Origin of the sequence: Kocuria turfanensis (assembly GCF_001580365.1) — a bacterium.
In the GTDB taxonomy this organism is placed as follows: domain Bacteria; phylum Actinomycetota; class Actinomycetes; order Actinomycetales; family Micrococcaceae; genus Kocuria; species Kocuria turfanensis.
The window spans coordinates 2,869,927-2,982,945 of record NZ_CP014480.1 but is presented as its reverse complement, the minus strand read 5'-3'; the positions used below and the strand labels follow the sequence as shown (position 1 = coordinate 2,982,945).

Annotated in this window: 104 protein-coding genes, 3 rRNA genes, 1 pseudogene and 1 riboswitch (2 of these 109 cut by a window edge); of the genes and pseudogenes, 53 read left to right on the top strand and 55 right to left on the bottom strand. The window is 73.9% G+C overall.

The features are described from left to right. The 3 genes from serA to AYX06_RS13705 form a co-directional block, all read left to right on the top strand. Positions 1-759, top strand: the 3' portion of a protein-coding gene (gene serA, locus AYX06_RS13715; RefSeq protein WP_062737079.1) for a phosphoglycerate dehydrogenase. The gene continues 438 nt to the left of window position 1, outside the view; the window shows 759 of its 1,197 coding nt (coding positions 439-1,197); the start codon falls outside the window, past its left edge; it ends in the stop codon at positions 757-759. A gap of 58 nt (positions 760-817) precedes the next feature. Next, the gene (locus AYX06_RS13710; RefSeq protein ID WP_062736246.1) at positions 818-3,829 is read left to right on the top strand and encodes a glycosyl hydrolase family 65 protein; all 3,012 of its coding nucleotides are present in this window, start codon (positions 818-820) and stop codon (positions 3,827-3,829) included. Positions 3,830-3,980: 151 nt separating this feature from the next. Further along, the gene (locus AYX06_RS13705) at positions 3,981-4,868 is read left to right on the top strand and encodes an endonuclease/exonuclease/phosphatase family protein (protein ID WP_062736245.1); all 888 of its coding nucleotides are present in this window, start codon (positions 3,981-3,983) and stop codon (positions 4,866-4,868) included. A gap of 3 nt (positions 4,869-4,871) precedes the next feature. Here AYX06_RS13705 and AYX06_RS13700 read toward each other — a convergent pair whose 3' ends face one another. Continuing rightward, positions 4,872-6,083 carry a CapA family protein gene (locus AYX06_RS13700; RefSeq protein WP_084271632.1) on the bottom strand — a complete coding sequence of 404 codons (1,212 nt, stop codon included), beginning with the start codon at positions 6,081-6,083 and terminating at the stop codon, positions 4,872-4,874. Positions 6,084-6,135: 52 nt separating this feature from the next. Then, positions 6,136-6,861 (bottom strand): DUF1028 domain-containing protein, encoded by a 726-nt coding sequence (locus AYX06_RS13695; RefSeq protein ID WP_062736244.1) that lies wholly within the window; start codon positions 6,859-6,861, stop codon positions 6,136-6,138. Between the two features lie 229 nt (positions 6,862-7,090). Here AYX06_RS13695 and AYX06_RS13690 point away from each other — a divergent pair, with 229 nt between their 5' ends. From AYX06_RS13690 to AYX06_RS13665, 6 genes are read left to right on the top strand one after another with little or no spacing between them, the layout of a single operon-like run. Beyond that, the gene (locus tag AYX06_RS13690) at positions 7,091-8,629 is read left to right on the top strand and encodes an ABC transporter substrate-binding protein (protein ID WP_062736243.1); all 1,539 of its coding nucleotides are present in this window, start codon (positions 7,091-7,093) and stop codon (positions 8,627-8,629) included. Then, on the top strand, positions 8,626-9,582 hold the full coding sequence (locus AYX06_RS13685) for an ABC transporter permease (RefSeq protein ID WP_062736242.1): 957 nt from the start codon (positions 8,626-8,628) through the stop codon (positions 9,580-9,582). Before AYX06_RS13690 ends, AYX06_RS13685 begins: the two co-directional genes overlap by 4 nt. Beyond that, positions 9,579-10,511, top strand: a complete 933-nt coding sequence (locus AYX06_RS13680) for an ABC transporter permease (protein ID WP_084271631.1) — start codon at positions 9,579-9,581, stop codon at positions 10,509-10,511. Before AYX06_RS13685 ends, AYX06_RS13680 begins: the two co-directional genes overlap by 4 nt. Continuing rightward, entirely contained in the window at positions 10,511-11,542 is a 1,032-nt protein-coding gene (locus tag AYX06_RS13675) for an ABC transporter ATP-binding protein (RefSeq protein WP_062736241.1), read from the top strand. The genes AYX06_RS13680 and AYX06_RS13675 overlap by 1 nt, the downstream gene beginning before the upstream one ends. Next, the gene (locus tag AYX06_RS13670; RefSeq protein ID WP_062736240.1) at positions 11,539-12,684 is read left to right on the top strand and encodes an ABC transporter ATP-binding protein; all 1,146 of its coding nucleotides are present in this window, start codon (positions 11,539-11,541) and stop codon (positions 12,682-12,684) included. The genes AYX06_RS13675 and AYX06_RS13670 overlap by 4 nt, the downstream gene beginning before the upstream one ends. A gap of 37 nt (positions 12,685-12,721) precedes the next feature. Continuing rightward, positions 12,722-14,368 (top strand): SLC13 family permease, encoded by a 1,647-nt coding sequence (locus tag AYX06_RS13665; protein WP_084271630.1) that lies wholly within the window; start codon positions 12,722-12,724, stop codon positions 14,366-14,368. Between the two features lie 12 nt (positions 14,369-14,380). Here AYX06_RS13665 and AYX06_RS13660 read toward each other — a convergent pair whose 3' ends face one another. Continuing rightward, entirely contained in the window at positions 14,381-15,148 is a 768-nt protein-coding gene (locus AYX06_RS13660; RefSeq protein WP_147017705.1) for an endonuclease/exonuclease/phosphatase family protein, read from the bottom strand. A 119-nt stretch (positions 15,149-15,267) separates the two neighbouring features. Next, on the bottom strand, positions 15,268-15,831 hold the full coding sequence (locus tag AYX06_RS13655) for a Dps family protein (RefSeq protein ID WP_062736238.1): 564 nt from the start codon (positions 15,829-15,831) through the stop codon (positions 15,268-15,270). A gap of 209 nt (positions 15,832-16,040) precedes the next feature. On the opposite strand from AYX06_RS13655, the gene AYX06_RS13650 reads away from it, so the two are divergent. The 5 genes and pseudogenes from AYX06_RS13650 (at position 16,041) to AYX06_RS13630 (ending at position 21,295) form a co-directional block, all read left to right on the top strand. Continuing rightward, entirely contained in the window at positions 16,041-16,256 is a 216-nt protein-coding gene (locus AYX06_RS13650; RefSeq protein WP_062736237.1) for a hypothetical protein, read from the top strand. Positions 16,257-16,303: 47 nt separating this feature from the next. Continuing rightward, complete coding sequence (locus AYX06_RS13645) at positions 16,304-16,852, top strand: hypothetical protein (RefSeq protein ID WP_062736236.1); 549 nt, start codon at positions 16,304-16,306, stop codon at positions 16,850-16,852. A gap of 77 nt (positions 16,853-16,929) precedes the next feature. Beyond that, positions 16,930-18,931 (top strand): annotated as a pseudogene (locus tag AYX06_RS13640) (oxidoreductase). A gap of 125 nt (positions 18,932-19,056) precedes the next feature. Further along, complete coding sequence (locus tag AYX06_RS13635; RefSeq protein ID WP_062736235.1) at positions 19,057-20,688, top strand: amidohydrolase; 1,632 nt, start codon at positions 19,057-19,059, stop codon at positions 20,686-20,688. 19 nt (positions 20,689-20,707) lie between these two features. After that, a complete protein-coding gene (locus AYX06_RS13630; protein ID WP_307725505.1) occupies positions 20,708-21,295 on the top strand; it encodes a GNAT family N-acetyltransferase in 588 nt (195 codons plus the stop codon). 5 nt (positions 21,296-21,300) lie between these two features. On the opposite strand, the gene rraA is transcribed toward AYX06_RS13630, so the two are convergent. Genes rraA through AYX06_RS13615 form a run of 3 tightly spaced genes read right to left on the bottom strand, consistent with a single transcriptional unit; the run spans position 21,301 to position 24,155 of the window. After that, positions 21,301-21,780 carry a ribonuclease E activity regulator RraA gene (gene rraA / locus AYX06_RS13625; RefSeq protein ID WP_062736234.1) on the bottom strand — a complete coding sequence of 160 codons (480 nt, stop codon included), beginning with the start codon at positions 21,778-21,780 and terminating at the stop codon, positions 21,301-21,303. Positions 21,781-21,820: 40 nt separating this feature from the next. Further along, a complete protein-coding gene (locus AYX06_RS13620; protein WP_232319313.1) occupies positions 21,821-23,392 on the bottom strand; it encodes an MDR family MFS transporter in 1,572 nt (523 codons plus the stop codon). 4 nt (positions 23,393-23,396) lie between these two features. Beyond that, the gene (locus AYX06_RS13615) at positions 23,397-24,155 is read right to left on the bottom strand and encodes a PepSY domain-containing protein (protein WP_062736232.1); all 759 of its coding nucleotides are present in this window, start codon (positions 24,153-24,155) and stop codon (positions 23,397-23,399) included. A gap of 159 nt (positions 24,156-24,314) precedes the next feature. On the opposite strand from AYX06_RS13615, the gene AYX06_RS13610 reads away from it, so the two are divergent. From AYX06_RS13610 to pknB, 7 genes are read left to right on the top strand one after another with little or no spacing between them, the layout of a single operon-like run. Further along, positions 24,315-25,115, top strand: a complete 801-nt coding sequence (locus tag AYX06_RS13610) for an FhaA domain-containing protein (RefSeq protein ID WP_062736231.1) — start codon at positions 24,315-24,317, stop codon at positions 25,113-25,115. Then, positions 25,116-25,631 (top strand): FHA domain-containing protein FhaB/FipA, encoded by a 516-nt coding sequence (locus AYX06_RS13605; protein WP_062736230.1) that lies wholly within the window; start codon positions 25,116-25,118, stop codon positions 25,629-25,631. It abuts the gene before it with no gap. Positions 25,632-25,634: 3 nt separating this feature from the next. After that, on the top strand, positions 25,635-27,143 hold the full coding sequence (locus AYX06_RS13600) for a PP2C family protein-serine/threonine phosphatase (RefSeq protein WP_062736229.1): 1,509 nt from the start codon (positions 25,635-25,637) through the stop codon (positions 27,141-27,143). Continuing rightward, complete coding sequence (locus AYX06_RS13595; protein ID WP_062736228.1) at positions 27,140-28,885, top strand: FtsW/RodA/SpoVE family cell cycle protein; 1,746 nt, start codon at positions 27,140-27,142, stop codon at positions 28,883-28,885. The genes AYX06_RS13600 and AYX06_RS13595 overlap by 4 nt, the downstream gene beginning before the upstream one ends. Beyond that, entirely contained in the window at positions 28,882-30,327 is a 1,446-nt protein-coding gene (locus AYX06_RS13590; protein WP_062736227.1) for a peptidoglycan D,D-transpeptidase FtsI family protein, read from the top strand. Before AYX06_RS13595 ends, AYX06_RS13590 begins: the two co-directional genes overlap by 4 nt. Then, entirely contained in the window at positions 30,324-32,132 is a 1,809-nt protein-coding gene (locus tag AYX06_RS13585; RefSeq protein ID WP_062736226.1) for a protein kinase domain-containing protein, read from the top strand. The genes AYX06_RS13590 and AYX06_RS13585 overlap by 4 nt, the downstream gene beginning before the upstream one ends. 3 nt (positions 32,133-32,135) lie before the next feature. Continuing rightward, a complete protein-coding gene (gene pknB / locus AYX06_RS13580; RefSeq protein ID WP_062736225.1) occupies positions 32,136-34,169 on the top strand; it encodes a Stk1 family PASTA domain-containing Ser/Thr kinase in 2,034 nt (677 codons plus the stop codon). 18 nt (positions 34,170-34,187) lie between these two features. On the opposite strand, the gene AYX06_RS13575 is transcribed toward pknB, so the two are convergent. Then, positions 34,188-34,826 carry an anthranilate synthase component II gene (locus tag AYX06_RS13575; protein ID WP_062736224.1) on the bottom strand — a complete coding sequence of 213 codons (639 nt, stop codon included), beginning with the start codon at positions 34,824-34,826 and terminating at the stop codon, positions 34,188-34,190. A 143-nt stretch (positions 34,827-34,969) separates the two neighbouring features. Here AYX06_RS13575 and AYX06_RS20250 point away from each other — a divergent pair, with 143 nt between their 5' ends. Together AYX06_RS20250 and AYX06_RS13565 are read left to right on the top strand one after the other, a co-directional pair. Then, the gene (locus AYX06_RS20250; protein ID WP_186815662.1) at positions 34,970-35,371 is read left to right on the top strand and encodes a cell division protein CrgA; all 402 of its coding nucleotides are present in this window, start codon (positions 34,970-34,972) and stop codon (positions 35,369-35,371) included. A gap of 88 nt (positions 35,372-35,459) precedes the next feature. Then, the gene (locus tag AYX06_RS13565; RefSeq protein ID WP_062736223.1) at positions 35,460-35,657 is read left to right on the top strand and encodes a hypothetical protein; all 198 of its coding nucleotides are present in this window, start codon (positions 35,460-35,462) and stop codon (positions 35,655-35,657) included. Between the two features lie 100 nt (positions 35,658-35,757). Here the strand turns inward: AYX06_RS13565 and AYX06_RS13560 are convergent, their stop codons facing one another. The 4 genes from AYX06_RS13560 to AYX06_RS13545 all read right to left on the bottom strand — a co-directional run bounded on the left by AYX06_RS13560 (position 35,758) and on the right by AYX06_RS13545 (position 38,674). Beyond that, complete coding sequence (locus AYX06_RS13560; protein WP_062736222.1) at positions 35,758-36,354, bottom strand: YceI family protein; 597 nt, start codon at positions 36,352-36,354, stop codon at positions 35,758-35,760. Positions 36,355-36,542: 188 nt separating this feature from the next. Further along, positions 36,543-37,235, bottom strand: a complete 693-nt coding sequence (locus tag AYX06_RS13555; protein WP_084271628.1) for a flavin reductase family protein — start codon at positions 37,233-37,235, stop codon at positions 36,543-36,545. A gap of 170 nt (positions 37,236-37,405) precedes the next feature. Further along, the gene (locus tag AYX06_RS13550; RefSeq protein WP_062736221.1) at positions 37,406-37,957 is read right to left on the bottom strand and encodes a flavin reductase family protein; all 552 of its coding nucleotides are present in this window, start codon (positions 37,955-37,957) and stop codon (positions 37,406-37,408) included. Positions 37,958-37,978: 21 nt separating this feature from the next. Next, positions 37,979-38,674, bottom strand: a complete 696-nt coding sequence (locus AYX06_RS13545; RefSeq protein WP_062736220.1) for an alpha-ketoglutarate-dependent dioxygenase AlkB family protein — start codon at positions 38,672-38,674, stop codon at positions 37,979-37,981. A 160-nt stretch (positions 38,675-38,834) separates the two neighbouring features. Here AYX06_RS13545 and AYX06_RS13540 point away from each other — a divergent pair, with 160 nt between their 5' ends. After that, the gene (locus AYX06_RS13540) at positions 38,835-39,863 is read left to right on the top strand and encodes an LLM class flavin-dependent oxidoreductase (RefSeq protein ID WP_062737072.1); all 1,029 of its coding nucleotides are present in this window, start codon (positions 38,835-38,837) and stop codon (positions 39,861-39,863) included. 68 nt (positions 39,864-39,931) lie between these two features. Beyond that, positions 39,932-40,774, top strand: coding sequence for a GDSL-type esterase/lipase family protein (locus AYX06_RS13535; RefSeq protein ID WP_062736219.1), 843 nt, complete (start codon positions 39,932-39,934; stop codon positions 40,772-40,774). A 97-nt stretch (positions 40,775-40,871) separates the two neighbouring features. Here the strand turns inward: AYX06_RS13535 and AYX06_RS13530 are convergent, their stop codons facing one another. From AYX06_RS13530 to AYX06_RS13490, 9 genes are all read right to left on the bottom strand, one after another. Further along, positions 40,872-41,528: a DUF3618 domain-containing protein gene (locus AYX06_RS13530; protein WP_062736218.1), complete on the bottom strand. Its 657-nt coding sequence runs from the start codon at positions 41,526-41,528 to the stop codon at positions 40,872-40,874. Continuing rightward, the gene (locus AYX06_RS13525; RefSeq protein WP_062736217.1) at positions 41,525-41,998 is read right to left on the bottom strand and encodes a phage holin family protein; all 474 of its coding nucleotides are present in this window, start codon (positions 41,996-41,998) and stop codon (positions 41,525-41,527) included. Before AYX06_RS13525 ends, AYX06_RS13530 begins: the two co-directional genes overlap by 4 nt. Then, on the bottom strand, positions 41,995-42,795 hold the full coding sequence (locus tag AYX06_RS13520; protein WP_062736216.1) for an ATP synthase subunit B family protein: 801 nt from the start codon (positions 42,793-42,795) through the stop codon (positions 41,995-41,997). The genes AYX06_RS13525 and AYX06_RS13520 overlap by 4 nt, the downstream gene beginning before the upstream one ends. Before the next feature lie 138 nt (positions 42,796-42,933). Next, positions 42,934-43,872, bottom strand: coding sequence for an SDR family oxidoreductase (locus AYX06_RS13515; RefSeq protein ID WP_062736215.1), 939 nt, complete (start codon positions 43,870-43,872; stop codon positions 42,934-42,936). 134 nt (positions 43,873-44,006) lie between these two features. Continuing rightward, positions 44,007-44,819 (bottom strand): alpha/beta fold hydrolase, encoded by an 813-nt coding sequence (locus tag AYX06_RS13510; RefSeq protein WP_084271625.1) that lies wholly within the window; start codon positions 44,817-44,819, stop codon positions 44,007-44,009. Positions 44,820-44,916: 97 nt separating this feature from the next. Then, complete coding sequence (locus AYX06_RS13505; RefSeq protein ID WP_062736214.1) at positions 44,917-45,525, bottom strand: superoxide dismutase family protein; 609 nt, start codon at positions 45,523-45,525, stop codon at positions 44,917-44,919. Positions 45,526-45,698: 173 nt separating this feature from the next. Next, a 5S ribosomal RNA gene (rrf, locus tag AYX06_RS13500) occupies positions 45,699-45,815 on the bottom strand. A gap of 204 nt (positions 45,816-46,019) precedes the next feature. Further along, positions 46,020-49,153 (bottom strand): 23S ribosomal RNA (locus AYX06_RS13495). Positions 49,154-49,825: 672 nt separating this feature from the next. Next, positions 49,826-51,353 (bottom strand): 16S ribosomal RNA (locus AYX06_RS13490). Together the 16S, 23S and 5S rRNA genes form the textbook arrangement of a ribosomal RNA operon. A gap of 645 nt (positions 51,354-51,998) precedes the next feature. On the opposite strand from AYX06_RS13490, the gene AYX06_RS13485 reads away from it, so the two are divergent. Then, positions 51,999-52,343, top strand: coding sequence for a hypothetical protein (locus AYX06_RS13485; RefSeq protein WP_062736213.1), 345 nt, complete (start codon positions 51,999-52,001; stop codon positions 52,341-52,343). 111 nt (positions 52,344-52,454) lie between these two features. On the opposite strand, the gene AYX06_RS13480 is transcribed toward AYX06_RS13485, so the two are convergent. Continuing rightward, the gene (locus AYX06_RS13480) at positions 52,455-53,693 is read right to left on the bottom strand and encodes an acyl-CoA dehydrogenase family protein (RefSeq protein WP_062736212.1); all 1,239 of its coding nucleotides are present in this window, start codon (positions 53,691-53,693) and stop codon (positions 52,455-52,457) included. 48 nt (positions 53,694-53,741) lie between these two features. Next, entirely contained in the window at positions 53,742-55,877 is a 2,136-nt protein-coding gene (locus AYX06_RS13475) for a 3-hydroxyacyl-CoA dehydrogenase NAD-binding domain-containing protein (protein WP_062736211.1), read from the bottom strand. 130 nt (positions 55,878-56,007) lie between these two features. Between AYX06_RS13475 and AYX06_RS13470 the strand changes: the two genes are divergently transcribed. Then, entirely contained in the window at positions 56,008-56,553 is a 546-nt protein-coding gene (locus AYX06_RS13470) for a GNAT family N-acetyltransferase (RefSeq protein ID WP_062736210.1), read from the top strand. A 4-nt stretch (positions 56,554-56,557) separates the two neighbouring features. Here AYX06_RS13470 and AYX06_RS13465 read toward each other — a convergent pair whose 3' ends face one another. The 7 genes from AYX06_RS13465 to AYX06_RS13440 form a co-directional block, all read right to left on the bottom strand. After that, positions 56,558-57,268 (bottom strand): TetR/AcrR family transcriptional regulator, encoded by a 711-nt coding sequence (locus AYX06_RS13465; protein ID WP_062736209.1) that lies wholly within the window; start codon positions 57,266-57,268, stop codon positions 56,558-56,560. 149 nt (positions 57,269-57,417) lie between these two features. Further along, positions 57,418-57,948 carry a MerR family transcriptional regulator gene (locus tag AYX06_RS13460; protein WP_084271775.1) on the bottom strand — a complete coding sequence of 177 codons (531 nt, stop codon included), beginning with the start codon at positions 57,946-57,948 and terminating at the stop codon, positions 57,418-57,420. Positions 57,949-58,017: 69 nt separating this feature from the next. Continuing rightward, positions 58,018-58,890, bottom strand: coding sequence for an SMP-30/gluconolactonase/LRE family protein (locus tag AYX06_RS13455; RefSeq protein WP_062736207.1), 873 nt, complete (start codon positions 58,888-58,890; stop codon positions 58,018-58,020). A 1-nt stretch (position 58,891) separates the two neighbouring features. After that, the gene (locus tag AYX06_RS19880; protein ID WP_157093467.1) at positions 58,892-59,068 is read right to left on the bottom strand and encodes a hypothetical protein; all 177 of its coding nucleotides are present in this window, start codon (positions 59,066-59,068) and stop codon (positions 58,892-58,894) included. Positions 59,069-59,101: 33 nt separating this feature from the next. Continuing rightward, positions 59,102-59,935 (bottom strand): PhzF family phenazine biosynthesis protein, encoded by an 834-nt coding sequence (locus AYX06_RS13450; protein ID WP_062736206.1) that lies wholly within the window; start codon positions 59,933-59,935, stop codon positions 59,102-59,104. A 4-nt stretch (positions 59,936-59,939) separates the two neighbouring features. Further along, a complete protein-coding gene (locus AYX06_RS13445) occupies positions 59,940-60,119 on the bottom strand; it encodes a hypothetical protein (RefSeq protein ID WP_047803512.1) in 180 nt (59 codons plus the stop codon). Positions 60,120-60,179: 60 nt separating this feature from the next. Continuing rightward, positions 60,180-60,725, bottom strand: a complete 546-nt coding sequence (locus AYX06_RS13440) for a DNA-3-methyladenine glycosylase I (protein WP_232319461.1) — start codon at positions 60,723-60,725, stop codon at positions 60,180-60,182. Between the two features lie 137 nt (positions 60,726-60,862). Between AYX06_RS13440 and AYX06_RS13435 the strand changes: the two genes are divergently transcribed. Then, positions 60,863-62,113, top strand: a complete 1,251-nt coding sequence (locus tag AYX06_RS13435) for an MFS transporter (protein ID WP_062736205.1) — start codon at positions 60,863-60,865, stop codon at positions 62,111-62,113. Positions 62,114-62,122: 9 nt separating this feature from the next. Here AYX06_RS13435 and AYX06_RS13430 read toward each other — a convergent pair whose 3' ends face one another. Both AYX06_RS13430 and AYX06_RS13425 read right to left on the bottom strand, forming a co-directional pair. Then, on the bottom strand, positions 62,123-62,626 hold the full coding sequence (locus AYX06_RS13430) for a DUF4870 domain-containing protein (RefSeq protein ID WP_062736204.1): 504 nt from the start codon (positions 62,624-62,626) through the stop codon (positions 62,123-62,125). 161 nt (positions 62,627-62,787) lie between these two features. Further along, on the bottom strand, positions 62,788-64,263 hold the full coding sequence (locus tag AYX06_RS13425) for a YhgE/Pip domain-containing protein (RefSeq protein ID WP_232319460.1): 1,476 nt from the start codon (positions 64,261-64,263) through the stop codon (positions 62,788-62,790). Between the two features lie 117 nt (positions 64,264-64,380). Here AYX06_RS13425 and AYX06_RS13420 point away from each other — a divergent pair, with 117 nt between their 5' ends. Continuing rightward, positions 64,381-65,040 carry a TetR/AcrR family transcriptional regulator gene (locus AYX06_RS13420; RefSeq protein WP_062736202.1) on the top strand — a complete coding sequence of 220 codons (660 nt, stop codon included), beginning with the start codon at positions 64,381-64,383 and terminating at the stop codon, positions 65,038-65,040. A 90-nt stretch (positions 65,041-65,130) separates the two neighbouring features. After that, positions 65,131-65,946 (top strand): lysophospholipid acyltransferase family protein, encoded by an 816-nt coding sequence (locus AYX06_RS13415; protein WP_062736201.1) that lies wholly within the window; start codon positions 65,131-65,133, stop codon positions 65,944-65,946. 17 nt (positions 65,947-65,963) lie between these two features. Here the strand turns inward: AYX06_RS13415 and AYX06_RS13410 are convergent, their stop codons facing one another. Continuing rightward, the gene (locus AYX06_RS13410) at positions 65,964-67,160 is read right to left on the bottom strand and encodes a PucR family transcriptional regulator (RefSeq protein ID WP_084271624.1); all 1,197 of its coding nucleotides are present in this window, start codon (positions 67,158-67,160) and stop codon (positions 65,964-65,966) included. 94 nt (positions 67,161-67,254) lie between these two features. Between AYX06_RS13410 and AYX06_RS13405 the strand changes: the two genes are divergently transcribed. The 3 genes from AYX06_RS13405 to AYX06_RS13395 all read left to right on the top strand — a co-directional run bounded on the left by AYX06_RS13405 (position 67,255) and on the right by AYX06_RS13395 (position 71,233). Further along, a complete protein-coding gene (locus tag AYX06_RS13405; protein WP_062736200.1) occupies positions 67,255-68,307 on the top strand; it encodes a ferredoxin reductase in 1,053 nt (350 codons plus the stop codon). 71 nt (positions 68,308-68,378) lie between these two features. Then, a complete protein-coding gene (locus tag AYX06_RS13400) occupies positions 68,379-69,494 on the top strand; it encodes a fatty acid desaturase family protein (RefSeq protein WP_062736199.1) in 1,116 nt (371 codons plus the stop codon). Positions 69,495-69,649: 155 nt separating this feature from the next. Further along, positions 69,650-71,233 carry an SDR family oxidoreductase gene (locus tag AYX06_RS13395; protein WP_062736198.1) on the top strand — a complete coding sequence of 528 codons (1,584 nt, stop codon included), beginning with the start codon at positions 69,650-69,652 and terminating at the stop codon, positions 71,231-71,233. An 85-nt stretch (positions 71,234-71,318) separates the two neighbouring features. On the opposite strand, the gene AYX06_RS13390 is transcribed toward AYX06_RS13395, so the two are convergent. From AYX06_RS13390 to AYX06_RS13375, 4 genes are all read right to left on the bottom strand, one after another. Beyond that, complete coding sequence (locus AYX06_RS13390; RefSeq protein ID WP_062736197.1) at positions 71,319-72,176, bottom strand: sulfurtransferase; 858 nt, start codon at positions 72,174-72,176, stop codon at positions 71,319-71,321. A 23-nt stretch (positions 72,177-72,199) separates the two neighbouring features. Beyond that, positions 72,200-73,390, bottom strand: coding sequence for a cystathionine gamma-synthase (locus AYX06_RS13385; protein ID WP_062736196.1), 1,191 nt, complete (start codon positions 73,388-73,390; stop codon positions 72,200-72,202). Between the two features lie 8 nt (positions 73,391-73,398). Next, complete coding sequence (locus AYX06_RS13380) at positions 73,399-74,727, bottom strand: O-acetylhomoserine aminocarboxypropyltransferase/cysteine synthase family protein (RefSeq protein ID WP_062736195.1); 1,329 nt, start codon at positions 74,725-74,727, stop codon at positions 73,399-73,401. Between the two features lie 15 nt (positions 74,728-74,742). Continuing rightward, positions 74,743-74,875: riboswitch (SAM riboswitch) on the bottom strand. A 175-nt stretch (positions 74,876-75,050) separates the two neighbouring features. Further along, the gene (locus AYX06_RS13375; RefSeq protein WP_062736194.1) at positions 75,051-75,503 is read right to left on the bottom strand and encodes an Lrp/AsnC family transcriptional regulator; all 453 of its coding nucleotides are present in this window, start codon (positions 75,501-75,503) and stop codon (positions 75,051-75,053) included. Between the two features lie 241 nt (positions 75,504-75,744). Between AYX06_RS13375 and AYX06_RS13370 the strand changes: the two genes are divergently transcribed. The 3 genes from AYX06_RS13370 to AYX06_RS13360 are packed head-to-tail and all read left to right on the top strand — an operon-like array spanning position 75,745 to position 79,492. Then, a complete protein-coding gene (locus AYX06_RS13370; protein ID WP_062736193.1) occupies positions 75,745-76,920 on the top strand; it encodes a thiamine pyrophosphate-dependent enzyme in 1,176 nt (391 codons plus the stop codon). Further along, on the top strand, positions 76,917-77,966 hold the full coding sequence (locus tag AYX06_RS13365) for an alpha-ketoacid dehydrogenase subunit beta (RefSeq protein ID WP_062736192.1): 1,050 nt from the start codon (positions 76,917-76,919) through the stop codon (positions 77,964-77,966). Before AYX06_RS13370 ends, AYX06_RS13365 begins: the two co-directional genes overlap by 4 nt. Before the next feature lie 2 nt (positions 77,967-77,968). Further along, positions 77,969-79,492: a dihydrolipoamide acetyltransferase family protein gene (locus AYX06_RS13360; RefSeq protein ID WP_062736191.1), complete on the top strand. Its 1,524-nt coding sequence runs from the start codon at positions 77,969-77,971 to the stop codon at positions 79,490-79,492. 68 nt (positions 79,493-79,560) lie between these two features. Here AYX06_RS13360 and AYX06_RS13355 read toward each other — a convergent pair whose 3' ends face one another. The 7 genes from AYX06_RS13355 to AYX06_RS13330 all read right to left on the bottom strand — a co-directional run bounded on the left by AYX06_RS13355 (position 79,561) and on the right by AYX06_RS13330 (position 85,978). Further along, positions 79,561-79,776 (bottom strand): DUF2188 domain-containing protein, encoded by a 216-nt coding sequence (locus tag AYX06_RS13355; RefSeq protein ID WP_062736190.1) that lies wholly within the window; start codon positions 79,774-79,776, stop codon positions 79,561-79,563. A gap of 4 nt (positions 79,777-79,780) precedes the next feature. Next, positions 79,781-79,936, bottom strand: a complete 156-nt coding sequence (locus AYX06_RS19875) for a hypothetical protein (protein ID WP_157093466.1) — start codon at positions 79,934-79,936, stop codon at positions 79,781-79,783. A gap of 232 nt (positions 79,937-80,168) precedes the next feature. Then, positions 80,169-81,350 carry a prenyltransferase gene (locus tag AYX06_RS13350; RefSeq protein ID WP_062736189.1) on the bottom strand — a complete coding sequence of 394 codons (1,182 nt, stop codon included), beginning with the start codon at positions 81,348-81,350 and terminating at the stop codon, positions 80,169-80,171. After that, positions 81,347-81,703, bottom strand: a complete 357-nt coding sequence (locus AYX06_RS13345) for a lycopene cyclase domain-containing protein (protein WP_062736188.1) — start codon at positions 81,701-81,703, stop codon at positions 81,347-81,349. Before AYX06_RS13345 ends, AYX06_RS13350 begins: the two co-directional genes overlap by 4 nt. Next, positions 81,700-84,186, bottom strand: coding sequence for a phytoene desaturase family protein (gene crtI / locus AYX06_RS13340; protein WP_084271623.1), 2,487 nt, complete (start codon positions 84,184-84,186; stop codon positions 81,700-81,702). The genes AYX06_RS13345 and crtI overlap by 4 nt, the downstream gene beginning before the upstream one ends. Continuing rightward, positions 84,183-85,298, bottom strand: coding sequence for a polyprenyl synthetase family protein (locus tag AYX06_RS13335; RefSeq protein ID WP_084271622.1), 1,116 nt, complete (start codon positions 85,296-85,298; stop codon positions 84,183-84,185). The genes crtI and AYX06_RS13335 overlap by 4 nt, the downstream gene beginning before the upstream one ends. A 47-nt stretch (positions 85,299-85,345) precedes the next feature. Further along, positions 85,346-85,978, bottom strand: a complete 633-nt coding sequence (locus tag AYX06_RS13330) for a MarR family winged helix-turn-helix transcriptional regulator (protein WP_062736187.1) — start codon at positions 85,976-85,978, stop codon at positions 85,346-85,348. Between the two features lie 38 nt (positions 85,979-86,016). Here AYX06_RS13330 and AYX06_RS13325 point away from each other — a divergent pair, with 38 nt between their 5' ends. The 3 genes from AYX06_RS13325 to AYX06_RS13315 all read left to right on the top strand — a co-directional run bounded on the left by AYX06_RS13325 (position 86,017) and on the right by AYX06_RS13315 (position 87,717). Next, positions 86,017-86,820, top strand: coding sequence for a glycosyltransferase family A protein (locus AYX06_RS13325; RefSeq protein WP_062736186.1), 804 nt, complete (start codon positions 86,017-86,019; stop codon positions 86,818-86,820). Continuing rightward, the gene (locus tag AYX06_RS13320) at positions 86,817-87,368 is read left to right on the top strand and encodes a hypothetical protein (protein WP_062736185.1); all 552 of its coding nucleotides are present in this window, start codon (positions 86,817-86,819) and stop codon (positions 87,366-87,368) included. The genes AYX06_RS13325 and AYX06_RS13320 overlap by 4 nt, the downstream gene beginning before the upstream one ends. 82 nt (positions 87,369-87,450) lie before the next feature. After that, complete coding sequence (locus tag AYX06_RS13315) at positions 87,451-87,717, top strand: tryptophan-rich sensory protein (RefSeq protein WP_062736184.1); 267 nt, start codon at positions 87,451-87,453, stop codon at positions 87,715-87,717. Here AYX06_RS13315 and AYX06_RS13310 read toward each other — a convergent pair. From AYX06_RS13310 to AYX06_RS13300, 3 genes are all read right to left on the bottom strand, one after another. Continuing rightward, the gene (locus tag AYX06_RS13310) at positions 87,681-89,900 is read right to left on the bottom strand and encodes a S8 family serine peptidase (protein ID WP_062736183.1); all 2,220 of its coding nucleotides are present in this window, start codon (positions 89,898-89,900) and stop codon (positions 87,681-87,683) included. The genes AYX06_RS13315 and AYX06_RS13310 overlap by 37 nt on opposite strands. 224 nt (positions 89,901-90,124) lie before the next feature. Then, on the bottom strand, positions 90,125-91,744 hold the full coding sequence (locus AYX06_RS13305) for a S8 family serine peptidase (RefSeq protein WP_062736182.1): 1,620 nt from the start codon (positions 91,742-91,744) through the stop codon (positions 90,125-90,127). A 186-nt stretch (positions 91,745-91,930) separates the two neighbouring features. After that, positions 91,931-92,308 (bottom strand): DoxX family protein, encoded by a 378-nt coding sequence (locus tag AYX06_RS13300; RefSeq protein ID WP_062736181.1) that lies wholly within the window; start codon positions 92,306-92,308, stop codon positions 91,931-91,933. A gap of 113 nt (positions 92,309-92,421) precedes the next feature. On the opposite strand from AYX06_RS13300, the gene AYX06_RS13295 reads away from it, so the two are divergent. The 3 genes from AYX06_RS13295 to AYX06_RS13285 all read left to right on the top strand — a co-directional run bounded on the left by AYX06_RS13295 (position 92,422) and on the right by AYX06_RS13285 (position 95,579). Beyond that, on the top strand, positions 92,422-93,033 hold the full coding sequence (locus AYX06_RS13295) for a malonic semialdehyde reductase (RefSeq protein ID WP_062736180.1): 612 nt from the start codon (positions 92,422-92,424) through the stop codon (positions 93,031-93,033). A 136-nt stretch (positions 93,034-93,169) separates the two neighbouring features. Further along, positions 93,170-94,342 carry a type III polyketide synthase gene (locus tag AYX06_RS13290; protein WP_062736179.1) on the top strand — a complete coding sequence of 391 codons (1,173 nt, stop codon included), beginning with the start codon at positions 93,170-93,172 and terminating at the stop codon, positions 94,340-94,342. A 10-nt stretch (positions 94,343-94,352) separates the two neighbouring features. After that, on the top strand, positions 94,353-95,579 hold the full coding sequence (locus AYX06_RS13285) for an NAD(P)/FAD-dependent oxidoreductase (protein ID WP_062736178.1): 1,227 nt from the start codon (positions 94,353-94,355) through the stop codon (positions 95,577-95,579). A 72-nt stretch (positions 95,580-95,651) separates the two neighbouring features. Here AYX06_RS13285 and AYX06_RS13280 read toward each other — a convergent pair whose 3' ends face one another. The 4 genes from AYX06_RS13280 to AYX06_RS13265 form a co-directional block, all read right to left on the bottom strand. Next, entirely contained in the window at positions 95,652-96,404 is a 753-nt protein-coding gene (locus AYX06_RS13280) for a GAF and ANTAR domain-containing protein (RefSeq protein ID WP_062736177.1), read from the bottom strand. 138 nt (positions 96,405-96,542) lie between these two features. Next, complete coding sequence (locus tag AYX06_RS13275; protein WP_062736176.1) at positions 96,543-97,766, bottom strand: aminotransferase-like domain-containing protein; 1,224 nt, start codon at positions 97,764-97,766, stop codon at positions 96,543-96,545. Next, positions 97,763-98,824, bottom strand: coding sequence for an agmatinase (gene speB / locus AYX06_RS13270; RefSeq protein ID WP_062736175.1), 1,062 nt, complete (start codon positions 98,822-98,824; stop codon positions 97,763-97,765). The genes AYX06_RS13275 and speB overlap by 4 nt, the downstream gene beginning before the upstream one ends. Positions 98,825-98,894: 70 nt before the next feature. Further along, positions 98,895-99,461, bottom strand: a complete 567-nt coding sequence (locus AYX06_RS13265) for a helix-turn-helix domain-containing protein (RefSeq protein WP_062736174.1) — start codon at positions 99,459-99,461, stop codon at positions 98,895-98,897. Positions 99,462-99,627: 166 nt separating this feature from the next. Between AYX06_RS13265 and AYX06_RS13260 the strand changes: the two genes are divergently transcribed. From AYX06_RS13260 to AYX06_RS13250, 3 genes are all read left to right on the top strand, one after another. Continuing rightward, positions 99,628-101,121 (top strand): sodium:solute symporter, encoded by a 1,494-nt coding sequence (locus AYX06_RS13260; RefSeq protein ID WP_062736173.1) that lies wholly within the window; start codon positions 99,628-99,630, stop codon positions 101,119-101,121. Then, a complete protein-coding gene (locus AYX06_RS13255; RefSeq protein ID WP_062736172.1) occupies positions 101,118-102,701 on the top strand; it encodes a thiamine pyrophosphate-binding protein in 1,584 nt (527 codons plus the stop codon). The genes AYX06_RS13260 and AYX06_RS13255 overlap by 4 nt, the downstream gene beginning before the upstream one ends. 192 nt (positions 102,702-102,893) lie before the next feature. Continuing rightward, a complete protein-coding gene (locus AYX06_RS13250; protein ID WP_062736171.1) occupies positions 102,894-103,436 on the top strand; it encodes a hypothetical protein in 543 nt (180 codons plus the stop codon). 92 nt (positions 103,437-103,528) lie between these two features. Here AYX06_RS13250 and AYX06_RS13245 read toward each other — a convergent pair whose 3' ends face one another. Beyond that, entirely contained in the window at positions 103,529-104,512 is a 984-nt protein-coding gene (locus AYX06_RS13245; protein ID WP_062736170.1) for a cation diffusion facilitator family transporter, read from the bottom strand. Further along, positions 104,509-105,015 carry a substrate-binding periplasmic protein gene (locus AYX06_RS13240; RefSeq protein WP_232319312.1) on the bottom strand — a complete coding sequence of 169 codons (507 nt, stop codon included), beginning with the start codon at positions 105,013-105,015 and terminating at the stop codon, positions 104,509-104,511. Before AYX06_RS13240 ends, AYX06_RS13245 begins: the two co-directional genes overlap by 4 nt. Positions 105,016-105,170: 155 nt before the next feature. On the opposite strand from AYX06_RS13240, the gene AYX06_RS13235 reads away from it, so the two are divergent. The 8 genes from AYX06_RS13235 (at position 105,171) to AYX06_RS13200 (ending at position 110,834) form a co-directional block, all read left to right on the top strand. Continuing rightward, entirely contained in the window at positions 105,171-105,473 is a 303-nt protein-coding gene (locus tag AYX06_RS13235; RefSeq protein ID WP_047801647.1) for an urease subunit gamma, read from the top strand. Positions 105,474-105,498: 25 nt separating this feature from the next. Further along, positions 105,499-105,885 (top strand): urease subunit beta, encoded by a 387-nt coding sequence (locus AYX06_RS13230; RefSeq protein WP_062736169.1) that lies wholly within the window; start codon positions 105,499-105,501, stop codon positions 105,883-105,885. Continuing rightward, on the top strand, positions 105,882-107,594 hold the full coding sequence (gene ureC, locus AYX06_RS13225; RefSeq protein WP_062736168.1) for an urease subunit alpha: 1,713 nt from the start codon (positions 105,882-105,884) through the stop codon (positions 107,592-107,594). Before AYX06_RS13230 ends, ureC begins: the two co-directional genes overlap by 4 nt. A gap of 71 nt (positions 107,595-107,665) precedes the next feature. Next, positions 107,666-108,154 (top strand): urease accessory protein UreE, encoded by a 489-nt coding sequence (locus AYX06_RS13220; RefSeq protein ID WP_062736167.1) that lies wholly within the window; start codon positions 107,666-107,668, stop codon positions 108,152-108,154. Next, positions 108,135-108,845, top strand: coding sequence for an urease accessory protein UreF (locus AYX06_RS13215; RefSeq protein WP_062736166.1), 711 nt, complete (start codon positions 108,135-108,137; stop codon positions 108,843-108,845). Before AYX06_RS13220 ends, AYX06_RS13215 begins: the two co-directional genes overlap by 20 nt. An 84-nt stretch (positions 108,846-108,929) precedes the next feature. Further along, complete coding sequence (ureG, locus tag AYX06_RS13210; RefSeq protein WP_062736165.1) at positions 108,930-109,583, top strand: urease accessory protein UreG; 654 nt, start codon at positions 108,930-108,932, stop codon at positions 109,581-109,583. Further along, positions 109,580-110,473, top strand: coding sequence for an urease accessory protein UreD (locus AYX06_RS13205; protein ID WP_084271621.1), 894 nt, complete (start codon positions 109,580-109,582; stop codon positions 110,471-110,473). The genes ureG and AYX06_RS13205 overlap by 4 nt, the downstream gene beginning before the upstream one ends. A gap of 121 nt (positions 110,474-110,594) precedes the next feature. Further along, on the top strand, positions 110,595-110,834 hold the full coding sequence (locus AYX06_RS13200; RefSeq protein ID WP_062736164.1) for a hypothetical protein: 240 nt from the start codon (positions 110,595-110,597) through the stop codon (positions 110,832-110,834). A gap of 89 nt (positions 110,835-110,923) precedes the next feature. Here the strand turns inward: AYX06_RS13200 and AYX06_RS13195 are convergent, their stop codons facing one another. Together AYX06_RS13195 and AYX06_RS13190 are read right to left on the bottom strand one after the other, a co-directional pair. Beyond that, complete coding sequence (locus AYX06_RS13195; protein WP_147017626.1) at positions 110,924-111,631, bottom strand: DUF1990 family protein; 708 nt, start codon at positions 111,629-111,631, stop codon at positions 110,924-110,926. 128 nt (positions 111,632-111,759) lie between these two features. Beyond that, a protein-coding gene (locus AYX06_RS13190) for an L-lactate permease (protein WP_062736163.1) crosses the window boundary here: on the bottom strand, positions 111,760-113,019 show its 3' portion. Its footprint extends 537 nt past the window's final position; only the last 1,260 of its 1,797 coding nucleotides appear in the window; its start codon lies off the right edge, out of view; its stop codon occupies positions 111,760-111,762.

Here is a 113,019-nt window from a genome sequence, read left to right as displayed (position 1 = left end):
GGCTACGGCAACATCGGCTCCCAGCTCTCCGTGCTCGCCGAGACGCTCGGCATGCGCGTGTACTACTACGACATCGTGGACCGCCTGCCGCTGGGCAACGCCCAGCGCTGCGACACCCTCGAGGAGCTGCTGGAGCGGGTCGAGACCGTGTCGCTGCACGTGGACGGGCGGGCCGGCAACGACAGCCTGTTCGGCCGCGAGCAGTTCGAGCGGATGCGCCCCCGCTCCCTGTTCCTCAACCTGTGCCGCGGCATGGTGGTGGACTACAACGCCCTGCGGGACGCCCTCGTCAGCGGGCACATCGCCGGGGCCTCCGTGGACGTCTTCCCGAACGAGCCCAAGTCCGCCGGCGACCCGTTCAGCTCGGTGCTGCAGGGCCTGCCCAACGTGATCCTCACCCCGCACATCGGCGGCTCCACGCAGGAGGCGCAGGTGGACATCGGCCGGTTCGTGGCGGGCAAGCTCTCGGCCTTCGTGACCTCCGGCTCCACGACCCTGTCGGTGAACATGCCGCAGGTCCAGCTCAACAGCGCCGTCAACGGCACCCGCATGCTCCACCTGCACCGCAACGTGCCGGGCGTGCTCGCGACCGTCAACAGCGTCCTGGGCAGCCACGGGATCAACATCGACCGCCAGCAGCTGTCCACCCGCGGGGACACCGGCTACCTGGTCACGGACGCCGCCAACGGCGTGACCCGCGAGGTGATCGAGCAGATCCTGGCCCTGCCGGAGACCATCCGCCTCAGCACCATCAACTGAAGGCCCGTCAGGCGCACGGCCCCGGTCGCGTGACGGGGGCAGGTGGCACAATGACGGCATGAGCGGCGTCCAGGAGCAGCCCGCCGGCCACGGCAGGAGCACCTACGGGGCGGTCGTGCTCGCCCTCGCTCCCGCGGGGGCGGCACCGGGCCCCGAGGACGGCGCCCGCCCGGGCGAGGACCCCGGGCCGGTCCCGATACGCGCGGGCGCCGGCGCCCTGCACCCCCGTCACCGGGCCGACGCGACCGCGCTCCTCGCCCGGCTGCGCGCCGAGGGGGTGCTCACCGCCCTGGTCACCGCCCACCCGGAGCTGCCGGCCGACCCGCCGGCGGACATCGTGGTCTCCGCCGATCCCCCCGCGGACCGGACCGCGGGGGCGGGCGGCCCCGACCGGCACCCGCCGGCGGCGTCCCTGCTGCTCGCCGCCCGCCGGCTGGCCGTCGAGCCGGAGCACACCGTGGTGGTCAGCGACAGCAACCGCCTGGTCCGCACCGCGGTGCGCCACGGCTTCGGGCTCGTGGTCGGCGTGGACGGCGCGGCCCGGCGGGGTCCGCTGCTCGCCGCGGGCGCCCACCTCGTGGTGGACAGCCTGGAGGACCTGGACATCCCGGTGCGCGCCGGGCCCGACGACCCCGGCTGGGGCGGCGGGTCGGGCGGGGAGAGCCCCTGGAACCTCACCTACTCGTGCCTGGACCCCCCGCAGGAGGACCTGCGGGAGGCGCTGTGCACCCTCGGCAACGGGTACCAGGCCGTGCGCGGGGCGGCGTGCGAGTTCCGCGCCGACGGCACCCACTACCCCGGCACCTACCTCGCGGGCGTCTACGACCGGCTGCGCCAGGCGGTCGAGGGCCGCACGGTGGAGCACGAGGACCTCGTCAACGCACCCAACTGGCTGCTGCTGCAGTACCGCGTCCAGGACGGGTACTGGTTCGCCCCCACGCCCGCGAACGTGCTGGAGCACCACCAGGACCTGGACCTGCGCATCGGGGTGCTGACCCGCACCCTGCGCTTCCGCGACGAGGCCGGGCGGACCACCCGCGTGACCACCCGCCGGTTCGTCTCCCAGGAGCAGCGCCACCTCGCCGGGCAGGAGAGCGTGTTCGAGGCCGAGGACTGGAGCGGGACACTGACCGTGCGCAGCCTGGTGGACGGCGACGTCGACAACCACAACGTCGCCGCGGACTCCCCGCTGACCGGGCACCACCTGGAGGAGCCGGAGCTGCGGGACCTGGGCCGCGGCACGGTCCTGGTCGACACCGCCACCGTCCAGTCCAGGATCCGCATCGCCGTGGCCGCCCGCACCCGGGTGCTGCGCAGCGGGGCCGAGGACCGGATGCACGCCCGCAGACCCTGCCGCCCGGCCCCCGGCGTGATCGGCCACGAGCTGACGCTGCAGATGGCCCCGGGCACGCGCGTGCGGGTCGAGAAGATCGCCGCGCTCGTGACCTCCCGGGACCGGGCCGTCTCCACCCCCGCGCTCGCGGCCGCCACCCTGCTGGAACGGGCCGGCGGCTTCGACGAGCTGCTGGGCGCCCACGTGGCCGCCTGGCAGGCCCTCTGGTCGGCCTTCGCGGTGGCCACCGACGCCGGCGGCCGCCAGGGCCTGGCCGTGAACCTCAACACCTTCCACGTCCTGCAGTCGGTGGCGGCCGCGCACCCGGACCTGGACGCCGGCGTCCCGCCCCGCGGCCTGCACGGCGAGGGCTACCGGGGCCACATCTTCTGGGACGAGATGTTCGTCTACCCCATGCTCACCCTCCGCCGCCCCGAGTGGACCCGGGCGCTGCTGGCCTACCGGTACCGGCGCCTGCCCGAGGCCCGGGCGGCGGCGCGCGCGGCCGGCCACGAGGGCGCCATGTTCCCCTGGCGGAGCGGCAGCGACGGCGGGGAGGAGACGCCACGGGCGCTGTTCAACCCGCGCACGGGCCGGTGGATCCCCGACCACTCCCGGCTCCAGCGCCACGTGGGGCTGGCGATCGCCCACAGCGTGTGGCAGTACTACCAGGCCACCGAGGACACCCGCTTCCTCGTGGAGCAGGGCGCCGAGCTGCTGGTGGAGATCGCCCGGTTCTTCGCGAGCCTGGCCGTGCACGACCCCGAGGACGACCGGTACGTGATCACCGGTGTGATGGGCCCCGACGAGTTCCACGACGGCCGCCCGGGCGCGCCCGGCTCGGGGCTGCGCAACAACGCCTACACCAACGTCATGACGGCGTGGCTGCTGACCCGGGCCGTGGAGATGGTCGAGCGCCTCGGCCGGGGCTACGGCGGGCCCCTGTGGCGGCGGCTGAACCTGCGCGAGGACGAGCTCGCCCACTGGGACCGGGTCCGCACCCGGCTGCGCGTGCCGTTCCTGGCCGGCGGCGTGATCGCGCAGTTCGAGGGCTACGGGGAGCTGCCGGAGTTCTCGTGGACGGACTACCGGGCCCGGTACGGCCGGATCGGGCGGCTGGACCTCATCCTCGACGCCGAGGGTCTGTCCACCAACGACTACCGGCTGGCCAAGCAGGCGGACGTGCTGATGCTCCTGTACCTCTTCTCCGCCGAGGAGCTGCGCGAGCTGCTGGGGCAGCTGGGCTACGACTTCCCCGCCGAGGCGGTGCGGGCCACGGTGGCCTTCTACGGCGACCGCTCCTCGCACGGGTCCACGCTCTCCAACGTGGTGCACGCCTGGGTGGAGGCCCGCCGGGACCGCGGCAGCTCCTGGTCCTTCCTGACCCGTGCCCTGGACAGCGACCTCCTCGACGCCCAGGGGGACACGACCCGGGAGGGCGTCCACCTGGGGGCGATGGCCGGTTCCGTGGACATCCTCACCCGCTGCTACACGGGCCTGGAGATCCGGGACGACATGCTGTGGCTGCACCCGGCCATCCCGCCGGAGCTGCCCCGGGTGTCCTTCTCGATCAGCTACCGGGACCAGCCGATCCAGGTGGAGCTGACCCGCACCCTGCTGCGGCTCTACCTGGCGCCCGGCACCGCGGCGCCGGTGCGGGTCAGCGTGGACGGCCAGGTGCACGAGCTGACCGCCGGGCAGATCCGGCAGTTCCCCCTGGCGGTGCGCGATGGCTGATCCCGGCACCGTGCGGTGCGGACCCCCCGCCCCGGACACCGGGATGTCGTTCCCCGGTCACCGCACGTTCCCCCGCGGTCCGGCCGTGAGCGGCCCGCCCGGCCCATTCTGGATCGACGACGCCCCCGACCGCCCCCACCCTGGAGCAGTGATGTCAGCAGAGCCCGTCCTCCTCGACCGCCGCACGACCCCCGGGGCACTGGACCCCGACGTGCCGCTCATCGGCCCGGCCACGGGCCGGGCGCTGCACGTGATGAGCTACAACATCCGCTTCCACCACGAGCGCACCCGGCCCGGGGACCCCGACCACTGGCCCGACCGCGCGCCCCGGCTGGCGCGGCTGCTGCAGCTGGAGCAGCCGACCCTGCTCGGCGTGCAGGAGGCCCTGTACCACCAGCTGCCGGCGGTGGCGCAGGCCCTGCCCGCCGGCTACGGGATGCTCGGCTACGGCCGCGCCGGCGGGAGCAAGGGCGAGTACTCCGCGATCTTCTACGACGCCCGCCGCCTGGAGGCCCTCGAGTGGGACCAGTTCTGGCTCTCCGACACCCCGGAGCTCATCGGCTCCACCAGCTGGGGCAACGACGTCCCCCGCATCGTGACCTGGGGCCGGTTCCTGGACCGTGGCACCGGATCCGAGCTCGTGCTCGTCAACACCCACTTCGACCACGACTCGGAGACCGCCCGCGAGCGCAGCGCGGAGGCCGTGGTGGAGCTCGTGCACAGCTTCCCGGCACGCACCCCCGTCCTGGTCACCGGGGACTTCAACGCCGACGCGGACGGCTCCGGGCCCTACGCCACGCTCGTGGGCTCCGGGGTGCTGGACGACACCTGGACCGCGGCCGAGCGGCGGCTCACCCCGGCGTGGGGCACGTTCCCGGACTACGGGGAGGCCGTGTGCGACGACGAGCGCATCGACTGGGTGCTCGCCACCCCCGGCATCCGGGTGCAGCGCAGCGCGATCAACCCCGCCCGCTTCGCCGGGGGCCACCCCAGCGACCACGCCCCGGTGCAGGTGCTCGTCTCCGTCGGGCCGGACTGAGCGCTACGGCCCGGCGGTGAGGGCCCGCCACGGGCGGGCGCCGTCGGCCGCCGCGCCCATGGACTCCACGGTCGCCGCCGTGCGGGCCAGGGACGCGGCGTCCTCCTCCGGGGAGCGGCACACCTGCTCGGCGGGCAGGGCGCACCACCGGACCGGGTCGAGGGTGAGGATGTGCGGGGTCCACACCGGGTTCCCGGCCACCCACCGTCCGTCCTCGCGGGTGAAGCTCATCCGGACCGTCAGGCCCTCGTTGTTGACCGGCACCCGCGTGGCGTGCTCGGAGAGGCTGTTGCCCAGGCCGTGGGCGATCCAGGTGTCCCCGTGCCGCTCGAGGGGCAGCGCCGAGTGCGTGTGGTGGCCGTAGACGAAGTCGAACGCGCCGCTGTCGGCCAGCGCGTGCGTGACCTCGAGCTGCTGACGGTCCGGGGCGGAGGAGTACTCCTGCCCGGCGTGCACGGCCGCCAGGACGATCTCGGCGCCGGCCGCCCGGGCCCGGCGGGCCTTCTCGACCATGTCCGGCACGTCCAGCAGGTCCACCCGCCACGGGGCGTCCGGGACGTTGCCGTTGAGGCCGTAGGTGCCCGCCACCAGCCCGACCCGCAGCCCGCCGGCGTCCAGGACCAGGGGGTCGGCGGCCTCCGCCGCCGACCGGTACGAGCCCGTCGAGGCGATCCCCGCCCCGTCCAGGACGTCGAGGGTCCGCTCCAGCCCCTCCTCGCCGGCGTCCAGGGCGTGGTTCGTGGCGGTGGTGCACGCGTCGTAGCCGATCCCTGCGAGGGCGGGCACGATCTGCGGCGGCACCTCGAACGCCGGGTAGCCGGAGTACGGCCCCCCGGCCTCGGCCAGGGGGGTCTCCATGTCGCAGATCGCCAGGTCGGCGTCCTGGGTGAACGGGCGCAGGCCCTCCACGAGCGGGCCGAAGTCGAGCTCCCCGCCGCCGTCGGCCTCCGCCTGCTCCCACAGCCCCGGGTGCAGCAGGACGTCCCCGGTGACCACGATCTCCACCTCGTCCGGCGCCGCCGCCCCGGACGGGTCCGCCGCGGAGGGCCCGCCGGCGCCGTCCCCCGACGGGTCGACCGCGGCGGCGCCCGGGCCGGCGCCCGGGTCCTCGGGGGCGGCGCAGCCGGCGAGGCCCGGTCCGGCGCCGAGCAGTGCGGCGAGCAGCGCCGCGGCGGCAGCGCGGCGCCCCGGCCGGTCGGGGGGTCGAGGGGTCATGGACCGAGGGTAGGCCACCGGCGGCCGGGGCACCCACCGGCGGCCCCGCCGGTCAGGACAGCACCGTGGACCAGAGCTTCTCGTCCTCGGGGCGGTGCGGCACCTCGGTGCTGGGCACCAGCTCGGCGGGCGCCGCGTGGGCCCGGTCCTTGAGCGCCAGCATCTCCACCAGGTCCTCCAGCGGGGTGGCCGAGTTGTCCGCCCGGAGGTCGACGTCGAGCAGCACCGGGTACTGGAACCCCGCCAGGGTGTCGGCCACGACCACGGCGGCGCTCTGCTGGCCGCGGCTGTCCCCGCCGGCGTCCTGGCCCGCGCGCAGGCAGGCCACGAGCGCGTGGGCCATGTCCATGATGCTCAGCCCGGGCACGGCGAGGGCCTCGTCCACCGAGGCGCGCATGGCCTCGACGACCTCCGGGCCGGCCAGGAAGTTGCCGACGACCACGAAGTCGGTGCCGGCCACCCCGCCGGCCCAGGGCGTGCACAGGCTGCCCGTCAGGTGCGCCCCGGGGCCCGCCACGGGCAGCGCCGCGACCTGGCGCAGCGCCAGGTCCCGGTCGGCGTCGGAGAGGCCCGCGATCGCCTCCTCGGCCGTGCCGCCGTGGTGCAGGGTGCGCAGCATCTCGTAGCGCAGCCGCCGGTTGGTCCACGCCTGGGAGGCGACCACCCCGGCGGTGGGCACGAGGGCGGGCACGGCGTTGCCCACGGCGAGCGAGCAGCTCGCCGTGGCGGCGCCGAGGAGACGGGAGTCCGCGCTCCTGGCGATCACGGTGTAGGTCACGAGCACCTCCTGGCCGTCGGGACGGCCGTTTCGTCGTTCGGGGTCGTTGTCCCGCCGGCCGGGCCGGGTGCTCCCGGCGCGCCCGGGGCGGCAGATGTGGTCGGGGGCCGTCCCGCCTGCATAGGGTGGGAGGACACCGACGACCAGGTGTGCACCGGCAGGGCGGCCGGACCCGGCCTGCCGGAGCCCACGGGGCGGACGGCTCATTCCTACCACCGGGAGGCGGCCCATGGCACGCGGAGCACGGATCGTCGGGCTGGCCGCCGCCGCGGGGCTGGCCCTGAGCGCCTGTTCGGTGGGCGAGGGCGTGGACCTCGCGGGGGCCGGGGAGCTGGACACCGACGACTACCTCCGGGTCGCCATCGCCGGGGAGCCCGACCAGCTGGACCCCCACAACACCAGCGCCTACTTCTCCTTCCAGATCCTGGAGAACGTCTACGACACCCTGGTGGAGCCGGACGAGAACCTCGAGATGCAGCCGGCCCTCGCCGAGTCCTGGGAGGTCAGCGAGGACCAGCTGTCCTGGACGTTCCGCCTGCGCGAGGACGTCGTCTTCCACGACGGCTCCCCGTTCACCGCCGAGGACGTCGTCTACTCCTACGACCGGATCATCGACGAGCAGCTGGCCAACGCCTACCGGCTGTCCGCCGTCGAGGACGTCGTGGCGGTGGACGAGCACACCGTGCGCATCGACGTGTCCCAGCCGACGCCCGCCCTGCTCGCCGCGATCGGCGGGTACAAGGGCATGGCCATCGTCGAGCAGCAGAACGTGGAGAGCGGGGACGTCCAGCTCGACCCGGTGGGCACCGGCCCGTTCGAGGTGGCGGGCAACACCGCCGGCACGGCCGTGACCCTGCGGGCCAACGACGACTACTGGGGCGAGGGACCCCACGTGCCCGGGGTCGTCTACCGGTTCATCTCGGAGGGCAGCACCGCGCTCGCCGACCTCACCGCCGGCGAGGTGCACTGGACCGACTCCATCCCGCCGCAGCGGGTGAACTCTCTGCGGCAGAACCCCGACGTCGAGGTCGCCGGGGTCCCCTCGACGGACTACTGGTACGTCACCATGAACCAGGCCCGCCCGCCCTTCGACTCCCCCGAGGCGCGCCTGGCCGTGGCCCGGGCCATCGACCGGGAGGCCATCGCCCAGGTCACCTGGTACGGCAACGCCACGATCAACCAGACCGCGGTCCCGGAGACCTCGGTCTGGTACCACGAGTACGCGCCCTTCGAGCAGGACCCGGAGCGGGCCCGGCAGCTCGCCGAGAGCTCCGGGCTCGCCGGGGAGACCATCGACCTCATGGTCACCAACGAGTACCCGGAGACGGTCACGGCCGCCCAGGTGATCGCGGCGAACCTCTCCGACATCGGGGTGTCCACGAACATCCGGACCCTGGACTTCGCCACCTGGCTCGACGAGCAGGCGCAGGGCAACTTCGACATGCTGCTGCTGGGCTGGCTCGGCAACGTGGACGTGAACGACTACTACTACAACCAGCACCACTCGGAGGGCTCCAACAACGCCCAGGGCTACAGCAACCCCGAGGTCGACCGGCTGCTGGAGGCGGGGCGCACCGAGACCGACCCGGACGCCCGCAAGGAGCTCTACGACCGGGCGGCGGAGCAGATCGTGGACGACGCCAGCTACGTCTACCTCTACAACCCCGACGTGGTCCAGGCCTGGGCCCCCGAGCTGCAGGGCTACGAGGCCCGCCCGGACCGGGCGATCCGGTTCAAGGACGTCCGGCTCGAGGAGGACACGGAATGACCAGCCCGCTCCTGAGATTTCTCGCCAAGCGCCTGCTGCACACCGCGGTGGTGCTCCTCGGGGTGCTGGTGGTGGTCTTCGCCCTCCTGCAGCTCGTCCCCGGCGACCCGGTGCGGGTGGCCCTGGGCACCCGGTTCACGCAGGAGTCCTACGACGCGCTGCGCGAGGCCTCCGGGCTGGACCGGCCGCTGCTGGTGCAGTTCTTCGCCTACATCGGCAACGCCCTGACGGGGAACCTGGGCGTGAGCTTCCGCAGCGGGGAGCCGGTGACGCTCATCCTCCTGGACCGGCTGCCGGCCACGGTGTCCCTGGCCCTGGCCGGGATCGCGATCGCGCTGCTCATCGCCTTCCCGCTCGGCACCTGGGCCGCCCTGCGCCGGGGCTCCGCGGCGGACGGCGGGATCCGCGCCGTGAGCCAGTTCGGCGTCTCGGTCCCCGACTTCTGGCTGGGGCTGCTGCTGATCATCGTGTTCTCCACGATGCTCGGGCTGCTGCCGCCCTCCGGCTACGTGCCCTTCACCGAGGACCCGTGGGGCTGGCTCCAACGGGTGATCCTGCCGGGCCTGGCCGTGGGGGTGGTCTCCGGGTCGATCATGACCCGCTACGTGCGCTCGGCGGTGCTCGACGTCGTCGGCTCCAACTACGTCCGCACCGCCCGCTCCAAGGGACTGCCCCGCCGGACGGTCGTGGGCCGGCACGTGCTGCGCAACGCCCTCGTGCCGATCCTGACCGTGGCGGGCGTGCAGGCCGCGACGATGCTGGGCGGGCTCATCGTGATCGAGGTGGTCTTCGCGTGGCCGGGGCTGGGGCGGCTGGTGTTCGACGCCGTCGCGGCCCGCGACTACCCGGTGGTCCAGGGCACGGTGCTGCTGATCGCCCTGATGTTCCTGCTCATCAACCTGCTGGTGGACATCCTGTACGCCGTCGTCGACCCGAGGATCCGTGTGTCATGAGCAACGACCGGACGCCCCCGCCCGAGCCCCGCGTTCCGGGCCCCGGACCCGCGGAGATCCCCGAGGAGGCCGGGCGCACCGGCACCGTGCGGATGCTGGTCTCCAACAAGGTCACGGCGGCGGGACTGGTGATCCTGCTGCTGGTGGTGCTGCTGGCGCTGTTCGGGCGCTGGATCGCGCCCTACGGCGCCAACGACATCGACGTGGTCAACGCCCTGCGCCCGCCCTCGGGCGCGCACCTGTTCGGCACCGACGAACTGGGCCGGGACGTGTTCTCCCGGGTGGTGCTCTCGGCCCGCGTCTCGCTGACCGTGGGGCTCGTGGCGGTGGGCATCGCCCTGGTGGTGGGGGTGGCCGTGGGGCTGGTGGCCGGCTTCTTCGGGGGCTGGCTGGACACGGTGATCATGCGCAGCGCCGACGTGCTCTTCGCGTTCCCCATCCTGCTGCTGGCCATGGCGATCGTGGCCGTGCTCGGGCCCGGGCTGACCACGGCGATGATCGCGATCGGGGTGGTCTACACCCCCATCTTCGCCCGGATCACCCGCGCCTCCACGCTCGCCGTCCGCGAGGAGCTCTACGTCAAGGCCTCGGTGTCCGTCGGGGCGTCCAACGGGCTGATCCTGCGCCGGCACGTGCTGCCGAACATCATGGGCCCGATCACCGTCCAGACCTCCCTCTCGCTGGCCTTCGCGATCCTCTCCGAGGCCGCGCTGTCCTTCCTGGGCCTGGGCGTCCAGCCCCCGGATCCGTCCTGGGGCCGGATGCTCTACGACGCGCAGGCCTTCATCTACGACGCCTGGTGGATGAGCGTGTTCCCGGGCCTGGCGATCTTCCTCACCGTGCTGGCGTTCAACCTCGTGGGCGACGGCATGCGCGACGTCCTGGACCCGCGCCAGCGCACCGCCGACGAGATCCGCAGGAGCGCCTGATGAGCACGACCGAGCACCGCCGGCCCGCCCGGCCGACGCCCACCGGAGGGGACGTGCTGCTGGACGTGCGCGACCTCTCCGTGCGCATCGGCCCGGCCGAGATCGTCAACGGCGTGTCCTTCTCCGTCCCCCGCGGGGGCACCCTGGGCATCGTGGGCGAGTCCGGCTCCGGGAAGTCCATGACGGTGCTCGCCGCCACCGGGCTGATCGACTCCCCGCCCGCACGGGTGAGCGGGCAGTCCCTGCTGGACGGCCAGGACATCGTGGCCATGGACCCCCGGCGGCTGCGCGGCGTCCACGGCAAGCGGGTCGGCTTCGTCTTCCAGGACCCGTCCACGTCCCTGAACCCCGTGCTGACGGTCGAGCAGCAGCTCACCGAGGCCCCGCGCTTCCACCTGGGCCTGACCCGCCGCGAGGCCCGCCGCCGCGCCCTCGAGCTGCTCGAGGCCGTGGGCATCCCCGACCCGCAGTCCCGCCTCGCCTCCTACCCGCACCAGCTCTCCGGCGGGATGAAGCAGCGCGTGATGATCGCGCTGGCCCTGGCCTGCGACCCCGAGCTGCTCGTGGCGGACGAGCCGACCACCGCCCTCGACGTCACCACCCAGGCCCAGATCCTCGAGCAGGTCAAGCAGCTGCAGGCGTCCCGCGGCATGAGCGTGATCTGGATCAGCCACGACCTCGGGGTGGTCGCCGGGATCGCGGACCGGGTGGCCGTGCTCTACGGCGGGCAGGTGGTGGAGTCCGCGCCGCTCGAGGAGCTCTTCACCGACCCCCACCACCCCTACACGCGGGGGCTGATGGCCTCCCGGCCGCAGACCGCCGGCCGCAAGGGCGAGCTCGCCGTGATCCCCGGCAGCCCCCCGGACCCCAAGCGCCTGCCGCCGGGCTGCCTGTTCTGGGACCGCTGCCCGGTCCGCGGGGACCCCCGCTGCGAGACCGAGCGCCCGCCGGAGACCGCCGTGGGCCCGGAGCACACGGTGCGCAGCTTCTACGGCGCGGAGCGCACCGACCGGACAGGAGGAGCCCGATGACCGACGACGAGCGCCCGCTGCTGAGCGTGCGGGACCTGCAGGTCCGCTTCCCCGTCACCACCGACCGCGGCAAGGGCGTGGTGCACGCGGTGGCGGGGATCGACTTCGACATCCACCGGGGCCGCACTGTGTCCCTGGTGGGCGAGTCCGGCTCCGGGAAGTCCACGGTGGCCAACGCGCTGATGCATCTCGTGGAGCCCAGCGCGGGGACCGTGCTGCTCGACGGCCGGGACATCACCTCGGTGCGGGGCAAGGAGCTCAAGGCCCTGCGCCGGCGGATCGCCATGGTGTTCCAGGACCCGTTCGCCTCCCTGGACCCGCGCCAGCACGTCTTTCGCGCCGTCGAGGAGCCGCTGGAGGTGCACGGCCTCGGCGGGGACCGGGCCGGCCGCCGCCGCCGGGTGGCGGAGCTGTTCGAGCTCGTGGGGCTGTCCGGCCGGTTCCTGGACCGGTACCCCCACGAGCTCTCCGGCGGGCAGCGCCAGCGGGTGTCCATCGCCCGGGCCCTGGCGGGCGAGCCGGACCTGATCATCCTCGACGAGGTCACCGCCTCGCTGGACGTCTCGGTGCAGGCCCAGATCATGAACCTGCTCAACCGGCTGCAGGGCGAGCTCGGGCTCACCTACCTGTTCATCGCCCACGACCTCGCCGTGGTGGAGCACATGAGCGACCACGTGCTGGTGATGTACCTGGGGCGGCTGATGGAGGACGGGGACGTGCAGGACGTCTTCGACGCCCCCGCCCACCCCTACACGAAGGCCCTGCTCGCCTCGGCCCCCGCCGCGGACCCCGTGGCGGAGCGGCGGCGGCGGACCGCACCGCTCGAGGGCGAGGTACCCTCCCCCCTGCACCCGCCCTCCGGCTGCGTCTTCCGCACCCGCTGCCCGTGGGCCGCCGACGAGTGCGCCCGCACCGTGCCCGTCCCGGTGCCGCCCCCGCCGCCCCGGGGCGCCTCGCCGCAGCTGCGGCACGGGAACCGCGGGCCCACCGCCCGCGAGCACGTCGCCGCCTGCATCCGGCTGCCGGAGGTCCAGGCGTCGTCGCGCACGGGCGTCCCGGCGGGGGTGCCGTCCACGACGACCTCCGCGGGCTCGGGTGCGACGCGCACCGCCCCGTGGGACGCCGGCGCCCCCGATCCCTGATCCGGAACACGACCGACCCGACCACTTTGGAGCACAGATGAGCGACCGACCCCCCATTCCCGGAGCGCACCTGAAGGACCATCACGGCACCTCGCGGGGCGGCGGGGGCGCCGACCTGCTGTCCCCCGGGGAGCAGGCCCCCGCGGAGCGCCGGAAGACGCACCGGGTCCGGTGGACGGGCCTGGTCGCCGGCCTGGCCCTCTCCCTGTCGGTCTACGCCGTGCTGCCCGCGGACCTGGCCCACCCCGCCAAGCTCACCGCCGCCACGGCCGTCCTGATGGGCGTGTGGTGGATGACCGAGGCCATCCCGATCCCGGCCACCGCGCTGCTGCCGCTGATCATCTTCCCCGTGCTCGGGGAGGACGTCGCGGTCGACGACGTCGGGGCCTCCTACGGCAGCAACATCATCTTCCTGTTCATGGGCGGGTTCCTGCTCGCCCTGGCGATGCAGCGCTGGAACCTGCACCGCCGGATCGCCCTGCGCACGGTCCGGGTGATGGGGACCAAGCCGACCCGGATGGTGGCCGGCTTCATGGTCGCCACGGCCTTCCTCAGCATGTGGGTCTCCAACACCGCCACCGCGGTCATGATGCTGCCCATCGGCGTGTCCGTGCTGCTGCTGCTGCCGAACCTGCTGGGGGCCTCCGGGCCGGGCTCCGACAGCGCGGAGGAGGGCGCCCTGCACGACGCCGAGCTGGAGGGCGCGGACCCGCAGAGCGCCGAGGCGAAGGAAGCCGTCATCGCGTCGGACTTCGGGACCGCGCTGATGCTGGGCATCGCCTACGCCGCTTCGATCGGCTCGCTGAGCACGATCATCGGCACTCCGCCCAACACGCTGATGGTCGGCTATCTGCAGGAGGCCCACGGCATCACCGTGGGCTTCGGCCAGTGGATGCTCGTGGGCGTCCCGCTGTCCGTCGTCATGCTCGGCATCGCCTGGTTCCTGCTCACCAAGGTGCTGTTCAGGCCCGAGATCGACGAGATCCCCGGCGGCCGGAAGCTGATCGACGGCGAGCTGCGCAAGCTCGGTCCCATGTCCACCGGCGAGAAGCTGGTGCTCGCCGTGTTCGTGCTGGCCGCGCTCAGCTGGGTCCTCGTGCCCGTCCTCTTCGAGGACCCGCCGATCAGCGACGCCGGCATCGCCATGGTCGTGGGGCTTCTGCTGTTCCTGCTTCCCGCCGGCGCCCGGCGCGGGGTCCGGCTGCTGGACTGGGAGACCGCCGTCAAGCTGCCCTGGGGCGTGCTCCTGCTCTTCGGAGGAGGGCTGGCCCTGTCCTCCCAGTTCTCCTCCTCCGGGCTGACCGACTGGATCGGGGAGGGCGCCACCGCCCTGGGCACGGTGCCGGTGGTCCTCCTCGTGGCGATCCTCGCCGCCGGCATCCTGTTCCTGACCGAGCTCACCAGCAACACGGCCACGGCCGCCACGTTCCTGCCGGTCTCCGGCGGAGTGGCCCTCGGCCTCGGGCTGGACCCGATGCTGCTGGCCGTTCCGGTGGCCCTCGCGGCCACCTGTGCGTTCATGCTGCCGGTCGCCACGCCGCCGAACGCGATCGCCTTCGGCTCCGGCTACGTGACCATCGGGCAGATGCTGCGCGGCGGGCTGTGGCTCAACCTCATCGGCATCGCCCTGATCACGCTCGTCACGACGACCCTGGCCACCTGGGTGTTCAGCATCGTCTACTGACGGGCCCCGGGCTCAGCGGGCGGTCCCGCCGTCGTGCTCCAGCTCGGCCAGCACCGGGAAGTGGTCCGAGGCCCACACCCCGCCCGGGCGCTCGGCCAGGACCTGGGAGCCCAGGACGCGGACGGGGCCGCCGTGCAGGATCCAGTCCAGCCGCGGCGTCCGCGCCCCCGGCCGGCGGTAGCGGTGGAAGGTGCCGGGGGCGTCCGGGGGGAGGGTGTCGCGCAGCCCGCCGGCCACGGCGGCGTCCCACGTCCGGGACCGCCCGGCGGCCGCGTTCCAGTCCCCGAGCAGCAGCAGCGGCCCCTCCCACCCGAGGAGCAGGCCCTGCAGGGCGGCCAGCTGCCGCAGCCGGGCGCGCTCCGGCCACGGGTCCAGGTGGGTGGCGACCGCCCGCCAGGCCACCCCGGTGCGCCGGTCCGTGAGGTCCGCGAGGACCGCGGTGCGCGGAAAGACGTCCCCGGCCCCCCGGGAGCCGGGGACCTCCGGGGTGCGGGACAGCCACCGCTGCCGCCACCGGTCCACCGTGAAGCGGGTGGTGTCCACGGCCAGCAGGCAGCGCTCGCCGCGCCCGCCGGCGTCCCGGCCCGTGCCCAGGAGCACGTGCCCCGGGCCCAGCGCCTCGCGCAGCGGGTGCAGCTGCTCCGGGTGGACCTCCTGGAGGGCGGCCAGCTGCGGCCGGTGGGCGCGCAGCACCGCCTGCACCGCCGGCGCACGGGTGAACCACGCGTCCGGGGCGCCGCGGCGGTACCGCGGCAGGGGGCGGCGGACGTTGAAGGTCATGACCGTGAACGCGCCCCGGCCCCGCGGACCGCGGGGGTCGGCGGGGCCGGGGCGACCGGTGGCTGCCACGGTGGCGGCAGGTTCCGCTGGGCGAACGACAGAGAGGACGACGGCGCGGACTACTGCGCGGCGGACTCCGCCGCGTCCTGCTCCGTGCGGGCGCCGCCGTGCTGCAGGACACCGCCGCTGTTCTCCAGGTGGGCGCGCATGAACCACTGGAAGAGCTCGAGCTCCTTGACCTGGCCGATGAGCATGTCCTCGGTGATGGGATCGAGCTCCCCCACCTTCTGGATGGCGTCCCGGTGGTCCTCGATGATCCCGTTGTAGACGAGGTCCAGGGCCGCGAGGTGCTCCACGGCGGTGGCGCGGTGGACCGAGTAGTCGTCCCACGTGCGGGCCTGCACGAGATCCCCGGGCAGGCCGCTGGGGCCCACGCCCATGGTGGCCATCCGCTCGGCCAGCTCGTCGACGAAGCCGCGCACGAGCTCGATCTGCGGGTCCAGCATCTCGTGCACGGAGATGAAGTTGGGCCCGACCACGTTCCAGTGGGCGTGCTTGAGGGTCAGCTGGAGGTCGTTGAGCGCGTGTAGGCGCTGCTGCAGGGTCTGGGCGACCTCGTGACCGTTCTCCGTGGACAGGCCGGGCACGGTGTAGGGGGCGGCGCTCTGGTTCGTGGTGGCCATGGGATCGTCTCCTGGTTCCGGCCGCCGCCGGGCGGCGGCCTCGATCGACAACGGTGGGCGGCCCGCCGGAGCGGGCCCTCCCGACCCACTATCCCACGGCCCCCGTGGACTGTCAGCACCCTGTCCATTCGCTGAGCGCGATATCCGCCGCCGGCCTTCCCGCTGCGCACCCCTTGCCAGGGCCCCGGAGCCGCTGATGGGATGGGGCCATGACGACTCCCGGCAACCAGCTCCCCGACGACCCGCACCTGGCCGACGACGTCGGCGTGCCCGACACCCCGGCGCGCGACCTCGAGACCGCCCAGGATCCGCTGGGCCAGACCAACGCCGGCCAGCGCGTCCCGAGCGCGGGCGACGCCGAGGACCCCGCCGACCCGGACTTCGGCGCCGGCGCGGACGGGCCCGGTCCCACGGCCGGGGACTGAGCCGCACCGGCCGCGCTCCGCGCCCGGCCGCCGCTACCCTGGAGCCCATGAGCACCCGGGGCACCAGCACGCGCGGCATCGCCGAGGCCACGGGCACCCCGTGGGAGACCTGGACGGCCCGGCTCGACGCCCACGGCGCCCGCCGGATGAGCCATGCCCGGATCGCCCGGCACCTGACCGAGCAGCTCGACGGCGTCGTCGCGAACCCCGGGTGGTGGGCCCAGCAGATCACGGTGGCCTACGAGCAGCACATCGGCACCCGGCGCCCCGGCCAGGCCGGGGACGGGAGCTGGGCCGTCAGCGCCGGCCGGACCGTGCCCGGCACGGCGGACGAGGTGCTGGCCCGCTGGGACACCCTCATGGGCCGAGCCCCCGAGGTCGCCGGAGCGGCCCCCGAGGGCCGGCCCGGCACGAGCGCCACCGAGGCGTGGCGGTACTGGCGGGTGCGCCTGGTCGACGGCTCCCGGGTCACGGTGCACATCAGGGCCAAGGACGCCGGGCGGTGCACGGTCGGGGTGAGCCACTCGGGGCTGGCCTCCCCCGAGGACGTCGAGCACCGGCGGGCGTTCTGGAAGGAGCGGCTGCGCGAGCTCTGACACCCCTCCGCACCGACTTGTGGCGCACATCACTTCTCGCCTACGGTGACCCAGGTACCTGAGACGAGGAGTATCGGATGACCCTGCCCTATCCGCACCTGCTGTCGCCCCTGCAGCTGGGCGGCACGACCCTGCCGAACCGGGTGCTCATGGGCTCGATGCACACCGGGCTCGAGGAGCAGCCCGGTGGGTTCGAGCGGCTCGCGGCGTTCTACGCGGAGCGGGTGCGCGGCGGCGTCGGGCTCATCGTCACGGGCGGCGTCGGGCCCAACCCCGAGGGCGCCACCCGCGCCGGTGGCGCCCTCCTGCGCACCCCCGAGGAGGTGGCCCGGCACCGCCTGGTGACCGGGGCCGTGCACGCCGAGGGCGGGCGGATCGCGCTGCAGATCCTGCACTCCGGCCGCTACGCCAAGGCCCCGGCCGCGGTGGCCCCCAGTCCGCTGCGCGCCCCCATCAGCCCGGTGGTCCCGCACGAGCTCACCGGCGAGGAGATCGAGCGGACCATCGAGGACTTCGCCCGCACCGCGGCCCGGGCCCGGGAGGCCGGCTACGACGGCGTGGAGATCATGGGCTCCGAGGGCTACCTCATCAACGAGTTCGTCGCCGCCGAGACCAACCACCGCACCGACGAGTGGGGCGGGTGCTGGGCGAACCGGATGCGCCTGCCCGTCGAGATCGTCCGCCGCGTCCGCGAGCGCACGGGCCCGGAGTTCCTCCTGATCTACCGGCTGTCGATGCTGGACCTGGTCCCGGGCGGCTCCACGGTCGAGGAGGTCGTGGAGCTGGCGCGGGCGGTCGAGGCCGCCGGGGCCACGCTGCTCAACACGGGCATCGGCTGGCACGAGGCCCGCATCCCCACCATCGCCACGGTCGTCCCCCGCGGCGGCTTCTCCTGGGTGACCCGCCGGCTGAAGGGCGAGGTCGGGATCCCGCTGGTCGCGGTGAACCGCATCAACACCCCGGAGACGGCGGAGCGGATCCTGGCCGACGGCGACGCGGACATGGTCTCCCTCGCCCGGCCGCTGCTCGCGGACCCGGACTTCGTGGCCAAGGCCGCGCGGGGCCGCGCCGACGCCATCAACACCTGCATCGCCTGCAACCAGGCCTGCCTGGACCACACCTTCGCCGGGCGCACCGCCTCCTGCCTGGTCAATCCGCGGGCGGGAGCGGATCGGGGTGGTCGGGGCGGGCCCCGCCGGGCTCGCCTTCGCGGTCGGCGCCGCGGAGGCCGGCCACGCCGTGACGCTGTTCGAGGCCGAGGAGCACATCGGCGGGCAGTTCTGCATGGCCCTGCGCGTCCCCGGCAAGGAGGAGTACGCCGAGACCCTGCGCTACTACGGCGTGCGGCTGGCGGAGCTCGGGGTGGACGTGCGGCTGGGGACCCCCGCCACGCCCGCGCACCTGGGCGGCTTCGACCGCGTGGTGCTCGCCACCGGCGTGGTGCCGCGCGTGCCCGCGATCGAGGGCGTGGACCACCCCTCGGTCGTGGGCTACCGGGACGTCCTGCAGCACGGCGCCCCCGTCGGGCGGCGGGTCGCCGTCCTGGGCGCCGGGGGGATCGGCTTCGACGTCGCCGAGTACCTGCTGCACTCCCCCGGCACCGGGACCGACTTCTACCGGGCGTGGGGCGTGGACACCACGCTCACCGCCCGCGGGGGCCTGGTCCCGCCCGCGCCGCCGCGCCCGGCCCGCGAGGTGACGCTGCTGCAGCGCTCCCCCGGCAAGCCCGGGGCCGGCCTGGGCCGCACCACCGGGTGGATCCACCGTGCCTCGCTCAAGGCCGGGGGCGTGCGCGCCCTCAGCGGCGTGGGCTACCGGCGGATCGACGACGACGGGCTGCACCTCACCGTTCCCGGCCCGGACGGCGCCGGGGCCGTCGAGCAGGTGCTCGCCGTGGACACCGTGGTGCTGTGCACCGGCCAGGAACCCCTGCGGCAGCTGCACGACGCGCTGCTCGCCGCCGGCCACGACGCCGACGCCGTGCCGGTGCACCTCATCGGCGGGGCGGACGTGGCGGCCGAGCTGGACGCCAAGCGGGCCATCCGCCAGGCAACGGAGCTCGTCGCCGCCATCGGCTGACCGGATCCTCCTCCCGCGGGTCCCGGACGGGGGGCCGCACCGGGGCGGCGCCGGGGCGGCAGCGGTGCCGTGCGGGACCGGGCCCGGGGTGCCACGATGGGACCAGCCCCGCGGAAAGGACCTCCATGCAGCTCGATCTCCTGCTCGTCAACGCCACGGTCCGCACGATGGACCCCGCCCGGCCGCGGGCGTCGAGCCTGGGGGTGCACGGAGGGCGGATCGTGGTCCTCGACGACCCCGGCGTCCCGGCGGCCGAGACCGTGGACCTGGGCGGGGCCACGGTGCTGCCCGGGTTCGTGGACGCGCACTGCCACACCACGTGGTTCGGGCTGGGCCTCGCCGAGGTGGACCTGTCCGGGTGCACCTCCCTGGACCGGCTCTACGAGGCGCTGGAGCAGGGCATGGCCGCCAAGCCGCGGGACGAGGAGTGGCTCATGGCCACCGGCTTCTACCCGGCCACCGTGGGCGGGGCCCTGCCCGACATCGACGTCCTGGACCGCATCACCGGCAGCACGCCGCTGTTCGTCCGGCACACGTCCGGCCACGCCGCGGTGGTGAACTCGGAGGCGCTGCGCCGGGCCGGGGTGCTCACCCCCGGCACCCCGGACCCGGTGGGCGGGCGGGTGGTGCGCGACGCCGCCGGGCGTGCCACCGGCCTGGTCGAGGAGACGGCCCAGGCGATGGTCCAGGAGCTGTTCCGCCCGTACCCGCTGGGCAAGATCGTGGCGGCCCTCGAGCGCGCCACCGCCCGCTACGCCGCCGAGGGCATCACCACGTTCGCGGAGGCCGGGATCGGCGGCGGCTGGATCGGGCACAACCCGGCCGAGCTGCAGGCCTACCAGCGGGCGCGCGAGGAGGGCGCCCTGCACGCCCGTGCCCAGGTGATGCCCGTGCTGGACGTCCTGCACGAGATCGGCGGGCTCGGGGACGGCTCCGCCCGCGGGCTGGACCTCGGGCTGCGCACCGGGTTCGGCGACGACGAGCTCGTGCTGGGGCCGGTGAAGGTCTTCGTCGACGGCTCGCTGCTCGGGGAGACCGCCGCGGTGACCGAGGCCTTCTGCGGCGGCGGGCACTCCACCGGGTACTTCCAGGAGAATTCCGAGCAGATGGCGGCGGCGATCCGGGAGGCCTACCGGGCGGGCTGGTCGGTGGCCGCCCACGCGATCGGGGACCGGGCCATCGACTTCGCGATCGACGTGATCACCGGGTGCCAGGACGCGCACGGACGCCGCCGCTTCCCCAACCGGATCGAGCACGCGAGCATCACCCGCCCCGACCAGCTCCCGCGGCTCGCCGCCGCGGGGATCTGCGTCACCCCGCAGATCGGCTTCCTGCGCCCCATGGCCGTGCAGTTCCGCCGGCTGCTGGGCCCGCAGCGCACGGACTGGACCTACCGGGGCCGCAGCTTCCTCGACGCGGGCGTGCGGATCGCGGGCAGCTCCGACCGCCCCGTCGCCGACGGCGACGTGCTGCGCTCCGTCCAGGCCTGGACCGACCGCCTCGACGGGGACGGTCGCCGCTTCGGCCCCGCCGCCGAGCGGCTGGACGTCATGGAGGCGCTGGCCGCCTACACCTCCGAGGCCGCGGCCGCCCTGGGCATGTCCGACCGGATCGGGTCCCTCGCCGTCGGCAAGCAGGCGGACCTGGTGGTGCTCGAGCAGGACCCGGTGGAGGTGCACCGGCGCGGGGAGTCGGTGGAGCACATCGGCGTGCGCGCCACGTGGCGCGGCGGCCGGCTCACCCACCGGGCCGGTTGAGCCGGTAGCCTGCTGCTCCGTGGACGACTCCGTGAACGATCCCGCGAACGATTCCGTGGCGGGCTCCGGCACCGATGCCCTGGCCGATCGCGTGGCCGATGCCGGGGCAGCCCCCGTGCCCGGGCGGCCGGGTCCCGGGTCCCCGCCCGGGCGGCCGGGTCCCGGGTCCCCGCCCGTGCGCTGGGCGACGGCGGCCGAGCTGTCCTCCGCCCAGCTGTACGGCCTCCTGCGGCTGCGCACCGACGTGTTCGTCGTGGAGCAGGCCTGCCCCTACCCCGAGCTCGACGGCCGGGACTTCGAGCCCGGCTGCCGGCACGGCTGGATCGAGCGGGACGGGCGGGTGCTCTCGACGCTGCGGCTGCTCGTGGAGGACACCCCGGACGGGTCCGCGCTGCTCCGGATCGGCCGCGTGGTCACCGCCGCGGACGCGCGCGGGCGGGGCCTCTCGGCCGCCCTGCTGCGCTCGGCGCTGGCCCGCTGCGGTCCGGCCCCGGTCGTCCTCGACGCCCAGGCCCACCTGGAGGGCTGGTACGGGCGGTTCGGCTTCGCCCGGACCGGGAAGACGTTCCTGGAGGACGGCATCCCGCACGTGCCCATGCGCCGGTAGGCCGCTCAGCTCTCGACCAGGATCCCGTCCTCGTCCGCCCACACGGTGCGGCCGGGGCGGAAGGTCACGCCCTCGATGACGACCGGCACGTCCTGCTCCCCGACGCCGTCCTTGGCGGACTTGCGCGGGTTCGAGCCCAGCGCCTTGACCCCCAGGGGCAGCCCGGCGAGGGCGACCCGGTCCCGGACCGGCCCGTTGACGATGACACCGGCCCAGCCGTTGCGCACGGCGGACTCCGCGATCATGTCCCCCATCAGGGCGGTGCCCATCGAGCCGTGCCCGTCCACCACCAGGACCGCCCCCTCTCCCGGGGAGTTGAGCACCGCCTTGACGAGGCCGTTGTCCTGGAAGCAGCGCACCGTGCGCACCGGGCCGGTGAAGGCCCGCACCCCGCCCAGGTCGAGGAACTGGCGCGGGCAGGACATCAGCTGCTCCCCGCGCTCGTCGTAGAGGTCGGCGGTGGTGAACGGGCGCGGATCGGTCATCTGCTGCTCCTCGGCATGCGGTGGCGGTCTCGGGGCCAGCCTAGTCAGCGGCGCCCGGCGGTTCAGCCCCGGCCCGCTCCCCGGAGCGCTCCTCCGTCCCCGCGGCGGCCGGGCCGGCGGCCGTGCCCAGCGGGAGCTCCTCGATGAGCAGGGACAGCACCAGGCACGCCGCGGCCACCGGCAGCCCCCACAGGTAGAGCGGGGGCAGCGCCTGGGCGAAGGCCTGGGCCACCGCCTCCTGCGCCGGGGCGGGCAGGGAGGCGAGCACCTGCGGGCTCAGCGCGTTGACGTCGGACCCGGCCCCGGCCGGGGGCAGTACGTCCCCGAGGACGCCGTCGAGCCGGGCGACGAACACCGAGCCGAACACCGCGATCCCGAAGGAGGCGCCGGTCTGCCGGAAGTAGTTCGAGGCGGACGTCGCGGCCCCCACGTCCTCCGGCGGCACGGCGTTCTGCACGATCAGCACGAGGTTCTGCATGAGACAGCCGATCCCGAGGCCGATCACGACCATGCCGGTGGCCGTCAGGGCGTAGGGGGTGCTCTCGTCGATCGTGGAGAGCAGCACGAGGCCCGCGGCCATCACCGCCGAGCCCAGGACCGGCCAGAGCCGGTAGCGACCGGTGCGCGCGATCCGGCGCCCCGTGCCGATGGTGCCGACGAGCATCCCGGCCGTCACGGGGATCATCATCAGACCGGCCGCCGTGGCCGAGGCGCCCTCCACCATCTGCAGGTACGTGGGCAGGTAGGTGATCGTGGCGAACATGACCACGCCCATCCCGACGGCCGCCGCCGTGGGCACCACGAAGTTGCGCACCCGGAACAGGTGCAGCGGGATGATGGGCTCCGCGGCGCGTCGCTCGACCAGCACGAACAGCCCCGTCAGCACGGCCACCGCCGCGGCCAGCCCGAGGATCGGCGGGCTCGCCCAGGGGTGGGCGGTGCCGGCCCAGGTGGTCAGCAGCACGAACGCGGTGCTGCCCGCGGCCAGCACCGCGGTCCCGAGCACGTCCAGCCGCACCCGTCCGCGCGGGACGTGCGGCAGGTGCAGGAAGCGGGGGATGAACACGAGCGTGACCAGGCCCAGCGGCAGGTTGATGCAGAACACCCAGCGCCAGCTCACGAGGTCGGTGAGGAACCCGCCCAGCAGCGGCCCGCTCACCGAGGCGAGGCCGAAGGCCGCCCCGATCACGCCCATGTACTTCCCGCGCTCGCGCGCCGGGACGAGGTCCGCGATGATCGCCTGCGCCCCGATCAGCAGACCTCCGCCGCCGAGGCCCTGCAGGGCGCGGAACACGATGAGCTGCGTCATGTCCTGGGCGGCGCCGGCCAGGACCGAGCCCAGGAGGAAGACCACCACGGCCACGAGGAAGATCCGCTTGCGCCCGTAGAGGTCGCCCAGCTTCCCGTAGACCGGCAGGCCCACCGTGGCCGCCAGCACGTACGCCGTGACCACCCACGAGATGCGGTCCAGCCCGTCGAGGTCCCCGACGATCGCGGGCAGGGCGGTGGCCACGATGGTCTGGTCGAGGGCGGCCAGCAGCACGGCCATCAGCAGGCCGAGGAACGTGAGCCGCAGCTGCCGCTGCCCGGAGCGCCCCGGGGCCCCTGTCACCGGGTCAGCGATCGACCTTGACGACGGAGCCGTTGGCCACGTTGACGTACACGTCCACGGACGTCCCGTCGGGGTCGTCGACGTCGACCTCCCAGACGGTGGTGCCGTCCTCCGTGTCGAGCTGGGCGCCGTCGAGCGTGCCGTCCACCTCGTCCAGCGCGGTCCGGACGGCGTCCTCCAGCGGGACCTGCACCTGGGCGACCCGCTCGCGGTCCTCCTGGTCCAGCTGGTCGTCGCCCTCCTGCGGGGTGACCTCGGAGCCGTCCCGGGAGACGTCGACCTCCTTCTCCCGGTCGCCGACGGCGAGCTTGACCTCCCAGCCCTCCTCGCCGTCCTTGCGGTCGATCTCGAACACCTGGCCTCCCGTCACGGCCTCCTCGGCCGCGACGACCGCGCCCACCACGGCGGCGGCCTCGCCCCCGGCCTCCGGCGAGGAGGTCGAGGTGGCGGTGCCCGAGGGTGTCGCGGAGGGGCTCCCGTCGGCGGTGGCCGTGCCCGAGGGCGTCGCGGAGGGGCTCCCGTCGCCGGTCGCCGTGCCCGACGGCGTGGCCGAGGGGCTCCCGGCACCGGTCGGCGAGCCCTCGGTGCCGGTCGGCTCGGCGGGGGCGCTGGTCCCGGCTCCGCCCGTGGTCTGCTCCCCGCCACCGCCGTCGCCGTCGCCGTCGCCGTCGCCGCCACCGCCGCCGTCACCGCATCCGGCCAGCAGCAGCGCCGAGACCGCGAGCGCGGCCAGGGACAGGACCCGTTGATCAGTGTGCTTCATACCAGAATTGTTCCCCCGGCCCGGCGTCCTGGCAAGGGGTCCGCCGCCGCGCCTGCCGCCCTCGACGCGGCTCACAGGCACCACGTCTACTATCCTGGAGAGCGCCTGACCCGAGACCGGGGGCATGCGCACCGCGATCGACGCCAGGAAGGAGGCGGCATGGGATTCCTCGAGAGCCTCGAGAAGAACATCGAGAAGGCCGTCCGCGCCGCCTTCTCCACGGGCTCCCGCAAGCGGGTGGAGGCGGTCGAGATCGCCAGCGCCCTGCGCCGCGAGCTCGACCAGGAGGCGTTCACGATCTCCGCCGGGCGGACCATGGCCCCCAACGTGTTCGTCGTGGAGTTCTCCGACGAGGACTTCCCCCGCGCCCAGGACTGGGGCACGCCGCTGGCCGAGGAGCTGTGCGACGTCGTGATCAAGCACGCGCGCAGCCAGGCCTACACGCTGCAGGGAGCGGTGAAGGTCTCCTTCACCCACAACCCCGAGGTCGAGGCCGGCGAGTTCCGCGTGCACTCCTCGGCGCAGCGCACCGCCGAGTCCCCGAACACGCCGGCCACCCCGAGCGGGCACCGGATCGCCCGCGGCCACCGCGACCCGGAGGACGAGCCCACCCAGGCCGCGCCCGTCCAGGCCGCGCCCGTCCAGGCCGCGCCCGCGCAGCGCTGGATCCCGGTGCTCGACGTCGAGGGCGAACGGTTCTCCATCAACGCGGACTCGATCGTGCTGGGCCGGTCCGCCGAGGCGGACATCACCGTGGAGGACACCGGGGTGTCCCGCAAGCACCTCGAGATCCGCCGGCAGGGCGAGCACTTCCTGGCCGTGGACCTCGGCTCGACCAACGGTTCCTACGTGGACGGGGAGCGGGTGATCGGCCGTTCCGAGCTGGTCAACGGTTCCGTGATCACCATGGGACGGACCCGGATCACGTTCCGCCTCCTGACCCCGAAGGGGAACCGCTGAATGTCCGAGCTGACCGTCACCCTCCTCCGCTTCGGCTTCCTGGCCCTCCTCTGGATCTTCATCTTCAGCATCGTGGCCAGCCAGGGCCGTGACCTGGCGGTCGGCGGGAAGCTCCCGGCCGTCCTGGGCCGGTCCCGCGGGGAGCGGCGCGCCGCGGCCGCGCCGCCGGCCCCCGAGCCGGCCGCGCCGCCCGCCGCCGGCCCCGGCACGGGCCAGCAGCGCTCCCGCCCGCAGACCCTCGCGGTGCTGGAGGGCCCGCTGCAGGGCCGCAGCTACGCCCTGGGCAACGCCCCGGTCCTCCTGGGCCGCTCCCCCGAGGCCACCGTCCCCCTCGGCGACGACTACGCCTCGGGGCGCCACGCCCGGCTCTTCCCCCAGGGCTCCCGCTGGTTCCTCGAGGACCTCGGCTCCACCAACGGCACCTTCGTGGGCCAGCAGCGCCTCTCCCGGGCCGTGCCCCTCGACGCCGGGACCCCGTTCCGGGTGGGCAAGACCGTCCTGGAACTGAGGTCCTGACGCATGGCGATCGCCTTCCGCTACGCCGCGCGCTCCGACGTGGGCAGGGTCCGTTCGAAGAACGACGACTCCGCCTACGCGGGCCGGCACCTCGCGGTGGTCGCCGACGGCATGGGCGGGCACGTGGGCGGGGACGTCGCCTCCGCGTCCGCGGTCATGGACCTCACCTCCCTGGACCGCCCCGACCACCACGGCGACGGCGCCACCGTGCTCGCGGACGAGATCCAGAACGCCAACCAGAACCTGGCCCGGCTGGTCCTGGGCAACCCCCGCCTGGGCGGGATGGGGACCACCGTCACGGCGCTGCTGGCCGACGAGGACGAGATCGTCGTCGCCCACATCGGCGACTCGCGGGCCTACCGGCTGCGGGGCGACGAGTTCCACCAGGTCACCCGGGACCACACGTTCGTGCAGCGGCTCATCGACGAGGGACGGCTGCGCCCGGAGGAGGCGGAGTCCCACCCGCACAAGAACGTCCTGATGCGCGTGCTCGGGGACGTGGACGCCTCCCCCGAGATCGAGGTGGAGACCGTCCGCCCCGAGATCGGCGAGCGGTGGCTGCTGTGCTCGGACGGGCTCAACGCCGTGGTCCGGCCCGAGACCATCGAGTCCGTGCTGCGCTCCGGGGACGACCTCAACCAGATCGTGGACACCCTCGTGGAGCTGACCCTGGACCGCGGGGCCCCGGACAACGTCACCGTGGTCGTGGTGCAGGTCTTCGCGACCGACGACGACGCCCCGGTCGCGCCGCAGACCGGCGAGGCGCGCGGGGCGGTCCCGGATCCCGGCTTCGCCCGGACCTCCGACGAGATCACCGGGGACGCCGCCGCCGGCACGGAGGCCGCGGAGTCCTCCGCCGCGGTGCTGCGCCGCGACCTCGCGGCCCGTCCGCACCTGCTGGTGGGCGCCGCCGCCAACGCCACCCAGACCGGGCGCATCCCCACCGTGAGCGACAGCATCCTGCAGCGCCGCGCGACCCTGCTGCAGACCTCCGCGCCGGACACCCTGGCCGATCCCCAGGAGGTCGAGTCGGCGCTGCACCGGGCGGAGGCCGCTGCCCCGTCCGCACGCCGGCGCCGGAACCGGCGCGCGTTCACCGTCCTCGCCCTGGCCACGGTCGGGCTGCTGCTGGTGGCCGGCGGGTGGCTGACCACCAACTGGATCAACTCCCAGTACTACGTGGGCGAGCAGCAGGGCAACGTGGCCATCTACAACGGGGTCTCCCAGTCCCTCGGCCCCGTGAGCCTCAGCGACCTGGAGCGGACCACCGACCTGCGGGTCGAGGACCTGCCCGGCTACACCCAGGAGCGGGTCCGCAACGCCATCCCGGCCGGGAGCCTGGAGGAGGCCGAGCGGATCGTGCAGGAGCTGCGCGAGTCCGCGCCGGACGCCGGCCCCGGGCCGGAGCCGCGCCCCACCGGCACCGTCCGCCGGGCCACCTCCTCCCCCACCACGGCCCCGGACGCGTCCCCCACGGCCTCGCCCGCCGCGAGCCCCGGAGGTGACCGATGAGCGCCACCGCCGGAACCCGCTCCCCCGAGGAGCTCGCCGAGGCCCGGCAGAAGCCGCGGCGGCTCACCGAGCTGCTGCTGCTGGTCGTGGCCGTGGCCATCGGCGTGGGCGCCAACATCCTCGTGGACCCGGACCAGCTCGGCACCGGGGACCCGCACATCCTGGTCTCCGGCCTGGTCCTGGGCATCGGCGCGCTGCTCCTGCACCTGGTGCTCCGGCTGCGGGCCAAGTACGCGGACCCCTACGTGCTGCCCATCGTGGTGGCCCTCAACGGCCTCGGCATCGCCATGATCCACCGCATCGACCTCACCACGGACCAGTCCGCGGCGCAGTCCCAGGTGCTGTGGACGGCGCTGGCGATGAGCGCCGCCGGCCTGGTGCTCTGGTTCCTCAAGGACCACCGGGTGCTGCGCCGGATCACCTACATCTCCCTGGTGCTCAGCGGCCTGCTCCTGCTCCTGCCCCTGCTGCCGGGGCTCGGGGTGGAGCTCAACGGCGCGCGGATCTGGATCTCCGTGGGCGGGCGCACCTTCCAGCCGGGCGAGGTCGCGAAGATCACCCTGGCCGTCTTCTTCGCCGGGTACCTCTCGACCAACCGCGATCTCATCCTCCTGGCCGGCAAGAAGATCGGTCCCGTGCGGCTGCCGCGCTTCCGGGACATGGCCCCCATGTTCGCCGCCTGGCTGGTGGCCATCGGCGTGCTGGTCTTCCAGCGCGACCTCGGCTCCGCGATCCTGTTCTTCGGGCTGTTCCTGGCCATGATCTACCTCGCCACGAGCCGGCTGAGCTGGATCGTGATCGGCCTGCTGCTCGTGGCCGTCGGCGGCTTCTTCGCCAGCCGGATCTTCGGCCACGTGGCGGCGCGCCTGGACTCCTGGCTCAACGCCTTCGACCCGGAGGTCTTCAACCGGGCCCCCGGGGGGTCCGCCCAGATCGTCCAGGGCCTGTTCGGGCTCTCCTCGGGCGGGCTGTTCGGGCAGGGCCTGGGCCAGGGCCGGCCGGACCTCGTCTCCTACGCCAACTCGGACATGATCATCACCGCGTTCGGCGAGGAGCTGGGCCTGATCGGGCTCGGCGCGATCCTGATGCTCTTCTTCCTCTTCGTCAGCCGCGGCTTCCGCGCCGCCCTGGGCACCCGGGACGCCTTCGGCAAGCTGCTCGCCGCGGGGCTGTCGGCGGTCATCGTCCTGCAGCTGTTCGTGGTCGTGGGCGGCGTCACCCGGCTCATTCCCCTGACCGGCCTCACGACCCCGTTCATGTCCGCCGGGGGCTCCTCGCTGCTGTCCAACTGGATCATCGCGGCGATCATCCTGGCCATCTCGCACACGGCCCGCCGGCCCGTGGTCACCGGTCCGGCCACCGAGGCGGACCTCGCCGAGATCGCCGCCTACGAGGCCGCCCTGCGGGAGGCCTCGCGGCGGGACGAGCAGGAGCGCGCCGAGCGCCGGGAGCGCCGGCGCGGAGCGGGCCGGGAGACGGACGGGTCCGGCCGCGGCCGGCCCGCCGACGACCGCACCGCCGAGCGGCCGGCCGCGCGCCCGGACACAGCGCGCCAGCAGGCGGTGCCCGACGACACCGGGGCGACCGAGCCGATCGCGGCCGCCGGCCCGGGCGGGCGCCGCGGCCCCGAGGACGGGCCGGCCGACGACGGCACCCCCACCGAGGCCATGTCCCGCCTCACCGACCAGGACCGCCGCACCCCGGGCGGTCCCCGGCGCACCGAGAACGGAGGAGCATCGTGAACCGGGCGATCCGACACACCTGGGTGGCCGGCGTGGCGATCTTCACCGTGCTGCTCCTGGCGCTGACCTACGTGCAGTTCTTCGCGGCGCGGACCCTCGAGGCCCACCCGTGGAACAACCGCAGCCTCTACGACCAGTTCGGCGCGGACCGCGGGGCGATCCTCGTGGACGGCGACGCGAAGGCCTCCTCCACGCCCTCGGACGACGACTTCGAGTACCAGCGCGTCTACACGGACCCGCTGCTGTACGGGCACCTGACGGGCTACTTCTCGCTGGTCTACGGAGCCACCGGCCTCGAGGCGGCCCTGGGCGAGGAGCTCTCCGGCGCGTCCGACGAACAGTTCTACGACCGCGTGGTCTCGATGTTCTCCGGGGACCAGCCCACCGGCGCGTCGGTCGAGCTGACCATCGACCCGGAGCTGCAGCGGACCGCCGCCGAGCTGCTGGAGGGACGCCAGGGCTCCATCGTGGCCCTCGACCCGGAGACCGGCGCGATCCTCGCCATGGTCTCCAGCCCCGGCTACGACCCCAACGAGCTCGCCTCCCACGACTCCGGCTCCGTGATCGCCGCCGCCGAGCGGCTCAACGCGGACCCGGCCGAGCCGCTCGTCAACCGCGCGATCTCCGGGGACCTCTACGCCCCGGCCTCGACGTTCAAGATCATCGACACCGTGGCGGCCCTGGAGTCGGGCGAGTACACCACGGAGTCCTCGATCCCCAACCCGCAGGAGCTGCCCCTGCCCGGCACCGACGTGACCCTGCCCAACTACGTGGGCGGGGGGTGCACCGCCCGCACCGAGGCGGACCTGGAGTTCGCGCTCGAGCAGTCCTGCAACACCCCCTTCGCCTCGATCGCCCTGGACCTCGGGGACGAGACGATCCGGCGGACCGCCCAGAACTTCGGCTACGGGGAGCCGCTGTCCGTGCCGCTGAAGGTGACGCCGTCGCTCTTCCCGGAGGAGCTCAACGAGTCGCAGCTCGCGCTGTCCGCCATCGGCCAGTACGACGTGCGCACCACGCCCCTGCAGGTCGCGATGATGAGCGCTGCCATCGCGAACGACGGGGTGCAGATGAAGCCCCAGCTCGTGGAGACGGTCCGCTCCTCGGACCTGTCCGTGATCGACGAGTTCGCACCGGAGCAGCTGCGCCGCTCCACGAGCGCGGACGTCGCCCGGACCGTCACGGACCTCATGGTCCAGGTGGTCGACGACGGCATCGCCCGCGGGGCGGCCGTGCCCGGGGTCGAGGTCGCCGGGAAGACGGGCACCGCCGAGATCGGCTCGGACGAGGGCCTGAACGACGCCTGGTTCACGGGCTTCGCGCCGGCCGACGACCCCCAGGTGGCCCTCGCCGTCGTCTTCGAGGACGTGGACGTGGCGACGGGCGCCTCTCTGACCAGTCCGAGCGCCAAGCAACTCTTCGAGGCGGTGTTGAACAAGTGAGACCTTCGTCGAGCACCGTCCTGGGCGGGCGCTACGCACTGACCGATCGGATCGCGATCGGCGGCATGGGTGAGGTCTGGAAGGCCAAGGACCGGGTCCTGGGCCGCATCGTCGCCGTGAAGATCCTCAAGGAGGAGTACAACGGGGACCCCAACTTCCTGCAGCGCTTCCGCGCCGAGGCGCGGCACACCGCCCTGCTGAACCACCCCGGTGTCGCGAACGTCTTCGACTACGGCGAGGAGGAGGGCTCGGCCTTCCTCGTCATGGAGCTCGTCCCGGGCGAGCCGCTGTCCAACATCATCGAGCGGCGGAAGACCCTGGACCCGGACACGGTCCTGAACTACATCGGGCAGACGGCGCGGGCGCTCGCGGCCGCGCACGCGCAGGGCCTGGTGCACCGCGACGTGAAGCCCGGGAACCTGATCATCACCCCGGACAACCGGGTGAAGGTCACGGACTTCGGGATCGCCCGCCTCGCGGACCAGGTGCCCCTCACGGCCACCGGCCAGGTGATGGGCACCGCCCAGTACCTCGCCCCGGAACAGGCCACGGGCCAGACCGCCACGGGCTCCTCGGACATCTACTCCCTGGGCATCATCGGCTACGAGTGCCTGGCCGGGCGACGGCCCTTCACCGGGGAGTCGCAGATCGCGATCGCCCTCGCCCAGGTCAACGACCCGCCGCCCGCACTGCCCGAGGACGTGCCGGACCCGGTGCAGGCCCTCGTGATGTCGATGCTCGCCAAGGACCCCAAGGACCGCCCGGCCACGGCAGGGGCCCTCGCCACCGCCGTGGACGCGCTCCGGCGCGGGGACGAGGCCGCCGCGGTCTCCGCCGTGCCCGGGATGCGGGCCTTCCTCGACCTGCCCGACGACGAGGCCACCCAGGCCTTCGAGCCCGTCGCCGACGCGCCGACCCGGCTGCTGGAGCGCAACGGCACCGCCCGGGCGGCGGGGGCCGCGGCGGCCGGGGCCGGGGCGGCCGGGGCCGGGGCGGCCGGGGCCGGGGTGGCCGCCGCGGCCGGTCCGGCGCGGCCCATCACGGCCGAGCTGGACGTCGTCGAGCCGGCCCGCGGGCCGGGGGACGGCGGCGGGCGCGACGGCGCGGATCCGGGTCCGCCGGAGGGTCCCCGCCGCGAGCGGCGCTCGGTGTGGGCCTGGCTGCTGCCGGTGCTGCTGACGCTGGCCCTGCTCGCCGGGCTGCTGTGGTTCTTCCTCCTCCGGCAGCCCGCGCCCGTGGCCCCGGAGCCGACCCCCACGGGCACGGTCTCCACCACGGTCGTGCCGGAGGAGACGACCGCCCCGCCCGCCGACGCGGCGGAGACCGTGGAGGTCCTCGCGGCCCGGTACGAGGGCCGCCCGGTCGACGACGTGGTGCAGGAGCTCTCCGACCTCGGCTTCCGGGTCGAGCGGCAGGGCCAGACCTCGGACCAGGAGGAGAACACGGTCCTGTCCGTGAGCCCCGTCGGCCAGGTGCAGCGGGGGGCCACCGTCACGGTCGCCTTCTCCACCGGCCCCGACACCGTGGAGCTGCCCTCCGGGATGGTCGGGCAGCAGGCGGACCCGCTGATCGACCAGATCCGGCTGCTCGGGGTGAACATCATCCGGTACGACGAGCCCACCGAGGACGCCGCGCCGGGCACGGTGCTGCGCACCCAGCCGCTGGGCGGCTCGACCGTCCGCCCCGGCGACACCATCGAGATGTGGGTGGCCGTGGCGCCGGAGAGCGCCCCGACCGCCGAGCCGACCGCGACTCCCACTGCGACTCCCACCGGGACGCCGACCGGACCCGGCCGGGAGGGCTGAGCCGTGCCGGCCCGGAACGCGGTTCCCCCCCTGATCAACGACCGCTACGAGGTGGGCGAGACGATCGGGCGCGGCGGGATGGCCACGGTCCACGTGGGTCGGGACCTGCGGCTCGGCCGGCGCGTGGCGATCAAGGTGCTCCGTCCCGAGCTGGCCCGGGACGCGACCTTCCACGAGCGCTTCAAGCGGGAGGCGCAGTCCGTGGCGGCTCTCAACCACCACTCGATCGTCTCCGTGTACGACACCGGGGAGATCCTCGCCCGGACCGACGAGGGCGTGGACCGGCCGTTCATCGTGATGGAGTACGTGCCCGGCCGGACCCTGCGGGAGCTGATCCACGAGGACGCCGTCACGCCGCGGGACGCCGTGGACATCACCCTGGGGATCCTCGACGCCCTCGAGTACAGCCACCGGGCCGGGATCGTCCACCGGGACATCAAGCCGGCCAACGTGATCGTCACCCCGGAGCGCCAGGTGAAGGTCATGGACTTCGGGATCGCCCGGGCGGTGGAGGACACCTCGCCGGCGCTCACGCAGGCCCAGGCCGTCCTGGGGACGGCGCAGTACCTGTCCCCGGAGCAGGCGCGGGGCGAGTCGGTGGACGCCCGCTCCGACCTCTACTCCGCCGCGTGCGTGCTCTTCGAGATGCTCACGGGGCGCGCTCCGTTCGTGGGCGAGTCCTCCGTGGACATCGCCGCCCAGCACGTGCGGGACCATCCGCCCGCCCCGTCGGAGCTCGACCCCCGGATCGGGCACCGGGTGGACGAGTTCATGGCCCAGGCCCTGGACAAGGACCGCGAGGCCCGCTTCCAGGACGCCGGGCAGATGCGCCGGGCCCTGCGCGAGCTGCGCCCGGCCGTGCCGGAGGACCTCGAGGCCACGCAGTCCCTGCGGGCGGTGCCGGAGCCGGAGGAGGACACGAAGACGCTGCCGCCCGTGCCCGTCCCGGTCCCCGCGGCAGCGCCCCCGGCCGTCGCCCCGGGCACCGCCGCCGGCATCGCCGCGGCGACGCCGGGCGGTGCCGGCCGCGGCTCGGTCCCGGTGCGGCGGCGACGCCCCCTGCGCACGGCGCTGCTCGCCCTGCTCGTCGTCGCGCTGCTCGCCGTCCTCGGCGTCGTGGCCCTGCAGTGGGTCCAGGGACAGCGCGGCGGGCCCGCTCTCGTGGCGGTGCCCTACGTCGCGGGCATGGACGCCTCGGTGGCGGAGACGGCGCTGCGCAGCGCCGACCTGGTGCCCGAGCGCGAGGAGGTCTACGACGACGAGGTGCCCGAGGGCGACGTGGTGGGCACCGACCCCGCGGCCGACACCCAGGTCGAGGAGGGCACCACGGTCGTCCTCGAGGTCTCCCGGGGACCTGCCGAGGTGGAGGTGCCGGACGACCTCGCCGGCCGTTCCGAGGAGGAGGCCCGGGAGGCCCTGGAGTCGGCGGGGCTCGAGGTCGGGTCCACCCGCACGGCGAACAGCTCGTGGGTGCCTGAGGGCGCGGTGGTCGCCACCGCCCCCGCCGGCGGGACCACCGTCCCGAGCGGGTCCGAGGTGGAGCTCGTCGTGTCCACGGGGCGGGTGACCGTGCCGCAGCTCGTGGGACTGAGCCGCCAGGAGGCCGTCGCCGCCCTGGGCGCCGACGAGGTCCGGCTCTCGGCGGAGATCGTCACCACCCCCCGGTCCGGGGTGCCGGCCGGACAGGTGGTGGACCAGAGCGTGGACGCCGGCCAGTCCGCGCCGCAGGGCGCCACCGTGACGCTCACCGTGGCGGTCGCCCCGGCCCCCGAGCCGGCCCCGGAGCCGACCGTCCCGCCCACCCCGACGCCGTCCCCCGAGGAGACCGAGGAGCCCACCGAGGAGCCCACGGAGGAGCCCACGGAGGACCCGGCCGAGGAGCCCACCGAGGACCCCGGGGCGGACAGCGCCGAGGAGGACCGGTCCGAGGCCGAGGAGCGGGCGGACGAGCGCGCCCGGGAAGAGGAGGAACGCGCGGACGAGCGCGCCCGGGAAGAGGAAGAACGCGCGGACGAGCGCGCCCGCGACGACGGATGACCCGGGCCCGGGCCGCGCTCAGACGGTGATCAGCGGGGACAGCGAGCCTGCCGCGCGCGCCGCGCCCTTGAGTCCCACGAGCTCGAGCCAGTTGCCGAGCATGAGGTAGCCGCCCTCCGTGAGGACCGACTCGGGGTGGAACTGCAGCCCGTGCAGCGGCGCGCTGCGGTGCCGCAGGCCCATGATGACCCCGTTCGGGGTGCGCGCCGTGACCTCCAGGACCTCGGGGACCGACTGGTCGACCACGGCCAGGGAGTGGTAGCGCGTCGCGGTGAACGGACTGGGCACCCCGCCGAAGACGCTGGACCCGTTGTGCTCCACGCGGGACGTCTTCCCGTGCATGAGCTCCTCCGCGTGGGTGACGGTCCCGCCGTAGGCCTCCGCGAGCGCCTGGTGGCCGAGGCAGACGCCCAGCAGCGGCTGCCCGGTCCGCTCGGCGTTGCGGATCAGCGGGGTGCACACCCCTGCGTCGGCGGGGGCGCCGGGGCCCGGGGAGAGCAGGACGCCGTGGTGCTCGCCGGCGAGGGCGCACGCGGCGGCCTCGTCCAGGTCGTCGTTGCGGATCACCGTGGTGCGGGCGCCGAGCTGCTCGAGGTAGCCGACCAGGGTGTAGACGAAGCTGTCGTAGTTGTCCACGACGAGGATCTTGACGGTCACGGGATCTCCTGGGAGTGGGGTGCCGGGTCGGCACGTGCGCCCGTCCAGCTTACGCGTCCGCCGAAGGGTGCGCACCGGACGGCTAGACTGGGCAACCGGACCCCCCGCCGTGAACACGGCCCGCTTGGTGACCAGGAGGATCAGTGCCCGAGTCGAAGAACCGCCGCAAGAAGCCCGCCCGCCGCCCGGGAGGGTCCGGCCGGACGGCACCGGCCGCCGGCCCGCAGGTCGACGAGGAGCTCGCACGGCTGGCGGCGGAGGGACTGCCCGGAGGGTCCACCGCCTACGACCCGGACGCGACCGCCGCCGCGGTGGCGCAGGAGCTGACCGAACGCTCCCGGCACGGCTCTCCGGAGAGCCACGCCCCCACCCCCACCTGGTACAAGGCCGTCATGCTGGGGCTGCTCGTCGTCGGGCTGCTGTGGCTGATCGTCTACTACCTCTTCCAGGGCGCCTACCCCGTGCCGGGGATCGGCACCTGGAACATCGCCGTGGGGCTGGGCCTGATGATGGCCGGTCTGATCATGACCACGAAGTGGCGATGACGGCGGACCGGACCGCCTGACCGGCCGTGCGCGGTGGACCGCTCCTGCTGAGAGAATGGGGGCGGATCCCGACGACCACGGAGGAAACGTGTCCCATTCCAGCACCGACCCTGAGGAGCCGCGCGACAGGCCGCCGCGACCGCTCGAGGACGAGATCGCCGCGTCCCGGCCCCGGCGCGGCGGGCGGATCAACCCCGCCACGTTCGAGGTGCGGCTGCGCCGGTGGGCGCTGCTGCTGCTGATCACCGTCCCCGCCGTCTGGTTCGTGGTGCAGCGGCTCACCTGACGCGCGCCGACGACGACCGACGGCCGGCGGCCCGCCCCCTCGGGGGTGCGGGCCGCCGGCCGTCGGTGGTGCGGAACGGGGGGTCCCGCGGCTACCGGGATCAGGCGCCGGCCGTGATGGCCTCCTGGCCCTCCACGGTCTCCTCGGGGTCGTCCTGCGGGGCGGTGAAGGCGACGTCGAGGGTGATCGCCACCTTGTCGGAGACGAGCACCCCGCCGGCCTCCATGGCGGCGTTCCAGGTGATGCCGAAGTCCTTGCGGGAGATGGTGGTCCCGGCGGAGAAGCCGGCCCGGGTCACGCCGAAGGCGTCGACGACCACGCCGTTGAACTCGGCGGCGAGCTCCACCGTGCGGGTGACGTCCTTGATGGTCAGCTCGCCGGTGATGGTGCCCTCCTCGTCCTCGAAGGCCACGGCCGTCGACCGGAAGGTCATCGTGGGGTACTGCTCGACGTCGAAGAAGTCGGCGCTGCGGACGTGACCGTCCCGGTCGGCGTTCTTGGTGTCGATGGAGGCCATCTGCACGGTGGCCGTCAGCGTCGAGGCCTCGACCGGGTCGGCGACCCGGAGCTGGGCGTCGACCTCGCCGAAGGTGCCGCGGACCTTCGAGATGCCGGCGTGGCGGACCGTGAAGGCGACCTCCGAGTGGGCGGGGTCGAAGGTCCAGGAGCCGGGGACGAGAGCGGTGAGCTGGGACATGGGGTTCTCCTCGGATTGCGGATCGAGCAGGTGGTTGCTTCGTCAACTACTCTACGAACCCGTTGGTGATGTGTCAACAACCCGGGTGGTTTCTTTTCCGGCACGGGGATCCGGCTCGTCCGGGGGGCCTGGGGTCCGAACCCCCGGGCTCGGTGCCCGGAGTCGGTCCCCGGAGCCAGTCTTCGGAGTCAGTCGTCGGGGTCGAGCGCGGAGCGGTCGCTGAGCCCGTGGAAGCGGCGGCGGTGGTACACCAGCGGGGCGCCCGTGCCCTCGTCGCCGAGGACGTCGACCACCGCGGCGTTGAAGACGAGGGCGGGGCCGGCCTTGATCCGGGCCAGCGGGACCGCGCGCAGGACGCGGCCCACGCCGAGCAGCCGGGGCTCCCCGGTCGCCAGGTACTCCCACGGCATGTCCGGTCCGAAGCGCGGGGCCCCCGAGACGGCGAAGGACCGGGCGAGACCCAGGTTCTCGGCGTCCAGCAGGTGCACCAGGAAGGAGTCGGCCTCGGCCAGCAGAGCCGCCGAGCCCTGCCGGGCCTGCAGCGAGAAGCCGAGGATGGGCGGGACGGCCGACACGGAGGACACCGAGGACGCGGTCAGCCCCACGGGCCCGTCGGGGCCCCGGGCGGTGATGATGGCCACCCCTGCGGGGTGGTCGGCGAACACCGCCTTGAACGCGTCCCCCACGTGGTCCAGGTCCGGGAGGTGGTCGGCGGGGACCTCCAGGTCGGCGACCACCGCCGCCGCGTGCTCGGCCGCCGCCCCCGAGGGCGGGACCGCACTGAGCCGGGACTCCTCCGCGGACGAGCCCGGGCTCGTCCCGGTCGGCGCGGAGCCGCCGGACGCCCCGCCGGGTCCGCGTTCGTGGTGCTGGGCCGCCATGAGGATCCTTCCGTGGAGTGCGGTGGGAACGGTGCCGCCGGACACGGCGCCACCCGTCCACGCTAAGACCTCAACCGGAGCGAGCGTCGAAGCATTCCGCCGGTGACCGCCCGAGAACTTCTGGCGTCACAGACTTGCGCGGACGCCGATCCTGTGCTTCGACTGGGTGGTCACCGGGTCAGCCCCCGGTAGCCGCGGGCGAAGTGCACCAGCGGGTCGTCCGCCTGGGCCTCGCGCACCCCCCGGCCCATCGCCGTGACCTCCCCCACCACGAGCTGGTGCGTCGCCGCGGTGTGCACCGCCACGGTGGCGAGCTCGAACCACGCGAGGGCTCCGTCCAGCACCGCCGCTCCCGAGCCGGGAGCGCGGCGGAAGGGCACCCGGTCCAGCAGGCCCTCCACGGGGTTGCCCGGGCTCGCGAGCCAGTTCGCCACGCCCTCCTGGTCCCGGCGCAGCACGGAGAGGGTCCACGCCCCGGCCGACTCCACCGCGTCGCAGATCCGGCCCTCCTCGAACAGGCTCACCAGCATGGTGGGCGGGTCGTAGGACACGTCGAGGAAGCCGGTCACGGTCGCGGCGACATCGCGTCGCCGGTGCCGGGCGGCCACGACGGCGACCCCGGAGGCGATGTCCGCGGCGAGCAGCCGGTAGGCGCCGGCGTCCTCCTCGTCCACGGCCGCCGGGTCGATCAGGTGGGCCGGTGCGGCGTCGGGGAGCTCCATCCCGTCAGTGTGGCACGGCGCTCACCGTCCGGGGGCGGCCCGCCCCGTCATCCGCAGGGTGAGGTTCAGCCGCCCGCCCTTCATGCCCAGCTCCGGGGCGGCCGTGCCCGGGAGGATCCGCGGCACCCCGTGGAACGCGTAGCGGGAGGGCCCGCCGAAGACGAACAGGTCGCCGCTGCGGAGCTCCACGTCCTGGTACGGGGCCGCGCGGGTCTGCGTGTTGCCGAACCGGAAGACGCAGGCGTCTCCGAGGGACAGGGACACGATCGGGGCGGCGGAGAACTCGTCCCTGTCCTGGTGCATGCCCATCCGCGCCGAGGCGTCGTAGAAGTTGAGCAGGGCCGTGTCCGGCAGGTAGTCCCGGGCCTCCGCGCTGTCCTCGCCGCAGGCCTCCGCCACGGCGCGGCGACCCAGCTCCGCCAGCCACCCCGGCATGTCCGGGGCCCGCTTGTGCTCGCCGGTGCGCAGGTACCGGTAGGGCGCCCAGTCCCAGCCCAGCGTGGTCGAGCGCACCGACATCCGGCCGCCCCCGGGCAGGACCACGTGGCGCAGGGGCACCGGGCCGGTGGCCCACTCCCGGCACCGCAGCACCAGCTCCCGCTGCTGGGCGAGGTCCAGCCAGCCCGGCACGTGCACGGCTCCCGGCGCGATCTCGGCGCGCTCCCGCGGCAGCTCGAAGAGCTCCGGCACCCCGAAGGGGGTCGAGGGATCGGTCATGGTGCCGAGCGTAGCCCGGGCCGCCGACAGCTCCGGCGGCGGCGCCCGCGGCGGCGCCGGGTGCCCGCCCGCACGCCGCGGCCTGTGCTCCCCGCCACGGCGGCGCCCGGCGGACAGGAGTAGCGTGGAGGGCCTCCCCGACTCCCGTGAAAGGTCCGCCGTGCCCCTGCCGCTGTCCGTCATCGACTTCGCCACCGTCCGCCCGGGCGCCTCCGTCGGTGAGAGCTTCGCCGACTCCGTCCGCCTCGCCCAGCACGCCGAACGGCTGGGCTACCGGCGTGTCTGGTACTCCGAGCACCACAACATGCCCACGATCGCGTCCTCGGCCCCGGCCGTGCTGATCGCCCACGTCGCGGCGCACACGTCCACGATCCGCCTCGGGTCGGGCGGGGTGATGCTCCCCAACCACTCCCCCCTGGTCGTCGCCGAGCAGTTCGGCACCCTCGCCGAGCTGCACCCCGGGCGGATCGACCTGGGCCTGGGCCGTGCGCCCGGCACCGACCTGCGCACGGTGCGGGCCATGCGCCGGGACCCCTCCGCCGCCGAGCAGTTCCCGCAGGACGTGCGCGAGCTGCAGGGCTACCTGAGCGGCCGCTCCCTCGTGCCGGGGGTCAGTGCCGTCCCCGGGGCCGGGACGAACGTTCCGCTGACGATCCTCGGCTCCTCGCTGTTCGGCGCGCAGCTCGCCGCGGCGTACGGGCTGCCCTATGCGTTCGCCTCGCACTTCGCCCCGGACTCCCTCGCGGACGCGGTGGCCGCCTACCGGGCACGGTTCCAGCCCTCGGAGCAGCTCGCCGAGCCGTACGCCATCGCGGCCGTGAACGTCATCGCCTCGGACAGCGCCGACGACGCCGCCGCGCAGCTGGAGACCGCTCGGCGCGAGCGGGTGCGGGCCATGGTGGGCCGTGATCGCGCGCTGAGCGAGGCGGAGCTGGACATGGTGATGGACAGCCCTGCCGGCCAGCAGATCCTGCACATGCTCCACTGGTCCGTCGCCGGCACCGGCCCCGAGGTGAGGAGCTACCTCGAGCGCTTCGCGGAGACGGCCGACGCCGACGAGCTGATGATCGCTCCCGCCTCTCCCGGCCGGGGAGAAGCGCTGCGCTCGCTGGAGATCCTCGCGGAGGCCTGGCACGGCGGGGTCCGTCACAATGCGGACGAGCGGCCGGGCACGGGCGTGCGACGGTAAATTGAGGGAGCGGCCCGGCCCCAGGGCCGGGCCCGGCACCGTGCCGCTCCTCCTCGAAAGGTCCCCGCATGCGCGCATTCCCCGCCCGACGCACCGCCCGCACCCTGGCCGCGGCCCTCGCCCTCGCCCTCGCCGGCGTCGGCGTCTCCCCCGCCGCGGCGGCTCCGCGCACGGTCGACGTCGTCAATCTCGGCGACTCCTACTCCGCGGCCTTCGGCACGGGCGGCCTGCAGGAGGTCGAGGGCCTGCCCGGGTGCTACCAGGGCACCGGAGAGGACCACGTCGACAAGCTGGCGAGCCGGCCGCGCGTGGACGTGGCCCTGGACGCGGCGTGCGCGGGGTTCACCACCACGCAGGTGCGGGGGCTCGTCTCCGTGCCGCTGGTGACGGACGCCCTCGCCGAGGCGGAGCTGGTCACGCTCACCATGGGCGGCAACGACATCCGCTGGGGCGACTTCATCCGGGCCTGCAGCGCCCCGGCCGAGGCGGCCGCCGGGCCGGTCGCGTGCGACGCCATGCTCGCCCGGGCCCCGCAGCTGATCGCCTCCGCCGCGGCCTCCGCGGCCGCCACCGTGGAGGCGATCGACGAGGTGACGGACGGCCGCGTGGTCGTGCTGGGCTATCCGCACCTGCTCGACGAGCGGCAGGACAGCGCGCTCGTCTCCGCGGAGCGCGCCGCCCAGCTCAACGCCTGGACGGACGAGCTCAACGCCGCCCTCGCCGCGCAGGTCGAGGCCGAGGGCGCCGTGTTCGTGGACGTCACCGACCGCTTCCGCGGCCACGGGGTCGGGTCGGCGGACCCGTGGATCCTCGTCGACCCCGGGAGCTCCCACAACCTGCACCCGACCGAGCAGGGGTACCTGTCGGGCTACTACCCCGGCCTGATGAGCCAGGTGGCCCGGGCCCGCTGACGGTCGGCCGACCACGACGAGGGCCCCGGATCGTCGATCCGGGGCCCTCGTCGTGGTGCCGGGGCACCACACCGGCCGCGGGGCGGCCGGTCGCGCGTCAGGCGTTCTTCGTCTCGTCCTTGACGGACTGCGCCGAGCCCTGGGCGGAGGACTTCAGCTGCTGGGCCTCGTCCTGGCCCTGCGACTTGACCTCCTGGGCGCCGGACCGGGCGGTCTCCTTGACGGACTGCGCCGCGTCCTTGGCCGGCTCCTTGAGGTCCTGGGCGACCTCCTGGGCCGCGTCCTTGGCCGACTCGACCGCGTGCTGGGCGTGGGGCTGGACCCGGTCCGCCGCACCGGCGACGAGCTCCTGCTCCTTCTGCGTGGAGGGCAGCAGGGAGCCGACGAGCCAGCCCGCGCCGAGGGCGATCAGACCGGCGGCGAGCGGGTTGCCGCGGGTCTTCGCCTTGGCGGCGGCGGGGGCGTGCTGCACTCCCTCCCGGAGGTCACCGGCGCGCTCCTGCACACCGTCCCGGAGGTCGCCCGCACGGCCCTGCACACCCTCCTTGAGGTGGCGGCCGTGGTCGGAGGCGTCGTCGGAGGCTCCCATGACGCGCTCGCGCACGTCCTGCATCTTGCCGCGGACCTTGTCCTTCTGGCGGTCCACGACGCGCTCGGGGGTCACCTTCTCGGCGACGGCGTCGACGTCGGAGCCGAGTCGAGCGCGCGTGGCCTCGATGTCGGCGCGGATCTGTTCGGGGTTCTGCTGGCTCATCGGGTCTCCTTCTTGGAAGGCTTCACGGTCTCCGGGATCTCGGTGACGGTCTCGCGGGTCAGGGGCAGGGGATCCTGGGTGGCCTCGGCCATCTCCTGCTTGCCCTCGTTGAGGTTCTTCTTGCCCAGGGCGGCGAGGATGCCGGCGATGACGGCCCAGACGACCGCCACGATGACGGCGGACCAGGCCAGGCCGACCAGGTTGCCCAGGCCCCACATGAGGGCGATGGACAGGAACAGCAGGACGAAGTGACCGGCCACGCCGGCCCCGGCGAGCATGCCGGCGCCCTTGCCCGTGTCCTTGGCGGACTGCTTGGCCTCCTGCACGGCCTGGGCCGTCTCAGCCTTCGCGAGGGCGATCTCCTGCTGGATGAGGGTGGAGAGGTTGGTGCTCAGCGACTTGAACATCTCGCCGAGCGACTCGTGCTCCGCCCTGTTCTCGGCGTCGGAAGGGGGAATGGGATGGCTCATCGACGGTCGCCCTCCTGGTCCGGGTAGACGGTGCCCGGCACGCGGTCGGTGTAGGTGCGGGCGGCCTCGCCCTGCTCGTCGGAGCGGTAGGCGTAGGGGTCGCCCGGGGTGTAGCCCGAGGTCTCGGTGGCGGTGAGGTTCCGGTCGTAGCCCTGGTCGTAGACGGCCCCGGTCCCGACGCCGGCCGTGGCGCCCTGGGTGGTGCCACCGCCCTGCTGCCCGCCGACGCCGAAGTACTCCTTGGCGCCCTGGCGGTCGGTGGGGATCTCGTCGCTGTCCTTCACGCCGCGGGTCGTGCGGCCGGCGAGGAGGCCGATGCCGGCCGCCACGGCCAGGAAGGTGCCGGGACGGCGGGCCGCGAAGCGCCGGACGTCCTCGAGCAGGTCCTTGGCGTCCTTGTGCTCCAGGGAGGAGGCGAAGGAGTCGACCCGGCCGGACACGCTGCCCAGCAGGCCGGTCACGTAGTCGGACTCGGGCTTCTCGCCGCGGGAGAGCGCGGTGATCTCGTTGCTGACGGAGCGCACGGTGGAGGCGATGCGGTCCTGCTGGGGCTTCACCTGGTCCTTGAGCTCGCTCCGGAGCTGGCCGATCAGGTCCTGGGCCTGGTGGGTGGCCTCCTGCTTGACGGCTGCGGCCTGGTCCTTGGCCGTCTCCTTGACGCGCTGGCCGGAGCCGGCCGCCTCGTTCTTGAGCTGCTGCGCCTCGGCCTTGCTCTGCTCCGCGGCGACGTCCTTCTTGGACGTGGTGCCGGTGTCGGCCGCGTGGCTCGCCGAACGGTCATAGGGGTTCGTGGTCATGATTCCGCCTTTCTACAGCACTTGATAAGTTCGCTGAGTATGCGAGCTGTGCCCAGAGTATGTCGTGGGCCCGGTCTCGCCAAGCACTTCCCCCGGGCGGCGCGGCGTCCGCCGCAGCCCGTCCCGCGGGAACGGGGCTCACGGCGACGGGCTGCCGCCGTTGACGTTGAGCGTCTCGCCGATCACGTAGCTGGACTCGGGGGAGGCCAGGAACACGTAGGCCGGGGCCAGTTCGGTCGGCTGGCCGGCGCGGCCGAGGGGGGTCGACTGCCCGAACTCCGGGAGGGCCTCCTTCGGCTGCCCGTCGGAGACCTGCAGGGGCGTCCAGAACGGGCCGGGCGCCACGGCGTTGACCCGGATGCCCTTGGGCGCCAGCTGCTGGCCGAGGCCCTTCGTGAAGTTGTTGATCGCCGCCTTCGTCGAGGCGTAGTCGAGCAGGTCGGGCGAGGGCTGGTAGGCCTGGATCGACGTCGTGTTGATGATCGAGGCCCCGGCGGGCAGGTGCCGCAGCGCGGCCTTGGTGATCCGGAACATCGCCAGGATGTTCACCGTGAAGGTGTCGGTCAGCTGGTCGTCGCTCAGGTCCTCGAGGTCCTCGACGGCGACCTGCTTGCCGGCGTTGTTCACGAGGATGTCCAGTCCGCCGAGTCCGTTCACGGCGTTCTCGACGAGAACCTCGCAGAAGGCCTTGTCCGTCAGGTCGCCGGGCAGGAGCACGGCCGTGCGGCCGGCCTTCTCGATGATGCCCTTCACGACCTGCGCGTCGGGCTCCTCGTCGGGCAGATAGTTCAGGGCGACGTCGGCGCCCTCCTTCGCGAAGGCGATGGCCACCGCCGCTCCGATGCCGGAGTCCGCGCCGGTGATCAGGGCCTTGCGGCCCACGAGCCGGCCGGTGCCGCGGTAGGAGAACTCGCCGCGATCCGTCTTCGGCTCGAGCTCCACGTCCAGGCCCGGCTCGGGCTGGTCCTGCTCGGGCGGCGAGAGAACGGGGTAGCGGGTCACCGGGTTCTGCAGGGTGAGCTGATCCGTCGACTCGTGGTGGGCGTCCTCGGAACCGCCGTTGCTGGTCTCAGTCATGTCCACTCCTTTCGTCGTGCACTCGGGTTACATCAGCATACTGAGCAATCGGGCACAAAGACAGCAGTTCACTCTCCGAGAACACGCCGGACCGGCGCGCGAGGCGGACGCTCGTGCGGTCGTCGGCCGGTCGTTCAGTGGGTGAAGCGCTGCAGGAAGGCGCGCAGGGCGTCGTCGAACGCGGCGGGCTGCTCGAGGCTCGGGGTGTGGCCGGCCTCGTCGATGACCACGAGCTGGGCGTCCGGGGCCAGGTCCGCCATCCGACGGCCCGCTCCGCCGTCGAAGACGTCGTCCGCGCCCACCACCACGAGCACCGGGACCCGGAGACCACGCAGCACGTCGCTGAGGTCCCGGCGCTCGGCACGCCCGCGCATCGCCGCGGCCGCCCCCTTGGCCGGCGCGCTCCGGAGCATGGCGAGCACCTCCGCCGCCACCCCGGGGCACGACTCCACCGTGGCGTCGGCGACCATCCGGCCGAGCACGCTGCGCCCGTAGGTCTCCATGCCGCCGGCCAGGATGGCGTCCGCCGTGGTGTGCCGGCGCCGCCTGCCGGCACGGTCCTCCCCCTCGGGGACGGTGTCGACGACGACGAGCCCGCGGACCCGCCCCGGATGCCGCCGGGCCAGTTCCATGGCGATCTGCCCGGACATCGAGAAGCCGACCACCACCGCGGCGGGCACACCGAGGTGGTCGAGCAGCCCGGCGACGTCGTCGGCGAACTCCTCCGTGTAGACGATCCCCTCGGTGATCCCGGACGCCCCGAAACCGCGCAGGTCCGGGGCCAGCACCCGCCAGCCGAGCTCGGCGAACACCTCGATCTGGCGCGCCCACATGCTCCGGTCGTAGGCGTGCCCGTGCAGCAGGAGCAGCACGGGGCCCTCGCCCCGGTCGGTGTAGGCCAGGGTGACGTCGTCGATCCTGGCGGTGAACGAACAGACATCGGACACGGCGGGGAACTCCTTCCACGGACCGGCTGCTACGGCCCCTCCAGCGTAGCCACTTCTCCCCCGCCGACCGAGGGCGACGACGCCCCGGGAGCCGCCCTCACTCGACCGCCCCGCAGGCCTGCCGGGACCCGGCGTCGCCCGTGCGGAGCGTGCTCTCGTCCGGTCCCTCGGGCGCGTAGCGTTCCGGCACGTTGGCGAAGTTGTCGGGGCCGGAGTGCAGGATCACCGCGCTGCCGTCCTCGTCGGCCGCGAGGTCCTCCACCCGGAAGCGGTCCGTGACGGTCGTGAGGAAGCCCAGGCCGTCCTGGGTGACGTAGACGCTCGTGAGGTCCCCCGTGTGGCCCGGGTGGTCCGCGGAGTCGCCGCCGAGGTGCCCGCCCGCGGACAGGAAGTCCCCGGTGGTCCCGGGGTCCCCCGGAGCGGCGCTGTCCGTCTCGCACAGCCCCGTCCCGTGGACGTGCAGGCCGTAGAAGCCCGGGTCGAGACCCTCCACCTGGGCCACGACCTCCGTGCCGGCGGAGACCTCCGAGAACTGCACGGTGCCCACCTCGGTGCCCTCCGCGTCCCGCAGCACCGCCTGCGAGGCCGCGCCGGCCTCCGCGGCGGCCGTGCTCTCCTCGACGACGGCGCCTCCGCTCCCGTCGCCGCAGCCCGCCAGGAGCAGGACAGCCGGCACCGCTGCCGCCGCCAGAACACTTCGCCGCATGGCTCCCCCTCGAGACCGTCGGATCCGCGTTCTCCGACGATAGGCCGAAGCCGGGCATGAGGAAAGGCCCCGCACCGGTGGGTGCGGGGCCTGGGGGGTGCCGGGGCTGCCGGCGGGGGGATGTGGGGAGCCCCCGCACCTGGTGGTGCGGGGGCTCGACCCTTGTGGGTGTGGTCCGGCGGTGTCCTACTCTCCCACACCCTGGCGGGTGCAGTACCATCGGCGCTGTGGGTCTTAGCTTCCGGGTTCGGGATGGGACCGGGCGTTTCCCCCACGCTATGACCGCCGTAACTCGTGTGCCGCACCCCGTGCGGCGTGTGGCCGGTGGGGTGGGTAAGTCAGGGGTCCGCCCGTGGTGGGCGGTATGCAATTGTGGCTGCTGCGGTGGTGCAACCGTGGCCCCGGGGGCGGGGTTGTTGGTTGGGAGCCGTATAGTGGACGCGGTGTTCTGTGGTGTCCCACCGGTGTCCCCACGCTTCGGTGGGGGGCGGGTGTGGGGTAAGTTGTCGGCGTATTAGTACCGGTCGGCTGCACACGTCGTTGGTTCGTGCTTCCACCTCCGGCCTATCAACCCAGTGGTCTCGCTGGGGGCCTCTCACACCAAGTGGTGTCTGGAAATCTCATCTCGAAGCGAGCTTCCCGCTTAGATGCTTTCAGCGGTTATCTCTTCCGAACGTAGCGAAGCAGCGGTGCACCTGGCGGTACAACTGCCATACCAGAGGTTCGTCCGTCCCGGTCCTCTCGTACTAAGGACAGGTCTTCTCAAATTTCCTGCGCGCGCAGCGGATAGGGACCGAACTGTCTCACGACGTTCTGAACCCAGCTCGCGTACCGCTTTAATGGGCGAACAGCCCAACCCTTGGGACCAACTCCAGCCCCAGGATGCGACGAGCCGACATCGAGGTGCCAAACCATGCCGTCGATATGGACTCTTGGGCAAGATCAGCCTGTTATCCCCGAGGTACCTTTTATCCGTTGAGCGACGGCCATTCCACAATGTACCGCCGGATCACTAGTCCCGACTTTCGTCCCTGCTCGAGCTGTCGCTCTCACAGTCAAGCTCCCTTGTGCACTTACACTCGACACCTGATTGCCAACCAGGCTGAGGGAACCTTTGGGCGCCTCCGTTACTCTTTAGGAGGCAACCGCCCCAGTTAAACTACCCATCAGGCACTGTCCCTGACCCGGATCACGGGCCGAAGTTAGATGTCCAGAGTGACCAGAGTGGTATTTCAACGTTGACTCCACGTGCACTGGCGTGCCCGCTTCACCGTCTCCCACCTATCCTACACAAGCCACACCGAACACCAATACCAAACTATAGTAAAGGTCTCGGGGTCTTTCCGTCCTGCTGCGCGTAACGAGCATCTTTACTCGTACTGCAATTTCGCCGAGTTCATGGTTGAGACAGCGGGGAAGTCGTTACTCCATTCGTGCAGGTCGGAACTTACCCGACAAGGAATTTCGCTACCTTAGGATGGTTATAGTTACCACCGCCGTTTACTGGGGCTTGAATTCTCCGCTTCGCCGTGAGGCTAACGGGTCCTCTTAACCTTCCAGCACCGGGCAGGAGTCAGTCCGTATACCTCGTCTTGCGACTTCGCACGGACCTGTGTTTTTGATAAACAGTCGCTTCCCCCTGGTCTCTGCGGCCCTTACCCGCTCGCACCAGCTAGTGGTGTCCACGGTCCGGGCCCCCCTTCTCCCGAAGTTACGGGGGCATTTTGCCGAGTTCCTTAACCATGATTCTCTCGATCGCCTTAGTATTCTCTACCTGATCACCTGTGTCGGTTTGGGGTACGGGCGGCTGGAACCTCGCGTCGATGCTTTTCTCGGCAGCATAGGATCACCGAATCCCCCCACGGATGGGGGTCCCGTCACGTCTCAGGCACGTGATCCGCGGATTTGCCAACGGATCGCCCTACACGCTTAGACCGGGTCTACCATCGCCCGGCTCGGCTACCTTCCTGCGTCACACCTGTTAATACGCTTACCTCCCCGGTTCAGGTCCCACGCTCCCCGACACCGGCGACCGGCCAATGGCCGGCACCTGGTGCGGTTCGGGTGGTTAGTGTCCCCGGTTCGATAGGGGCGGTTCTTCGCCGGTACGGGAATATCAACCCGTTGTCCATCGACTACGCCTGTCGGCCTCGCCTTAGGTCCCGACTGACCCAGGGCAGATTAGCTTGACCCTGGAACCCTTGATCATCCGGCGGACGGGTTTCTCACCCGTCATTCGCTACTCATGCCTGCATTCTCACTCGTGTGGGCTCCACCACTGGGTCACCCCGCAGCTTCACTGCCCACACGACGCTCCCCTACCCATCGCACCACCTGAACCACCCCCACGAAAGGGACGGCTGGGTATCGTTGGTGCAATGCCACAACTTCGGCGGTGTACTTGAGCCCCGCTACATTGTCGGCGCGGAATCACTTGACCAGTGAGCTATTACGCACTCTTTCAAGGGTGGCTGCTTCTAAGCCAACCTCCTGGTTGTCTGAGCAACTCCACATCCTTTCCCACTTAGCACACGCTTAGGGGCCTTAGTTGGTGGTCTGGGCTGTTTCCCTCTCGACTATGAAGCTTATCCCCCACAGTCTCACTGCTACGCTCTCACTTACCGGCATTCGGAGTTTGGCTGACGTCAGTAACCTTGTAGGGCCCATCGGCCATCCAGTAGCTCTACCTCCGGCAAGAAACACGTAACGCTGCACCTAAATGCATTTCGGGGAGAACCAGCTATCACGAAGTTTGATTGGCCTTTCACCCCTACCCACAGCTCATCCCCTCCATTTTCAACTGAAGTGGGTTCGGTCCTCCACGCGCTCTTACACGCGCTTCAACCTGGCCATGGGTAGATCACTTCGCTTCGGGTCTAGATCACGCCACTCACTCGCCCTGTTCAGACTCGCTTTCGCTACGGATACCCCTCACGGGTTAACCTCGCGACGTAACACTAACTCGCAGGCTCATTCTTCAAAAGGCACGCCGTCACCTTGTAGGGCTCCGACGGATTGTAGGCACACGGTTTCAGGTACTATTTCACTCCCCTCCCGGGGTACTTTTCACCTTTCCCTCACGGTACTGGTCCGCTATCGGTCATCAGGTAGTATTTAGGCTTACCAGGTGGTCCTGGCAGATTCACACGGGATTTCTCGGGCCCCGTGCTACTTGGGTACATGCTCCGCGCGGCAGCGGCGATTTCGTCTACGGGACTCCCACCCTCTACGGCCCGGCACTCACACCGGTTCGACTATCGCCCTGCACTCACACGCCCGGGCCGGCAGACCCGGGACGACACGCCCCACGACCCCGATGATGCAACCCCTGCCGGGTCTCACACACCATCGGTTTGGCCTCTTCCGCGTTCGCTCGCCACTACTGACGGAATCACTGTTGTTTTCTCTTCCTGTGGGTACTGAGATGTTTCACTTCCCCACGTTCCCTCCACGCACCCTATGCATTCAGGTACGGGTCACCACGCATAACACGTGGCGGGGTTTCCCCATTCGGAGACCCTCGGATCACAGCTCGTTTATCAGCTCCCCGAGGCTTATCGCAGATTACCGCGTCCTTCATCGGCTCCTGATGCCAAGGCATCCACCGTGCGCCCTTAAAAACTTGCCACATGATCACAGAACACACCGACCAACAACCACAACCAGCACCCGTCCACCGGCACCCCCACCCCGAAAGGCAGCAGCACCAGCACGAACACGCGCTCTCGCAGTCGTCGGCGGCGATCAATCACGAACTCTCCCGCACCACCACCCACCCCGCACGCAGCGGAAGCAGGAGAGGGCACGGGCGTTCTTAAGATGCTCGCGTCCACTATACAGTTCTCAAACAACAACCCACACACCCCACACCATGGTGCTTCGGGGGGCGGCACCGGACCCCCGCAAGGAGGACCGCACCGACCCACCGCACCGGTGGGGCGCCGGGACAACCAGAGCCAACACACCCCCACGACCCCGGCCCCCCGCACCACCACCCCCCTGAGGGGACAGCAGCACCGGAAGACCCGGAAACCACGAGGGCCCTGTTGTCTCAGGACCCAACAGTGCGCCATGGACCACACCCCCACCACCCGGGTATCAGCCGTTCCACCACCCCACCGACCCCCCGGCCCGCAAGGACCAGAGAACACAGCGGAGCGGGTACTGAAGAAGAACCCGGCCGGCACACGAGGTGCGGCCGCTTGCTCGTTGACATTCCACCCATGAGCTCACCCCACCAGCACCACGCACGGGCACTAGGGCGGGGGCGACCACCACACGGCGGTCAACGGCTCCTTAGAAAGGAGGTGATCCAGCCGCACCTTCCGGTACGGCTACCTTGTTACGACTTAGTCCCAATCGCCAGTCCCACCTTCGACGGCTCCCTCCCACAAGGGGTTAGGCCACCGGCTTCGGGTGTTACCAACTTTCGTGACTTGACGGGCGGTGTGTACAAGGCCCGGGAACGTATTCACCGCAGCGTTGCTGATCTGCGATTACTAGCGACTCCGACTTCATGAGGTCGAGTTGCAGACCTCAATCCGAACTGAGACCGGCTTTTTGGGATTAGCTCCACCTCACAGTATCGCAACCCTTTGTACCGGCCATTGTAGCATGCGTGAAGCCCAAGACATAAGGGGCATGATGATTTGACGTCATCCCCACCTTCCTCCGAGTTGACCCCGGCAGTCTCCTATGAGTCCCCACCATCACGTGCTGGCAACATAGAACGAGGGTTGCGCTCGTTGCGGGACTTAACCCAACATCTCACGACACGAGCTGACGACAACCATGCACCACCTGTCCACCGACCCCGAAGGGAAACCCCATCTCTGGGGTAGTCCGGTGAATGTCAAGCCTTGGTAAGGTTCTTCGCGTTGCATCGAATTAATCCGCATGCTCCGCCGCTTGTGCGGGCCCCCGTCAATTCCTTTGAGTTTTAGCCTTGCGGCCGTACTCCCCAGGCGGGGCACTTAATGCGTTAGCTACGGCGCGGAGAACGTGGAATGTCCCCCACACCTAGTGCCCAACGTTTACGGCATGGACTACCAGGGTATCTAATCCTGTTCGCTCCCCATGCTTTCGCTCCTCAGCGTCAGTAACAGCCCAGAGACCTGCCTTCGCCATCGGTGTTCCTCCTGATATCTGCGCATTTCACCGCTACACCAGGAATTCCAGTCTCCCCTACTGCACTCTAGTCTGCCCGTACCCACTGCAGACCCGGGGTTGAGCCCCGGGCTTTCACAGCAGACGCGACAAACCGCCTACGAGCTCTTTACGCCCAATAATTCCGGACAACGCTTGCGCCCTACGTATTACCGCGGCTGCTGGCACGTAGTTAGCCGGCGCTTCTTCTGCAGGTACCGTCACTTGTGGCTTCTTCCCTGCTGAAAGAGGTTTACAACCCGAAGGCCGTCATCCCTCACGCGGCGTCGCTGCATCAGGCTTCCGCCCATTGTGCAATATTCCCCACTGCTGCCTCCCGTAGGAGTCTGGGCCGTGTCTCAGTCCCAGTGTGGCCGGTCACCCTCTCAGGCCGGCTACCCGTCGTCGCCTTGGTGAGCCATTACCCCACCAACAAGCTGATAGGCCGTGAGCCCATCCAAAACCAGTCAAACCCTTTCCACCCCCCACCATGCGATGGAGGAGTCGTATCCAGTATTAGACCCGGTTTCCCAGGCTTATCCCAGAGTCAGGGGCAGGTTACTCACGTATTACTCACCCGTTCGCCACTAATCACCCCCGCAAGCGGGAGATCATCGTTCGACTTGCATGTGTTAAGCACGCCGCCAGCGTTCGTCCTGAGCCAGGATCAAACTCTCCGTCAAAAAACAGAAAAACAAACCCACCCACCCCGCAACAGAAGCAGGACGAGCGAGCGATCCAGGCCGAAAAAGACCACCCACACCCCACGGAGGCGGGACACAGGCGATCCATCAACCAAACAAAACATTTGGTATCAACAAACATGGCACACTATTGAGTTCTCAAACAACAGACCAAGAACCAGGACCCCAAAGGCCCCGAAACTCGTGAGTGGTATCTTCGCCGCCTCCCGGCCCCGGACAACCCGTCCCGGCCGCAGCGACTCAGCTAATTTACCTCCCCGACCCGCCCCACGCAACTCCCGCACCCCGCCCAGCAGGACACGACAGCACCAGAACGACTCCGGAGAAGAACCAACCACCGGAAAACCGGCCACCACCACGGGGCCAGAACCTCGCCCACCCGCGGCAACTCGGAAGACACTACACCCACCCCCCGACACCGTCAAAACACCTTCCAGGACCACTCGGAGGGCCGTGGATCGCCTGCCGTGGGGCCCTCGGGGGCACACCGAGGACCGGCCCGGGTCGGCCCCCGGGCCGGGGCCGTGCACGCGGTCCGCGAACGTCCGCCCCGACCCCTCGGACCGGGCGGGTTCGTGCGTAGGCTGATGACACATCCGTGACCGTCAACCGAAAGGACAGCAGATGAGCACCTCACCGGAAGAACTGCCGGAGACCCCCGACACCTACGAGGGCGCGGCGGAGGTCGACCCCGAGCACTGGCGTGACGACCCGCTCATCGAGGGAGCCGAGGTGGACGCGGCGGACGAGCGCGTCGATCCCGCCCACCCGGTGGTCCCGTCCGAGCAGCAGCTGCGGGACGAGACGGCCGAGGCCCGCTTCGAGGCCGGCGACGAGCAGATCCCGCCCGAGGAGCCGGGCATGGGCGAGGCCCTCGACGACCTCGACGTGCCCGAGAACTCGGGTTTCGAGGACGAGGTCGACGCGAGCAACGACTCGTTCCACGCCGGCGGCGACCCGCTCTCCTGAGCGCGGTCCCCGGACACGAGGACGCCCCGGCCGTGACGGCCGGGGCGTCCTCGTGTCCGGGGGTGCCGGCTGTCCGGGGGCGCCCGCTGCTCGGGGGTGCAGGTGCGCGGCTCAGGCGAACGCGGAGAGCCCCGTGATGCTCCGCCCGATGATCAGGGCCTGCATCGTCTCGGTCCCCTCGTAGGTGTGCAGGGCCTCGATGTCCGCGAAGTGACGGGCCACGCGGTGCTCGATCAGGATGCCGTTGCCGCCCATGAGGTCGCGGGCGTTCGCCGCGATCGAGCGCGCCGTCCGGGTCGAGGTGTACTTCGCCAGGGACGCCTGCTCGCCCGTGAGCGTCCCGGACTCCTCCCGCTCGGTCATCCGCGCCACGAGCAGCTGGATCTGGGTGAGCTCGCTGAGCATCCGGGCCAGGCGCTCCTGGACGATCTGGGACGCGGCGAGCGGCCGGCCGAACTGCACGCGCTGGGCGGCGTACTGGACCGCGGTCTCGTAGCAGGCCTGGGCGTGCCCCACGGCGCCCCACGCCACGCTGACCCGCGTGGCGAAGAGCACCGCGGCCGTGTCCTTGAAGGACCGGGCCGCCGGCAGCGCGTTCTCCTCAGGGACGAAGACGTCCTCGAAGCGCAGGTGCGCCTGGTGGATGGCGCGCAGGGCGAGCTTCCCGCGGATGGTCGTGCCGGTGTAGCCCTCGCTCTCCTGCGGGACCACGAAGCCGCGGACCTGGCCGTCCTCGTCGGAGCGGGCCCACACCACGGTGATCCCGCCCATGGAACCGTTGCCGATCCACTTCTTCTCGCCGTTGAGCAGCCAGCCGCCGTCCACCCGGGTGGCGCGGGTCTCCAGGCTCACGGAGTCCGAGCCGTGCGTGGGCTCGGTGAGCGCGAAGGCGCCGAGCAGCTCGCCGGTGGCCATGCGCGGCAGCCAGCGCTGCCGCTGCTCCTCGGAGCCGCACATCGCGATCGAGCGCATGGCGAGCCCGCCCTGGACGCCCGAGACGGTGGCGATGGACCCGTCGCCCCGGGAGAGCTCCATGCTGATCAGCCCGGCGGCGGTCTTGGACATCTCGGGGTAGCCGTCGACCGCCACGCCGTCGCGCAGCAGGTCGAGCTCCCCCAGGCGTCGGACGAGGTCGAGGGAGTACTCGGAGTTGTCCCAGTGCCCGGCGATCACCGGCAGCAGGTCCTCCTGGACGAAGGCCCGCGCCCGCATCCAGTGCTCGCGGTCGGCCTCGGAGACGGACTCGAACGCGCCGGCCGCGTCCGTGCCGAGGGCCTCGTCGAGGACGTAGTCGGGTTCCACGGTGCCGGCGGGGAACAGGTTCGCGCCGGTCTCAGGGGTGGCGGTCATCGGAGCATCCTTCGGTCGTTCGGCGGTCGGGTGGAGGGCGGTGCCCGGTCAGTCCTGGTGGAAGCGGCGGCCGAGGACGCGTTCGGCGGCGCCCGTGCGGTCGAGGTACGGGGTGATCCCGCCCAGGTGGAAGGGGTAGTTGGCGCCCAGGATCATGCACAGGTCCACGTCCTCGGGTCCGGCGACGACGCCCTCGGTCAGCATCGCGCCGATCTCCTCGGCCAGGGCGTCCTGGATGCGGACGAGCAGCTCCTCGGCGGAGGCCGGGGCGTGCGCGGCGAGCTCGGGGTGCTCGGCGCGGGTGCGCTCGAGCAGCCGGGCGGCCTCGGCGGCGAGGTAGCCGTCCGCCCCGGTCTCCGGGTCCCGCTCGGTCGGCAGGACGTGGGTGAGCCCCGCCTCGACCACCGCGTCCATCCACGGGGACCGGGCGAAGCGCTCGGGGTAGGCCTGCTGCATGGTGGCGCCGACGTGGTGCAGCACCGCCGGCCCCACGAAGTCGAGCAGCCGCAGCGGCGTCATCGGCAGCCCCAGCGGGTCGGGGGCGTGGTCGGCGGCGGCCACGTCGGTGCCCGCGTCGACCGCGCGCACCACCACGTCGAACAGGCGGGTGAGCACGCGGTTGACCACGAAGCCCGGGGCGTCCTGGACCCGCACGGCCGTGCGGCGCAGCGTGGCGGCGAGGTCGAAGGCGGTGGCCAGCGCCACGTCACCGGTCCGCTCCCCCGCGACGATCTCGAGCAGCGGGGTGACCTCCACGGGGTTGAACACGTGGAAGCCGACGACCCGCTCGGGGTGGCGCAGGTCCTCGGCCATGGCGGTGACGGACAGGGAGCTCGTGTTCGTCGCGAGGATCGTGTCCGGCCGGACGACCTCCTCCCACTGGGCGAAGACGGCCTTCTTGACGTCGAGGTCCTCGAAGACGGCCTCGATCACGAGATCGGCGTCGGCGAGGTCCTCCGGCCCGCTCGCGCCGGTGATCAGGCCGCCGAGCTGCTCGGCCTGCTCCGGGGTGATCCGGCCCTTGGCGGCCTGGGCGGTGAAGCGCTCGCGGGTCCGGGCCACGCCGGCGGCCAGCCGCTCGTCGTCGAGGTCGGTCATGACCACGGGGATCCGGGCGCCCCCGGCGATGAGGGAGGCGAGCTGTCCGGCCATCAGCCCGGCACCGATGACGGCGGCCTTGCGCAGGGGCTTCGGGGCCGCCTCGGGCACGTCGGCGGGCCGCCGGGAGCGGGAGGAGACCAGTTCGAAGGCGTAGAGGGAGGCCTTGGCGACGTCACCGCGGACGAGCTCCGCGAAGGCCGCGACGGCCTTCGCCCCGTTCTCGGTGCGGCTCTCGGTGCGGGCGTCGGCGACGAGGTCGATCGCCACCAGCGGGGCGGGGGCCGCGCCGTGCCAGGTGCGCTCGGCGCGGACGCGGGCCTGGTCGACGGCCTCCTGCCACTCCGGGTCCTCCGCCCGGCCCGGTGCGCCGGGACGTCGGCGGGGCTCCCCGGCGTCGATCGCGTCGAGCCGGCCGGCCACCCACTGCTGCCAGGCGGGGTCCCACTGCTCGGTCCCCGGCGCGGCGTCGAGCACGACGTCCACGAGGCCGAGCTCGTGCGCCTCCTGCGCCTTCACGTGGCGGCCGCGCAGGGAGTCGAACACGATGATGCGCAGGGCCGCGGCCGGGCCGACGAGGTGCGGGAGCAGGTGGACGCCGCCCCAGCCCGGGAAGAAGCCCAGCCGGCACTCCGGCAGGCCGAGCGGGCCGGTGCGCGGGTGGGCCACGCGGTGGTCGGTGTGCAGGGCCAGCTCGAGCCCGCCGCCCAGCGCCTGCCCCGTGAGCAGGGAGAAGGTCGGCACCTCCGCGTCGGCCAGGATGCCGAAGGCCTCGTGCCCGAGGCCGACGTAGGAGTCGGAGACGCCGCTGAGCTGGGCGTGCCGGATCTCCTTGAGGTCGGCCCCCGCGCCGAAGGACCGCGCGTTGCCGGTGACCACGATCGCCTCGACGGCCGACTGGTCCACGGAGCGCAGGGCGTCGCGCAGCTGCCCCAGGGCCTCGGAGCCCCAGATGATCAGCCCGCCGGGCTGCGTCGAGTCCAGCCGCACGAGGGCGACCGGGAGGTGCCGGCCGGGCAGCACGAGCTGCTCCAGGGCGACCGTGACGGTGGAGGGGAAGGACGGGGCGTGCGGGGCGGGTGCCATGGACGGACTCCTGGGACGGGACGTGATCGGCACCACTCTGACTGATACGGAGTATCACGTCAAGGTATTGAGTCTCAGTGTCGTCGTCGGACGCCGCTCCTGGCGCCCGGAGGCATTAGTATCGCTACTGATGATCGATGTGCTGCCTCCAGAGACCGAACGCCTCGTGTTCCGCCGCTTCGACACCGCGGACCTCGAGCCCATGTACTCGTACCAGCGCCGCGAGGACTACGCGCAGTACGCGTGGCGGGGCCCGCGCACCCGCGAGGAGTGCGAGCGCGCCCTCGCCGAGAACAGCGGGCTGCGCCCCTGGAGCCGGGACGGCGACCACGTCCGCTTCGCCGTCTCCCCCAAGGGCTCGCGGGAGCTCGTGGGCGAGATCGTGCTGACGCTCACCGAGGCGGAGGCCGACCAGGTCGAGATCGGCTGGGTGGTCCACCCCGACCACGCCGGGAAGGGCATCGCCTCCGAGGCCGCGCGTGCCGCCATCGAGTTCGCCTTCGCCTCGCTGGGCGCCCACCGCGTCTGCGCGAGCCTGGACGCGCTCAACGTGAGCTCCGCCAAGGTCTGCGAGCGCATCGGCATGCGCCTGGAGGCGACGCTGCGCCAGAGCCACCGCCAGCTGGGCGAGTGGCGTGACGAGCTGATCTACGCGATCCTCGCCGACGAGCTCTGAGCCCTCACCGGAGGGCGTCCCGCACGGAGGCCAGGACCTGTTCCGTGTCCGCCGCCGGGTCCAGCACGGTGACGACGACGGCCGGCCGCGCGCGGGCCGCCGTCGGCTCGCCGGCCGGCGCGGCCCCGGGGTGGCCGAACCCGGCGACGAGGGCGCGGGCCAGCCGCTCGGTCTGCGCGGCCAGCTCCGCCGAGGGGTCGGTGTCCGGGGCGCGCAGCCAGCCCCGCAGATAGGCGTTGTGCACCGCGACCGCGGCCGCCGACAGCGCCGTGGCGAGGGTGGCCCGGGCCGGGGTCTCGGGCAGCGCGGAGCGCAGGTAGCGCTGCAGGACCCGCTCGTAGCGGTGCGAGGTGATCAGCTCCCGGTCCCGCAGCTGCGGCACCTGCCGGAGCAGGGCGTTGCGCGCGAGCGCGCGCTCGCGGTGGTCGAGGTGGTGGCGGAAGACCAGCAGCACGCCCTCGCGCAGCGCCACGGCGGGATCCGCGCCCGGGGCGGCCCCGGACCGGGCCAGCAGCTGCTCGAGCCGTTCGAGGTTGGCGGCGTGGTCCGCGAAGACGATGTCCTCCTTGGACCCGTACTTGCGGAAGAACGTGGCGCGGCTGATCCCGGCCGCCTGCGCCAGCCGGTCCACGGTCGTGGCCTCCCAGCCCTGCTCGGCCAGCAGGCGGATCGAGCCGGTGACGACGTCCGGGGTCGCCCGGGGGGTCTCGGTCATGGTTCCTCCTCCGCTCGATCGTAGACCGGCGGCCTTCCCGGCCCGCACGTCGTGCTCCTGACCGCCGAGCCCCCGGAGCCGGGGCCTGCAGGCCGCCGCGTCCTCCGGGTCGGTGCCCGGAGGACGCGGCGGGACGAGCGGCGCGGTCCTCAGTCCCCTGCGCGGTCGGCGTTGGCCTGGATCGCGTCCCGGACGTACTGCGCCAGTCCGGGCGCCAGGTCCTCGTAGGTCCTCGTGGACCGCGGGTCCGCCACGTACATGTCCCCCAGCGCCCGGTGGGACTCCGGCGAGAGGTCGTAGAAGCGGTCGTGGATCTGGCGCCGCGCGGCCTCCGCGGCGTCCATCGCCTCGGCCGAGGTCGCGGGGAGCCCGGCCAGCCTCGACAGGACGGACTCGCGCTGCCGGCGCAGGTGGGCCAGCACGGCCCCGGGCTCCTCCGCGGCCAGCAGCTCCTCGATGCGCTCGAGGGGGAGGCCGAGCCGGCGGTAGACCACGACGTGCCGCAGCCGGAGCAGGTCCTCCTCCGTGTACAGGCGGTAGCCGCCCGCCGAGCGTTCGCTCGGGCGCAGCAGGCCGACGTCGTCGTAGTGGTGGAGCGTGCGGACGGTGACGCCGAAGCGCTCCGCCACCTGTCCCGCCGTGAGCCGCTCGCCCGTTCTCGCGGGCTGCTGTCCGTCCATGTCCACCACCCTGGGCCCTCCCGTCGCGTGAGGGTCAAGCCCGTCGGCGCCGGGGGTTCCGCACGGTGCTCAGCCGGCGAAGGGGAGGACGGGCAGGCCGGGGACGTCCACCCGGACCGAGAACAGGGATCCGGCGGCGGGGTCCTCGCCCGCCTCCAGGTTCTCCCGGGACGTGGTGATGTACAGGGTGCGCAGGTCGGGTCCGCCCAGGCAGCACGCGGTCGTCTGCCGGGCGCCCACCTCCACGACGACGTCGAGCTCGCCCTGGGCGGTGTAGCGGTGGACCTGGCCGGCGCCGTGCAGGGCCACCCAGACCGCTCCCGCGGAGTCGACGGTCAGCCCGTCGGGGTGCACGTCCTGCCCCTCCTCCAGCTGCGGCACCACGAAGGTCCGCCGGCGGTGCAGCCCCTGGTCCGGCGACCAGTCGAGCACGTCGACCTTCCCGGTGGGCGTGTCGTTGTAGTAGGCGCGCGTGCCGTCCGGGGACCAGGCGATGCCGTTGGAGACCGTGACGCCCTCCAGGACGGGTTCCCACCGGAGGTCGGGGTGCACCCGGTAGAGGGTGGCCGCGCCCTCGGCCTGGTCGTAGGCCATGGAGCCGGTGTAGAAGCAGCCGTCCGGGCCCGCGCCGCCCTCGTTCATCCGCACGGTGCCGGGCTGCCAGAACAGCTCGGGCGGGTGGACGGTGCCGTCCGGGTCCTCGAGCGCGACCCCCGTCTCGACCGCCAGGACCGCGCCGCCGGTGGCGCGCGGTCGCACGCAGGCCACCACGTCCCCCACGTGCCGGCGCAGGACCTCGCCGTCCTCGCCGAAGGACAGGACGTCCCCGGCGAGCATGTCCACCCAGCGCAGCCCGCCCCACCGGTCGGACCAGCACGGGCCCTCCCCGTGGTAGGTCACGGAGTCGGTGATCCGCTCGGCGCTCAGCCGCCGCGGCGCCATCTCAGCGGCTCCGCTCGGCCGCGGGGGGCCGCGCCGCGGCGGGAACCGGGCCCCGGGCGGTCCTGCGGCGTGCCCGGACGCGCCGGGCCGGACGGGCGGAGCCGGCCGGGGCCGGCTCGGCGGTGCCCTGCGGCGCGGCCGGCCGGCGGGTGCGGACGAGAATTCCCTGGGTGCTCATGGCCCCACGATACTGAGCCGGCCCGCGGCGGGCCTACAGCTCCACCGTGCCGCGCACCACCGGGCTCACGTGGCCGCCGATCCAGATCGTGTCCGCCTCCCGCCGCGCGTACACCCGGCCCGTGCGCCCGAGCACGGTGCCCTGGGCGGCGACGTAGGCCTCCGGGGCCCAGCCGCTGTCGGTGAGCCAGCGGGCCAGGCCCGCGTTGAGGCTGCCGGTGACCGGGTCCTCCACCACCCAGTCCCCCACGAAGGCGCGCACCTCGACGTCGCACTCCGCACCCGCCGGGTGCGCCCCGACCACCCCGAGCTTGAGCCCGGCCATGGCGGACCAGTCGGCCCGCAGCCCCAGCACGGTCGCGGCGTCGGCCACGCGCACCCCGATCCAGCCGGGGCCGTTGTCCAGCCAGGAGACGTCGAGCAGGGCCGAGGGATCCAGGCGCAGGGACCGTGCCACCCGGTCCAGCAGCTCCGGCTCCGCCACCGGCTCGTAGCGCAGCAGGGGCGGCGCGGCGAAGGACAGCTCGTCCCCGCGGCGCCGGACGGGCACCAGGCCCACCCCGCACTCCTGCACGACGTCCTCCCCGGCGGGCCGGCCGCCGAGGGCGAGCCAGGCGGCCGCGGTCCCCAGTGTGGGGTGCCCGGCGAACGGCAGCTCGCCGCCGGGGGTGAAGATCCGCACCCGGTAGTCCGCCTCCGGCACGGTGGGCTCGAGCAGGTAGGTCGTCTCGGACAGGTTGGTCCAGCGGGCGAAGCGGGCCATCGTGTCCTCGTCCAGGGCGTCGGCCCCGTGCACGACGGCGAGGGCGTTGCCGCCCAGGGGCGTGGACGAGAAGACGTCCACCCAGCTGATCGCGTGGCTCGTCACGGTCTCAGAGCACCGGTCCGCGTCGGCGGGCGCGGGCCGCGCGCTCGCCGCGGGTGGGCACGGCGCCGCGGGCCGCGGCGCGGTCCCGGCGCAGCCGCTGCACCACCATGCCGACCAGGACGGAGCCGACGGTGCTCAGGATCAGGGGCAGCACCGCGCTGGGCTGCCGGCTGTTGTCGTACATGGTCTCTGGCCTCCTGCCGGGAGGCGGCGCGCGGCGCCGCCGGGATCGGTGCTGACGATCCTACGCACGTCCCTCCGGCTCCGGCCACACCCCGGAGCTGCCCCGCCGGTGGCTGCCCATCAGGTGGGTGTCCACGATCCCGACGGCCTCCATCAGCGCGTACATCGTGGTCGGCCCCACGAAGCGGAAGCCCCGGGCCCGCAGCGCCCGGGAGAGGGCCTCGGACTCGGCGGAGCGGGTGGGCACCTCGGCGGCCGTGCGCGGGCGCGGGGTGGCCGCGGGCCGGAAGGACCACACGAGCCCGGGCAGTCCGCCCTCGGCGCGCAGGGCCACGGTGGCCCGGGCGTTGCCGACGGCGGCCTCGATCTTGCCGCGGTGGCGCACGATGCCGGCGTCGGCCAGGAGCCGGTCGACGTCGGAGCCGCCGAAGCCGGCCACGACGTCCGGGTCGAAGTCCGCGAAGGCGGCGCGGAACGCAGGGCGCTTGCGCAGGATGGTGGCCCAGGACAGCCCGGCCTGGAACCCCTCCAGGCAGATGCGCTCGTAGAGGCCCCGCTCGTCGCGCACCGGCATGCCCCACTCCGTGTCGTAGTACGCCCGCAGCAGCGGGTCCGTCGCGGCTCAGACCGGGCGGGCCAGCCCGTCGGCGCCGGGGACGAGGTCAGGTCGAGGGTCCATGTCCAGCATGGAAGCACACCGCCGGTCCGCCACGCACCCGGGACCCTTACCCCCAGGGGTATAGGATGGCGGCCATGCACCCGACGGACCCGGCGGCGCAGCGCCGCGCCCTGCAGCGGAGGGTCGTGCGCGTCCTCGCCCTGGGCCAGGTCCTGGGCGGGGTGGGGGTGGGCGCGACCCTGGCCCTGGGCGCCCTGCTCGTGACCGAGGTCTCCGGCTCCCCGGCGTGGTCCGGGATGGCCGCGACCATGAACACGCTCGGCGCGGCCCTGCTCGCCGTGCCGCTGGCCCGCCTGGCCCGGGCGCGCGGGCGCCGGATCTCCCTGAGCACCGGCGCGGTCACCGCGATGGCCGGGGCGAGCGTCACGATCGGCGCCGCCGTCCTCACCAGTTTTCCCGTGCTGCTGCTGGGCCTGGCCCTGCTGGGCGCCGGGTCGGCCCTGAACCTGCAGTCCCGCTTCGCGGCGACCGACCTCGCCGCCGACGACACCCGCGCCCGGGACCTGTCCCTCGTCGTGTGGTCCACGACGATCGGCGCGGTGCTGGGCCCCAACCTCTTCGTGCCGGGCGAGCTCCTCGGCCGGGCCCTGGGGCTGCCGGAGCTCACCGGCGGGTTCGTCATCGCACTGGCGGCCCAGGCCGCGGGGGCGCTCGTGTACCTCACCGCGCTGCGCCCCGACCCCCTGCTGCTGGCCGTGGCCGAGGGCGAGGCCGCGGGGACGGGCAGGCCCTCGCCCGCCGGCGGGCTCGCGGTGCTGCGCTCCTCCGCGCCCGCCCGCCGCGCCGTGCTCACCGTGGCGCTGAGCCACGCGGTCATGGTCGCGCTGATGTCCATGACGCCCGTGCACCTGACCGGCCACGGCGCGTCGCTGGGCCTCGTGGGCCTGACCATCAGCCTGCACGTGGCCGGGATGTACGCCCTCGCCCCCGTCTTCGGCTGGCTCGCGGACCGGTTCGGCCGGCGCCCGGTGGTCCTGCTGGGCCAGACCGCGTTCACGGCCTCGCTGGTGCTGGCCTGGCTGGCCTCGGCCGCCCCGGCGCTCGTGGCGGTCAGCCTGGTCCTGCTGGGGCTCGGCTGGTCGGCCTCCACCGTGGCCGGCTCGGCGCTCGTGGCGGAGGCCGTCCCGCCGGCCGAGCGGCCGCAGCTGCAGGGCGTCTCGGACCTGTTCATGAACCTCGCCGGGGCGGCCGGCGGCGCGCTGGCCGGGCCCGTGCTGGCCATCGTCGGCTTCGACGGGCTCAGCGCGGCGCTGCTGGTGCTCGTGGCGGCCGTGGTGCTCCTCCACCGGGGCCGGCAGCCGGCCCCGGTGGCCTGAGCACCCGGCTCAGCGCAGCACCGGCAGCTGCAGCGGGTAGCGGTAGACCTCGCCCTTGTTGGCCTTGAGCACGGCCAGGACGTGGCAGACCACGAGCAGCACCCCGGCCACGAGCCACAGCACGATCGCCACCGGGAAGAGGATCACCGTGAACAGGCAGACCCAGGCGGCCGCGTTGAGCAGCCACATCGACAGGTTGAAGTTGAAGGAGCCGGCCGCGGTGGCCCGCAGGAACGCGTTGCGGTCCTTGTGGACGAGCCACACCACGAGCGGGCCCACGAAGCCGAGCCAGCCGACGGAGATCAGCGCCCCGACCAGCCCGGAGAGGTGGGTGAGGATCGCGATCGTGCGGTCGTCGCCCTGCGCCCGGTACTGCGGCGCCGGCCCGCCGGTCCCGTAGCCGTAGCCGGGTCCCTGGCCGGCCCCGTGGCCGTAGCCGGGACCGGTGCCGTGGCCGGACGGGCCGGGGCCGCCCTCGCCCGGGCGGGAGGCGGACGGAGGAAGGTAGGACATCGCGTGCTCCTGGTCGGTGCGGTGGGATGCGGTGCTGCCAGCGTAGACCGCCGCCCCCCGGGGGCGGTATGGGGGTTGACCGCAGTCCTGCGGGGCAGCACGACCGGGCACGACGCCCGGGCACGACGCCCGGGCACCACGTCCGGGCGCCGGGCGGGCGGTCAGCGCGCCGCGCCGCGGCGCCCCGCCCGGCGGTCGTAGACCGCCCCCACGGCCAGGGCCAGGGCGACGGAGCCCACCAGGAGCGCCCCCAGGGCCGGCGGGCCGGTCCGCAGGCCGGCGTCCGGGACGGCGTCGAAGTAGAGCACCGCGCGCACGCTCGTGGCCATGTGGTGCAGCGGCTCCGCGGCGGCGATCGCCCGGAAGAACTCCGGCAGCGCCTCCAGCGGGACCACGGCTCCGGCGGAGGGCAGGCCCATGAGCACGAGGTAGACCATGGCCAGCACCAGCCCCGCGCTGCCGAGCACGGTGACGAGGGCGAGGGTCACGGCGGAGACGGTGGCGATCGACAGCCAGCTCAGCAGGAAGAGGAGGAACCCGTGCGGCAGCGGCACCCCGAGCCCGGCGCACACCGCCATCATCGAGCCCGCGGCGGGGGCGCCGGCCACCACGACCACGCCCCACTTCATGAGGAAGGTCGCCCGGCGGGACGGCCGCGCCCGCAGCCGCTGACGGAAGACGGGACCGAGCTCCAGGGGCGCCACCCCGAGCCGCCCGTCGATCAGGATGCTCGCCCCGATCGATCCGCTCAGCCCCAGCACGAGGAGCAGCACGGCGTAGTAGAACGCCCCCATGCCCAGGGCCGTGCCGTCCTGCGGCTCGTGGAAGGCCTCGACGACCACGTCGACCGGGTCCGCGAGCACCGCGGCGGAGGCGGAGCTGACCCGCGGGGCGAGCTCCGCGGCGAGACTGCCGGGCGTGCCCTCCTGGGCGACGGCGATCTGCCGGGCGAAGGCCTGCGCGCCGGACCCGGCCTGGGCGGCGGCCGCGGCGAGCTCCCGCGACTGCTCCGCCTGGGCGTCCGCGAGCCGGCGCTCGACCGCCGCGGACGCCTGCTCCTCGGCCTCCTCGGCCGCCGCGGCGAGCTGCTCGCCGAGGCGCACGCTCGCCTCCTGCAGCGCCGGCTCCACCGCTCCGGCAGCCAGCCGGGTGCCCAGCGTCCCCGCCTGCGGGTCGGTGAGGACCGTGATCCGCGGCCGGCGGGAGTCCTCGCTCGTCAGGGCGCCCTGCACGAGGCCGGTCGCGTCGGCCGAGAAGGTCTCGGGGACCACCACGGCGGCGTAGACGCGGCCGGAGTCCAGCTGCTGCTGGGCCGTGGCCCAGTCGAGGACCCGCAGGTCGAGCTCGTCCGATCCCTCGACCCCGTCCACGAAGCCGTCGACGACCTCCCGGCCCAGGTTCCGGTGCTCACCCCCGGCGGTGTCCACCCCGGTGTCCCGGTTGACGAGCGCCACCGGGAAGTCCCGGAGATGGGCCGTGGGGTCGGAGAGCCCGCCCATGTACAGGGCCGTCCCCGCGACCGCCAGGGCCAGGACGGTGAGCAGGGGCGCGGCCCAGAAGCTGACGGAGCGCCAGGGCGGGCGCTCCCGGGGCTCCGCCAGGTGCCGGGGAGCGGACGGGGCGGGGACGGTGGGCATGGGCACGGGCACGGCCTTCCAGCACGAGATTGGATACACTAATGTATCGAACAAGACGACCGTCAGGATACACCGCTGTATCGAGTGCCCGGTGCGAGCCGGGGAAGGAGCCACCCCATGAGCACCGGACCGGGCCGGGACGAGGGCGCGAAGCGCTCCCGGACGGCCACCCGCCGGCGCCTGCTCGAGACCGCCGCCGGCGTCTTCGCCGAGCGGGGCATCGAGGGCGCGAGCGTCGGGGAGCTGTGCGCGGCGGCGGGCTTCAGCCGCGGCGCGTTCTACAGCAACTTCGGCTCCAAGACCGACCTGGCCCTGGCCATGTACGAGGACCACGTGGAGCAGCTGGTGTCCCGGCTCGGCGAGCAGCTGGAGCGCTGGCTCACCGCGGGCGCCTCCGCGGAGGAGGTGGTCGTGCGGATCCTCGAAGGCCTGTCCGACCACACCTCGGACACCACGTGGCACACCGTGCGGCTCGAGCTGCTGCTGACCGCCCGGCGCTCGCCCGCGGTCCGGGAGGTGCTGGTCGGACACCGCGACGCCCTGGTGGACGCCGTCGTCGACGCGCTCACCCGGGTGGCGCGGCGGCAGCGGCTGCGGTTCACCGTCGAGGTCGCCGACCTCGCCCGGATGCTGCTGGCCACCTACGACGGCGCGCTCAACGCCCGGCTCGCGGACGGCCCCGAGGGCGCGGCCCAGCACGACGTGGCGCCGGCGATCTGGCTCGCCTTCACGCGCCCGGAGGAGGCGGACGGCACGCCGCCGGCGGGCCACCGCTGAGCGCAGGCGTGCCGGGCGGGCCGCGCGGGCTTACGATGTCCCGCAGACCGTTCCCGGCCCCACCGCGGGCCTCGTCCCCGAGGAGGGACCGTGGCCCTGCAGCTGCGCCCCAACAAGTACGCCTACCGGGCCATCGTGCTCGCCGGACTCGCCGCGGTGCGGCTCTTCCGCGTGCCGGTGCTCGCCTCGGGCGAGGAGCACCTGCCGGACGACCAGGTGGTGCACGGGCTGGACCGGGAGGTGCAGCCCGGCCGGGGCGCCGTCGTGGCGGTGACCCACTTCGGCTACCTCGACTTCGTGTTCGCGCAGCTGGTGATCTGGCGCCGGCTGCGGGCCCACTCGCGGTTCCTCATCACGCGCAAGCACACCGGCAGCGCCTTCGTGACCGCGGTGTGCCGGCTGTGCGACCACGTCGTCGTCGACCGCGCCAACGGCGCCCCCGCCTACGCGGAGGCCCTGGCGAAGCTGCGGCGCGGGGAGTTCCTCGCCGTGTTCCCCGAGGGCGGGGTCAGCCGCAGCTGGACCGTGCGGCCGCTGCGCACCGGCGCCGCCCGGATGGCCGCGGAGACCGGCGCCCCCGTCATCCCCGTGGCCGTGTGGGGCGGGCACCGGATGCTCACCCGCGGGCGGGGCGGGATCCGGCTGCGCGACGTCTGGCGGACCCCCGTGCGGGTGCACGTCGGCCCGCTGCTGCGCGTCGCCGCCGACGAGGACGTGCGCGCCGCGAGCGAGCGGCTGCGGCAGGCGCTGCAGGAGGGGATCGACCGGTGCATCGACAGCTACCCGGCGACCCCCGCACCCGGCGCGTGGTGGATGCCGGCGCACCGGGGCGGCGGCGCCATCACCGTGGCCGAGCAGGCCGCGCACGACGACCGCGAGCGGGAGTCCTACAAGCGCACCGGCTGAGCCCGGCGGGACCGGGTTCAGCGGAACCCGGCGCGCAGGACGAGCTCGAGTTCGAAGCGGGTCTGCGGGTCGTTGAGGACCTCCCCGAAGACCTCCCGCAGCTGGTTCACCCGGTAGCCCACCGTCTGCTCGTGGATCCCCAGCTCCGCCGCCATGGCCGCGCGCTGCCCCTGGTGGGCGAGCCAGGACAGGAGGGTGGCTCCGAGCCGCTCCCGCTGCCCCGGGCGCAGCTCGTCCAGCGGGGCCAGCCGCTGGGCGGCGAGGTCCTCGACCACGGAGCGCTCGCCGTGCAGCACGAGCTGCACGAGGTGCTCCGAGACCCACACCGGTCCCTCCCCGGCCGGCCCCTCCCGCCGCATCAGGTCACGGGTCAGCGCCGCCAGGCGCAGGGAGTCGGCGGCCGCGTACCAGGGCCGGCCCGGGCCGATCACGGCGCTGCGCCCCGTGAGCGCCCGCTCCAGGTCCTGGCGCCCGGACGCGGAGGACGGCTCCGGCACCACGGCCACCACGTCGCCGGGGCGCGACGTGAGCAGCGCCCGCTCCCCCAGCCGGGAGCGCAGGCCCACCCGGCGGTCGGCGGCCAGCGTCACCACGACCACGCGCTCCGGCACCGGCCACCCGGCGGCGGCCGCGGCGCTGCGCACGGAGTCCTCGACCACGTGACCGCGGACCAGCATGTCCGCGAGGGCGTCCAGCAGCCGGTCCCGCTCCCCCGCGCGCTCGGACTGCTCCAGGGCGTACCCCTCCGCGCTGGCCGCGGAGAGCTCCTCGATGTAGGCGAAGACCGACTCGGCCAGCCCGATCAGCACGGAGGCCTCGAACCCGGCGTCCATGGCCACCCGGGACAGGGAGCGCAGCGTGGTGCGGGCCCCGGAGCGGTAGGCGGCGAACAGGGCGTCCATGGGGCGCCCCTCCCGCACCTCGCCGCGACCGAGCCCCTCGTACACCCTCCGGTCCTCCTGCTGCAGCGCCGGCCGCACGGTCCCGGGCAGGTGCAGGAAGCGGGTCAGTGCCACCTCGACCCCCTGCCGGATGCTGTCCCCGAACAGCCCCTCGAGCGGCCGGGCGTAGACCGGGACGTCGTGGCGCACGGCGTCCAGCAGCTCCTCCGTGACGGCGGGCAGGTGGGGCACGAGCAACGGGGTCAGCGCCGGGGGCAGGGCCGTCCAGGGCAGCTCCCGATCCGTCCGGCCCGGCTGTTCCGGTGCACCCACCGGCGCCCCCTTTCATTCCGATGACACAGTTTCTCCGCTGAAAGAGTACGTGACGGAACGAGAATCAGCACCGGATTTGCGGCACAGTGATTAGGTGCCATCCATACGACTGCTCTCCCGCCTCGCCTCGGCCTTCACGACCCCGCGCTCCCCGGAGGACTTCCTCCGGCTCGTCGACCCCCTCGCCAGCGCCCGCCAGCTCCGCGGCCTGGTGACCTCCGTGGTGCCCGAGACCGCGGACTCGGTTACCATCCGGTTCCGTCCCGGCAAGGGCTGGAACGCCCACGAGGCCGGCCAGTGGGCGCGCATCGGGGTGGAGATCGACGGGGTGCGGCACTGGCGCTCCTACTCGCTGAGCACCGGCGCCGGGCAGGACCCGGCCATCACCGTGACCGCGATGGGCAAGGTCTCCACCGCCCTGGTGCGCGGGACCCGTCGCGGCGACGTCCTCTTCCTCGCCCCGCCCGAGGGCGACTTCGTGCTCCCCGAGCGCCCCCGTCCGCTGCTCATGCTCACCGCGGGCAGCGGTCTCACCCCCGTCATGTCCATGATCCGCACCCTGGTGCCCCGCCGCGCGGACGCCGACCTCGTGCTCGTGCACTCCTCCCGCTCGCCGGAGGATTCCCTCTTCCGCGAGGAGCTGCTGGAGCTGGCCGACCAGTTCCCGGGCTTCCGCCTCGTCCAGTGGTTCACCGGGGAGCGCGGCCGCCGGCTCGACCTCGCCGGCACCGGCGACCTCGACGCCGCCTGCCCCGACTGGCGCGACCGCGCCGCCTACGCCTGCGGGCCCGCGGAGTTCCTCGACGCCGCCGAGGCCCTGTGGCAACGAGAGGAGGGCGAGCTGCGGGTCGAGCGCTTCGCCGCCGTCGTCGCCCCCGGCTCCGGCGGGGAGGGCGGCCGCGTGACCTTCGAGAAGTCCGACACCGAGGTCGAGGCCGACAGCGCCACGACCCTCCTGGCCGCCGGCGAGGACGCCGGCCTCATGATGCGCAGCGGCTGCCGCATGGGCATCTGCCACGCCTGCGTGACCCCCCTGCTCTCCGGGCAGGTCCGGGACACCCGCACCGGGGAGGTGCACGGGGAGCCCGGGCACCTCGTCCAGACGTGCGTGTCCACGGCCGCCGGCCCCGTCAGCCTCGACGCCTGAGCACCGCCCCCGCCCCTGATCCCCTTCCCCTGATCCGCTTCCCCACATCCCGTTCCCGAAGGAGCGACACCATGACCATCGTCACCCCCCTCCTGCTCGACCAGGGCCGGCCCGCCGGACGGGCCAAGCCCTCCGCCGCCGCCCACCTCTCCGACGCGCAGATCGAGGAGCTGGGCCGGGAGCTCGACGCCCTGCGCGAGTCCGTGATCGCCACCCGCGGCGCCCGCGACGCCGCCTACATCCGCCGGGTGATCGCCACCCAGCGCTCCCTCGAGCTGGCCGGGCGGGCCGCGCTGCTGTTCGCCAAGCACAAACCCGCCTGGCTCGCCGGCACCGGCATGCTCACCCTCGCCAAGATCCTCGAGAACATGGAGATCGGCCACAACGTCCTGCACGGGCAGTGGGACTGGATGCGCGATCCCGACATCCACTCCACCACCTGGGAGTGGGACTTCGTGACCCCGGCCGAGGCGTGGCAGCACACCCACAACGACCTCCACCACACCTGGACCAACGTGGTCGGCAAGGACCGGGACGTCGGGTACACGATCCTGCGCATGGACGAGGACCAGCCCTGGACGCCGCGGAACCTGGGCAACCCGCTCTACAACGCGCTGCTCGCCCCGGTCTTCGAGTGGGGCATCGCGATCTACGACCTCGAGCTGGACGAGGTCCGGGAGGGCCGCAAGCCGGTCGCCGAGCTGAAGCGCGGGCTCAAGGCCCTCGGGGCGAAGTTCGTGAAGCAGGCCGCCAAGGACTACGTGGCCACGCCCGCCGCCGCGGCCGTGACCGGCTCCGCGAAGCAGGCGCTGACCGCGACCCTGACCGCCAACGCCGCGCGCAACATCTGGGCGCACGCCGTGATCTTCTGCGGCCACTTCCCGGCCGGGGCGGACACCTTCACCGAGGAGCAGATCGAGGGCGAGACCCGCGGGGACTGGTACGTGCGGCAGATGATCGGCTCGGCCAACATCTCGGGCTCGCGGCTGATGCACCTGATGACCGGCAACCTGTCCTTCCAGATCGAGCACCACCTGTTCCCGGACCTGCCCTCGAACCGCTACGCCGAGGTCGCCGTGAAGGTGCGCGAGATCTGCGAGCGCTACGAGCTGCCCTACACCACGGGCCCCCTGCCCAAGCAGGTGGCCTCGGCGTGGGCGAAGGTGTTCCGCCTGGCGCTGCCCTGACCCGCTCCCCCCGGCCCGCGTCCCGCGGCGCCGCCGGACACGGCCGCATCCCGCCCGGATGCGGCCGTTCCCGTGTCCACCGGCGGCCCGGCCGCCGCCCAGGGCCCTGTCGGGCGGCGTTGGTACGCTCACGGGACCCGCACGAAAGGCAGGCCATGAGCTCTCCCCAGCGCGTCCTCATCACCGGTGCCACCGGCTACGTCGGCGGGCGCCTGGCGCCCCGCATGCTGGAGGCGGGCCACACCGTGCGCGTCGCCGTGCGGTCCCCCGGCAAGCTGCGCTCCGTGCCGTGGCGGGACCGGGTGGAGGTCGCCGAGACGGACCTCAACGACCTCGAGGGGATGACCGCCGCCTGCCGCGACGTCCACACCCTCTACTACTTGGTGCACTCCATGGGCGGCTCCCGGCAGTTCGAGGAGCAGGAGGCCCGGATGGCCCGGACCGTGGCCGAGGCCGCGGAGCGGGCCGGGGTGCGGCGCGTCGTCTACCTCTCCGGCCTGCACCCCTCCGGGGTGGAGCTGTCCCAGCACATGCGCTCGCGGGTGCGGGTCGGGGAGATCCTCCTGGCCGGGGCGGTGCCCGCGGTGGTGCTCCAGGCCGGCGTGGTGATCGGCTCCGGCTCGGCCTCCTTCGAGATGATCCGGCACCTGGGCGACACCCTCCCGGTCATGCCGGCCCCCTCCTGGGTGACCAACCGGATCGAGCCCATCGCCGTGCGCGACGTCCTGTACTACCTCGTCCACGCGATGGACCTGCCGGAGGACCTCAACCGCACGTTCGACATCGGCTCCCGCGACGTGATGACCTACGCGGACGCCATGCGCCGCTACGCCCGCGTGGCAGGCCTCCGCCGGCGCGTGGTCTTCCACCTCCCCCTGCCGGCGCCGCGGCTGTCCGGGTTCTGGGTGGGCATGGTCACCCCGATCCCGCTGGCGCTGGCCGTGCCGCTCGTGCAGTCCCTGCAGCACGACGCGGTCGCGGACGAGCACGACATCGACGCCTACGTCCCCCCGCCCCCCGAGGGCCTGGCGGGCTACCGCCGGGCCGTGGCGCTGGCCCTGAAGAAGATCGAGGACAACTCCGTGGAGACCACGTGGGACGTCCACTACAGCTCCTCCGAGGCCGCGGCGGACCCCCTCCCCTCGGACCCGGACTGGGCCGGGCGCACGGTCTTCGTCGACGAGCGCAGCCGGACCGGCCCGGCCCGGCCCGAGCAGGTGTGGCGGGTCATCGAGTCCATCGGCGGGCGCAACGGCTGGTACTCGCTGCCGCTGGCCTGGCAGGTCCGCGGGGTCATGGACAAGCTCGTGGGCGGCGCCGGGCTCAACCGCGGCCGCCGCGACGCCACGGACCTGCAGGTCGGCGAGTACGTGGACTGGTGGCGGGTCGAGGAGCTGGAGGAGGGCCACAAGCTGCTGCTGCACGCCGAGATGCGGGCGCCCGGGCGGGCCTGGCTCGAGCTGTCCGTGGAGCCCGAGGGCGAGGGCAGCCGCTACCGGCAGCGGGCCATCTTCTTCCCGAAGGGCCTGCCCGGCCGGCTCTACTGGTGGGGCGTGTGGCCCTTCCACGGCTTCATCTTCCCCTCCATGGCGCGCAACATCCTGGCCGCGGCCGCCGCGCGGGACGGCTCCGGCCCGGACGCCCCGGAGCGGACCGCCGAGCAGAGCACCGCGCGGGCCGCCGCCGACCAGGACATCGAGCGGACCGCCGCCGCGCGGGACGCCGCGGCCCGCGGCTGACCACGGGCCGGCGCCCGGCTCAGCCGGGGCCGACCCCCGACGGCAGGCCGGCTCAGCCGGGGCCGACCCCCGCCGCCGGCCCGGCTCAGCCGGGGCCGGCCACCGGTCGCGGGCCCGGGCGGCCCCACTCGGCCCAGGAGCCGTCGTAGACGGAGACCTCCGTGCGGCCCGCGAGGTGGGCGCCCAGGGCCAGGACGCACGCGGTGAGCCCCGAGCCGCAGCTGGTCACCACGCGCCGCCCCTCGGGGGCCGCCGCCGCGATCCGCGCCCGCAGCTCGGGCAGCGGCAGCAGCCGCCCGTCCGGGCCCTGCAGCTGCGTGTACGGCAGGCTGACCGCCCCGGGCATGTGGCCGGGGCGCAGGCCGGGCCGCGGTTCGGGCTCCGTGCCCGCGAACCGGCCGGCGGAACGGGCGTCGAGGACGACCGCCCCGGGCTCCTCCAGGGCGTCGGCGACGTCGTCGGCGCCCACGAAGAACCCCTCCTGCGGCACGAGCTCGACGTCGCCGGGCTCGGCCGGCGGATCCGCGTGCACGCCCACGGGCCGCCCCTCGGCGGCCCAGGCCGGCAGCCCGCCGTCGAGCACCGCGACCCGGTCGAAGCCCGCCGCCCGCAGCATCCACCACACCCGGGCGGAGGCGAAGAGCCCCTTGCCGTCGTAGGCCACCACGGTGCTGGACCGGGAGATCCCCAGCGCACGGGCCGCCGCGGTCAGCCGCCCCGCCGCGGGCATCGTGTGCGGCAGCTCCGCGGACGGGTCGGAGAACGGCCCGTCCAGGTCCAGGAGCAGGGCGCCCGGGATCGCCTCGTCGGTGCGGTTGAGCGTGGAGCTCGCGTCCACCAGCACGAGCCGGGGGTCGCCGAGGTGGCCGGCCAGCCACCCGGTGCCCACCACGGGCCCGGGCAGCTCGAGGAACGTCTCGGAGTGCGGGGTGCCGGTGCTCATGCGGGTCAGGGTAGCGCCTCCGCCTACGAGGTCGCGCCCGCGAGCGCCCGCTCGAGGTCCTCCAGCTGGTCCTCGACGTCCTCGATCCCCACCGACAGCCGCACGAGGTCGGTGGGCACCGCCAGCGGGGTGCCCCGGACCGAGGCGTGCGTCATCTCCGAGGGATAGCAGATCAGGGACTCGACCCCGCCCAGGCTCACGGACAGGGAGTACAGCCGCGTGCCCTCGGCCACGGCGCGGGCCGCGGCCTCTCCCCCGGCGAGGCGGAAGGAGACCATGCCGCCGGACCCGCGCATCTGCGTCGCGGCGAGCGCGTGGCCGGGGTGCCCGGGCAGCCCGGGGTAGAGCACCCCGGACACCTCCGGGCGCTCCAGCAGCCACTCGGCGATCCGCTGGGCGTTCTCCTGGTGGCGCTCCATGCGCAGGCTCAGGGTCTTGAGCCCGCGGGCGGCCAGGTAGCTGTCCTGGGGCCCGGCCACGGCGCCGGCGGCGAACTGCTGGAAGCCGACCGTCTCGGCGAGCGGGGCGCCGCGCCAGGCGGCGGCTCCGACGACCACGGCCCCGCCGAGGACGTCGGAGTGCCCGCCGATGTACTTGGTGGTGGAGTGCACCACGGCGTGGGCGCCCAGCAGCAGCGGGTTCTGCAGGTACGGGGAGGCGAAGGTGTTGTCCACCACGAGCAGCGCCCCCGCCTCCCGGGCCAGCTCCGCCCAGGCCGCAACGTCGGCGATGCCCAGCAGCGGGTTGGAGGGCGTCTCCAGCCACAGGACCGTGGTGTCCCCGGGGCGGATCGCGGCGCGGACGGCGTCGAGGTCGGTGATCTCCACGGGGGTGTGGCCGATCCCCCACGGGGCGAGCACCCGGGTGATCAGCCGGTTGGTGCCGCCGTAGCCGTCGGCGCCGAGCACCACGTGCTCGCCCGGGCGCAGCACCGCCCGCAGCAGCGCGTCCTCGGCGGCGATCCCGGAGGCGAAGGCGAACGCGCGCTCGCCGTGCTCCAGGGCCGCGAGCTGCTCCTCGAAGCCGTTGCGGGTGGGGTTGGAGCCGCGGCTGTACTCGTGGCCGGCGCGCAGGACGTTGATCCCGTCCTGGGCGAAGGTGGAGGTCTGGTAGACCGGCGGGATGACGGCCCCGGTCAGCGGGTCGGGCTGCTGGCCGGCGTGGACGGCGGTGGTGGTGAACCCGCGCCGGCGGGTGGTGACGGTCTGGCTCATGGTGGGGCTCACTTCCGGAGGGTCGAAACGGTCTCGAGCACGGTGTCGAGGGCCTGGCCGAGGTCGGCCACGAGGTCCTGGGGGGCCTCGAGGCCGATCGAGAGCCGGACGGTGGTCTCGGCGATCCCGCCGGCCCGGCGCTGCTCGGGCGTGAGCCGGCAGTGGGTCATCGCGGCCGGGTGGGCCACGAGGCTGCGGGTGTCGCCGATGTTGGCGACCAGCTTGAACAGCCGCAGCCCGTCGATGAAGGGCCCCACGGCGGCGTCCGGGGCGGCGAGGTCGAAGGAGAACACGGAGCCGGTGCCGCGGGGGAAGTCCCGGGCCGCGATCCCGGCCCCGGGGTCCCCCGGCAGCCCGGGGTGGTGCACGCGCGCGACGGCGGGGTGGCCGGCGAGGAACTCGGCCACGGTCAGCGCCGAGGCCGTGTGCCGGGCCACCCGCAGGTCCAGGGTCTCGGTGCCCTGCAGGATCTGGCTGGCGTTGAACGGGGACAGCGTGGTGCCGAGGTCGTGCACGTACTTGGCCCGGACCAGGTGCAGGTAGGGGCTGGCGCCGGCGCACTTGTCGAGCAGGCTCTGCCCGCCCCAGCGGGCGCGGGCGCGGGTGAACTGCGGCCACCTCGCGGGCTGGGCGGACCAGTCGAAGGTCCCGCCGTCCACGACCGCCCCGGCCAGGGCGTTGCCGTGGCCGCCGAGGAACTTGGTGGCCGAGTGCACCACGATGTCCGCGCCCTTCTCCAGCGGCCGGTACAGCGCCGGGGAGGCGAGGGTGTTGTCGACGACGACGGGCACCCGGGCCGCCCGGGCGACGTCGGCGATCCCGGGCAGGTCCGGCAGCGTGGCCAGCGGGTTGCCGATGGACTCGAGCAGGAAGGCGCGGGTGTCGGGGCGCACGGCCGCGGCCCAGGCGCCGGGGACGGTGGGGTCCACGAAGTCGACCTCGACGCCGTGGTCGGCCAGCGAGTCGGTGAGCAGGTCCACGGTCCCGCCGTAGAGCTTCTCGGAGGCAACCAGGTGCTTGTCCTCCCCCTGGCCGAGCAGGGCCAGCAGCGCCACGGCCACCGCGGACTGCCCGGAGCCGGTGGCCACGGCGCCCACCCCGCCCTCGAGGTCGCTGATCCGCTGCTCCAGCACGGCCACCGTGGGGTTGCCGGTGCGGGTGTAGGTGAAGCCCGCGCGGGTCTGGGCGAACATCTGCCGGGCGGCCTCGTAGTCCGGGAACTCGAAGGCGGCGCTCTGGTAGATCGGCACCGTGAGGGTGCGCTGCCCGGGGTCGTGGTCGGCGCCGGCGTGGATCTGCCGGGTCGAGAGGTCGTGATCGGTCACGGGGAGGGACATGGCGCGGCTCCTGTGCACTTGCTCTTACCCGCACCGGTCACCCGCTGCGCGGCAACGGGGATGCAGGCCGCTTCCTCATCCGAACCACCCGGTGAGCATGGGGTTGGTGCGCGACCCAGTCGGAGCTTGACAGTCGCGTCTCGTGAAGCTGGGACCACACTATGCGCGGGGCGGGCCGGCGCCGTTCCGCGACCGAACATGACGTCCGTGACGGATCGTGACGCCGCTCGTGACGCCGTTCGTGACGCCGCTCGTGACGCCGTTCGTGACGCCCCTGCGACATCCCTCCCCGGGACGTCCGGGGCACCCGGCGCCCGGGCCGGTCACGCCCGGGTGTCGATGTCCTCGAAGATCAGGAACGTCTGGGTGTCCACCACGCCGGGCAGCTGCTGGATGTGCTCGAAGATCACCTGCCGCAGGTGCACCGTGTCCACGGCGCGCACCAGCAGCATGACGTCGAAGTTCCCGCCGACCAGGGCGATGTGGTGCACGGCCGGGATCGCCTGCAGCTGCCCGCACAGCTCCCGCCAGGTGTTCTGCTGGAGCTTCAGCGTCACGTAGGCCGAGGCCTGCAGCCCGGCGCGCACCGGGTCGATCACGGTGCTGAAGCGCAGGATCACCCCCTCGTCGCGCAGCCGGTTGATGCGGGCGTAGGCGTGGGCGCGGGAGACGTGCACGGCCGCGGCGATCGCGGTCACCGACTGCCGGGCGTCCCGGGAGAGCTCGGCGAGGATCTTCCGGTCGGTCTCGTCCAGCGGGACGGGGGTCGAGGGCACGGCGGGACTCCTTCGGGGCGGGACGGAAGGGCGGGAAACGGTGTCGGACGAATGCGTGTGTCCCACGCCACAGTAAAACATTTCGTCCACGGAGACGGCACCGATGCCCGCAGGATTCTGGACTTTCCCGCGGACCTGGATACGAACCATCCGTTCTTCTCATACTGGGCGGACAGAACTTCAGCGGCCTTCCTGCCTCCCCGCGTCCGCGCCCGGACCGGGGACCGACCGAGGGGACACCATGAGCCAGACCGTCGAGACCCCCGAGGACCCGATCCTCCGGGCCTCCCAGACCTTCGGCATCACACCGGAGCAGTACATGCTCCCGGCCCGCGGCGAGATCCGGATGGTGGACCCCACCGGCCGCCTGCTGCCGGCCGAGGAGCAGGGCACCGAGCCCGGCCACGAGTACCCGCTGCCCGCGGGGGACGTGCTGCTGGGCGCCTACGAGAAGCTGGTGGTCGGCCGCCGGGTCAACGACCAGAACTCCGCGCTGGTGCGCCAGGGCCGGATGGCCGTCTACCCCTCCAGCCACGGGCAGGAGGCCTGCCAGGTGGCCGCGGCCCTGTGCCTGAAGGAGGGCGACTGGCTGTTCCCCACCTACCGGGACACCGTGGCCGTGATGACCAAGGGCGTGCGGCCCCTGGACGTGATGTCGATCTTCCGCGGCGAGTGGCACGGCGGCTACGACCCCCACGAGCACCACGTCGGCATCCAGTCGACCCCGCTGACCACCCAGCTGCTGCACGCGGTGGGCGTGGCCCACGCCGCGAAGCTGCGCGGTGAGGACACCGTGGTCCTGGCCATGTGCGGCGACGGCGCCACGAGCGAGGGCGACTTCCACGAGGCCCTGAACTTCGCCGCCGTGTTCAAGCTGCCGGTCGTGTTCTTCGTGCAGAACAACGGCTACGCGATCTCCGTGCCCCTGTCCCAGCAGTCGGCCGCCCCCAGCCTCGCCCACAAGGCGGTCGGCTACGGCATGGCCGGGGAGCGGGTGGACGGCAACGACCTGGTTGCCCTGCTCGCCACGCTGGGCCGCGCCGTGGACCTGGCGCGCTCGGAGTCCGAGCCCCTGCTCGTGGAGGCCCACACCTACCGCATGCAGGCGCACACCAACGCCGACGACGCGACCCGCTACCGCGACGACGCCGAGGTGCAGGAGTGGATCGCCAAGGACCCCGTGACCCGCATGCGCGCCTACCTGGCCGGGGAGGGGCTGCTCGACGACGCTGCCGAGCAGCGCATCGCCGCCGCCGCCGAGGACGTCGCCGCGGCCCTGCGCGACGGCATGAACGCCGACGTGCAGGTCGACCCGCGCGAGCTCTTCCGCCACGTCTACACCGAGCAGACCCCGCAGCTCGCCGAGCAGGAGCAGATCCTCGCCGCCGAGCTCGCCCGAGAGGAGACCGCACCGTGAGCACCCTCCAGGCCCCCGCACCGTCCGGGCAGACCCCGGCCGCCAGGCCGGCCACCTTCGCGCAGGCGCTCAACACCGCCCTGGCCGACGCCCTGACCGCCGACGACGCCGTCGTCGTCTTCGGGGAGGACGTCGGCACCCTCGGCGGGGTCTTCCGGATCACCGACGGGCTGACGCAGCGCTTCGGGCGCACCCGCTGCTTCGACACCCCGCTGGCGGAGTCCGGGATCGCCGGGATGGCCGTGGGCATGGCGATGAACCGGATGCGCCCGGTGATCGAGATGCAGTTCGACGCCTTCGCCTACCCGGCGTTCGAGCAGATCGCCTCGCACATCGCGAAGATGCACAACCGCACCCGCGGCGCCGTGACCCTGCCGATCGTCATCCGCATCCCCTACGCCGGCGGGATCGGCGGCGTGGAGCACCACTGCGACTCCTCCGAGGCCTACTACGCCCACACCCCGGGCCTGAAGGTCTTCACCCCGGCCACCGTCGAGGACGCCTACCTGATGCTCCGCGAGGCGATCGACTCCGACGATCCCGTGGTGTTCTTCGAGCCCAAGAAGCTCTACTGGTCCAAGGCGCCGGTGGACCTGGCCGAGCTGCGGGACCGCTACGAGAACCGGGCCCCGGAGCGCCGGGAGGGCCGCGCCGTCGTCGCCCGCACCGGTCAGGACGCCACGATCCTCACCTACGGGCCGTCCGTGCCCACCGCCCTGGCGGCCGCCGCGGCCGCCGAGGCCGAGGGCCGTTCCCTCGAGGTCGTGGACCTGCGCAGCATCGTCCCGTTCGACGACGAGACCGTCGCCGCCTCGGTGCGCCGCACCGGGCGCGTGGTCGTGGTCGCCGAGGCGCCCGGCTTCGCCTCCGTGGCCGCCGAGATCGTCGCCCGGGTGCAGGAGCGCTGCTTCCACTCGCTGGCCGCGCCGGTGCGGCGCGTGACCGGCTTCGACATCCCGTACCCCTCGCCCAAGCTCGAGGAGTACTACCTGCCCAGCGTCGACCGCATCCTCGACGCCGTGGACGACCTGCAGTGGGAGGACTGACCATGACCGTGAAGACGTTCACCCTGCCGGATCTCGGCGAGGGACTCACGGAGGCCGAGCTCCTGGGCTGGCTGGTCCAGGTGGGCGACACCGTGGCCGTGGACCAGCCCATCGCCGAGGTGGAGACCGCCAAGTCCGCGGTGGAGGTGCCCTGCCCCTTCGCGGGGACCGTGCAGGAGCTGCACGGCGCCTCCGGGCAGACCCTCGACGTGGGCGCGCCGCTGATCTCCGTGAACACCGGGGACACCGCCGGGACCCCCGCCCCGCAGGGGGGCGGGCCCCGCGGCGGGCAGTCCTACCGCGAGGAGGAGCGCGCCGGGGCGGACCCCCGCTCGGCGGCCGAGGCGGGCACCGTGGCCGCCGGGACCTCCGACGACGCCGAGGGCTCCGGCAGCGTGCTGATCGGCTACGGCACCCCGGCGGCGGGTTCGGCCGGGCGCCGGCGCCGGCCCAAGCGTGCCGCCGCCCCCGCCGGGGCCTCCGGCCCGGTCGCCGACGGGCTCGGCGACCGGCTCACCCAGCAGCTCGCCGGGCAGGCCGCCGCGTCCGGGGCCGCCCACGACGCGATGGCCTCGGCCCCGCGGCTGGCCCCCACCGTCGTCTCCCCGATCGTGCGCAAGCTCGCCAAGGACCGCGGGATCGACATCTCCACCGTGCGCGGCTCCGGGCCCGGCGGGCTGATCCTGCGCCGCGACGTCGTGGCCGCCACCGCCCCGGAGCCGGAGCCGGCCCCGGCCCCGCCGGCGGCCGCCGCGCCGCAGCCCCTCGCAGCGGAGCCGGCCGACGGGGCGCCGTCCGCGACGGACCCGCGCACCGGGCTGGGCGTGGCCGGGCGCGTCCCGGTCTCGGGGGTGCGGAAGGTCATCGCGCAGGCGATGAGCCGGTCGCGCACCGAGATCCCCGAGGCCACCGTCTGGGTGGACGTGGACGCCACGAAGCTGGTGGAGCTGCGCGCGGCGCTCAAGGCGCAGGACCCGGCCACCGCGCCGGGGCTGATGGCCCTGATCGCCCGCTTCGTGCTCGCGGGCCTGGCCCGGCATCCCGAGCTCGCCACCCGCATCGAGACCCGCGAGGACGGCAGCCAGGAGATCGTGCGCTTCGAGGGCGTGAACCTGGGCTTCGCGGCGCAGACCGACCGCGGGCTCGTGGTGCCCAACATCCGCAACGCCCACGCCCTGAGCGCTCGTGGCCTCGACGCCGAGCTGCGGCGGCTCACCGAGCTCGCCCGCTCCGGCAAGGCCTCCCCGGCGGAGCTGTCCGGGTCCACGTTCACCCTCAACAACTACGGGGTGTTCGGCACGGACGGGGCCGCGGCGATCATCAACCACCCGGAGGTGGCGATCCTCGGGGTCGGCCGGATCATCGACCGGCCGTGGGTGGTCGACGGGCAGCTGGCCGTCCGCAAGGTCACCCAGCTCTCCCTGGCCTTCGACCACCGCGTGTGCGACGGCGGGACGGCCGGCGGCTTCCTGCGCATGGTGGCCGACGCGGTCGAGAACCCGATGTCGGTGCTCGCGGACCTGTAGCACCGCCGGCCCGGGCCGTCCGGCCCGGGCCGGCTCGGTGGTGGCCGGCTCGGCGGTGGCCGGGAGGCTCAGCGCTGCGGGGCGGACTCGCGCCCGGGAGCGTCGCCGGGGTGCAGCAGGACCCTGCCCCCGGTGTCCCGGGTGATGTTCCAGGCCCACTGCAGGGCGCCGGCCCGGGTGCTCGCCCGGAGGCCGCCCCGGCGGGAACCGGGCGCTCGCACCTCCCAGCCGCCCTGGAGGCTGCGGGTCACGATGCGGTCGACGGGCGCGGACACGGCGGCCACGCCCTCAGTCGCTCTCGGGACCGGAGCAGTACAGGCAGTCCGGTTCGGCCGCGCCGCAGGCGCAGTCCAGCACGAAGGCGCCCCAGGACAGGGCGGTGGTCCCGCGGAGACGGGGACGGGACGGGGCGGCGACGACGTTGGGCAGGAGTTCGACGGTCATGGGTGCAGGTCCTCGGAGGATGGGCCGCTGAGCGGTGGTCGTGCAGGAACGCACCGGCGACGACGGCCGCGGTCAGGACGGGAGACCTGTGTCCTGCCTCACGGTCGACGGGCTGGTGCCTCCAGTATCGGCCGCCGATCCCGTCGGCAAAAGCAATGCTTTCCGACGACTATTCATTAGTAGTTCTGTGCTTTCACCGGCGCCCCGCTCCCCACGGCGCCGGCGCCCGGGCTCAGTGCGCGAGCTCCCACGACCACAGCAGCAGCATCGTCACCAGGAACCCGGTGAGGTAGTTCAGCCACAGGAACCGCCGCCAGCCGCGGTTGGCCCGCGCGCAGCCGGCGTCCGTGATCGTCAGGAACGGCACGAGGTTCGCCAGGTAGGGCAGCACCAGGAGGGACGCCAGCGGCCCGGGCCAGGGCACGAGCAGCAGGAGCAGCCCGGCGGCCACGTAGAGCACCAGGGCGGTCCACACGGTCGGGCGGGCGCCCAGGACCGTGGCGATCGAGCGCAGCCCGCCCTCCCGGTCCGCCTGGACGTCCTGCACGGCCCCGAACGCCTGGGAGGCCATCGACCACAGGAAGAACCCCGCACACAGGGCCACGACGCCCACCGACGGGTTCGCCCCGGCGAGCACCAGGCCGTAGACGGCCGGGGAGACGAAGTGGGCGGCGGAGGTCGCCGAGTCCAGGAACGGGACCTCCTTGAAGCGCAGCCCCCGGAGGCTGTAGGCCACGACCGCGAAGAGGCTCGCCCCGAGCACCCCTGCCGCGCCGGCCCCGCCGGCGGGGAGCAGGTACGCCAGGAAGGGCAGGGCGGCCAGCACCGAGCCCACCAGGATCATCCGGTGCTCGGAGCGGTCCACGAGCGCCCCCTCGACGCCGCCCTTGCGGGGGTTGCGGAGGTCGGACTCGTAGTCGAAGACGTCGTTGATCCCGTACATCAGCAGGTTGTAGGGGAACAGGAAGAACAGGGTCCCGGCCACCAGGGGCAGGTCCACCCGGCCGGTCGTCAGGACGTAGGCCGCCGCGAACGGGAAGGCGGTGTTGACCCACGAGACCGGCCGGGACGTGGCCACCAGGGTGCGCACGGTGGCCGTCAGCCGACCGCGCTCGGCCAGCCCCCACCACAGCGAGGGCAGCAGCAGCAGCGCGGCCAGCGGGTACGCGAAGTCCTCCACCGGCACCAGGCCGATCCGCAGCTCCGTGATGTGCCCGGCCCCGTAGTCGAAGAACCCGGCGGCGATCATGAGGTTGTCGAACACGACCGTCAGCAGCGCCAGGATCCCGAAGGAGATCCCGAGCACGGCCAGGGCCCGGCGCGGGGCGGGCGCCGGGGAGGGCCGGCGGACCAGCAGGGTGGCCGGCGTCAGGGCCAGTGCCAGGAAGACCGGGATGATGAGGGCGTAGGTCACGGGGCGTCCGCCTCCTCGCGGACCGGCTCGGCCGCGGCGGAGCGGCGCGCCAGCGCCTTCTCCGTCAGCCGGACCAGGTTCATGGTGAGATAGCAGAGGAACAGCAGGAACACGACCTCCTCCACCGGGATCTGCGGGGCCACCATCCAGCCGGTCGCGTACGCGCTCCGGCTGTGCAGGAAGATCCCGAGGCCGATCCCGGCCACGTCCCACGCGAGGAAGAACACCACGCCCGCGGCCAGCACGAGGGCCCCCCGGCGGGGGTCGTGGGCGAGGAACAGCCTGCCCCGCACGTCGAGGAGCACCATCCCGGCCAGGCTGAGCAGCAGGAAGCCGAGGTACGCGAAGCTCATCCGCGCGGCACCAGGGGTTCTGCCAGCGGTCCGGTGGAGGTGTCCCCGCGCAGGTCCTTGAGCAGGATCTCCGCGCTGATCAGGCACATGGGCAGACCGATGCCGGGGATGGTCGAGGCCCCGCAGTAGTGCAGCCCGGCCACCTTGCGGCTGCGGTTGGCCCCGCGGAAGAACGCGGACTGCTTGAGCACGTGGGCCGGACCCAGCACGTTGCCCCGCCAGGAGTTGAAGTCCCGCCGGAAGTCCTCGGGGCCCACCGTGTGACGCACCACGATCCGCTCGCGCAGGTCCGGCACGCCCGCCCACGCGGCGACCTGGTCGATCACCCGGTCGGCGACCTCCTCGACGCGCGCGGCGCCGGTGCCGTCGGGCCCGCCGGCGCCGAGGCCCGGGTCGGCGGGCACGGGGATCAGGACGAAGAGGTTCTCGTGCCCCTCCGGGGCGACCGAGGGGTCCGTGGCCGAGGGCTTGCACACGTAGACGGACGCGGGGTCCGGCACCCGCGTGGGCTCCTCGAAGACGGCCCGGAAGTTGGTGTCCCAGTCCTCGCTGAAGAACAGGCTGTGGTGCGGCAGCTGGGGCAGCTCCCCCCGCACCCCGAGCATCACGAGCACCGCCCCGGGGCCGGTCTGGCGCCGGTCCCAGTACCGCTGCGGATAGCTCTGCAGCTCGGGCGGCAGCAGCGCGGTCTCCGTGTGGTGCAGGTCCGCGGCCGAGACGACGACGTCGGCGGCGAGCTCGTGCTCGGCCCCCTCCGCGTCCCGCCACACCACGCCGGTGGCCCGCACGGGACCGTCCGCGGCCGCGGAGGTGCGGATCCGCACGACGTCGGCCCCGGTCCGGATCCGGGCCCCGTGGGCGACGGCGAGCCGTTCGGCGGCCTCGATGATGCGGCGGAACCCGCCCCGCGGGTACTGCACGGAGTCGGCGAGGTCCATCCAGCTCATGAGGTGGTAGAGCGAGGGCGTCATCCGGGGCGCGCTGGCCAGGAACACGGCCGGGTAGCCGAGCACCTGCCGCAGCCGGGTGTCCCGGACGGTGGCGGCGGCGAAGTCGTGCAGGGACCCGGAGAGGTGGCGGGCGAGCTCCGGCAGCCCCCGCAGGACCGCCCGGTTGAGCAGCGGGGTGAAGGCGGCGTAGGAGGTGTAGAGGAAGTGGCCCACGGCCAGCTCGTAGGTGCGCTTCGCCGAGGCCAGGTAGGTGCGGATCCGTGCGCCGGCCCCGGGCTCCACCGACTCGAACAGCGCCACCGTGTGCTCGAGGTCGGAGCGGATGTCGATCGGGTGCTCGTAGCGCTCGCCGTAGACCCGGTAGGCGGGGTCGAGGCGCACGAGGTCGAGCTCCTGCGCCGCGCTGGAGCCCATGAGCCGGAAGAAGTGGTCGAAGACCTCCGGCATGAGGTACCAGGAGGGCCCGGTGTCGAAGCGGAACCCGTCCCGCTCCAGCAGCCCGGCCCGCCCGCCGGTGCTCGCCCCGCGCTCGAGGACGGTGACGTCCCAGCCGTCCCTGGCGAGCAGGCCCGCCGCGGCGAGCCCGGCGATCCCGGCGCCGACCACCACGGCGCGCCGCCCGCGCGGGGCGGGAGCGCGGCGCCGGGTCCTCGCCCGGACCACCGCGGACGCGGCGAGCGCGGCCTTGCGCGCGTCGGGGACGCGGATCCGGGAGCTCAGCAGCTCCCGGGCGGGGGTGGCACGGATGCGCACGGACAGCTCCCGGAACAGGTCGTGGGCGGCGAGGACGGCGGCGCGGGAGGACACGGGCAGGTCGTCGATCACCGCCCGGGCGGCGGCGAGGTCGGCGTCGATGTCGTCGAGGAGCCGGTTCTTCTCGGCCTCGGAGAACGCGCCGGGCTCCACGCCGGGGAAGTAGACGCGGCCGAGCTCGCCGTAGTCCTCGGCGAGGTCCCGCAGGAAGTTCACCTTCTGGAACGCGGCGCCCAGGCGGCGGGCCCCGGCGACGAGCTGCGCCCGCACGTCCGGGGGCACCTCCCGGCCGGCGAGGAAGACCTGCAGGCACATCAGGCCCACCACCTCCGCGGAGCCGTAGACGTACTCGTCCAGGGAGCCGGGGCTGTGCCGGTCCTCGCTGAGGTCGGCGCGCATCGACGCGAAGAACGGGCGGACCAGGTCGGCGCCGATCCCGGCGTCGCGGGCCGTGCGGGCGAAGGCGTGCACCACGAGGTTGCTGCTGAACCCGCGCGCGATCGCGGCGTAGGTCTCGGCCTCGAGGTCGTCGAGCAGCTCCCGCGCCCCCTCGGCCGGGACCCCGGCGCCGGCGCTGGCGCCGTCGACGATCTCGTCGGCGATCCGCACGAGGGCGTAGACGGCGTAGACGTGGGGGCGGATCTGCGGGCCCAGGAGCCGGCAGGCCAGGCCGAAGGAGGTGGAGTACCGGCGGATGACGGTCGCGGCGGACTGCCGGGCGGCGTCGTCGTAGCGGGCCGCGGCCTCGGCCGGGGACCCGGCGTGCTGTGCCGCGCTCACCGGATGCGCTCCGTGGCCCCGCCCACGATGCGGCGCAGGTCCTGGTCGAGGGCCTCGGGCAGTCCGGCGGTCTCCAGCAGCTCCCGCGCCTCGGCGGCGCACTCGGCGACCAGGTCCTCGACCTCCCGCCGGGCTCCGCACCGCTCGATGAGCGCCCGCGCCCGGGAGGCCTCCTCGTCGCCCATGTCCGGCCGGCCGAGGATCGCGTCGAGCTCCTCCCCGTCGGACGTGCACTGGGCGGCCAGCACGAGCATGGTGCGCTTGCCCTCCCGCAGGTCGCTGACCGCGGACTTGCCCGTGGCCTCCGGGTCCCCGAAGACGCCGAGCAGGTCGTCCACCAGCTGGTAGGCGGTGCCCACGGTGCGGCCCAGCCGGCCGAGCACCGCGACGTGCTCCTCCGGGGCGCCGCCGAGCACTCCCCCGGCCTGCAGCGGCGTCTCGAAGGAGTAGACGGCGGTCTTCAGGCAGGTGGCCGCGAGGATCCGCTCCCGTTCCGGGCGGGCCCCGGGCAGCGCGTGGTCGACGTCGAGCAGCTCGCCGGCGGCGGAGCTGAACAGGGCCTCGTCGAGCAGCTCGAGCAGCCGCGGCAGGCGCTCGGGGGAGAGCCCGGAGCGGGCCACGAGCCGGTACGCGCCGGCCAGGGCGAGGTCCCCGGCGATCACCCCGACGCTCGCGCCGTACTGCCGGGCCTGCTCCGGGGCGGACCCGGAGGCCGACGCCCGGGCGGCCGCGGCGGCGTTGATGGTGGGCTGGTGGCGCCGCTGCTCGTCCTGGTCGATGACGTCGTCGTGGACGATGAGAGCGGTGTGCAGCAGTTCGAAGGCCGCGCCCACGGCCTCGACCACGGAGTCGGGCTCCGGCCGGGGATAGGCGGTCGCCGCGAGCCGGACGAGCCGGGGGCGGATCCGCTTGCCCCCGGTGCTCAGGCGGGCGACCTCCTCCCACAGCTGGGCGAAGCCCGGGTCCACGGCGCCGGCGCGGCCGGTGGACTCGGCGAGGAACCGGTCCAGGGCCGGGACCGCGGAAGCCCCCGCGGCGTCCGGGCCGGCGCCTGCCCCGGCGCTCGGACGGGCGCTCGAGAATGCCGATTCGCGCGAGAAGACCGTCACCATGCCCCCATTTCACCACAGTCCTTCGAAATTCGAAGCGTTCGTCCGGGTCAGCCCGTGGCGGCGGACGGTCCGAGTGCCGGCGGAGCCGTTCCCGTTGCCGCTGTCGTTGCCGCTGCCGTTGCCGTTGCCGCTGTCGTTGCCGCTGCCGTCGGGGGCCCGCCCTCCGCGGCGCGCCGACCGGCCCGGCGCACGGCGTCCGTGAGCTGGGGCAGGCGCCGGCGCAGGACCTCGATCTCGTCGTCCCCGCAGTCCTCCAGCACCGCCAGGACCTCCTCGGTCATCGGCGCGAACATCTCACGGCCGGCCCGGTAGGCGTGCTCGGTGGCCCGCAGGCTCACCTCGCGGCGGTCGCGCGGATCGATCGAGCGCACGATGTGCCCCGCGGAGACCAGGCGCTTGATGACCGTAGTGGTCGCCGACCCGCTGAGCACGAGCCGGCGGGCGATGTCCCCGGCCCGCACCGGACGCCCCTCCCGGTTGGCCTGCATCACCTCGTTGAGGGCGTGGACGTCCTTGTGCGCCAGGCCGTAGCGGCGCCGGACCTGGTCCGCGTAGCGCTCGGCCTCGGTGCTGAAGTGCTGGAGCAGGAAGAGGACGTCGAACCCCCTGCGATCCCGGTGCGCGCTCGGCTCCGGGGGTGCGCCATCGGGCGTGCTCGTCGTGCCCTCGTCGGCCTGCATGTGCCGATTGTAGGGTGCCGTTGCGTGAGAATGGGTCCATGACGGACAGCAGAGCCCGGACCGGACCGCCCCCGCCCCCCGCCTCCGGGCCCTGGTCCCCCACCGTCTCCGTGGTCGTCCCCGCCCGCGACGACGCCGCGCACCTCGCCCGGTGCCTGCGCCTGGTCGTCGCCCAGACCCGCCCGCCGGACGAGATCGTGGTCGTGGACAACGCCTCCAGCGACAGCACGCCCGAGGTCGCCCGGGCGGCCGGGGCGCGCGTGGTGCTCGAGCCCCGGCCCGGCATCCCCGCCGCCGCGGCCACCGGCTACGACGCAGCCCACGGGGACGTGGTGGTGCGCTGCGACGCCGACACCGTGCCGGGCCCGGAGTGGATCGCCGGGCTGCTCGCCGCGCTGGGGTCCTGCCCCGAGGCGGTGGCCGTCGCCGGGCCGGGCCGCTTCCGGGGCCTGCCTCCCGGGGCGGGCCGGCTGCTCTCCGAGCTCTACATGGGCCTGTACGTGCTCAGCACGGCCTCGGCCCTGGGCCATCCGCCCCTGTTCGGCACCAACATGGCCATGCACCGGTCCTGGTGGCTCGAGGTCCGGGACCGGGTCCACCGCCACGACCCGGAGCTGCACGACGACCTCGACCTCAGCTTCCGCCTGGCCCCGGGGCGACGCATCCTGTACCGGCCCGGCCTCACGGTGGGGATGTCGCCGCGGGCGTTGCGGGCCGGGCGCCCTGCCGTCCGCCGGCTGGCGCGGGCCGTGCGGACGATCCGGGTGAACTGGGCCGAGGAGCGCCCCTGGGAGCGCTGGCAGGCGCGCCTGGGCCACCGTGCCGCCCGGAGCGGCGCATGAGGTGGACCGTGCTCGCGGTCCGGTGGGCGGGCCCGCTGTCCGTGCTGCTCACGGCCGTGTTCTTCAACCTCGCGGGCGCCGCCGTGATGATGCTGGTCTGCCTGGGCATCACGATCACCTGGCGGGCCCGGCTGCCGGCGCTCCTGGAACTGGCCACGGACCTGCTGCTGCTGGTCGCCGCGTGGAGCTCCGTGTTCCTGCTCTACGAGCGGCTGGAGCACTGGGACCTGGTGGTCCACTTCGCGGCGACCGCCGTGCTGGCCGAGCTCGCCTTCCGCGCCCTGGAACGCTGGGGCCGGCTGCGCACGCCCGGGCCCGTGACCCACGTCCTGGTGGTCACCGCCCTCGGCACCACGCTGGCCCTGGTCTGGGAGTACGTGGAGTTCGCCGGCTACGCGCTGGTCGACCCGCGCGTGCAGGTCGGCTACACGGACACCATGGGGGACCTGGCCGCCGGCAACGCCGGCTCCCTGGTGGCCGGGATCCTCGGCGCCTGGGCCCGGCACAGGGTGGACCCACCGCACGGAACCGCCGAGGAAACGGACTAGCACAGGTTCTGGACGACTCTGCTCGAGACCTCCGCGCAGACCGCGGCCGCAGCCGCGGCCGGCACCGCGGAAGTGGAGCTGGGTGTTCTTCGGCAAGCACCGCACCGCCCTGGCCACGGTGGTGGCGGCGGCGCTGACGGCCGGCTCCGCCGATCTGGCCCGCCGCGCGGGGCAGGCGCGGGCGCTGCTCGGGGCCGCGCTGCTGCCCTACGCCGGCTGGTGCGGCTCCGCGACCGTCCTCAGCGGCCGCATCCACCGGCTCAACGCCCGAGGCAGGGGCCCCGGGGTCGCAGGGGACGGACGCGGACCGGGTCAGCCGGAGGCGACCGTGATCCGGCCCTGGCGGTAGAGCACCGTCCCGCCCTGGAAGTGCTGGACGGTCGCGCCGCCGGAGCTCCGCTCCGGGCCCACCGGGTAGCCCAGGCGCCCCGCCTCCCCGCCCAGGTCGGCGTGGGCGCGGCCGATCGCCCCGCGCACGGCGTGCGCCCCCGTGGCCGGCGACCACAGGATCCTGCCCCGCTCGAAGACCTGGCGGGCGCCTCCTGCCGGGCCGCCGCGCTCGTCGCCCAGCGGGTGCCCCAGCACCCCTCGCTCGCCGCCCGTCGCGGCGTAGCGCGCCCCGATGGCCCCGCGCAGCACCGCCGCCCCGGTCCCGGGGCTCCAGACGGTCCGGCCCCGCTGGAACGACTGGTGGACCCCGCCGGCGCCGTCGCCGCGCTCCCCGGAGCGGGGATAGCCGAGGTGGCCGCCGACGCCCCCCGAGCGGTTCCAGGCCCCGCGGACCGCCCCGTGCACCCAGTGGGCGCCCGTGGCCGCCGTCCAGTAGATGGCGCCCCGGGCGAACTCCTGCGAGCACCCGCCCTGCGGCAGCCCGCAGACCTCCGGCGAGAGCGGCTCCCCGGTGGCCGAGCGGATCCGCTCGTGCAGCCGCCCGATGGCGCCCCGCGTGGTGTGTCCCTGCTGCACCGTCGCCCGGGAGACCGCCGCCGCCGGGTCCACCAGGCCCGCGCCGCAGCCGCCCGGGCACTGCCCGGGCAGCGGCCGGGCCGTGGCGACCAGGTGGCTCTTGACCTGGGCCGGGGTCAGGCCGGGGGCGGCCTGGCGGAGGAGGGCGACGACGCCCGCCACCGTGGGGCTGGCCATCGAGGTGCCGTACTTGCCGGCGTAGCTGCCGGCCCCGGGCCGGGTGAGCCCGCTGTTCGTGGTCGACCACACCGCGCGCGAGACGTCCCCGCCGGGGGCCGTCAGGGTGACCGCCCCCCAGTTGGAGTACGGGGCGCGGGTGCCGTAGGCGGTGGAGGCGGCCACGGAGATCACGCCCCGGCAGTTGGCCGGGGACTCCGTGCGCGCGTCCCGGTCGTGGTTGCCGGCCGCCACGACCACGCTCGTCCCGGCGGAGAGCGCCCGGTCCACGGCCTCCTGCAGGACGGCCGGGCAGCTGCTGGAGAGGAAGCTGAGGCTGAGGTTCACCACGGTGGCGCGGTGGGGGTTCACCGGCACCCCGCTGCCGACGTCGTGGCCGGCGGCCCAGGCGACGGCCACGGCGATGTCCGACACGTAGCCCTCGCCGCAGGCGCCCAGGGCGCGCACCGGCAGGATCCGCGCGTCGTAGGCCACGCCGGCCACGCCGGTCGCGTTGCCGCCGCGCGCCGCCGCGGTGCCGGCCGTGTGGGTGCCGTGCCAGGAGGAGGGCACGGCCGCGGCCCCGGGCCGGCACTCGTCCGCGCCGGCGTGGTCCCCCTCGTCCCGGGGGTCCGGGTCCCATCCGTCGCCGTCGCGGGAGTTGCCCCGCGGCACACCGCGCTCGAAGTGGGTGACGAAGTCGTAGCCCGGCAGGATCCCGGCGTCCAGGTCGGGGTGGGCCGTGATCCCGGTGTCCACGATCGCGATGGTCTGCCCCGCACCGGTCGCCCGGTCCCACGCGCGGGGCAGGCCGAGGCCTGCCCGCGTGGGGTGCAGGTTCCACTGCGACGGCGCATAGTAGGGGTCGTCGGGCACCGAGGCGACGCCGACCAGGTGGTCGGGCTCGGCGTACTCGACCGCCGGGTCCTGCTCGAGGGCGCCGGCCAGCGCCTCGGCCTCCGCCGCGTCGAGGAACTCGTCCGCCGCCACGACCTTCGCCGCCCCCACGCTCTCGGCGATCTCCTCCAGCTCCGGCGCCGGGTCCGGGCGCCGGCCCTCCGCCGCGCCGTCCCGCTCGGCCCGCTCGGCGGCGGCCCGGTAGACCCGCTCGCGGACCCGCGGGGCGGGGTCCGCGCCCGCCCGGAACTTCACGACGACGCGGTCGGTCCCGCCCCCGGCCGGCTCGCCCGCCCCGGCGCCGTGCCGGTCCGCGGGCACGGGTGGGTGCTGGGCGGTCGTGGCGGTGTCCGCCGGCGCTGCGGCCCCGGGCGCGGTGGCCGCCGGGACGGGGTGCTCGGGGCGGGGCCGGGCCTGCGCGGGGGCCGTGCCGGCGAACGGGGTGAGGACCAGGGCGGCCGCGAGGAGGCCGGACAGCGCGCCGGGCAGGGCGCGGCCGTGGAAGGACGTCATGGGGGTCTCCAGCCGGTGGGGGGAGGCGGAGCGCCGCCGGAGGCTGAGCGGCGCACCGGTCGCGGGGGCCGGGGGCGGCCGGCGCGGCTGCGCCCAGCGTACGAAGCGGTTGCTTCTGTTACGGAATGGGACGTGCCGGACCGCCGCGGGAGACCGGCGACGGGCGCACGGGAAACGGCGCCGTCCACCCCGGGGTGGACGGCGCCGTCGGAGCGGGCCACCGGTCAGCCGGCGGAGGCGATCCCCCACCACTGCGCCGGCAGGGCCGACGTCCAGCGGGCGCCCGTGCCGGCGCTCCACACGATCCACCCGTTGGCGAACTCCTGGAAGCACGGGTTCCCGCCGAGCGCGCACAGCTCCCGTGAGCGGGGCTCACCGGCGCTCGCGGCGATCTTGCGGTGCAGGGCGCCGATACCGCCTCCGGTGCCGAAGGGCTCCCCGCCCTGCGCCTGGACCAGCGCGGAGACGGGGTCCACGATGCCGGCGCCGCAGCCGGCGGCGCAGCCGCCCGGGGCCTGCCGGGCCGTGCCGGTCAGGGCGGCGCGGATCCCGTCCACGCCGAGCTCCGGAGACCGCTGGCGGAGCAGGGCCACCACGCCGGAGACGGCCGGCGCGGCCATGGAGGTGCCGTTGCGCTCGGTGTACGCCGGTCCGGCCGGCGTCTGGGCCCCGGCGTTGCCGGTGGACAGGATCTGCGCGTACGGGTCGCCGCCGGGGGCGGCGAGCGTCACCGAGCCGAAGTTGGAGTAGGGGGCCAGCGCGCCGGAGACGTCCGTGGCGGCGACCGAGATGACCCCGGCGCAGTTGGCCGGCGCCGACCGGGCGGCGTCCATCCCCTGGTTCCCGGCGGCCACGACCACCGGGATGCCGCGCGTCAGGGCCTCGTCGATCGCCGTCTGCAGGACCGGCGGGCACTCCCCCGGGACGCCGAGGCTGAGGTTGATGACCGTGGCCGGGTTCGGGTTGGCGGGCACGCCCGGCACCGCGGCGCCGCTGGCCCACGTGACGCCCGCGGCGACGTCGGTGATGTAGCCCTGGCTGCAGGCGCCCACGGCGCGCACGGGGAGGATCCGGGCGTCCGGGGCCACCCCGGCGATGCCCTGCCCGTTGTCGGCGTCGGCCGCGGCGATGCCGGCCGTGTGGGTGCCGTGCCAGGTGGAGGCCGTCGGCATGGGGCTGGCGGGGCACAGGACCGCGTCCGGGTAGTCGCCCTCGTCGGACGGGTCCGCGTCCCACCCGTCGCCGTCCCGCCCGTTCTCGGCCGTGGAGACGAAGTCGTAGCCGGGCAGGACGTTGGCGTCCAGGTCCGGGTGCGCGGTGATGCCGGTGTCCACCACGGCGATGGTCTGCCCGGCCCCGGTGGCCAGGTCCCACGCGGCGGGCATGCCCAGCCCGGCCGGGTCGTCCCACAGGCTCCACTGCAGGGCGGTGTAGGACGGGTCGTCCGGCACGGCGGCCGTGCCGGCCAGCAGGTCCGGCGCCGCGTACTCCACGGCGGGGTCCTGCTCCAGGGCCGCGGTCAGGGCCTCGAGCTCGGCACCGGCGAGCATCCCGCCGGTGCGCAGCACCTGGGCGCCGTCCGCGGTGGTCGTGGTCTCGGCGAGCCCGCTGCCCCCGGCGCGCTCCGCGGCCCGCGCGTAGACGTCGTCCCGGGAGCCCTCCGGAACGGTCCCGTCGCGGAACTTCACGACGACGCGGTCGGTGCCCTCCGCCGGCGTGGTGGCCGGGGGCGCGGCCTCCGGGCCGGGCTGCGGGAGCGCGGCCGCCGCGGCGGGGCCCAGCGGGACGAGTGCGAGAGCGGCAGCCAGTGCCAGGGAGATGGTGGTGCTGCGAGTGGGCGTCACGGGAGTTCCTCCGGCCGGTCGGGCGGGAGGCAGCAGGGAGCACACGGTTCCACCCCCCGATGGACTGGAGCGGGAGCGACCCCCTGCGGTGCCGGAGCCCCCACTCCTGTGCTGTGCTCAGCGTAGGGAGGGCGTGCACGTGTGACCGAATGCGAACGCGGGGCGGCCGGGGCGCGGTCGCGGCGCTCAGGCCTCCCGGGCCACGCGCAGCGCCGCGCCGATCAGCGGCAGCTGCAGCGGCAGCCGCACGATCGCCACGACTCGCCGCGCCGGCGAGGCCCGGCGGGCGCGCCAGGCCATGGTGACGTTGCCCGGCCACACCCCCACGAACAGGGCCGCCGCGGCCCAGCCCCCGCCGCGCCGGGTGCGCGGGTGCAGCAGCAGTGCACCGACCCCCAGCTCCGCCACGCCGGAGCCCAGGGTCCACGCCCGGGCGGGGCCGGGCAGGGCCCGCGGGATCAGCCCGTCGAAGGGCGCCGGGCGCGCGAAGTGCAGGAGCCCCATCCCGGTCAGGGCCCCGCCCAGGAGCAGGGCGCGGCGGGCGGCGGCCGGAGCGGAGGACATGGGCCCACCCTACCGGCCCGGCCGTGACGCACGGCACAGCGGCGCCGGGCATGGATCCGGCCCCGGTTTTGTTGACACGTACAGCAATTGCTGCCGACCGGGAAGGAACCCCCATGACCGCCGACGTCCTCCAGGACCGGACCGTCCTCGACGCCCCCTCCGCTGATCTCCTCTTCCACCAGGCCCGCACCGCCTCGGAGTTCCTCGACGAGCCCGTCGGCGACGAGCAGCTGCGCGCGATCTTCGACCTCGCCAAGATGGGCCCCACGGCCATGAACATCCAGCCGCTGCGCGTGACCTGGATCCGCTCCGCGGAGGCCAAGGAGCGCCTGCTCCCCCTCCTGGCCGAGGGCAACCGGGCCAAAACGGCCGGCGCCCCCGTGGTCGCCGTGCTCAGCTACGACGCCGACTGGCACGAGCACCTGCCCGTGGTGTTCCCGCCCGCCGCCGGCAACCAGGCGGTGTTCGCCGGCAACGAGGAGCTGCGCGACCGGATGGGCCGGGACAACGCCCACCTGCAGGCCGGGTACTTCGTGCTGGCCGTGCGCGCCGTGGGCCTGGCCGCGGGCCCCATGGGCGGCTTCGACGCCCCCGGGGTGGACGCCGCGTTCCACGCCGGGACCAGCCTGCGCTCGTTCATGGTCGTGAACATCGGCGCCCCCGCCGCCCCGCGCCACGACCGGCTGCCGCGGCTGGACTTCGACGCCGCCACGACCACCGTCTGAGACCGTTCCGGGCGGGTCCGCGGACCGCGGGCCCGCCCGGCCGCCGCCACGCCCCGCGCGTCCTGCGCACCCTCCCCGGGCGTTCTCCGCGCGCCCTCCGTGGCGGCTGTCGGTGCCAGCACGGATACTGGACGGGATGACGCCCGCACTCCTGTCCCTCGGCACGGCCCTTCCGCCGCACGTGCTCGAGCAGACCGACGCCCAGGACCTCTACCAGGCCCAGCCCGGCACCGACCGGCTCAACGCCCGGCTGCTGCGCACGGTGTTCGGCGCCTCCGGGGTCGCGCGCCGGCACACGGTGCTCTCCGAGCTGGTCGACCACGACGCCCGGGACGGATCGCCCTACATCACCGGGGACGGCCGGTTCCGGGCGCCGCTCACCGGTGCCCGCAACCGCACCTACATGGAGGAGGCCCCCGGCCTGTTCGCCGAGGCCGCCCAAGACGCGCTGGCCCGCTGCCCCGCGGTCGACCCCGCCTCCATCACCGACGTGGTCACCGTCTCCTGCACCGGCTTCTTCGCCCCCGGGCCCGACTACCACCTGGTGCGGGACCTCGGGCTCAACCCCGCCACGCGCCGGTCGCACATCGGCTTCATGGGCTGCCACGGCGGGCTGATCGGGCTGCGGCAGGCGGCGGCCATCGCCACCGCGGACCCGGACGCGGTGGTGCTGCTCGTGGCCGTGGAGCTGTGCACGCTGCACCTGCGCCCGGCCCGGGACGCGGACGCCATCCGGGGCGCCGCCCTCTTCGCCGACGGCGCGGCGGCGGCCCTGGTCGGCTCGCGGGTCCCGGACGGGTGCGTGCCGCTGCTGCAGCTCGACCGGTTCCGCACCCTCGTCATCCCCGACGGCGAGCAGGCGATGGCGTGGACCATCGGTGACTCCGGGTTCGAGATGATCCTCGGCGCGGCCGTGCCGCAGGTGCTGGAGGACAACATCCACGCCGCCCTGGAGGCCCTGCTGGAGGGACCGGACGGTGCGGTGGACCGCGGGAGCATCACCGACTGGGCCCTGCACCCGGGCGGCCGGGGGATCCTCGACAAGCTCGAGCACACGCTGGGCCTGCCTCCCGAGGCGCTGCGCGAGTCCCGGGACGTGCTCGCCACCCGCGGGAACATGAGCAGCGTGACCGTCCTGCACGTGCTGCGCCAGGTGATCGACGAGGCCCCGCCGGGCGAGGACCGCACCGTGTGCGCCCTGGCCTTCGGCCCCGGGCTGACCGTGGAGTCGGCACTGTTCACGATCCCCGCCCGCCCCGCGGCACCCGCCGCGCACGCCCACCCGGCCGCGGCCGTCCCGACCCGCTAGGAGGCTCCTCGTGGACCATGACGTGATCGTCGTCGGCGCCGGACTGTCCGGTCTGCAGTGCGCCCGCCTGCTCGAGCAGCACGGTCTGGACGTCGCGGTCCTCGAGGCCTCCGACGGGGTCGGGGGCCGGGTGCGCACCGACCTGGTCGACGGCTTCCGCTGCGACCGCGGCTTCCAGGTGCTCAACCCCGCCTACACCGAGCTGCGGCGCAGCGTGGAGGTCGCGGCACTGGGCCTGCAGCCCTTCGACGCGGCGGCCGGGGTCCCCCGCGGCGACGGGATCGACGTCCTGGCCGACCCGCGGCGGGTCCCCCGCCGTCTGGTGGAGACCCTGCGCAGCCCCTGCGTGGAGCTGCGGCGGCTGCCGGCCCTGCTGGCCTGGCTCGCCCCCGGCCTGGACCCCAGCGCGCGGCGGCAGGAGGAGCACGACCGGCCGTGGCACGAGGCCCTCGACCGCGCCGGGGTGCGCGGCCCGCTGCGGGACCTGGTGCTCGAGCCCTTCCTGGCGGGGGTGATCCTGGAGGACGAGGGCCGCACCTCCGCCGCCTTCGTGCGGGAGCTGGTGGGCTGGTTCCTGCTCGGCACCCCGGGCCTGCCGGCCGGCGGGATGGGCGCGCTGCCGGAGTGGATCCACGACGGGCTGCGCGCGCCCGCCGTCCTGGGCACCCGCGTCCGGGCCCTGGAGCGCACCGGCACCGGCTGGTCCGTGGGCGCCGGGGACGGCACCTGGCGGGCGCCCTCCGTGGTCGTGGCCACGGAGGGCCCGGCCGCGGCCGGGCTGCTCGATCTGCCGGCCACCCCGATGAAGGGCGAGGCCACGTGGTGGTTCGCGGCGGAGTCCGCCCCCTCCGAGCTGGCGTGCCTGGTGCTGCCCGGCCGCACCGGCGGACCCCTCGTCGACACCGCCGTGGTGAGCAGCGCGGCCCCCAGCTACGCCCCGGACGGCCGGGCCCTCGTCCAGGCCAGCGCCCTCCTGCCGCGCGGCGCCGCACTGCCCGCGGAGGCCGACGTGCGGCGCCAGCTGAGCCGGATCTGGGGGGCGGACGCCTCCGCGTGGGACCTGCTCACCGTGCACGAGATCCGCGACGCCCTGCCCGAGCAGCCGCCCGGGCGCGTGGCCGACCGCCCCGCCGCGCTCGGTGACGGCCTCTACGTGTGCGGTGACCACCGCACCACCGGGTCGACGCAGGGCGCCCTGGCCTCCGGGCGCCGGGCCGCGGAGGCGGTCCTCGCCTGAGCCCCGCGGCCTGAGCCCCGCGGCACCGCGGACCGGCCGGGTGCACCGGGGGCACCGATCAGGGCGCCGCGGTCAGGACCCGCCGGACGGAGGCCGGCGGGGCAGGGAGAGCTCCCCCGTCCGCACCACCTCGGCGGCGATCTCGCTCATCTTGCGGTTGGTGTCCTGGCTGGCCAGCCGCAGCAGCTCCTGGGCCTGCTCGCGGGTGACCCGGTGCCGGGCCATGAGGATGCCGATCGCCGTCCCGATCTCCCGGTTCGTGCGCAGGGCCGTCTCCAGGTGGGCGGCCCGCTGGTGGGTGACCGCCACCGAGATGCCCAGGCCCGCGTGCGTGGCGAGCAGCGTCCCGGCCCACACGGCGTGCTCGTCGAAGGCGTCCGGCGCGTCCGAGTAGAGGTTCAGGGAGGCGATCAGCTCCGGGTCCCCGATCAGCCGCAGCCGGTGGGACAGGACGCTGGTGACGCCGACCTCGCGGACGGCCCGGGGCCCGTAGCCGGGCCAGCGGTCGTCGTGGGCGAGGTCCCCCGAGACGAGGACGCTGCCGTCCAGGACCGCGTCGACGCACGGACCCGAGCGCAGCTCGTACTGCAGGGCGTCGGCGGCGGCGGCCTCCGGGCCGGTGTGGCCCAGCGTCCGGAAGCTGCCCTGCTGCAGGATGGTGACGCTGGCCCAGCGCGCGCCCTCCACCCACTCCACCGCGCACCGGACGACCGCGTCGACCAGCGAGTCGGCGGGGCCGGCCCCCAGCCTCTCGCCCAGGCGCGTCAGGGCCTGGGCGACCTCGCCCAGCTCGGGGAGGTCGGTGCGCGGGCGGGGAAGGATCACAGCAGCTCCGAGGCGTCGCCCCCGGCGGGGATGCCCCCGGGGTGGTGGAAGCCTCGCTGCTGAAGCTGCGGATCAGTCTAGCCGGGCGCGGGCGGGTCCCGCCCCGGTGCGCGCCGCACCGGGGCGGGCCGCGGGGCGTCAGCCCCGCAGCATCTCACCGACCCGGCGGACCCCCTCGGCGATCTCCGCCTCCGGGGTCGCCGAGTAGGCCAGGCCCAGGCTCGTGGTGGCGCGGCCGTCGGCGTAGCAGGCGCCGCCGGGCACCAGCACGACGCCGTGGTCGACGGCCCGCCGCAGCAGGTCGCCGTCCCCGGTCCACGGCCCGAGGTCCAGCCAGGTGAAGAACCCCCCGGCCGGCCGCGTCCAGCGCACGCCCTGCGGCATGTGCGTCTCCAGGGCCTCCATCATGGCGGCGCAGCGGGAGCGGTAGAGCGCCACGGCCCGGTCCAGGGACGGCCGCCAGTGCTCGCTGCCGACGTACGCGGCGGCGAGCTCCTGGCTGAGCACGGAGGGGTGGATCGTGACGGCCTCGGCCGCGATCTGCAGCCGCGCCCGCACCGCCGGCGGGGCCGCGATCCACCCCACCCGCAGCCCCGGGGAGAAGATCTTCGAGAAGCTGCCCAGGTGGATCACCGTGTCCGGGGCCAGGGAGTACAGGGACGGCAGCCGGTGGGCACGGTCGAAGCCGAGCAGCCCGTAGGGGTCGTCCTCCAGCACGAGCACGCCGCGCTCGGCGCACACGTCCACGAGCCGGCGGCGCCGCTCCTCGGAAGTCGTCACCCCCGTGGGGTTGGAGAAGTTCGGGACCGTGTAGACGAACTTCACCGTGCGGCCGGCGGCCCGGAGCCCGTCGATCCGCTCGGCCACCGCCTCCGGGTCCAGCCCGTCGTCGTCGACGTCCACGTGCTCGACGTCGACCTCGTAGCTGCCGAACACCCCGAGGGCACCCACGTAGGTGGGGCCCTCGGCGACCACCACGTCCCCGGGGTCGCAGTACAGCTTGGTCACCAGGTCCAGGCCCGCCTGGGAGCCGGCGGTGATCTGGATCCGGTCCGGGGCGATCTCGGCGCCCTCCAGGCCCATGAGCTCCACGATCAGCTCCGGCAGCCGCCCGATGCCGGCCCCGGAGCCGTACTGCAGCACCTCGGGCCCGCGCTCGGCGAGGATCCGGGCGGCCATGTCGGCGACCACCTCGTGCGGGAGCGCGCTCATGTCCGGGTTGCCGCCGGCCAGAGAGATCATCCCGGGCTGCAGCGCGATCTCGAACACCGCCCGCACCGGCGACGGGCGGAACTCCTCGGCACGGTGGGCGAAGAGGGGCACGGCGTCCGTGCGGCGGGTCGCGGCCGCGCCGCCGGTCACCGCTGCCCCTGCCCGGCCTCCGGCGCGGCGGACCCGTAGACGTGCCCGGCCAGCCCGTACGCGGGCCCGTCGGGGGCCGCGCCGGGGCCCATGGCGAGCAGGGTGATCAGCTCGTAGGCCACGTGCGCGGCCGCCACCCCGGTGAGCTCCGCGTGGTCGTAGGCGGGGGCGACCTCGACGACGTCGCAGCCCACCACGTTCGTGCCGCGCAGCCCGCGCAGGATCTCCAGCACCTCCCGGCTGGTCATCCCGCCGGCCTCCGGAGTGCCGGTGCCGGGGGCGTGGGCCGGGTCCAGGACGTCGATGTCCAGGGAGACGTAGAGCGGGCGGTCGCCGACGCGCTCGCGCAGGTGCGCCACGACGGCGTCCACGCCCAGCCGCATGACGTCGGCGGAGGAGACGATGCCGAAGCCGAAGCGGGCGTCGTCGTCGAGGTCCTGCGTGCCGTAGAGGGGCCCGCGGGTGCCCACGTGGCAGGCGGCGTCGGTGTCGAGCAGGCCCTCCTCCCAGGCGCGGCGGAACGGGGTGCCGTGGGTGTACTCGGCGCCGAAGTAGGTGTCCCAGGTGTCCAGGTGCGCGTCGAAGTGCAGCAGGGCCACCTTGCCGTGGCGGGAGTGGGCCGCGCGCAGCAGGGGCAGGGCGATGGTGTGGTCCCCGCCGATGGCCACGAGCTGGGTGCGCTCGCCCATCAGCTCCTTGGCCTGGGCCTCGATGGCCTCGATCGCCTCGCCGATGTCGAACGGGTTCGCCACGATGTCCCCGGCGTCGGCGACCTGCTTGCCGGCGAAGGGGGAGACGTTCTGCGCGGGGTTGTACGGGCGCAGCAGGCGGGAGGACTCCCGGACGTGGTTGGACCCGAAGCGGGCGCCGGGCCGGTAGGAGACCCCGGCGTCGAAGGGCACGCCGACCACGGCGATGTCCGTGTGCTCCACTTCGTCGGTGCGCGGCAGGCGGGCGAAGGTGCCCAGCCCGGCCCAGCGCGGGGTGAGGGCGGCATTGACGGGACCGACGACGCGGGTGCCGTCGTCGCCGGTGGTGGTGATGCGCTCGGGGTTCATGGTGTGCGGTCCTCTCGACGGGGGATGGTGGACGGACGGACGGACGGGACGGGCGGGACGGGCGGGGTGCTCAGGAGCCGAGGATCCACAGCAGCACGGCCTCCTCGGGGCCGGGGTTCTCCCAGGTGTGGGGCTCGGTGCCGGGGAAGCTCACGGTGTCCCCGGCCTCGAGCTCGTAGGTGCGGTCCGGGACCATGAGCCGGAACCGGCCGCTGATCAGGTGCAGCACCTCGGTCTCGCAGTCCATGCTGTACATCGACTCCTCGCCGCGGCCCCCGGCGGCCACGCGCGCCCGGATGACCTGCACCTTGCGCTGGCCGGTGGGCGTGATGAGCTGCTCCTCGATGCCCTCGCCGCCGAGGTCCACGTGCGGGGCGTCGGCGAGCCGGACGAGCTCGACGTCGGCGGGGCCGGCGAAGACCGCTCCCACGTCGATGCGCAGCACCTGGCACATGCGCACCAGCGAGTCCACGGAGGGGGACGTGATGTCCCGCTCGACCCGGCTGACGAACCCCTTGGTGAGGCCGGCGGCGGTGGCGAGCTGGTCGATGGTCATGTGGGCGCGCAGCCGGTGGTTGCGCAGGCGCGAGCCCACGGCGGCGGAGTGGCCGGTGCTCTCGATGGGCAGGGCTTTCACGGCGACGGCTCCTCGCTCCCGGACGGTCTTACCAGGGCGTAACACCCCGGACCCGTTCTCAAAACATGATCTGCATCATACTATGTGGGAAAACTTTTGTTTCTCATTGAGAAACTCGCCGATCGACCGCAGGGGCCCCCCGGGCTCCGAGGAAGAAGTGACACCCATGAATGTGCTGATCATCGTGCTGTACCTGGTCGCCATGGTGGCGGTGGGCCTCTGGGCCAGCCGGCGCGCCAAGAACGCGGAGGACTACCGGGTGGCCGGCCGCCGGCTCGGCCCCGGCTTCTACACCGGCACCATGGCGGCCGTGGTCCTCGGTGGCGCCTCCACGGTCGGCGGAGTGGGCCTGGGCTACACCTACGGGATCTCCGGCATGTGGCTCGTGGTGGCGATCGCCACGGGTCTGGCCGCGCTGAGCCTGTTCTTCGCCGGGCGCATCCAGTCGCTGAAGGTGTTCACCGTCTCCCAGATGCTGCAGCTGCGCTACGGGGAGCGCGGCGGGGCCAAAGCGTCGTCGTTCGTGATGCTGGCCTACACGGTGATGCTCTCGGTGACCTCCACCTCCGCGTACGCGGCGATCTTCTCGGTCCTGCTCCCCCTCGACCGCACCTGGGCGATCCTGCTCGGCGGCGTGGTCGTGGTGGCGTACTCCGTGCTCGGCGGCATGTGGTCGATCACGCTGACGGACATGATGCAGTTCGTGTTCATGACGGTCGGGCTGTTCCTGATCCTGCTGCCCTTCTCCCTCTCCGCCGCGGGCGGCTGGAACGGGCTGGGCGAGCGGCTCGACGCGTCGTTCTTCACCTGGGGCGGCATGGGCACGCAGGCGATCATCACCCAGTTCGTGGTCTACGGGTTCGGCATGCTCATCGGCCAGGACATCTGGCAGCGCGTCTTCACCGCCCGCTCCCCGCAGGTCGCCCGCTGGGGCGGGCTCACCTCCGCCGCCTACGTGGCGCTCTACGGCGTGGCCGGCGCCGTCATCGGGATGACCGCCGCGGCCGTGGCCCCGGAGCTGTCCTCCCCCGACGACGCGTTCGCCACGATGGCCCAGCAGTACGTCCCGGCCGGGCTGGGCGGGATCGTGCTGGCCGCCGGTGTGGCCGCCATGATGTCCACGGCCTCGGGAGCGCTCATCGCCGCGGCCACGGTCGCGCGGGTCGACGTCGTGCCGACCCTGAAGTCCCTGGGCCGGCGCGACGCCGCCCCGGCCCCGGAGGGCACCGCCGAGGCGCTGCGCGGCGACCGGCTCTACGTCCTCGTCTTCGGCGTGGTGATCACCGCGATCTCGATCTTCGTGTCCGACACCGTCACCGCCCTCACGATCGCCTACGACATCCTGGTGGGCGGGCTGCTCGTCGCGATCCTCGGCGGCCTGGTGTGGCGCCGGGGCACCGGCCTCGGGGCCGCCCTGTCCATGCTCGTGGGCTCCGTGGTGACCGTCGCGTCCATGGCGGTCTTCGGCGTGCTGGCCAACGCGCCCATCTACCTGGGCCTGCTCAGCTCCGCGGTCGTCTACGTGGTCGTCTCGCTGCTGACCCGCCCCACGCACGCCGAGGTGCTGCAGCACTGGGACGAGCGCATCGCCACGTCCCGCCGGACCCGCGGCGCCGAGGACCCCACCGGCACCGCCGGCCGGACGGAGGCCCGCTCGTGAGCGCCCGGCGCACCACGGCCCGCGCCGTGCTGGAGACCCTCCGCGGCTACGGGGTCGACACCGTCTTCGGCATCCCCGGCACCCACTCCCTGGAGTTCTACCGCCCGCTGCGGGAGCTGGGCATCCGCGCGGTCACCACCCGCCACGAGCAGGGGGCCGCCTACGGGGCCGACGGGTGGAGCCAGATCTCCGGGCTGCCGGGGGTCGTCATCACGACCTCCGGCCCCGGGCTGCTCAACTCCCTGTCCGGGGCGGCCACCGCCTACGCCGAGTCCCGCCCGATGATCATCCTCTCCCCCGGACGGCCCGTGGGCCACGACTTCCGGGACATCGGCTCGCTGCACGAGACGAAGAACCCCTCCGCGGCCGTCGACGCCATCGTGGGCCGCAGCCGCCGGGTCACCGGCGGCGCCGAGGCCGTGACCATGATCCACGACGCCTTCCGGGACTTCGCCCACTCCCGGCCCCGCCCCGTGCACATCGAGATCCCGCTCGACGTGCTGGAGGCCGAGCTCGACTACACGGACCGGCAGGTGGCCCCGCGCCGGCTCGGCGCCCCGCAGCCGGCCCCGATCGAGGACGTGCGCCGCGCCGCCGAGGTGCTGCGCGGGGCGGCCACCCCCGTCATCCTGGCCGGCGGCGGCTCGCTGGCCGCCGGGGAGCGGCTGCTGGAGCTCGCCGAGCTGCTCGAGGCGCCGGTCATCACCACGACCAACGGCAAGGGCGCGATCCCGGAGCGGCACCGCCTCTCCCTGGGCGCCGACCTGCGCCTGTCCACCGCCCACGAGTTCCTGCGCGCGGCCGACGCCCTGCTCGTGATCGGCTCCAAGGTCGGCGAGGCCGAGCTGTGGGGCGGGGACATCACCCCGGGCGGGCCGATCGTGCGCGTGGACATCATGCGGGACCAGATGCTGTGCAACCTCGACCCGGACATCGAGCTGCCCGGCCATTCCGCGGCCGTGGTCCCGCAGCTGATCGAGGCGCTCGGCCCGCTCGAGCCGCGACCCCCGCGGGACCTCGCCGACGTGTTCGCCCGGCTCGACGACGAGGGCCGTCGCACCGCGCCCGAGCTCGCGGCGCTCAACGAGACGATCATGTCCGTGGTGCCCGAGGACACGATCGTGGGCGGGGACTCCTCCCAGGTCACCTATCTGGGCTCGACCACGTTCTTCCGCGCCCGGCACCCGCACTCCCTGCTCTACATGGGGACCTACGCGACCCTGGGCTACGGGCTGCCGGCCTCGATCGGGGCCAAGCTCGCCGCTCCGGACCGGCCGGTGCTGTGCCTCGTGGGCGACGGCGCGCTGATGTTCTCGATCCAGGAGCTGATGACCGCCGTGGAGCTGGGCCTGGACCTGCCGATCGTCTGCGTGGACAACGGCGGCTACGGCGAGATCCGGCAGAACATGACCGACCGGGACATCGACCCGCTGGCCGTGGACCTGCGGCAGCCGGACTGGCCGGCGCTCGCGGAGGCCTTCGGCGCCGTGGGGTTCACGGCGACGCAGGAGACCCTGGCCGAGACGGTCGTCGAGGCGCTGGCCGTGCGCGGCCCCAGCCTGGTGCACCTGCGCCTCTGAGCCGGCGCGTCCGGTGCATCACGCGCGGGTCACGGTTGCCGCAGAAGGCTCCCGGAGGCCTCGTGGAGGACCCGCAGAATCGGGCGTCGCGCCTTGTGAGCGCACCAAAAGCTTGCTTACGGTGGAGGAGCACGACCCGGGGCGCACACCGCACGGCGGCCCCGGGACCAGGCCGACACCAGGAGGCTCATCGTGAACACGCATCAACGCACCACCACCCGCAGGGCCGCGGCGAGTGTGCTCGCCGCCGCCGCGCTGGGACTCGCCGGCTGCGGCAACGGCGAGGCCGAGACGGGCACCGACGTCGAGGACGTCCAGGAGAGCGAGGTCCTGGAGTCCTCGCCGGCCCCGCAGGAGGCCGGGGAGACTCCGGCCGACGTCGTCGCTCCCTACAGCGGCGCCTACAACCGGGACTTCTCCGACGACCGGGCGCTGTACGAAGGCCAGGAGGTGACCCTCACCGGCGAGGTCGAGGACGTCGTCTCACCGAACGCGCTGCAGCTCTCGGACCCGAACGACGTGGAGCTGGGCTCGCTGCTCGTGCTGCACGACGCCGACCTGCCGGATCTCCAGGACGGCGCGCTGGTCGAGCTCACCGGCACGCTCCAGGCGTCGTTGGACGTGGCCGCCGCCGAGGAGGACCTCGGCGCCGATCTCGGGGACGAGCTCTCCGACATGGAGGGCGAGTCCTACGTCCGGGCGACGGAGGTCACTGTGACCCAGCAGGAGGAGTGAGACCGCGTTCCGTCACCGAGGGGCCGGGCCCGGTGGAGCGTCCTGAGCGCTCCGCCGGGCCCGGCCCCTCCTCCTGTCCGGGGCACGTCCGCTCAGCACGGGACCTGGTCCTCCGGCAGCTCCGCCACGGGGGCCAGGACCACGTCCTCGATCTTCCAGTCCAGGTCTGTGCACCGCTGCCGGGCTGCCGCGAGCTGCTCGAGCGTCGGCATCGCACCGGCCACGGGGACCAGGAACCCCTCGACGTGGAAGACGTGGCCCTCGTCGCGGACCCGGACGCCGACGTCGAGCACCCACGGCTGCTGGCGCAGCACCGTCTCCACCTCCCGGATGAGGGGGTGGGGAGCGGCGTCGTCGTACGTCGTGGCCCGGGAGTCCACGAGGTCGGACACGGAGCCCCGGAGGTTGGTGACCCCGTCCGCGACGATCGAGGTGGAGACCACGAGCGCCGCGACCGCGTCCGCCCACCACAGGCCCATCCCGATGCCCAGGACACCGGCGGCCGTGGCGAGCCCGGTCATCCAGTCCGCCTTGTTCATGGCGGCATCGGCGAAGAGGACCTTGTCGTGCAGCTCCTCGGCCAGCCTGATCTTCATCCGCCCCAGGATCACGGGCGGGATGCTCGTGGCCACCATGACGGCCACCATGGGCCAGCCCGCCCACACCGGGACGCCGAGGACGTTCAACACCCCGATCGGCGGCCGGTCCCCGGTCAGCAGCGCCGTCCCGGCGTCGGCCACCAGGGAGCCCCCCATTCCCAGCAGCGCGACCGCCGCCACGAGGTGGCCCACGCCCACGGCCCGGTGGTAGCCGTAGGGGTGCCGCGGTGTCGGTGAGCGCCTCGCGATCCGAGCGGCCACGAGAAACGCGATCGGTGGCAGGAGCGAGAGCATGTCCTCGACCCACGCGGTCCTCATGGCCTGGGACTGACCGGCCACGAGTCCTACGGCCGCAATGATGAGCACGAGCACCCCGATGGTGGTCCACTCGAGGCGCACCGCGCGGCGCAGCGTCCCCGACTGCTCCTCCGTGAGCTCGGTCGCCCCGAACCTGCCCGCCCCCGGTGCGCGCCTCACCGCCCCTCCTCCCGTTCCACCAGGAACGTCTCCAGCTCGGCGAGGAAGCCGTTCTCCCCCAGCCGGGTGGCCAGCACGAGCTTCTCCGTGCGGCCGTCCCACGTCTCTATCTCGGTGTGCGGGCGGGTCAGGGCGGCGTGCTTCGCCCAGGGGGACGTCTCGGTGAGGCCCGCGACGACGACGTCGAGGTCACCGCCTTCGAGCGAGCGGATCAGGTGGCTCTCGGCGCCGGGGTACCACACCACCTCGGCGTCGATCCGGTCGGCGAACTCCTCGACCAGCTCGACCTCCACGCCCGAGGGGCGGCCGCTGTCGGCGACCTCCGTCCAGGGCGGGCTCTCCGAGACCCCGGCCCGCAGCTCCCCGCCGCGCACCCGGTCGAGGGTGCCCTCCGGGTCCTTCGGGAACCCCGAGGCGCACCCCGAGCCCAGGACCGCGAGCAGCGCCGCCACCGCGAGCGCGCGCCGGCAGGACCGCATCGACACCACGACCTCTCCGAGCACCGGCGCGGTCCCGGCGGACCGCGCTCACTTCCCGTGCTCCCGGCGGCCGGCCGCCGGTCCCGGCACGTGCCCGAAACATCCGGTGAACCTCGCCGAAACACGGGACCCCTAGCGTGACGACTGTCCCTGAGCGCCCGCCGTCCCCGAGGAGAGCCGTGCACCTGACACCCCGTGAGCAGGAAAAGCTGCTCGTCGTCGTGGCCGGTGACCTCGCGCGCCGCCGCCGGGACCGCGGGCTGCGGCTCAACCACCCGGAGGCCGTCGCCCTGATCACCGCCGAGCTGCTGGAGGGCGCCCGGGACGGCCGGACCGTGGCCGAGCTGATGTCCTGGGGCTCCACGATCCTCGCCCGCGAGGACGTCATGGAGGGCGTGCCGGAGATGATCTCCTCCGTCCAGGTGGAGGCGACGTTCCCCGACGGCACCAAGCTCGTCACCGTCCACGACCCCATCCGCTGACCCGCCCGGCCCCGAAGGAGCGCCCGTGATCCCCGGAGAGTACGTCCTGCGGCCCGAGCCCGTGCTGATCAACGCCGACCGGCCCACCACGGAGGTGGACGTGGTCAACCGCGGCGACCGCCCGGTGCAGGTGGGCTCGCACTTCCACTTCGCCGAGGCCAATCCCGGGCTCGAGTTCGACCGGGCCGCGGCCCGGGGCTTCCGCCTCGACGTCCCCGCCGGCACGGCCGTGCGCTTCGAGCCCGGCGACCGCAAGCGGGTGCGCCTGGTGGCCCTGGCCGGGCGCCGCGAGGTGCACGGCCTCGCCAACCAGGTCGACGGTCCCCTCGACCGCCCCGCCGGCGCCGCCCCGGGGCCCTCCGTCCCGGCCGCCGGCCCGTCCACCACCGCGCCGGAGCAGGAGCAGGCATGAGCCACGAGATGTCCCGCGCCCAGTACACCAGCCTCTACGGCCCCACCACCGGGGACCTGGTGCGCCTGGCGGACACCGAGCTGTTCCTCGAGGTGGAGCGCGACCTCACCGTCCCCGGCGACGAGGTGGTCTTCGGCGGCGGCAAGGTGATCCGGGACGGCATGGGCCACAACGGCCGGCTCACCCGGGACGACGGCGTGGTGGACACCGTGATCACCAACGCGGTGATCCTGGACGCCTCCGGGATCTACAAGGCGGACGTGGGCCTGCGCGACGGGCACATCAGCGCGATCGGCAAGGCCGGCAACCCGGACATCATGGACGGGGTGGACGTCCTCATCGGCGCCTCCACCGAGGTGATCGCCGGTGAGGGCCGGATCCTCACCGCCGGCGGGATCGACTCGCACATCCACTTCATCGGGGCCGACCAGATCGGCACCGCCCTGTCCTCCGGGATCACCACGATGTTCGGCGGCGGCACCGGGCCCGCCGAGGGCTCCAACGCCACCACGATCACCCCCGGGGCGTGGCACCTCGCCGGGATGTTCCGGGCGCTCGACGGCTACCCCATGAACTTCGGGCTGCTCGGCAAGGGCCACGCCTCCGCCCCGGAGCCGCTCGCCGAGCAGATCCGGGCCGGGGCCGTGGGCCTGAAGATCCACGAGGACTGGGGCGCCACCACCGCGGCGATCGACACGGCCCTGGCCGTGGCCGACGCCTTCGACGTGCAGGTGGCCATCCACACCGACACGCTCAACGAGTGCGGCTTCCTCGAGGACACGGTGGCCGCCATCGCGGGCCGGGTGATCCACACCTTCCACACCGAGGGCGCCGGCGGCGGGCACGCCCCGGACATCATCCGCATCGCCTCGCTGCCCCACGTGCTGCCGTCCTCCACGAACCCGACGCTGCCCTACACCCGCAACACGGCCGAGGAGCACCTGGACATGCTCATGGTCTGCCACCACCTCAACCCGGACATCCCCGAGGACGTCGCCTTCGCCGACTCCCGGATCCGGCCGGAGACGATCGCCGCGGAGGACGTCCTGCACGACCTCGGGGTCTTCTCCATGACCTCCTCGGACTCCCAGGCCATGGGCCGTGTGGGCGAGGTGGTGCTGCGCACCTGGCAGCTCGCCGACCAGATGAAGCGGCGCACCGGCCCCCTGCCCGGGGAGACCGGCCGCGGGGACAACGCGCGGCTGCGGCGCTACGTGGCCAAGTACACGATCAACCCGGCGCTCGCGCACGGGATCGCCGACGTCGTGGGCTCGGTGGAGACCGGCAAGTTCGCGGACCTGGTGCTGTGGGACCCCGTGTTCTTCGGGGTGAAGCCGCACCTCGTGCTCAAGGGCGGGCAGATCGTCCACTCCCTCATGGGCGACCCCAACGCCTCCATCCCCACCCCGCAGCCGCAGCTGATGCGCGACGCCTTCGGGGCCCGGGGCACCGCCCCGCACGCCAACTCGATCACCTTCATGTCCCGCGCCGCCGTCGAGGCGGGCGTCGGCGAGCGCCTGGGCCTGCGCAAGCGGGTGCTGCCGGTGGGCGGGATCCGGGGGCTGACCAAGCAGGACATGCGGCACAACGACGCCACCCCGCGGATCGAGGTGGACCCGCAGACCTACGAGGTCCGGGTCGACGGCGAGCTCGCCACCTGCGAGCCCGCCGAGGAGCTGGCCATGGCCCAGCGCTACTTCCTCTTCTGACCGGCCCGCCGGCCGCCCCGCACGTCCCGAGCACCCTGACCGTCCCGACCTTCCCGAGAGGACCCGCACCCGTGATCGTCGAAGCCGTCCTCGGCAACCTGGCCGAGCTCACCGAGCAGGAGCGCGCCGGCCTGCACCTGGAGCGTGTCGCCCTCTCCGGGCCCGAGCTGCGCAAGCGCGTCCAGCGGGTCGTGACCGACCACGGCACCGAGCTGGGCCTGCACCTGGCCGAGCGCCGGGAGCTCAAGGACGGGGACATCCTGCACCGGGAGGGCCGCAACGCGGTGGTGGTCTCGACCCTGCCCACCGACGTCCTGGTCGTGGCGCCGGCCACGATCGAGGAGATGGGCCGCGTGGCGCACGCGCTGGGCAACCGGCACCTGCCCGCCCAGTTCCTCGGCCCCGCCGCCGAGGTCGCGCAGCTGCCGGGGCACGACGGCCTCATGCTGCTGCAGTACGACCACACGGCCGAGGCCTTCCTGCAGGAGACCGGGGTGCGCTTCGCGCGCGTCGAACGGCAGATGGAGGTCCCGTTCCGCCATGCCGAGCACACCCACTGACCCCGCCGTCCCCGCCGCCGCGGGGATGCTGGCCGTGCTGCAGCTGTGCGACTCCGCGCTGCCCACCGGCGCCTTCGCCCACTCCCTGGGCCTGGAGACCTACCTCGACGACGGCACCGTGGGCGACGAGCCCGGCTTCCTCGCCTGGGTGCGGCACTGCCTGCACCACCAGGTGGTGCCCGCCGAGGGCTGGGCCGTGCGGGCCGTCGCCACGGCGGCCGACGACGACGCCGTGTGGCGCGCCGACGAGCTGCTGGCCGCCCAGGCCCTGCCCGTCCAGGTGCGGGACGCCGCGTCCGCGATGGGCCGGCGGATGACCGAGATCGGCGCGGAGAACTTCACCTCCCCCCGGCTGCTGGCCTACGCGGACCGGCAGCGCGCCGGGACGAGCCGGGGCAGTCCCGCGGTGGCCTTCGCCCTCGTGGGCGCCGGTCTCGGCGTCCCCTGGGAGCAGCTGGCCGGGGCGTACCTCTTCTCGACCGCGACCTCCCTGACCCAGAACGCCGTGCGCGGGATCCCCCTCGGCCAGAACGCGGGCCAGCGGGTCCTGCGCGCCCTGCACGAGGACGTGGCCCTCGGGGTCGAGCGGATCGGGCGCATGCCCGAGGAGGAGGTCGGGGCGACCAGCCCCGGCCTGGAGATCGCCCAGATGCGCCACGCCTGGCAGCGGGCCCGGATGTTCATGTCCTGACCCGCCGACCGGACCGGCACCCCTGCGTGCCCCGACCGTCCCGACCGCACCGACCGCACCGACCGCACCGACCCAGGAGTTCCCATGACCACCGTTCCCCCCGCCCCCACCACCCCGACCGGCCGCGGGCCCGTGCGCATCGGCGTGGGCGGGCCCGTGGGCGCCGGCAAGACGCAGCTCGTGGAGCGGGTCACCCGGGCGCTGATCGACGAGGTCTCCATGGCCGCGATCACCAACGACATCTACACGATCGAGGACGCCAAGATCCTGGCCCGCAACGGGGTGCTGCCGCTGGACCGGATCGTGGGCATCGAGACCGGCGGCTGCCCGCACACCGCCATCCGCGAGGACACCTCGATGAACGAGGCCGCGATCGAGAGACTGTGCGCCGAGCACCCGGACCTGCAGCTCGTGTTCGTCGAGTCCGGCGGGGACAACCTCTCGGCCACGTTCAGCCCCGAGCTGGTCGACTTCTCGATCTACGTCATCGACGTGGCCCAGGGCGAGAAGATCCCGCGCAAGGCCGGGCAGGGCATGATCCGGTCGGACCTGTTCGTGATCAACAAGATCGACCTCGCCCCGCACGTCGGGGCCGACCTGGACGTCATGGCCGCGGACTCGGCGGTGTTCCGCGGGGACCGGCCGTTCTGCTTCACCAATCTCCGCACGGACGAGGGCCTCGAGCGGATCCTCGCGTGGATCCGGCACGACGTGCTGATGCTGGACATGGCCCGGTGACCGCGCCCACGGCCCCGGCGGCCGGTCCGGGACGCGTGCCGGGGCCCGGGCCGGGGACTCCCGCCCCGACCGGGCGGCTCGCGCTGGTCCTGGCACCCCGCGGGGAGCGCACCGTGGCCGTGCGGCAGTTCCACGCCGGGGCCCTGCGGGTGCTGCGCCCGCACCGCCTGGACGGGTCGGGGCAGCCGTGCTTCGTCGTCGTCAATCCCGGCGGCGGCTACCTCGGCGGGGACCGCTACGAGCTCGACGTCGCGGTGGAGGCCGCCGGCACCGCCCTGGTCACCACCCAGTCGGCGACCAAGGTCTACCGCAGCCCGGGAGCCCCGGCGCGCCAGGACGTGCGGATCGCGCTCGGCCCCGGTGCGGTGCTCGAGTACCTGCCGGACCAGCTGATCGCCTACGAGGACGCCGAGTACGTGCAGTCCACGACCGTGTCGATGGACCCCTCGGCCTGTCTCGTGGCGAGCGAGGTGGTCACCCCCGGGTGGGCACCGGACGGGACGGTCTTCCGCTACCGCGGCGTGGCCCTGCGCACCGAGGTGGTGATGGACGGGACCACGGTGGTGCTCGACAACCTCCGCCTGCGCCCCGCCGAGGACGCCGTGGCCGGGCTCGGCTTCCTGGAGGGCCGCACGCACCTGGGCTCCCTGCTGGTGGTGGACCCGCGGGTGGACCGCGCCCTGGTCGACCAGGTCCACGAGCTGCTCGCCGCCGCCGAGCAGCGGCTGCCGCAGCTGCGCTGCGGGGTCTCCGAGCTGCCGGTGCCGGGGCTCGTGGTCCGCGCCCTGGGACCGGGCTCCGCGGAGCTGACGGAGCTGCTGCTGGACGTCTCCGCGCTGCTGCGGGCCCGGTGGACCGGGCAGGGGCGCGTGGCGCTGCGCAAGTACTGAACCCGGGGCCCGCGCGCCGGCCGGGGACGGACATCCGATCTCAACCGCCCGGAAACGCCACGGCCACATCCGGGGGCGAGGATGGGAGGGTCCCGCCGCACGACCCGGAAGGGGGCCGCCCATGACCGCGCCCAGCCCCACCACTGCGCCCGCCCGCTGGATCCTCGGCCTGTCCCGGGTGGTGCCCGGCGACCGGATCGAGGTGTGGGAGCACCGGCAGCTGCGCTGCACCGGCACCGTGAGCCAGGTGGCGCCCCACCTGGGGGTGCTCTGGCTGCTGGAGGACCGCACCGACATCCCGCGCCTGGCCACCCTCCGGGACCACCGCCTGCGCCGCTGCCCGCTGCGTCCCGCCGCCTGAGCCGGTCCGCCGGCGCCCCGGGACCCCGCGACGCCCGGGCACGCGTCCGGGCGCGGCTCGTGCCCGGGCGCGGCTCGTGCCCGGGACCGTCAGAGTAGACCGCGCAGATAGCGCCGGGTGACCCGTTCCTGCACGCACCGGGCCGCCGGAGCCCCCGCCCGGGCCCACCACGCGGCCGGGCGGGAGAACGCGGTGATGCTCAGCACCACCGTGCCGTCCGGGCGCAGGTCCAGGCAGAACAGCTCTTCGCCCCGCTCCGGGTGGCCCTCCAGCGTGCCGTAGGCGAAGCCCTGCCGCCGGGGCTCGTCGAGCACGCGCACGACCTCGCACGGCGCCTCGAGCCGCAGCGGCCCCCATCCCAGGCGCAGCACCACCCGGGCGCCGAGGGCGGCCCGCGCGGCCGTGGGCCGCACCTCGAAGCCCGCGGACCGGTGCATGTCCCAGCCCATCAGCCGCTCGGCGGCCGCCCGGAACGCAGCCTCCCCGACGCCGACGGCGCGGGAGCGCACCAGGTGGTCGTAGCCGGCCGGCAGCGCACCGGCGGTCGCCCCGACCTCGGGGTAGGTGAGCCGGCGCTGCTCCAGCGGCGCGTCCCGGCGGCGCCCCGCGCGCGGTGCCCGCGCCCGGCGGGACGTGCCGGGACCGTCCCGGTGGCCGCGGGCCCGCTCCCCCGCCCACCGGCCACGGCCGCCCTCGCCGGCCGGGGTCCCGTCGGCGGCGACGCGTCCGCGGGACCCGGGGCCGAGGTCCTGCTCGTCGTGGGCGCCGTCGCCGGCGGGCTGTGCTGCGTCGTCCATGCCCTCAGTCTCCCGGATGCACCCCGCCACGCCGTGACCGGCCGGCAGGTCGTCGCCGTCGTCCTGTGGAGCGCCGCCCTTCGGCACCGTGGCCCCCGGGCGCGCACGTCCAGGGTGCCGTGCCCTGCTCAGACGCGGGAGCGGGCCGGGCCCCGCTGCTCCGCCGGGACGTTCTTGCGCATCATCCAGCGGGCCAGCACGGCCAGCGCCACGAGCAGCAGGACGAGCTGGACGGTGCCCAGGTTGAGCCCCACCCCGTGGATGAAGATGAACGCGATCGCGCCGGCGGCCAGACAGTAGTAGGTGGTCACGAGCACGGTCTTGCGCAGCAGGTCGCCCTCGCGGCCGAGCAGGCCCACCGTGGCGGAGGCCGCGACGATGTTGTGGATGGCCACCGGGTTGCCGCCGGCGCCCCCGACGGCCTGGGCGGCCACCACGAGCTCGGGCGGCACGCCGATCTGGACGCCGGTCGAGAACTGGAACTGCGCGAAGGTCAGGTTGGACACGGTGTTCGAGCCCGCCACGAACGCGCCCAGGGCCCCGATCCAGGGCGCGATCACCGGCCAGGCCCCGCCCGAGAGCGCGGCGGCGCCCTCGGCGAGGGTGACCGGCATGCTGGAGATCCCCGACTCGTTGAGCTCCGGCCCCGACTGGATGAGGATCCGCACCAGGGGAACGGCGAAGAGCAGGGCCGCGGCGGTCCCGGCCAGCTGGCGTCCCGAGATCCTGAGGGTCTGCGAGATCTCCCGCGCGTTCATGCGGTGCAGGACGTAGGCGAAGACGGACGCCAGGATCAGCAGGAAGGCCGGGGAGTAGAACGGCTGCACGCTGGTGGTGATCCCGGTGCCGAAGAGGTTCTCGAACGGGATCGCGATGCCCGTCAGGAACTCCTTCAGCGGGGCGACGACCCGGGTGGCCACCAGCAGGGCGGCCATCAGCACGTACGGGGCCCACGCGCGGACCAGGCTCATGTGCGTCGACACGTCGGCGGCCTTCGTGGGCTCGATGGTGCCGGTCCAGCGGTCGAGCCAGGCCTCCCGGGGTCCGAAGTCGAAGGTGTCCTTCGGCATGAGGAAGCCGCGGCTGGAGGTGAACATCACCAGGACCAGGCCGATCAGCCCGCCGAACAGCGAGGGGAACTCCGGGCCGAGGAACCGCGCCACCAGCACGTACGGGACCGTCATGGCCACGGAGGCGTACAGGGCGAAGGGCCACACCGCGAGACCGTCGCGGAACCGCCGCTCCGGGCCGAAGAAGCCGGTCAGCATGCACACGAGGATCAGGGGGATGAGCAGGCCGACGACGGCGTGGATCGCCGCCACGTAGAAGCCGATCTCGGAGACGAACTCCGGCATGGTGAGCCCGAGCTCCGCGGCCCGGTCGGTCAC

Excerpts from the sequence above, each read along its gene's own strand:
- AYX06_RS13710 (WP_062736246.1), top strand. The coding sequence starts at position 818 with ATGAGCGGCGTCCAGGAGCAGCCCGCCGGCCACGGCAGGAGCACCTAC.
- AYX06_RS13705 (WP_062736245.1), top strand. The coding sequence starts at position 3,981 with ATGTCAGCAGAGCCCGTCCTCCTCGACCGCCGCACGACCCCCGGGGCA.
- AYX06_RS13700 (WP_084271632.1), bottom strand. The coding sequence starts at position 6,083 with ATGACCCCTCGACCCCCCGACCGGCCGGGGCGCCGCGCTGCCGCCGCG.
- AYX06_RS13690 (WP_062736243.1), top strand. The coding sequence starts at position 7,091 with ATGGCACGCGGAGCACGGATCGTCGGGCTGGCCGCCGCCGCGGGGCTG.
- AYX06_RS13685 (WP_062736242.1), top strand. The coding sequence starts at position 8,626 with ATGACCAGCCCGCTCCTGAGATTTCTCGCCAAGCGCCTGCTGCACACC.
- AYX06_RS13680 (WP_084271631.1), top strand. The coding sequence starts at position 9,579 with ATGAGCAACGACCGGACGCCCCCGCCCGAGCCCCGCGTTCCGGGCCCC.
- AYX06_RS13675 (WP_062736241.1), top strand. The coding sequence starts at position 10,511 with ATGAGCACGACCGAGCACCGCCGGCCCGCCCGGCCGACGCCCACCGGA.
- AYX06_RS13670 (WP_062736240.1), top strand. The coding sequence starts at position 11,539 with ATGACCGACGACGAGCGCCCGCTGCTGAGCGTGCGGGACCTGCAGGTC.
- AYX06_RS13665 (WP_084271630.1), top strand. The coding sequence starts at position 12,722 with ATGAGCGACCGACCCCCCATTCCCGGAGCGCACCTGAAGGACCATCAC.
- AYX06_RS13660 (WP_147017705.1), bottom strand. The coding sequence starts at position 15,148 with ATGACCTTCAACGTCCGCCGCCCCCTGCCGCGGTACCGCCGCGGCGCC.
- AYX06_RS13655 (WP_062736238.1), bottom strand. The coding sequence starts at position 15,831 with ATGGCCACCACGAACCAGAGCGCCGCCCCCTACACCGTGCCCGGCCTG.
- AYX06_RS13650 (WP_062736237.1), top strand. The coding sequence starts at position 16,041 with ATGACGACTCCCGGCAACCAGCTCCCCGACGACCCGCACCTGGCCGAC.
- AYX06_RS13645 (WP_062736236.1), top strand. The coding sequence starts at position 16,304 with ATGAGCACCCGGGGCACCAGCACGCGCGGCATCGCCGAGGCCACGGGC.
- AYX06_RS13635 (WP_062736235.1), top strand. The coding sequence starts at position 19,057 with ATGCAGCTCGATCTCCTGCTCGTCAACGCCACGGTCCGCACGATGGAC.
- rraA (WP_062736234.1), bottom strand. The coding sequence starts at position 21,780 with ATGACCGATCCGCGCCCGTTCACCACCGCCGACCTCTACGACGAGCGC.
- AYX06_RS13615 (WP_062736232.1), bottom strand. The coding sequence starts at position 24,155 with ATGAAGCACACTGATCAACGGGTCCTGTCCCTGGCCGCGCTCGCGGTC.
- AYX06_RS13610 (WP_062736231.1), top strand. The coding sequence starts at position 24,315 with ATGGGATTCCTCGAGAGCCTCGAGAAGAACATCGAGAAGGCCGTCCGC.
- AYX06_RS13605 (WP_062736230.1), top strand. The coding sequence starts at position 25,116 with ATGTCCGAGCTGACCGTCACCCTCCTCCGCTTCGGCTTCCTGGCCCTC.
- AYX06_RS13600 (WP_062736229.1), top strand. The coding sequence starts at position 25,635 with ATGGCGATCGCCTTCCGCTACGCCGCGCGCTCCGACGTGGGCAGGGTC.
- AYX06_RS13595 (WP_062736228.1), top strand. The coding sequence starts at position 27,140 with ATGAGCGCCACCGCCGGAACCCGCTCCCCCGAGGAGCTCGCCGAGGCC.
- AYX06_RS13560 (WP_062736222.1), bottom strand. The coding sequence starts at position 36,354 with ATGTCCCAGCTCACCGCTCTCGTCCCCGGCTCCTGGACCTTCGACCCC.
- AYX06_RS13555 (WP_084271628.1), bottom strand. The coding sequence starts at position 37,235 with ATGGCGGCCCAGCACCACGAACGCGGACCCGGCGGGGCGTCCGGCGGC.
- AYX06_RS13550 (WP_062736221.1), bottom strand. The coding sequence starts at position 37,957 with ATGGAGCTCCCCGACGCCGCACCGGCCCACCTGATCGACCCGGCGGCC.
- AYX06_RS13545 (WP_062736220.1), bottom strand. The coding sequence starts at position 38,674 with ATGACCGATCCCTCGACCCCCTTCGGGGTGCCGGAGCTCTTCGAGCTG.
- AYX06_RS13535 (WP_062736219.1), top strand. The coding sequence starts at position 39,932 with ATGCGCGCATTCCCCGCCCGACGCACCGCCCGCACCCTGGCCGCGGCC.
- AYX06_RS13530 (WP_062736218.1), bottom strand. The coding sequence starts at position 41,528 with ATGAGCCAGCAGAACCCCGAACAGATCCGCGCCGACATCGAGGCCACG.
- AYX06_RS13525 (WP_062736217.1), bottom strand. The coding sequence starts at position 41,998 with ATGAGCCATCCCATTCCCCCTTCCGACGCCGAGAACAGGGCGGAGCAC.
- AYX06_RS13520 (WP_062736216.1), bottom strand. The coding sequence starts at position 42,795 with ATGACCACGAACCCCTATGACCGTTCGGCGAGCCACGCGGCCGACACC.
- AYX06_RS13515 (WP_062736215.1), bottom strand. The coding sequence starts at position 43,872 with ATGACTGAGACCAGCAACGGCGGTTCCGAGGACGCCCACCACGAGTCG.
- AYX06_RS13505 (WP_062736214.1), bottom strand. The coding sequence starts at position 45,525 with ATGCGGCGAAGTGTTCTGGCGGCGGCAGCGGTGCCGGCTGTCCTGCTC.
- AYX06_RS13485 (WP_062736213.1), top strand. The coding sequence starts at position 51,999 with ATGAGCACCTCACCGGAAGAACTGCCGGAGACCCCCGACACCTACGAG.
- AYX06_RS13480 (WP_062736212.1), bottom strand. The coding sequence starts at position 53,693 with ATGACCGCCACCCCTGAGACCGGCGCGAACCTGTTCCCCGCCGGCACC.
- AYX06_RS13475 (WP_062736211.1), bottom strand. The coding sequence starts at position 55,877 with ATGGCACCCGCCCCGCACGCCCCGTCCTTCCCCTCCACCGTCACGGTC.
- AYX06_RS13470 (WP_062736210.1), top strand. The coding sequence starts at position 56,008 with ATGATCGATGTGCTGCCTCCAGAGACCGAACGCCTCGTGTTCCGCCGC.
- AYX06_RS13465 (WP_062736209.1), bottom strand. The coding sequence starts at position 57,268 with ATGACCGAGACCCCCCGGGCGACCCCGGACGTCGTCACCGGCTCGATC.
- AYX06_RS13460 (WP_084271775.1), bottom strand. The coding sequence starts at position 57,948 with ATGGACGGACAGCAGCCCGCGAGAACGGGCGAGCGGCTCACGGCGGGA.
- AYX06_RS13455 (WP_062736207.1), bottom strand. The coding sequence starts at position 58,890 with ATGGCGCCGCGGCGGCTGAGCGCCGAGCGGATCACCGACTCCGTGACC.
- AYX06_RS19880 (WP_157093467.1), bottom strand. The coding sequence starts at position 59,068 with ATGAGCACCCAGGGAATTCTCGTCCGCACCCGCCGGCCGGCCGCGCCG.
- AYX06_RS13445 (WP_047803512.1), bottom strand. The coding sequence starts at position 60,119 with ATGTACGACAACAGCCGGCAGCCCAGCGCGGTGCTGCCCCTGATCCTG.
- AYX06_RS13435 (WP_062736205.1), top strand. The coding sequence starts at position 60,863 with ATGGCGGCCATGCACCCGACGGACCCGGCGGCGCAGCGCCGCGCCCTG.
- AYX06_RS13430 (WP_062736204.1), bottom strand. The coding sequence starts at position 62,626 with ATGTCCTACCTTCCTCCGTCCGCCTCCCGCCCGGGCGAGGGCGGCCCC.
- AYX06_RS13425 (WP_232319460.1), bottom strand. The coding sequence starts at position 64,263 with ATGCCCACCGTCCCCGCCCCGTCCGCTCCCCGGCACCTGGCGGAGCCC.
- AYX06_RS13420 (WP_062736202.1), top strand. The coding sequence starts at position 64,381 with ATGAGCACCGGACCGGGCCGGGACGAGGGCGCGAAGCGCTCCCGGACG.
- AYX06_RS13400 (WP_062736199.1), top strand. The coding sequence starts at position 68,379 with ATGACCATCGTCACCCCCCTCCTGCTCGACCAGGGCCGGCCCGCCGGA.
- AYX06_RS13395 (WP_062736198.1), top strand. The coding sequence starts at position 69,650 with ATGAGCTCTCCCCAGCGCGTCCTCATCACCGGTGCCACCGGCTACGTC.
- AYX06_RS13390 (WP_062736197.1), bottom strand. The coding sequence starts at position 72,176 with ATGAGCACCGGCACCCCGCACTCCGAGACGTTCCTCGAGCTGCCCGGG.
- AYX06_RS13385 (WP_062736196.1), bottom strand. The coding sequence starts at position 73,390 with ATGAGCCAGACCGTCACCACCCGCCGGCGCGGGTTCACCACCACCGCC.
- AYX06_RS13380 (WP_062736195.1), bottom strand. The coding sequence starts at position 74,727 with ATGTCCCTCCCCGTGACCGATCACGACCTCTCGACCCGGCAGATCCAC.
- AYX06_RS13370 (WP_062736193.1), top strand. The coding sequence starts at position 75,745 with ATGAGCCAGACCGTCGAGACCCCCGAGGACCCGATCCTCCGGGCCTCC.
- AYX06_RS13360 (WP_062736191.1), top strand. The coding sequence starts at position 77,969 with ATGACCGTGAAGACGTTCACCCTGCCGGATCTCGGCGAGGGACTCACG.
- AYX06_RS19875 (WP_157093466.1), bottom strand. The coding sequence starts at position 79,936 with ATGACCGTCGAACTCCTGCCCAACGTCGTCGCCGCCCCGTCCCGTCCC.
- AYX06_RS13345 (WP_062736188.1), bottom strand. The coding sequence starts at position 81,703 with ATGAGCTTCGCGTACCTCGGCTTCCTGCTGCTCAGCCTGGCCGGGATG.
- AYX06_RS13335 (WP_084271622.1), bottom strand. The coding sequence starts at position 85,298 with ATGGTGACGGTCTTCTCGCGCGAATCGGCATTCTCGAGCGCCCGTCCG.
- AYX06_RS13330 (WP_062736187.1), bottom strand. The coding sequence starts at position 85,978 with ATGCAGGCCGACGAGGGCACGACGAGCACGCCCGATGGCGCACCCCCG.
- AYX06_RS13325 (WP_062736186.1), top strand. The coding sequence starts at position 86,017 with ATGACGGACAGCAGAGCCCGGACCGGACCGCCCCCGCCCCCCGCCTCC.
- AYX06_RS13320 (WP_062736185.1), top strand. The coding sequence starts at position 86,817 with ATGAGGTGGACCGTGCTCGCGGTCCGGTGGGCGGGCCCGCTGTCCGTG.
- AYX06_RS13310 (WP_062736183.1), bottom strand. The coding sequence starts at position 89,900 with ATGACGTCCTTCCACGGCCGCGCCCTGCCCGGCGCGCTGTCCGGCCTC.
- AYX06_RS13300 (WP_062736181.1), bottom strand. The coding sequence starts at position 92,308 with ATGTCCTCCGCTCCGGCCGCCGCCCGCCGCGCCCTGCTCCTGGGCGGG.
- AYX06_RS13295 (WP_062736180.1), top strand. The coding sequence starts at position 92,422 with ATGACCGCCGACGTCCTCCAGGACCGGACCGTCCTCGACGCCCCCTCC.
- AYX06_RS13290 (WP_062736179.1), top strand. The coding sequence starts at position 93,170 with ATGACGCCCGCACTCCTGTCCCTCGGCACGGCCCTTCCGCCGCACGTG.
- speB (WP_062736175.1), bottom strand. The coding sequence starts at position 98,824 with ATGAACCCCGAGCGCATCACCACCACCGGCGACGACGGCACCCGCGTC.
- AYX06_RS13260 (WP_062736173.1), top strand. The coding sequence starts at position 99,628 with ATGAATGTGCTGATCATCGTGCTGTACCTGGTCGCCATGGTGGCGGTG.
- ureC (WP_062736168.1), top strand. The coding sequence starts at position 105,882 with ATGAGCCACGAGATGTCCCGCGCCCAGTACACCAGCCTCTACGGCCCC.
- AYX06_RS13215 (WP_062736166.1), top strand. The coding sequence starts at position 108,135 with ATGCCGAGCACACCCACTGACCCCGCCGTCCCCGCCGCCGCGGGGATG.
- ureG (WP_062736165.1), top strand. The coding sequence starts at position 108,930 with ATGACCACCGTTCCCCCCGCCCCCACCACCCCGACCGGCCGCGGGCCC.
- AYX06_RS13200 (WP_062736164.1), top strand. The coding sequence starts at position 110,595 with ATGACCGCGCCCAGCCCCACCACTGCGCCCGCCCGCTGGATCCTCGGC.
- AYX06_RS13195 (WP_147017626.1), bottom strand. The coding sequence starts at position 111,631 with ATGGACGACGCAGCACAGCCCGCCGGCGACGGCGCCCACGACGAGCAG.